The 111,869-nt window shown below is 60.7% G+C and carries 118 protein-coding genes and 1 tRNA gene (2 of these 119 running past the window's edge); 47 read left to right on the top strand and 72 right to left on the bottom strand.

From position 1 onward, the window contains the following. Together J5278_RS13605 and J5278_RS13600 are read right to left on the bottom strand one after the other, a co-directional pair. Window positions 1-1,381 carry the 5' portion of an AMP nucleosidase gene (locus tag J5278_RS13605; RefSeq protein ID WP_209183285.1) on the bottom strand. Its footprint begins 113 nt before the window's first position, so the window shows 1,381 of its 1,494 coding nt (coding positions 1-1,381); its start codon is at window positions 1,379-1,381; its stop codon lies off the left edge, out of view. 116 nt (window positions 1,382-1,497) lie between these two features. Next, window positions 1,498-1,767 carry a hypothetical protein gene (locus J5278_RS13600; protein WP_209184141.1) on the bottom strand — a complete coding sequence of 90 codons (270 nt, stop codon included), beginning with the start codon at window positions 1,765-1,767 and terminating at the stop codon, window positions 1,498-1,500. Between the two features lie 395 nt (window positions 1,768-2,162). On the opposite strand from J5278_RS13600, the gene J5278_RS13595 reads away from it, so the two are divergent. Beyond that, window positions 2,163-2,429, top strand: a complete 267-nt coding sequence (locus tag J5278_RS13595) for a sel1 repeat family protein (protein WP_111220376.1) — start codon at window positions 2,163-2,165, stop codon at window positions 2,427-2,429. 133 nt (window positions 2,430-2,562) lie between these two features. On the opposite strand, the gene J5278_RS13590 is transcribed toward J5278_RS13595, so the two are convergent. The 9 genes from J5278_RS13590 to J5278_RS13550 all read right to left on the bottom strand — a co-directional run bounded on the left by J5278_RS13590 (window position 2,563) and on the right by J5278_RS13550 (window position 12,126). Beyond that, window positions 2,563-3,675, bottom strand: coding sequence for a pyridoxal phosphate-dependent aminotransferase (locus J5278_RS13590; RefSeq protein WP_209183286.1), 1,113 nt, complete (start codon window positions 3,673-3,675; stop codon window positions 2,563-2,565). 84 nt (window positions 3,676-3,759) lie between these two features. Further along, window positions 3,760-4,146 (bottom strand): PilZ domain-containing protein, encoded by a 387-nt coding sequence (locus tag J5278_RS13585; RefSeq protein WP_111220378.1) that lies wholly within the window; start codon window positions 4,144-4,146, stop codon window positions 3,760-3,762. A 134-nt stretch (window positions 4,147-4,280) separates the two neighbouring features. Then, window positions 4,281-4,682, bottom strand: a complete 402-nt coding sequence (locus tag J5278_RS13580; RefSeq protein ID WP_142829929.1) for a DUF2177 family protein — start codon at window positions 4,680-4,682, stop codon at window positions 4,281-4,283. A gap of 328 nt (window positions 4,683-5,010) precedes the next feature. Then, entirely contained in the window at window positions 5,011-5,346 is a 336-nt protein-coding gene (locus J5278_RS13575; protein WP_209184085.1) for a hypothetical protein, read from the bottom strand. A gap of 183 nt (window positions 5,347-5,529) precedes the next feature. Next, window positions 5,530-6,333, bottom strand: a complete 804-nt coding sequence (gene iolB, locus J5278_RS13570; RefSeq protein ID WP_209183287.1) for a 5-deoxy-glucuronate isomerase — start codon at window positions 6,331-6,333, stop codon at window positions 5,530-5,532. A gap of 43 nt (window positions 6,334-6,376) precedes the next feature. Beyond that, window positions 6,377-7,294 (bottom strand): myo-inosose-2 dehydratase, encoded by a 918-nt coding sequence (gene iolE, locus J5278_RS13565; protein WP_209183288.1) that lies wholly within the window; start codon window positions 7,292-7,294, stop codon window positions 6,377-6,379. A 36-nt stretch (window positions 7,295-7,330) separates the two neighbouring features. Continuing rightward, window positions 7,331-9,181, bottom strand: a complete 1,851-nt coding sequence (iolD, locus tag J5278_RS13560; RefSeq protein WP_209183289.1) for a 3D-(3,5/4)-trihydroxycyclohexane-1,2-dione acylhydrolase (decyclizing) — start codon at window positions 9,179-9,181, stop codon at window positions 7,331-7,333. 39 nt (window positions 9,182-9,220) lie between these two features. Then, window positions 9,221-11,152 carry a 5-dehydro-2-deoxygluconokinase gene (gene iolC, locus J5278_RS13555; RefSeq protein WP_219258278.1) on the bottom strand — a complete coding sequence of 644 codons (1,932 nt, stop codon included), beginning with the start codon at window positions 11,150-11,152 and terminating at the stop codon, window positions 9,221-9,223. Window positions 11,153-11,250: 98 nt separating this feature from the next. Next, window positions 11,251-12,126: a MurR/RpiR family transcriptional regulator gene (locus J5278_RS13550; protein WP_209183291.1), complete on the bottom strand. Its 876-nt coding sequence runs from the start codon at window positions 12,124-12,126 to the stop codon at window positions 11,251-11,253. Window positions 12,127-12,427: 301 nt separating this feature from the next. Between J5278_RS13550 and J5278_RS13545 the strand changes: the two genes are divergently transcribed. The 6 genes from J5278_RS13545 to J5278_RS13520 all read left to right on the top strand — a co-directional run bounded on the left by J5278_RS13545 (window position 12,428) and on the right by J5278_RS13520 (window position 18,235). Beyond that, the gene (locus J5278_RS13545) at window positions 12,428-13,651 is read left to right on the top strand and encodes an NAD(P)/FAD-dependent oxidoreductase (protein ID WP_209183292.1); all 1,224 of its coding nucleotides are present in this window, start codon (window positions 12,428-12,430) and stop codon (window positions 13,649-13,651) included. A gap of 6 nt (window positions 13,652-13,657) precedes the next feature. Beyond that, complete coding sequence (locus J5278_RS13540) at window positions 13,658-14,461, top strand: aldolase/citrate lyase family protein (protein WP_209183293.1); 804 nt, start codon at window positions 13,658-13,660, stop codon at window positions 14,459-14,461. Window positions 14,462-14,561: 100 nt separating this feature from the next. Then, window positions 14,562-14,652 (top strand) — tRNA-Ser (locus J5278_RS13535). A 217-nt stretch (window positions 14,653-14,869) separates the two neighbouring features. Further along, window positions 14,870-15,208 carry a GNAT family N-acetyltransferase gene (locus tag J5278_RS13530; protein WP_209183294.1) on the top strand — a complete coding sequence of 113 codons (339 nt, stop codon included), beginning with the start codon at window positions 14,870-14,872 and terminating at the stop codon, window positions 15,206-15,208. Between the two features lie 520 nt (window positions 15,209-15,728). Next, window positions 15,729-16,790, top strand: a complete 1,062-nt coding sequence (locus tag J5278_RS13525; protein ID WP_209183295.1) for a porin — start codon at window positions 15,729-15,731, stop codon at window positions 16,788-16,790. Window positions 16,791-17,173: 383 nt separating this feature from the next. After that, a complete protein-coding gene (locus J5278_RS13520; protein WP_142829783.1) occupies window positions 17,174-18,235 on the top strand; it encodes a porin in 1,062 nt (353 codons plus the stop codon). Window positions 18,236-18,413: 178 nt separating this feature from the next. On the opposite strand, the gene J5278_RS13515 is transcribed toward J5278_RS13520, so the two are convergent. Further along, window positions 18,414-20,480 carry a lytic transglycosylase domain-containing protein gene (locus J5278_RS13515; RefSeq protein WP_209183296.1) on the bottom strand — a complete coding sequence of 689 codons (2,067 nt, stop codon included), beginning with the start codon at window positions 20,478-20,480 and terminating at the stop codon, window positions 18,414-18,416. 217 nt (window positions 20,481-20,697) lie between these two features. Between J5278_RS13515 and dapA the strand changes: the two genes are divergently transcribed. From dapA to J5278_RS13500, 3 genes are all read left to right on the top strand, one after another. Continuing rightward, window positions 20,698-21,582: a 4-hydroxy-tetrahydrodipicolinate synthase gene (dapA, locus tag J5278_RS13510; protein ID WP_142829779.1), complete on the top strand. Its 885-nt coding sequence runs from the start codon at window positions 20,698-20,700 to the stop codon at window positions 21,580-21,582. 147 nt (window positions 21,583-21,729) lie between these two features. After that, entirely contained in the window at window positions 21,730-22,209 is a 480-nt protein-coding gene (gene smpB / locus J5278_RS13505) for an SsrA-binding protein SmpB (RefSeq protein WP_111220398.1), read from the top strand. Next, the gene (locus tag J5278_RS13500; protein ID WP_142829777.1) at window positions 22,209-22,625 is read left to right on the top strand and encodes a DUF3830 family protein; all 417 of its coding nucleotides are present in this window, start codon (window positions 22,209-22,211) and stop codon (window positions 22,623-22,625) included. The genes smpB and J5278_RS13500 overlap by 1 nt, the downstream gene beginning before the upstream one ends. A 45-nt stretch (window positions 22,626-22,670) precedes the next feature. Here the strand turns inward: J5278_RS13500 and J5278_RS13495 are convergent, their stop codons facing one another. After that, a complete protein-coding gene (locus tag J5278_RS13495; RefSeq protein ID WP_142829775.1) occupies window positions 22,671-23,252 on the bottom strand; it encodes an NYN domain-containing protein in 582 nt (193 codons plus the stop codon). 305 nt (window positions 23,253-23,557) lie between these two features. On the opposite strand from J5278_RS13495, the gene rpoZ reads away from it, so the two are divergent. The 11 genes from rpoZ to recO all read left to right on the top strand — a co-directional run bounded on the left by rpoZ (window position 23,558) and on the right by recO (window position 32,591). Beyond that, window positions 23,558-23,950 carry a DNA-directed RNA polymerase subunit omega gene (gene rpoZ, locus J5278_RS13490; protein WP_111220401.1) on the top strand — a complete coding sequence of 131 codons (393 nt, stop codon included), beginning with the start codon at window positions 23,558-23,560 and terminating at the stop codon, window positions 23,948-23,950. Between the two features lie 101 nt (window positions 23,951-24,051). Then, the gene (locus tag J5278_RS13485) at window positions 24,052-26,277 is read left to right on the top strand and encodes a bifunctional (p)ppGpp synthetase/guanosine-3',5'-bis(diphosphate) 3'-pyrophosphohydrolase (protein WP_142829773.1); all 2,226 of its coding nucleotides are present in this window, start codon (window positions 24,052-24,054) and stop codon (window positions 26,275-26,277) included. A 188-nt stretch (window positions 26,278-26,465) separates the two neighbouring features. Then, entirely contained in the window at window positions 26,466-26,615 is a 150-nt protein-coding gene (locus J5278_RS13480; RefSeq protein ID WP_111220403.1) for a DUF3563 family protein, read from the top strand. A gap of 140 nt (window positions 26,616-26,755) precedes the next feature. Continuing rightward, window positions 26,756-27,346, top strand: coding sequence for a DUF2062 domain-containing protein (locus J5278_RS13475; protein ID WP_111220404.1), 591 nt, complete (start codon window positions 26,756-26,758; stop codon window positions 27,344-27,346). 33 nt (window positions 27,347-27,379) lie between these two features. After that, on the top strand, window positions 27,380-27,784 hold the full coding sequence (acpS, locus tag J5278_RS13470) for a holo-ACP synthase (protein WP_209183297.1): 405 nt from the start codon (window positions 27,380-27,382) through the stop codon (window positions 27,782-27,784). Window positions 27,785-27,898: 114 nt separating this feature from the next. Continuing rightward, window positions 27,899-28,642, top strand: coding sequence for a signal peptidase I (gene lepB / locus J5278_RS13465; protein ID WP_209183298.1), 744 nt, complete (start codon window positions 27,899-27,901; stop codon window positions 28,640-28,642). Beyond that, window positions 28,639-29,358 (top strand): ribonuclease III, encoded by a 720-nt coding sequence (gene rnc, locus J5278_RS13460; RefSeq protein ID WP_142829767.1) that lies wholly within the window; start codon window positions 28,639-28,641, stop codon window positions 29,356-29,358. Before lepB ends, rnc begins: the two co-directional genes overlap by 4 nt. 8 nt (window positions 29,359-29,366) lie before the next feature. After that, complete coding sequence (era, locus tag J5278_RS13455) at window positions 29,367-30,314, top strand: GTPase Era (protein WP_111220408.1); 948 nt, start codon at window positions 29,367-29,369, stop codon at window positions 30,312-30,314. A gap of 77 nt (window positions 30,315-30,391) precedes the next feature. After that, complete coding sequence (locus tag J5278_RS13450; protein WP_142829764.1) at window positions 30,392-31,144, top strand: Crp/Fnr family transcriptional regulator; 753 nt, start codon at window positions 30,392-30,394, stop codon at window positions 31,142-31,144. 231 nt (window positions 31,145-31,375) lie between these two features. Further along, window positions 31,376-31,744 (top strand): response regulator, encoded by a 369-nt coding sequence (locus J5278_RS13445; protein ID WP_374108578.1) that lies wholly within the window; start codon window positions 31,376-31,378, stop codon window positions 31,742-31,744. A gap of 67 nt (window positions 31,745-31,811) precedes the next feature. Then, window positions 31,812-32,591: a DNA repair protein RecO gene (gene recO / locus J5278_RS13440; RefSeq protein WP_209183299.1), complete on the top strand. Its 780-nt coding sequence runs from the start codon at window positions 31,812-31,814 to the stop codon at window positions 32,589-32,591. 19 nt (window positions 32,592-32,610) lie between these two features. Here recO and J5278_RS13435 read toward each other — a convergent pair whose 3' ends face one another. Beyond that, on the bottom strand, window positions 32,611-33,453 hold the full coding sequence (locus tag J5278_RS13435; protein WP_219258277.1) for an MOSC domain-containing protein: 843 nt from the start codon (window positions 33,451-33,453) through the stop codon (window positions 32,611-32,613). Between the two features lie 8 nt (window positions 33,454-33,461). Next, window positions 33,462-34,115 (bottom strand): HD domain-containing protein, encoded by a 654-nt coding sequence (locus J5278_RS13430; RefSeq protein WP_209183301.1) that lies wholly within the window; start codon window positions 34,113-34,115, stop codon window positions 33,462-33,464. 300 nt (window positions 34,116-34,415) lie between these two features. Between J5278_RS13430 and J5278_RS13425 the strand changes: the two genes are divergently transcribed. Both J5278_RS13425 and J5278_RS13420 read left to right on the top strand, forming a co-directional pair. After that, window positions 34,416-34,751 carry a hypothetical protein gene (locus tag J5278_RS13425; RefSeq protein ID WP_209183302.1) on the top strand — a complete coding sequence of 112 codons (336 nt, stop codon included), beginning with the start codon at window positions 34,416-34,418 and terminating at the stop codon, window positions 34,749-34,751. 260 nt (window positions 34,752-35,011) lie between these two features. Then, on the top strand, window positions 35,012-35,218 hold the full coding sequence (locus J5278_RS13420) for a hypothetical protein (RefSeq protein WP_209183303.1): 207 nt from the start codon (window positions 35,012-35,014) through the stop codon (window positions 35,216-35,218). Between the two features lie 28 nt (window positions 35,219-35,246). On the opposite strand, the gene J5278_RS13415 is transcribed toward J5278_RS13420, so the two are convergent. The 8 genes from J5278_RS13415 to J5278_RS13380 form a co-directional block, all read right to left on the bottom strand. Beyond that, window positions 35,247-36,053 (bottom strand): mechanosensitive ion channel family protein, encoded by an 807-nt coding sequence (locus tag J5278_RS13415; RefSeq protein ID WP_142829754.1) that lies wholly within the window; start codon window positions 36,051-36,053, stop codon window positions 35,247-35,249. 59 nt (window positions 36,054-36,112) lie between these two features. Beyond that, on the bottom strand, window positions 36,113-36,637 hold the full coding sequence (locus tag J5278_RS13410; protein WP_209183304.1) for a tyrosine phosphatase family protein: 525 nt from the start codon (window positions 36,635-36,637) through the stop codon (window positions 36,113-36,115). Then, entirely contained in the window at window positions 36,634-37,254 is a 621-nt protein-coding gene (locus J5278_RS13405) for an HD family hydrolase (protein ID WP_209183305.1), read from the bottom strand. The genes J5278_RS13410 and J5278_RS13405 overlap by 4 nt, the downstream gene beginning before the upstream one ends. Further along, complete coding sequence (locus tag J5278_RS13400; RefSeq protein WP_209183306.1) at window positions 37,251-38,090, bottom strand: folate-binding protein YgfZ; 840 nt, start codon at window positions 38,088-38,090, stop codon at window positions 37,251-37,253. The genes J5278_RS13405 and J5278_RS13400 overlap by 4 nt, the downstream gene beginning before the upstream one ends. 78 nt (window positions 38,091-38,168) lie before the next feature. Next, a complete protein-coding gene (locus J5278_RS13395; RefSeq protein WP_209183307.1) occupies window positions 38,169-38,918 on the bottom strand; it encodes a hypothetical protein in 750 nt (249 codons plus the stop codon). 16 nt (window positions 38,919-38,934) lie between these two features. Further along, window positions 38,935-39,192, bottom strand: a complete 258-nt coding sequence (locus J5278_RS13390) for a hypothetical protein (protein WP_142829924.1) — start codon at window positions 39,190-39,192, stop codon at window positions 38,935-38,937. A gap of 110 nt (window positions 39,193-39,302) precedes the next feature. Then, window positions 39,303-39,728, bottom strand: a complete 426-nt coding sequence (locus J5278_RS13385; protein ID WP_209183308.1) for a TIGR02301 family protein — start codon at window positions 39,726-39,728, stop codon at window positions 39,303-39,305. Window positions 39,729-39,787: 59 nt separating this feature from the next. Next, entirely contained in the window at window positions 39,788-40,204 is a 417-nt protein-coding gene (locus J5278_RS13380; RefSeq protein ID WP_209183309.1) for an NUDIX hydrolase, read from the bottom strand. Between the two features lie 133 nt (window positions 40,205-40,337). Between J5278_RS13380 and J5278_RS13375 the strand changes: the two genes are divergently transcribed. The 3 genes from J5278_RS13375 to J5278_RS13365 are packed head-to-tail and all read left to right on the top strand — an operon-like array spanning window position 40,338 to window position 42,118. Continuing rightward, complete coding sequence (locus J5278_RS13375) at window positions 40,338-40,658, top strand: YnfA family protein (RefSeq protein WP_209184086.1); 321 nt, start codon at window positions 40,338-40,340, stop codon at window positions 40,656-40,658. 42 nt (window positions 40,659-40,700) lie between these two features. Next, window positions 40,701-41,465, top strand: a complete 765-nt coding sequence (locus tag J5278_RS13370) for an SOS response-associated peptidase (protein ID WP_209183310.1) — start codon at window positions 40,701-40,703, stop codon at window positions 41,463-41,465. A gap of 35 nt (window positions 41,466-41,500) precedes the next feature. Then, window positions 41,501-42,118, top strand: coding sequence for a LysE/ArgO family amino acid transporter (locus J5278_RS13365; protein ID WP_209184087.1), 618 nt, complete (start codon window positions 41,501-41,503; stop codon window positions 42,116-42,118). Here the strand turns inward: J5278_RS13365 and J5278_RS13360 are convergent. The 5 genes from J5278_RS13360 to J5278_RS13340 all read right to left on the bottom strand — a co-directional run bounded on the left by J5278_RS13360 (window position 42,115) and on the right by J5278_RS13340 (window position 48,381). After that, window positions 42,115-42,255, bottom strand: a complete 141-nt coding sequence (locus J5278_RS13360) for a hypothetical protein (RefSeq protein WP_162854772.1) — start codon at window positions 42,253-42,255, stop codon at window positions 42,115-42,117. The two genes, J5278_RS13365 and J5278_RS13360, sit on opposite strands and share 4 nt — an antisense overlap. A gap of 252 nt (window positions 42,256-42,507) precedes the next feature. Further along, a complete protein-coding gene (pssA, locus tag J5278_RS13355; protein ID WP_111220425.1) occupies window positions 42,508-43,368 on the bottom strand; it encodes a CDP-diacylglycerol--serine O-phosphatidyltransferase in 861 nt (286 codons plus the stop codon). Between the two features lie 21 nt (window positions 43,369-43,389). Next, window positions 43,390-44,088: a phosphatidylserine decarboxylase gene (locus J5278_RS13350; RefSeq protein WP_209187378.1), complete on the bottom strand. Its 699-nt coding sequence runs from the start codon at window positions 44,086-44,088 to the stop codon at window positions 43,390-43,392. 112 nt (window positions 44,089-44,200) lie between these two features. After that, window positions 44,201-46,087: an ABC transporter ATP-binding protein/permease gene (locus J5278_RS13345; RefSeq protein WP_209183312.1), complete on the bottom strand. Its 1,887-nt coding sequence runs from the start codon at window positions 46,085-46,087 to the stop codon at window positions 44,201-44,203. A gap of 230 nt (window positions 46,088-46,317) precedes the next feature. Then, window positions 46,318-48,381, bottom strand: a complete 2,064-nt coding sequence (locus tag J5278_RS13340) for a LysM peptidoglycan-binding domain-containing protein (RefSeq protein ID WP_209183313.1) — start codon at window positions 48,379-48,381, stop codon at window positions 46,318-46,320. Window positions 48,382-48,534: 153 nt separating this feature from the next. On the opposite strand from J5278_RS13340, the gene J5278_RS13335 reads away from it, so the two are divergent. Next, window positions 48,535-49,158, top strand: coding sequence for a TIGR00730 family Rossman fold protein (locus J5278_RS13335; protein WP_209183314.1), 624 nt, complete (start codon window positions 48,535-48,537; stop codon window positions 49,156-49,158). A gap of 13 nt (window positions 49,159-49,171) precedes the next feature. Here J5278_RS13335 and rarD read toward each other — a convergent pair whose 3' ends face one another. The 17 genes from rarD to J5278_RS13250 all read right to left on the bottom strand — a co-directional run bounded on the left by rarD (window position 49,172) and on the right by J5278_RS13250 (window position 64,868). After that, on the bottom strand, window positions 49,172-50,083 hold the full coding sequence (rarD, locus tag J5278_RS13330; protein ID WP_209183315.1) for an EamA family transporter RarD: 912 nt from the start codon (window positions 50,081-50,083) through the stop codon (window positions 49,172-49,174). A gap of 91 nt (window positions 50,084-50,174) precedes the next feature. Further along, on the bottom strand, window positions 50,175-51,788 hold the full coding sequence (cimA, locus tag J5278_RS13325; protein WP_209183316.1) for a citramalate synthase: 1,614 nt from the start codon (window positions 51,786-51,788) through the stop codon (window positions 50,175-50,177). Further along, the gene (locus tag J5278_RS13320; RefSeq protein ID WP_209183317.1) at window positions 51,785-52,252 is read right to left on the bottom strand and encodes a GFA family protein; all 468 of its coding nucleotides are present in this window, start codon (window positions 52,250-52,252) and stop codon (window positions 51,785-51,787) included. The genes cimA and J5278_RS13320 overlap by 4 nt, the downstream gene beginning before the upstream one ends. A gap of 21 nt (window positions 52,253-52,273) precedes the next feature. Then, window positions 52,274-53,239 (bottom strand): prolyl aminopeptidase, encoded by a 966-nt coding sequence (pip, locus tag J5278_RS13315; RefSeq protein WP_209183318.1) that lies wholly within the window; start codon window positions 53,237-53,239, stop codon window positions 52,274-52,276. After that, complete coding sequence (locus J5278_RS13310; protein WP_209183319.1) at window positions 53,236-53,712, bottom strand: GFA family protein; 477 nt, start codon at window positions 53,710-53,712, stop codon at window positions 53,236-53,238. The genes pip and J5278_RS13310 overlap by 4 nt, the downstream gene beginning before the upstream one ends. Further along, window positions 53,709-54,077 (bottom strand): endonuclease domain-containing protein, encoded by a 369-nt coding sequence (locus J5278_RS13305; protein ID WP_209183320.1) that lies wholly within the window; start codon window positions 54,075-54,077, stop codon window positions 53,709-53,711. Before J5278_RS13305 ends, J5278_RS13310 begins: the two co-directional genes overlap by 4 nt. 227 nt (window positions 54,078-54,304) lie before the next feature. Further along, window positions 54,305-55,696, bottom strand: a complete 1,392-nt coding sequence (cysS, locus tag J5278_RS13300) for a cysteine--tRNA ligase (protein ID WP_209183321.1) — start codon at window positions 55,694-55,696, stop codon at window positions 54,305-54,307. 231 nt (window positions 55,697-55,927) lie between these two features. Beyond that, complete coding sequence (locus tag J5278_RS13295) at window positions 55,928-56,581, bottom strand: hypothetical protein (protein WP_209184142.1); 654 nt, start codon at window positions 56,579-56,581, stop codon at window positions 55,928-55,930. Further along, window positions 56,550-56,774: a DUF2188 domain-containing protein gene (locus tag J5278_RS13290; protein WP_209183322.1), complete on the bottom strand. Its 225-nt coding sequence runs from the start codon at window positions 56,772-56,774 to the stop codon at window positions 56,550-56,552. The genes J5278_RS13295 and J5278_RS13290 overlap by 32 nt, the downstream gene beginning before the upstream one ends. 103 nt (window positions 56,775-56,877) lie before the next feature. Then, window positions 56,878-57,618 carry an SDR family NAD(P)-dependent oxidoreductase gene (locus J5278_RS13285; protein WP_209183323.1) on the bottom strand — a complete coding sequence of 247 codons (741 nt, stop codon included), beginning with the start codon at window positions 57,616-57,618 and terminating at the stop codon, window positions 56,878-56,880. Between the two features lie 87 nt (window positions 57,619-57,705). Further along, window positions 57,706-59,196 carry an amidophosphoribosyltransferase gene (purF, locus tag J5278_RS13280; RefSeq protein WP_209183324.1) on the bottom strand — a complete coding sequence of 497 codons (1,491 nt, stop codon included), beginning with the start codon at window positions 59,194-59,196 and terminating at the stop codon, window positions 57,706-57,708. Window positions 59,197-59,353: 157 nt separating this feature from the next. Then, entirely contained in the window at window positions 59,354-59,995 is a 642-nt protein-coding gene (locus J5278_RS13275; protein WP_142829711.1) for a CvpA family protein, read from the bottom strand. Between the two features lie 85 nt (window positions 59,996-60,080). Continuing rightward, entirely contained in the window at window positions 60,081-61,484 is a 1,404-nt protein-coding gene (gene radA / locus J5278_RS13270) for a DNA repair protein RadA (protein ID WP_142829709.1), read from the bottom strand. Beyond that, the gene (locus J5278_RS13265) at window positions 61,484-61,771 is read right to left on the bottom strand and encodes a type II toxin-antitoxin system RelE/ParE family toxin (RefSeq protein ID WP_209183325.1); all 288 of its coding nucleotides are present in this window, start codon (window positions 61,769-61,771) and stop codon (window positions 61,484-61,486) included. Before J5278_RS13265 ends, radA begins: the two co-directional genes overlap by 1 nt. Next, on the bottom strand, window positions 61,731-62,045 hold the full coding sequence (locus J5278_RS13260; RefSeq protein WP_209183326.1) for a type II toxin-antitoxin system ParD family antitoxin: 315 nt from the start codon (window positions 62,043-62,045) through the stop codon (window positions 61,731-61,733). Before J5278_RS13260 ends, J5278_RS13265 begins: the two co-directional genes overlap by 41 nt. A 51-nt stretch (window positions 62,046-62,096) precedes the next feature. Beyond that, window positions 62,097-63,266, bottom strand: coding sequence for an alanine racemase (alr, locus tag J5278_RS13255; protein WP_209183327.1), 1,170 nt, complete (start codon window positions 63,264-63,266; stop codon window positions 62,097-62,099). Between the two features lie 105 nt (window positions 63,267-63,371). Beyond that, window positions 63,372-64,868: a replicative DNA helicase gene (locus tag J5278_RS13250; protein WP_111220789.1), complete on the bottom strand. Its 1,497-nt coding sequence runs from the start codon at window positions 64,866-64,868 to the stop codon at window positions 63,372-63,374. Between the two features lie 318 nt (window positions 64,869-65,186). On the opposite strand from J5278_RS13250, the gene J5278_RS13245 reads away from it, so the two are divergent. The 3 genes from J5278_RS13245 to J5278_RS13235 all read left to right on the top strand — a co-directional run bounded on the left by J5278_RS13245 (window position 65,187) and on the right by J5278_RS13235 (window position 68,363). Then, on the top strand, window positions 65,187-65,639 hold the full coding sequence (locus J5278_RS13245) for a MarR family winged helix-turn-helix transcriptional regulator (RefSeq protein ID WP_111220444.1): 453 nt from the start codon (window positions 65,187-65,189) through the stop codon (window positions 65,637-65,639). 68 nt (window positions 65,640-65,707) lie between these two features. After that, window positions 65,708-67,297, top strand: a complete 1,590-nt coding sequence (locus tag J5278_RS13240) for an MFS transporter (protein WP_209184088.1) — start codon at window positions 65,708-65,710, stop codon at window positions 67,295-67,297. Between the two features lie 13 nt (window positions 67,298-67,310). Then, window positions 67,311-68,363 carry an HlyD family secretion protein gene (locus tag J5278_RS13235; protein WP_209183328.1) on the top strand — a complete coding sequence of 351 codons (1,053 nt, stop codon included), beginning with the start codon at window positions 67,311-67,313 and terminating at the stop codon, window positions 68,361-68,363. Window positions 68,364-68,439: 76 nt separating this feature from the next. Here the strand turns inward: J5278_RS13235 and rplI are convergent, their stop codons facing one another. The 5 genes from rplI to J5278_RS13210 form a co-directional block, all read right to left on the bottom strand. Then, the gene (gene rplI, locus J5278_RS13230) at window positions 68,440-69,015 is read right to left on the bottom strand and encodes a 50S ribosomal protein L9 (RefSeq protein ID WP_142829700.1); all 576 of its coding nucleotides are present in this window, start codon (window positions 69,013-69,015) and stop codon (window positions 68,440-68,442) included. 18 nt (window positions 69,016-69,033) lie between these two features. After that, a complete protein-coding gene (locus J5278_RS13225) occupies window positions 69,034-69,990 on the bottom strand; it encodes a DUF2232 domain-containing protein (RefSeq protein ID WP_374108283.1) in 957 nt (318 codons plus the stop codon). A gap of 187 nt (window positions 69,991-70,177) precedes the next feature. After that, window positions 70,178-70,429: a 30S ribosomal protein S18 gene (gene rpsR / locus J5278_RS13220; RefSeq protein ID WP_111220447.1), complete on the bottom strand. Its 252-nt coding sequence runs from the start codon at window positions 70,427-70,429 to the stop codon at window positions 70,178-70,180. Window positions 70,430-70,441: 12 nt separating this feature from the next. Further along, window positions 70,442-70,891 (bottom strand): 30S ribosomal protein S6, encoded by a 450-nt coding sequence (gene rpsF / locus J5278_RS13215; protein ID WP_111158624.1) that lies wholly within the window; start codon window positions 70,889-70,891, stop codon window positions 70,442-70,444. A 423-nt stretch (window positions 70,892-71,314) separates the two neighbouring features. Next, on the bottom strand, window positions 71,315-72,358 hold the full coding sequence (locus J5278_RS13210; RefSeq protein ID WP_209183330.1) for an aldo/keto reductase: 1,044 nt from the start codon (window positions 72,356-72,358) through the stop codon (window positions 71,315-71,317). Window positions 72,359-72,543: 185 nt separating this feature from the next. Here J5278_RS13210 and fabD point away from each other — a divergent pair, with 185 nt between their 5' ends. The 7 genes from fabD to gmk all read left to right on the top strand — a co-directional run bounded on the left by fabD (window position 72,544) and on the right by gmk (window position 79,062). Continuing rightward, window positions 72,544-73,488, top strand: a complete 945-nt coding sequence (gene fabD / locus J5278_RS13205) for an ACP S-malonyltransferase (protein WP_209183331.1) — start codon at window positions 72,544-72,546, stop codon at window positions 73,486-73,488. A gap of 47 nt (window positions 73,489-73,535) precedes the next feature. Then, on the top strand, window positions 73,536-74,273 hold the full coding sequence (fabG, locus tag J5278_RS13200) for a 3-oxoacyl-[acyl-carrier-protein] reductase (protein ID WP_209183332.1): 738 nt from the start codon (window positions 73,536-73,538) through the stop codon (window positions 74,271-74,273). Window positions 74,274-74,563: 290 nt separating this feature from the next. Then, window positions 74,564-74,800 (top strand): acyl carrier protein, encoded by a 237-nt coding sequence (locus J5278_RS13195; protein ID WP_027675866.1) that lies wholly within the window; start codon window positions 74,564-74,566, stop codon window positions 74,798-74,800. 111 nt (window positions 74,801-74,911) lie between these two features. Continuing rightward, the gene (gene fabF / locus J5278_RS13190) at window positions 74,912-76,174 is read left to right on the top strand and encodes a beta-ketoacyl-ACP synthase II (RefSeq protein ID WP_209183333.1); all 1,263 of its coding nucleotides are present in this window, start codon (window positions 74,912-74,914) and stop codon (window positions 76,172-76,174) included. A 106-nt stretch (window positions 76,175-76,280) separates the two neighbouring features. Then, entirely contained in the window at window positions 76,281-77,483 is a 1,203-nt protein-coding gene (mltG, locus tag J5278_RS13185; RefSeq protein WP_247749061.1) for an endolytic transglycosylase MltG, read from the top strand. 25 nt (window positions 77,484-77,508) lie between these two features. Further along, window positions 77,509-78,396, top strand: coding sequence for a YicC/YloC family endoribonuclease (locus J5278_RS13180; protein WP_209183335.1), 888 nt, complete (start codon window positions 77,509-77,511; stop codon window positions 78,394-78,396). 3 nt (window positions 78,397-78,399) lie between these two features. Further along, the gene (gmk, locus tag J5278_RS13175; protein ID WP_111220453.1) at window positions 78,400-79,062 is read left to right on the top strand and encodes a guanylate kinase; all 663 of its coding nucleotides are present in this window, start codon (window positions 78,400-78,402) and stop codon (window positions 79,060-79,062) included. On the opposite strand, the gene rsmA is transcribed toward gmk, so the two are convergent. From rsmA to J5278_RS13145, 6 genes are all read right to left on the bottom strand, one after another. Next, window positions 79,059-79,886, bottom strand: a complete 828-nt coding sequence (rsmA, locus tag J5278_RS13170; protein WP_209183336.1) for a 16S rRNA (adenine(1518)-N(6)/adenine(1519)-N(6))-dimethyltransferase RsmA — start codon at window positions 79,884-79,886, stop codon at window positions 79,059-79,061. The genes gmk and rsmA overlap by 4 nt on opposite strands. Further along, window positions 79,886-80,911 (bottom strand): 4-hydroxythreonine-4-phosphate dehydrogenase PdxA, encoded by a 1,026-nt coding sequence (gene pdxA, locus J5278_RS13165; RefSeq protein WP_209183337.1) that lies wholly within the window; start codon window positions 80,909-80,911, stop codon window positions 79,886-79,888. Before pdxA ends, rsmA begins: the two co-directional genes overlap by 1 nt. A gap of 9 nt (window positions 80,912-80,920) precedes the next feature. Beyond that, complete coding sequence (locus J5278_RS13160; RefSeq protein ID WP_209183338.1) at window positions 80,921-81,898, bottom strand: peptidylprolyl isomerase; 978 nt, start codon at window positions 81,896-81,898, stop codon at window positions 80,921-80,923. Between the two features lie 211 nt (window positions 81,899-82,109). After that, complete coding sequence (locus J5278_RS13155; protein ID WP_209183339.1) at window positions 82,110-84,461, bottom strand: LPS-assembly protein LptD; 2,352 nt, start codon at window positions 84,459-84,461, stop codon at window positions 82,110-82,112. Beyond that, window positions 84,461-85,546 (bottom strand): LPS export ABC transporter permease LptG, encoded by a 1,086-nt coding sequence (lptG, locus tag J5278_RS13150; protein WP_143122967.1) that lies wholly within the window; start codon window positions 85,544-85,546, stop codon window positions 84,461-84,463. The genes J5278_RS13155 and lptG overlap by 1 nt, the downstream gene beginning before the upstream one ends. Continuing rightward, window positions 85,543-86,721: an LptF/LptG family permease gene (locus J5278_RS13145; RefSeq protein WP_209183340.1), complete on the bottom strand. Its 1,179-nt coding sequence runs from the start codon at window positions 86,719-86,721 to the stop codon at window positions 85,543-85,545. The genes lptG and J5278_RS13145 overlap by 4 nt, the downstream gene beginning before the upstream one ends. 368 nt (window positions 86,722-87,089) lie before the next feature. On the opposite strand from J5278_RS13145, the gene J5278_RS13140 reads away from it, so the two are divergent. Both J5278_RS13140 and J5278_RS13135 read left to right on the top strand, forming a co-directional pair. Continuing rightward, a complete protein-coding gene (locus J5278_RS13140; protein WP_209183341.1) occupies window positions 87,090-88,580 on the top strand; it encodes a leucyl aminopeptidase in 1,491 nt (496 codons plus the stop codon). A gap of 22 nt (window positions 88,581-88,602) precedes the next feature. Continuing rightward, complete coding sequence (locus J5278_RS13135; protein WP_209183342.1) at window positions 88,603-89,052, top strand: DNA polymerase III subunit chi; 450 nt, start codon at window positions 88,603-88,605, stop codon at window positions 89,050-89,052. A gap of 30 nt (window positions 89,053-89,082) precedes the next feature. Here the strand turns inward: J5278_RS13135 and J5278_RS13130 are convergent, their stop codons facing one another. From J5278_RS13130 to J5278_RS13110, 5 genes are all read right to left on the bottom strand, one after another. Then, on the bottom strand, window positions 89,083-89,625 hold the full coding sequence (locus tag J5278_RS13130) for a GrpB family protein (protein ID WP_209183343.1): 543 nt from the start codon (window positions 89,623-89,625) through the stop codon (window positions 89,083-89,085). Window positions 89,626-89,696: 71 nt separating this feature from the next. Then, window positions 89,697-90,638 (bottom strand): Gfo/Idh/MocA family protein, encoded by a 942-nt coding sequence (locus tag J5278_RS13125; protein ID WP_209183344.1) that lies wholly within the window; start codon window positions 90,636-90,638, stop codon window positions 89,697-89,699. A gap of 105 nt (window positions 90,639-90,743) precedes the next feature. Next, on the bottom strand, window positions 90,744-91,595 hold the full coding sequence (locus J5278_RS13120) for a polysaccharide deacetylase family protein (protein WP_209183345.1): 852 nt from the start codon (window positions 91,593-91,595) through the stop codon (window positions 90,744-90,746). 263 nt (window positions 91,596-91,858) lie between these two features. Then, window positions 91,859-93,745 carry an ABC-F family ATP-binding cassette domain-containing protein gene (locus J5278_RS13115; protein WP_209183346.1) on the bottom strand — a complete coding sequence of 629 codons (1,887 nt, stop codon included), beginning with the start codon at window positions 93,743-93,745 and terminating at the stop codon, window positions 91,859-91,861. Window positions 93,746-93,831: 86 nt separating this feature from the next. Then, window positions 93,832-94,887 carry a GGDEF domain-containing protein gene (locus J5278_RS13110; protein ID WP_247749026.1) on the bottom strand — a complete coding sequence of 352 codons (1,056 nt, stop codon included), beginning with the start codon at window positions 94,885-94,887 and terminating at the stop codon, window positions 93,832-93,834. A gap of 256 nt (window positions 94,888-95,143) precedes the next feature. Here J5278_RS13110 and ndk point away from each other — a divergent pair, with 256 nt between their 5' ends. After that, entirely contained in the window at window positions 95,144-95,566 is a 423-nt protein-coding gene (gene ndk / locus J5278_RS13105) for a nucleoside-diphosphate kinase (RefSeq protein WP_111220465.1), read from the top strand. A gap of 86 nt (window positions 95,567-95,652) precedes the next feature. Here the strand turns inward: ndk and J5278_RS13100 are convergent, their stop codons facing one another. Together J5278_RS13100 and J5278_RS13095 are read right to left on the bottom strand one after the other, a co-directional pair. Further along, window positions 95,653-96,159 (bottom strand): hypothetical protein, encoded by a 507-nt coding sequence (locus J5278_RS13100; RefSeq protein WP_209183347.1) that lies wholly within the window; start codon window positions 96,157-96,159, stop codon window positions 95,653-95,655. Next, entirely contained in the window at window positions 96,156-96,707 is a 552-nt protein-coding gene (locus J5278_RS13095) for a CGNR zinc finger domain-containing protein (RefSeq protein ID WP_209183348.1), read from the bottom strand. Before J5278_RS13095 ends, J5278_RS13100 begins: the two co-directional genes overlap by 4 nt. Before the next feature lie 65 nt (window positions 96,708-96,772). Here J5278_RS13095 and J5278_RS13090 point away from each other — a divergent pair, with 65 nt between their 5' ends. Continuing rightward, the gene (locus tag J5278_RS13090; protein ID WP_209183349.1) at window positions 96,773-97,669 is read left to right on the top strand and encodes a branched-chain amino acid ABC transporter permease; all 897 of its coding nucleotides are present in this window, start codon (window positions 96,773-96,775) and stop codon (window positions 97,667-97,669) included. A 3-nt stretch (window positions 97,670-97,672) separates the two neighbouring features. On the opposite strand, the gene J5278_RS13085 is transcribed toward J5278_RS13090, so the two are convergent. From J5278_RS13085 to J5278_RS13065, 5 genes are all read right to left on the bottom strand, one after another. Then, window positions 97,673-98,155, bottom strand: a complete 483-nt coding sequence (locus J5278_RS13085; protein ID WP_209183350.1) for a molybdenum cofactor biosynthesis protein MoaE — start codon at window positions 98,153-98,155, stop codon at window positions 97,673-97,675. Between the two features lie 5 nt (window positions 98,156-98,160). Then, the gene (gene moaD, locus J5278_RS13080) at window positions 98,161-98,415 is read right to left on the bottom strand and encodes a molybdopterin converting factor subunit 1 (protein ID WP_142829650.1); all 255 of its coding nucleotides are present in this window, start codon (window positions 98,413-98,415) and stop codon (window positions 98,161-98,163) included. Further along, a complete protein-coding gene (gene pgsA / locus J5278_RS13075; RefSeq protein WP_111220794.1) occupies window positions 98,412-99,008 on the bottom strand; it encodes a CDP-diacylglycerol--glycerol-3-phosphate 3-phosphatidyltransferase in 597 nt (198 codons plus the stop codon). Before pgsA ends, moaD begins: the two co-directional genes overlap by 4 nt. Before the next feature lie 111 nt (window positions 99,009-99,119). Further along, window positions 99,120-101,159, bottom strand: coding sequence for an excinuclease ABC subunit UvrC (gene uvrC / locus J5278_RS13070; protein ID WP_209183351.1), 2,040 nt, complete (start codon window positions 101,157-101,159; stop codon window positions 99,120-99,122). Beyond that, window positions 101,156-101,923 carry an SDR family oxidoreductase gene (locus J5278_RS13065; protein ID WP_209183352.1) on the bottom strand — a complete coding sequence of 256 codons (768 nt, stop codon included), beginning with the start codon at window positions 101,921-101,923 and terminating at the stop codon, window positions 101,156-101,158. Before J5278_RS13065 ends, uvrC begins: the two co-directional genes overlap by 4 nt. 364 nt (window positions 101,924-102,287) lie before the next feature. On the opposite strand from J5278_RS13065, the gene J5278_RS13060 reads away from it, so the two are divergent. Then, window positions 102,288-102,920 carry an outer membrane protein gene (locus J5278_RS13060; protein ID WP_142829644.1) on the top strand — a complete coding sequence of 211 codons (633 nt, stop codon included), beginning with the start codon at window positions 102,288-102,290 and terminating at the stop codon, window positions 102,918-102,920. Between the two features lie 145 nt (window positions 102,921-103,065). On the opposite strand, the gene J5278_RS13055 is transcribed toward J5278_RS13060, so the two are convergent. Then, complete coding sequence (locus J5278_RS13055; protein ID WP_209183353.1) at window positions 103,066-103,659, bottom strand: glutathione S-transferase family protein; 594 nt, start codon at window positions 103,657-103,659, stop codon at window positions 103,066-103,068. A 31-nt stretch (window positions 103,660-103,690) separates the two neighbouring features. Continuing rightward, window positions 103,691-104,575, bottom strand: coding sequence for a 23S rRNA (adenine(2030)-N(6))-methyltransferase RlmJ (locus J5278_RS13050; protein ID WP_219258276.1), 885 nt, complete (start codon window positions 104,573-104,575; stop codon window positions 103,691-103,693). A gap of 21 nt (window positions 104,576-104,596) precedes the next feature. Between J5278_RS13050 and J5278_RS13045 the strand changes: the two genes are divergently transcribed. From J5278_RS13045 to J5278_RS13035, 3 genes are all read left to right on the top strand, one after another. Further along, the gene (locus J5278_RS13045; RefSeq protein ID WP_209183357.1) at window positions 104,597-106,780 is read left to right on the top strand and encodes a molybdopterin-dependent oxidoreductase; all 2,184 of its coding nucleotides are present in this window, start codon (window positions 104,597-104,599) and stop codon (window positions 106,778-106,780) included. Beyond that, complete coding sequence (locus J5278_RS13040) at window positions 106,777-107,370, top strand: NUDIX domain-containing protein (RefSeq protein ID WP_209183359.1); 594 nt, start codon at window positions 106,777-106,779, stop codon at window positions 107,368-107,370. The genes J5278_RS13045 and J5278_RS13040 overlap by 4 nt, the downstream gene beginning before the upstream one ends. 98 nt (window positions 107,371-107,468) lie before the next feature. Then, window positions 107,469-108,647, top strand: coding sequence for an alpha-D-ribose 1-methylphosphonate 5-triphosphate diphosphatase (locus J5278_RS13035; protein WP_209183361.1), 1,179 nt, complete (start codon window positions 107,469-107,471; stop codon window positions 108,645-108,647). A gap of 19 nt (window positions 108,648-108,666) precedes the next feature. On the opposite strand, the gene purN is transcribed toward J5278_RS13035, so the two are convergent. Both purN and purM read right to left on the bottom strand, forming a co-directional pair. Further along, window positions 108,667-109,356 (bottom strand): phosphoribosylglycinamide formyltransferase, encoded by a 690-nt coding sequence (gene purN, locus J5278_RS13030; protein WP_209183363.1) that lies wholly within the window; start codon window positions 109,354-109,356, stop codon window positions 108,667-108,669. Beyond that, entirely contained in the window at window positions 109,353-110,426 is a 1,074-nt protein-coding gene (gene purM, locus J5278_RS13025; RefSeq protein WP_209183365.1) for a phosphoribosylformylglycinamidine cyclo-ligase, read from the bottom strand. The genes purN and purM overlap by 4 nt, the downstream gene beginning before the upstream one ends. Before the next feature lie 219 nt (window positions 110,427-110,645). Here purM and J5278_RS13020 point away from each other — a divergent pair, with 219 nt between their 5' ends. Together J5278_RS13020 and hdaA are read left to right on the top strand one after the other, a co-directional pair. Next, on the top strand, window positions 110,646-111,776 hold the full coding sequence (locus J5278_RS13020; RefSeq protein WP_111220480.1) for an AI-2E family transporter: 1,131 nt from the start codon (window positions 110,646-110,648) through the stop codon (window positions 111,774-111,776). A 7-nt stretch (window positions 111,777-111,783) separates the two neighbouring features. Further along, window positions 111,784-111,869 carry the 5' portion of a DnaA regulatory inactivator HdaA gene (gene hdaA / locus J5278_RS13015; RefSeq protein WP_209183367.1) on the top strand. 625 nt of this gene lie beyond the right edge of the window, so only the first 86 of its 711 coding nucleotides appear in the window; its start codon is at window positions 111,784-111,786; its stop codon lies off the right edge, out of view.

Genomic DNA, 111,869 nt, shown 5'->3' with positions numbered 1-111,869 from the left:
CCTGCGTCCGATAGAAGGCGGTCGCCATTCCCGGTAGCTTCAATTCGCCATGCAGCGGCTTGTCCGAGACGCAGAGCAACGTGCCGTAGGGCACGCGGAAGCGAAATCCGTTGGCTGCAATCGTTGCCGATTCCATGTCGAGGGCGATGGCGCGGGCCTGCGACAGCCGCTTGACCGGCCCAGCCTGGTCGCGCAGTTCCCAGTTACGGTTGTCGATGGTGCCGACCGTGCCGGTGCGCATGATCCGCTTCAGCTCGAAACCCTCGTAGCCGGTAATCTCGGCCACCGCTGCCTCAAGCGCCACCTGCACTTCGGCCAGCGCCGGGATCGGCACCCAGATCGGAAGGTCGTCGTCGAGCACATGGTCTTCACGCATGTAGGCGTGGGCAAGCACGTAATCGCCGAGCCTCTGGCTGTTGCGCAGGCCGGCACAATGGCCGAGCATCAGCCAGGCATGTGGACGCAGCACTGCGACATGGTCGGTGATCGTCTTGGCGTTGGAGGGGCCGACGCCGATATTGATCATGGTGATCCCGGCATGACCCTTCTTCTTCAGATGGTAAGCCGGCATCTGCGGTAGTCGCGGCGAAGCGATATCAGTATCAGGCGAGCTCGATCCGGCGTTGGTGATGATATTTCCCGGTTCGACGAAAGCTGTGTAGCCTTCGCCGCCCTTGGCCATCAGGTCACGTGCCCAGGTGCAGAACTCGTCGATGTAGAACTGATAGTTGGTGAACAGCACGAAATTCTGGAAATGCGCCGCGCTGGTCGCCGTGTAGTGAGCGAGCCGCGCCAGCGAATAGTCGATGCGCTGGGCGGTGAACGGTGCCAGCGGCGAGGGCTGGCCCGGAGGCGGTATATATTCGCCATTGGCGATCTCGTCGTCGGTCGTGTTCAGATCCGGCGTATCGAAAAGATCGCGCATCGGAATGTCGGCAAATGTCGCAGCCGAAGCCTCGACGTGCGCTCCTTCGCCGAAAGCGAAATGCAACGGGATCGGCGTCGTCGATTCGGACACGACAATCGGTACGTTGTGGCTGCGCATCAAAAGCGCCAGCTGCTCCGTCAGATAATGCCGGAAAAGCACGGGCCTGGTGATCGTGGTGGTGTAGATGCCGGGCGCGGTGACGTGACCGTAGGACAGCCGCGAATCGACATGTCCGAAGCTGGTAGTCTCGATGCTCACCTGCGGATAGAAGGCCCGGAAGCGAGCAGAGATTGGCTCCCCCTCGGCAAGTTCGGCGAATTTGCCGATCAAGAAGGCCGTGTTCCTGTCGTAGAGCTCGGTCAGAGCATCGACAGCTTTGACCGGATCGTCAAAGGTAACGGGCGCGAAGGGTTCGGGTGAGGATACGTCCAGCGGAGAGAATTTGTTGCTCATGCGCCATTATAGAGTGCTGTCTCCAACAAGCAAATGACGGCAACAGTGGCAGCCGGGATTTCCGCAGGATTTTTTTCCCCATCTGCGGCTCCGGGAAGATGCCAGCCCGCGACCCTTTACTGTACCGTCGAGCAATAAGAGCTTGTCGATTGCAGGCAGGTGAAGTTTGCGCCGAAGTGCGATTGCGAACCGCTGCCCCCGCTGTGCAGGACGGCTGCCGAAAAGCTGATGGCGAAAACTGCGGAAACCAAAGTGATGATGGTGAAGCGCCGCGCCAGAATTGCCATGTCCATTTCCCCCGTTGTTGGAACGGATCGCCCTTGATCCTGAAGCCTTTCTGCCACGGTTCGTCTGAACGGCGGCTGATACGGCGGTTCATCCGGCATTCAGCTTGCCGGGTCGGCCTCAATTCGCATCGCCAAGACGGTGAATTCAGGCAAATACGAGCCGGGAAAAATCACGCGCCAACAACCGCGGCTCGATTCAGGGTTAGCAAAGGGTTGATTTGCAGATCCTAATTTTTCGTAAAATGCCAGGCAAAGTCCTTAATTCGCAAGGCCTGCGATGTTTAACAAAATCCCAAGTTTACCAAGCATTTGCACTTTGTTTGCATCAAATTAAGCAAGCATTTTAAGCGCTTTTTGAAGTCCTTATGCGATACTCAAATCATCAAACGAGCGGGGAAAACCCGCCACCCGGAAGGCCACCAAGCTGCGTTAGACGGCAAAGGCCCAACGGAAAACAGGGATTGCACTAACAGGTTGAAACAGGGACCGAACCGATGGCACGCTTTGAAATGACGACGTCTGAAATGGCCACCATGGGTGGCGAAAAAAATGCCGATATCTTTTGCGAAATGGGCCTGATGTACGCAACCGGCCGCGGTTGCGACATCGACCTGATCTCGGCCCACAAGTGGCTGAACATCGCTGCCATCAAGGGCTGCGACCGCGCCGCCGAGCTTCGCGCCGACGTCGCTGCCACGCTAACGAAGATGCAACTGGCAGCAGCCCTTCGCTCCGCTCGCGAGTGGATGACCATGCACTGAGGCAACGTCCTCAGACGATCAATACCAAGAACAATAACCTCGCAAAGAGGGGGAGCGTCAATGTCAAAAGGCAGACGCAACAGCGCTACCGCGACCGGCCGGGACAAGGCCGGCGCGGTTTTTGGCGCGATCATTACCGCAGCGTCTGGAGGACCTGCGGCAGTGCCTGCTCGAAAAGATCGAGATCGGCTTTCTGTCCGGCGCTGACGCGGACACACCGGTTGAGCGGCGCCACCCCGGGCATCCGGATGAAGACGCCGTGATCGAGCAGTCCGTCGACAATGGCCTTTGCGTAAACCGCGTCGCGGCCGCAGTCGATGGCTACGAAGTTGGTGGCCGATGCCAGCGGCATAACGTCGTTGTCGCGCGCGATCATGGCGATCCGTTCCCGGGCGTCGTGGATGTTGCCGATGACCTCTGTGAGATAGTCCTGATCGTCCAACGCGGCGAGCGCCCCGACGGTTGCCAGCCGGTTCATGCCGAAGTGGTTGCGCAGCTTGTCAAACGCTGCCACGGTTTGCGGAACGCCGATCGCATAGCCGACCCGCGCGCCGGCAAGCCCGTAGGCCTTGGAGAAGGTGCGGGTACGCAGGACATTGGGCATGTCGATGAGGGACGCGATCGGCGGCAAGGAAGATGCCGGCGCAGTCTCGCTGTAGGCCTCGTCCAACACCAGCATGCAGGTCTCCGGCAAGGCCCTTACAAAGGCAATGACGCTTTCCTGGTCCCACCAGCTTCCCATCGGATTGTCGGGGTTGGCAAGATAGACCAGCGGTGCATTCTCCCGCCTTACTGCGTCGAGCAGTCCCTCAAGGTTCTCGCGGTCGTCGAGGTACGGGACGGTGACGAGCCGACCGCCGAAACCGGCGACGTGGAAGTTGAAAGTCGGATAGCCGCCATGGGACGTCACCACCGGCGTGTTGGCGGAAACGATCATCCGGACGATCAGCCCGAGCAGCGAATCGACACCTTCGCCGATGGCAATGTTGGCGGGCCGTATCCCGAGGTGTGATGCCAGCGCCGTTTTCAGCTCAAAATTTTCCGGGTCGTTATATTTCCAGATCTCGCCAGTTTCCCGGCGCATCGCCTCGATGACCCGGGGTGAAGGACCGAAGCCGCTCTCATTGGCGCCGATCCGGGCCTTGACGGCAACGCCGCGTTGACGCTCCAGCGCTTCCGGTCCGACAAACGGCACGGTCGAGGGCAGGGCGCTGGTGAGCGGTGTAAAACGCGAAAAGACAGGCATGCTGGTGATTTCCCGGCGAAGCGATTGCAGTCGCCCGCACCATAAGCGCTTGTTGCCGGGTTTCAAGAGATGAGGCGGCTGGTGTCAGCGACGCATGGACCGCGCGGCATTGGCTTCGCGGTTACCGATCATGAAATCGGCACGCACCACAAGCCTCAATGTCTCAGGCGTCAGGAAGTTGATAAACCGCACGCCGATCCGGTCGCCATGCCGGTATGTCTCGGCGCAGCCGATGCGATAGGCGAGGCCGAGGATGTTGAGATAATAGTGTTGCGGCAGCCCCGCCGTGCTGCCGACAAGGAATGTCGCGCCGCCCTGCGAGATATCGATGATCTCGGCACTGCGCATCGAGACGCCGGTAAGGCAGGGTTTGACAGCGATAAGTCGTGCCGGACGCTGGACGAAAAAGCGCTCGAAGCTCCGCTCGTAGACCTCGGATTTGACGGACGCCAGATGCGTTGAGCGAAGCATGTTATTCCCCGGACGGTGGCTTACCGAAATCATCTCGGTTTAAGACACAAGCGTCGCACGAAGGCTTTGCGCATTCGTCAATCATATGGATGGCATTTTAGTGATCTGACATTTAGCTGCCAGATGGATCGATTTCAGGAAAAATACCGCGCAACCGCATATCCGCCGCCCGCGGTTGCAGCCGTAACAACGGTACCCCAGGCCATATCGACGACGCTGACCATGACGGGCCAGTTCTTCAGCGTCGAAAGGTTGGTGATATCGTAGGTCCCGTAAGCTGCAAGGCCAAGCACGGCACCAAATAGCAGAGCCCGCGTCAACGACCCGGCACCAACCGCAGGCATCACTGCGAGCATGACGACGGCAACGGTGAAAAACAGGTAGAAAAGTGCTGCGATCCCGAAATTCGGCTGTGGCAGCATCAGGTCGCCTAACTGGTCGCGATAGAAGGTGCGCGCCACAAGCCCGAGCCATGCGGCATCGAGAACAAGCAGCGTCACGAGACAACCTGCGTAGGCGGTAAGCGCTGTCTTGATCATGGGTAGAGCTCCTTTTTCAAAAAGTCCTACGCCGTTCGGCGACGGTCGGATTACCTTTCGTCAAATGATATTCGAACCGTGTGGGCAATTGGGCGTTGTATGTGGGACGATATTGCACGGATTCTTCGGGCGTAAGGTGCGCCCTGACGGAATGCTGCAGAAGTCAGGCGTAAAATTCAGTGACGGTTTCCCGGTCGGCAAAGCCTAGCGCCAAGTGGCTGCTGCTATGTCATCAGGGGGAAGGAGAAGCGCGGGGCGGCGGCCCCGCGCTTCTTTGATTCGGGCCGTCAGGTCGAGAGGCACTCAGTTGAGCCGCTTTCACGTCCTAGACGCCGACCTCGAAGTTCAAACGCAAGACATGATGTAGAAACTCAGCATTGATCAGCATGTTGAAGCTGACGGTGACCCGCGAACCCTCACGTTTGACGAGGGTGCAGCCGATCTCGTCGCGAATGCCGAGGATCTCGAGGAAAAAGTGATTAGGCAGATCGTGGCCGGTGCCCACCTCGAGCGTGGCGCCGGATTGCGACATGATCTTGATCATGCAGTCCGTTTGCACGCTCGTGCTGAGATGATGGCCCACAAAGATGATTTTGCCGGGTCTATCGACAACGAACTCCTGAAGCGCGGGCTGCTGGTCAGTGTTCGTCATGAGGTGCATCTGAAGGGGCATGTTGCCCTCCGCTGGTTGAATGATGTCAGAATAGAACGCTTCGCTTGATGAAGATTTAAGAGACTCCCTAAAAAACCAAGCATGTGTACAAATAAGCCGCAAATGCTCACTGCCTGGGCATTTTTGTGCCGGGACATACGCCGCGGCGCTGTCTCCCGGTATCCGCTACACTCAGGCCTTTACCAGCCAGGCATGTTCCGGGGCATTGTAGAACTTCCACACCCGTTTCGGCCCCGCCATCACATTCAGATAATAGAGATCGTAGCCGTGGCAGGCCGCACACGGGTGATAGCCCTTCGGCACCATCGTCACGTCGCCATCTTCCACAGCCATCACCTCGTCGAGCGACCTGTCGTCGGTATAGACGCGCTGGAAGGCAAAGCCCTGTGGAGGGTTGAGGCGATGATAATAGGTTTCCTCGAGAAAGCTCTCGTTTGGCAGATCGTCCTGGTCGTGTTTGTGCGGTGGGTAGGAAGAGGTATGGCCGCCGGGCGTGATCACCTCGACGACCAGCAGCGAGTGGGCGGCTCCATCGTCTTCCGGCATGATGTTGTTGACGTAGCGAACATTCGTCCCCTGGCCGCGCGTCAGCGCCGGGTGTGTGCCGGGCGGAAGGGCGCGGGCCGGGTGATCGCCGCCACCGGGTGCCGAGCAGACGGCCAGTTCGAGATCTGTTTCCGCCGTGACGGACCAGCTGGACCCGGCCGGGATGTAAAGCGCATGCGGAGCGCCGTCGAATGGGCTCATCCGTTCGCCCAGCAGCCCGAAATCCACATCTCCGGCTGTCGCCCGGCCTTTTCCGGTGACCCAGACAAGGCAGACCTCCCGCTCACCCGTATCACCCGCCGCTGTCTCGCCCGTCTTCAGGCGGTGCAGGTCAAACCCGACATAGGTCCAGCCGGCAGTTTCCGGGGTCACGTGATGGACTTTGCCAGTGGTGCCGCTTGGGCTGACATGCAGGTGGGACTTCGTCATTTTGCGATCTCCTGTAAACACCGGCAAAGGAATGAAAGCAGCTTCATCCTTTCGGAAAACCCTGCGTCTCAACCGTATAGCCGGCCGATGTCATGACGCGCATCAGTTCGGCGTGGCCAATTTCAGCCATTCGTTGCGGCGGCGCCTTGCGCGGATCCTGCTCGGCCTCGACCACGAACCAGCCCTCGTATCCGTAGTCGGCGAGCCGCTGGACGATGGCGCCGAAATCGAGCGAGCCGTCGCCCGGCACCGTGAAAGCGCCGAGTGCCACCGCGTCGAGGAACGACTGCTGGCTGCGATCCAGTCCGTCGACCACGGACTTGCGGATATCCTTGACGTGGACATGGTTGATCCGACCATGGTGGTTGTCGATGGTGCGCAGCACGTCTCCACCGGCAAAGGCCAAATGGCCTGCATCGAGCAACAGCGGAATGCCTTCGCCGGAATGCCGCATGAATGCGTCCAGCTCGGCCTCGGTCTCGACCACGGCCGCCATGTGGTGGTGGTAGGACAGCGGCATGCCCTTGTCGGCGCACCATTCCCCGAGCTCGGTCACACGATGTGCATAGGCCTTCATTTCGTCGTCGGACAGGCGTGGCTTGGTGGCCAGCGGCCTGGAGCGGTCGCCCTGGATGGAACGGCCGACTTCCCCATAGACAATGCAGGGTGCATCGACCGCCTTGAACAACTCGATCATCGGCGCGATGCGATCCTTGTTGGCGGCAAGCTCCTCGTCGACAAGCGTGCCCGAGAACCAGCCGCCGCAGAGCGTGACGTCGGCAGCCCGAAGGATCGGCAGCATCACGGCCGGATCGTCCGGAAAGCGGCGGCCCTTTTCCATGCCCGTAAATCCTGCACTGCGGGACTGCCTGAGGCATTCCTCCAGTGATACGTCGTCGCTCAGTTCCGGTAGATCGTCGTTCCACCAGGCGATGGGCGACATGCCGAGTTTGGCTTTCATCATGCTCTCCTCAAGATGTGATCCGGCGATTGTCCGCTATCCGATCCGCTGGGCGGCCCGCTTGGCGACGTAGTTCTTATGGGCCTCGTTGACTTCCGGGCGCAAACTCACCTCGGGAACGGCTACATCCCACCAGTGGCCACCTTCCTCGGTGGTAACCAGCGCATCGGTATCGATGACGAAGACAGACGTCCGGTCGTTCGTCCGGGAGGCTTCAATCGCCTGCTCGAGCTCGGTGATGGACGACACCTTCACGGCGATGGCACCCATGCTTTCCGCATGAGCACGGAAATCGATGGCCGGCATTACCTCGTGATAGGAGTCCTTCAGGAGATTGTTGAAGTTGGCTCCGCCGGTGGCCATCTGCAGCCGGTTGATACAGCCATAGCCCCGGTTGTCGAGCAGCACGACGGTTAGCTTCATGCCGAGCATGACGGACGTGGCGATCTCGGAATTCAGCATCATGTAGGAACCGTCGCCGACCATGACGACGACCTCCTTCTCCGGCCGCGCCAGCTTGGCGCCGAGCCCGCCGGCAAGCTCGTAACCCATGCACGAAAATCCGTATTCCATGTGGTAGCTGCCCGGCACCGTCGCCGGCCAGAGCTTGTGCAATTCGCCGGGCAGGCCGCCGGCAGCGCAGAGCACAATGCTGTTTTCGCCACCGATCGTCCGCGCAACTGCGCCGATAACCTGCGCGTCCGAGGGCAGGGCTGCGTTGGTGGTCGCCATCGCCTTGGCGGCAGCCTCCATCCAGCGCGCCTTTTCGTGCGATGCTCTCTCGGCGAGCGCTGCAGGGGCTTTCCATCCGGCAAGCCCGGCAGACAGCACCTTCAGTCCCTCGCGCGCATCGGCAACCAGCGTGTGGGAATCATGCTTGGCGGCGTCGAAGGCCGCGATGTTCAATCCCACCATCGAAAGCGCGTCGTTCTTGAACAGCGCCCAGGAGCCGGTGGTGAAATCCTGGCAGCGCGTGCCGACGGCGATGATCAGGTCGGCATCCTCGGCAATGGCATTGGCCGCCGACGTGCCGGTGACCCCGACCGAGCCGAGCGACATCGGATGGCTCTCGTTGATAGCCGATTTGCCGGCCTGGGTGACGACCACAGGAATGCCATGGGTTTCCGCGAATGAAGTCAGTTCGGCGGTCGCTTGCGAATAGAGGACACCGCCGCCGGCGATGATGACAGGCTTCTCCGCCTTGCGGATCAGGGCAATGGCGTTGGCCAGTTCGTCGGCATCCGGCCGTGGCCGGCGCTGCGTCCAGACATGTTCCTCGAACAGGCTGACGGGATAGTCGAAGGCTTCGGCCTGGACATCCTGGCAAAGCGCCAGCGTCACCGGACCGCAGTCCTGCGGATCGGTCAGCACCTGCATGGCGCGCTTCAGGGCCGAGATGATCTGCTCCGGCCGGGTGATCCGGTCGAAATAACGCGAGACCGGGCGGAACGCATCGTTGGCGGAAACCGTGCCATCGCCGAAATCCTCGATCTGCTGCAGCACGGGGTCGGGAGCGCGGTTGGCAAATACGTCGCCGGGCAGGAATAGCACCGGGATGCGGTTGACATGCGCCACGCCCGCCGCCGTCACCATGTTGAGTGCGCCGGGGCCGATCGAGGTGGTGCAGGCCATGAAGCGCTGTCGAAAGCTGGTCTTGGCGTAGGCAATCGCCGCATGCGCCATGCCCTGTTCGTTGTGGGCACGGTAGACCGGCAATTCGTCCCGGATCTGGTAGAGCGCTTCGCCAAGTCCGGCGACATTGCCGTGCCCGAAGATCGCCCATACGCCGCCGAAGATCTGGACCTTCTGGCCGTCGATGACGGTCATTTGCTTCGTCAGGAACTGCGCGACGGCCTGCGCCATCGTCAAACGGATCGTCTTGCCCATCGGGCGCCTCCCAATTTTCTTCTTTTCCAATCCGCGCGTCTACAGTCCGCGCGTCTTAAGCCAGGCCTCGGTCAGATGCCGGAAACGGCCGGCCATGTCGGCAATCGCCGCCTCGTCGTCGATCTCGCCAGCAAGCCAGCTGCGCGCTGCTTCGGCAAAGATCGTCCGGCCGACGGCAAAGCCCTTGACCGACGGTGCTGCGAGCGTCGCCTCGAAACCTTTCAGCAGTTCCTCGGCCGGCGCCTCCAGTCCCAAAAGCACGATGCCGCGGCAGAGCGGATCGTTGCCGGTCACCACCGCCTCGATGTTCTGCCAGGCGGCACGCGATGCCTGCGGCTCCAGCTTCCACCAGTCCGGCTTGATGCCGAGGTCGTATAGCTCCTGCATCGCCGTCGAGATTGTGTTGTCGTCGAGCGGTCCGTTCTTGCCGGCGATAATCTCGACCAGCAGTTCGCGCCCGACCTTCCGTGCCGCGTCGAACAGCGTGCGCAGCTTCTCCTGCTGCTCGGCTTTCAGCTCCGCCGGATCGTCCGGATGATAGAAGCAAAGGCACTTGATGCAATGGTCGACAGGCCATTCCACGAGTTGCGAGCCGATATCCTTGCTGAATTCGAATCGCAGCGGCTTCGACCCGGGCAATTCGACCGGCCGGCCAATCCACGAGAAGTTCTTGGTGGCAGCATCGAAGAAGGCATCGCGACCGAAACGTTCGTCGATCAGCATGCCGTAGCCCGGCCGTCCATCGGCAACGCGTGCCGCTGCCGAAACCGCCAGCCGCTTGAAGGCATTGATTTGCTCATAGGGGACGCCGAGTTCGTCGGCGACGCTGACCAGCTGCGAGCGGTGATCGATGGCCAGCGCCATCAGCAGCGGGATGTGACCCTTGCGGGTTGTCGCCCAGTGGATGTGGTTGAGGTCTTCGTCCTTGCGCAGTGCGCGCCGCCGGCTGCCGTGCTTGAGGAAGCTGTCGAGTTCGGCCCAGGTCGGATATTCCGGCGAGCAGAGCAGCCGCGATACGGCGAAGGCACCGCAGGCATTGGCCCAGGTGGCGCAGGTCTTGAGAGGCTCGTTCTTCAGCCAGCCGCGCAGAAAGCCGGACATGAAGGCATCGCCGGCGCCGAGCACATTATAAACCTCGATTGGAAAACCGTCGCCGACGATGCCAGCTTCGAGGTCGTCGGAAATTGCACCTTCATAGACAATGCAGCCCATCGCGCCGCGTTTTAGGACGATGGTGGCAGCGCTGAGTTCGCGGATCGTCTTCAATGCGCCGAGCACGTCATCGGCGCCGGACGCGATGAGGATCTCCTCCTCGGTGCCGACGATCAGGTCGCAGTCAGGGAGCGTCTGCTTCATCTTGGCCGTGACGCGGTCGGATTTCACGTAGCGCTCGAAACCTTCGGCATGGCCGGCAAGGCCCCAAAGATTGGGCCTGTAGTCGATATCGAAGACCACCTTGCGGCCATGCGCCTTGGCGACGCGGATCGCCTTGCGCTGGGCTGCTTCTGTATTGGGTTGAGAAAAATGCGTGCCGGAGACCAGCACGGCACTTGATGAAACGATGAAGTCTTCGTCGACATCGTCTTCGGTCAGCGCCATGTCGGCGCAGTCGGAGCGGTAGAAGATCATCGGCGAGACGCCTTCAGCCTCTACCGCCAGCAGCACCAGCGCTGTCAGCCGCTGCTTGTCGGTGACGATGCCATCGGTAGCGACACCCTCGCGGGCTGATTGCTCGCGGATGAAGCGTCCCATCTGCTCGTCGCCGACGCGCGTGATCAATCCTGATTTCAGCCCGAGCCTGGCCGTGCCGATGGCGATGTTGGCCGGGCAGCCGCCAACGGATTTCGCAAAGGACGCGATGTCTTCGAGCCTGGAACCGATCTGCTGGCCATAGAGATCGACAGAAGAACGGCCGATGGCGATGACGTCGAGCGTCGGCTCCGGCCGCGCGCCGTTGTTGAGATTTGCCATTGATATCCTCCGTCAAGATTTCCGCCGGCATCTCCCGTTGCCAACGCCGTGCACCGATAATGAAACATCGGTTCCGTAATTTTGTCAATTCGGAATGTTTATTCCATTTTATGTTTTCCGGATTTTGCCATGGCCCACTTTCTGCGCTGCTCGGCGATGGCGACGGGGAAAGCCATGATCAATGCCATGGACGCCGATAACGAACGAAAGCCGGCAAAATCCGATTCTGCCACTTCGAACCAGTGGGTGGCGCAGGCGGCGAGCGGCGAGAATGCCGAATCGGTGATGGCAATGAGTGGTACGCCGCGGTCGACCAGTAGCTGGCTTTGCACCAGGCTTTCTGCCGCATAGGGCGAAAAACTGGCGGCAATGGCTGCATCGCGTGGCGTGGCGAACTGCACAAGCTCCGTATCGACCCCGTTAGGCGAGGCAACGATCTGGTGGCGGATGTTTAGCTTGGAAAATGCGTAGGTCATGTGCGCCGTCAGCGGGTAGGAGCGTCGCTTGGCAATCAGGTAGATGGTTTCTGCTGCAGCAAGGATCTCGACCGACGTCGCAAAGGTGTCGGTCTGCACAGTTGCCGCCAGCCGGTTGATCGACTGGGTGGCGGAGGAGATAAAGCCGGCAAGGATCGCTGCATTCTCATCCTCGACGCGCGCCTCCTCCAGCGAGATCAGCCGCTCCTCGTAGCTGAGTGTCCGGTCACGCAGCCGTTCGCGGAAAATGCTCTGCAGATCGGAAAAGCCTTCATAGCCGAGATGGCGCGCCAGCCGCACCAGCGTCGAGGGCTGGACGTCGGACGCCGTGGCGATGCTGGCCGTCGTGCCAAAGGCGATTTCATCGGGGTTGTTGAGGGCAAAGACCGCAACCTGCGCCAGCCGTTTCGGCATGGAGGCCTTGCGCTCGATGATCGTGCTGCGAAGGCTTTCGAAATCGCGCGGCACCTTCGCCGGTATCGTCACGTCCTCACTCATTCCACGGCTTTCGTTTTTCCCGGTTTTCGGAACATATATTCCATCTGCAATGATACCGCATCTGCCGATTTCCGCCACAGGCAATTCAAGTAACTGAATTGCTTGCCGATTGTTGCAATCCTCTGGCATTTCACAAACGCTATGCTCGCAGCAAAACGATCCAGATGTTCCAAATCGTCCGGCATGACGCTTGATGGGCACCGCTGCGGTTGACGCTTTCCGGGCGAGGCGATACGCCTTGCCTTTGAAGCGCGATGCGAGGCCGCCACGGCTTCGTGTCCCCAATTTCTGGAGGGCTTGCGTGACGGGTAGATTGCTCATTGTCGGAGCAGGGCAGGCCGGCTTTGCTGTTGCTGCCAAGCTGAGGGCTCTCAAGGACACGCGGCCGATCACGCTGGTCGGCGCGGAAGAATCGCTGCCGTACCAGCGCCCGCCGCTGACGAAGAAATACCTGCTCGGCGAGATCAGCTTCGATCGCCTGATGTTCCGCCACGAGCACTGGTATGCCGAGCACGATATCGACATCCGTCGCGCGACCTGGGCAGAACAAATCCATCGCGACCGGAAGCAGGTCGTCATGCAGGACGGCAGCGCGCTCGACTACGAAACGCTGGTGCTGGCGACAGGCGCAACACCGCGCCGTCTTCCTGCGGCCATCGGCGGCGATCTCGAGGGCGTCTATGTCGCCCGGGACAAGCGCGACGCCGATCTCCTGTCAGGTGAAATGCGTGCCGGCCGCCGTGTCCTTATAATAGGGGGCGGCTATATCGGTCTCGAAGCGGCAGCCGTCGCCCGTCATCGCGGCCTCGAAGTCACACTCATCGAGATGGCCGATCGCATCCTGCAGCGGGTTGCCGCCAAAGAGACCGCCGACATCATGCGGGTCATCCACGCCGACCACGACGTCGTCATCCGCGAGAAGACCGGCCTCAAGCGGCTGGTGGGCAAGGACGGCCGTGTGGTTGCCGCAGAGCTTTCCGATGGCTCTACCCTCGACGTCGATTTCGTCGTCGTCGGTATCGGCGTCGCGCCGCTGGATCGTCTTGCCAAGGAAGCCGGCCTTATGGTTGCCAACGGCATCGTCGTCGACGAATACGTCCGCACCTCTGATCCCAGCATCTATGCCGTCGGCGACTGCGCCGCGCTGCCCTGGCAGGGCGAATTGATCCGTCTCGAATCGGTGCAGAATGCTGTCGACCAGGCAGAGGCTGCGGCCGCGATCATCGCCGGTGGCAAGGAACCCTACGTGCCGAAGCCGTGGTTCTGGTCCGATCAGTATGACGTCAAGCTGCAGATCGCAGGCTTCAACAAGGGCTACGACGATACGGTGCTGCGGCATGGCGCCCGCGAAGGATCGGCCTCCGTCTGGTATTTCAAGGCCGGTCGGCTGATTGCCGTCGATGCGATCAACGACGCCCGCGCCTATGTCACCGGCAAGAAGCTCATCGACGCCGGCCTGACGCCCGATCGCGACCTGCTGGCCGACGCCGACGCCGGCACCGACCTCAAGACCTTGCTCGGATAAGTGACGATGACCCTGCCACCCAATGCATTCAAGATCGCCCTGCGCGAGCGCCGCCCGCAGATCGGCCTCTGGGTGGCGATGGCCGATGCCTATGCCGCCGAGATCGCCGGCCATGCCGGTTTCGACTGGCTGGTCCTGGACGGTGAGCACGGCCCCAACGATCTTCGCAGTATAATGGCGCAGTTGCAGGCTCTTCAGGCCTCGCCGTCGGAACCGGTGGTTCGACTGCCGACTGGCGCAAGCTGGATGATCAAGCAGTTTCTCGACATTGGCGCCCGCACGCTGCTCATCCCGATGGTCGATTCGGCCGAGCAGGCAGCAGAACTCGTTCGCGCTGTCCGCTATCCGCCGGACGGCATCCGTGGCATGGGCGCCGGCATCGGCCGCGCCTCGCGGTTCAACACTGTTGCCGGCTACGTCGCCGATGCAGGCAAGGACATCTGCCTCCTTGTGCAAGCCGAAACCCGCGCGGCGCTTGCCGACCTCGAGCGGATTGCCGGTGTCGAGGGCATCGATGGCATCTTTATAGGGCCCGCCGACCTTGCTGCCGACCTGGGCCTTCCGGGCAATCTCGAGGCGCCCGAGGTGCAGGCGGCGATAGAGGCCGCCATAGCCACCATCGTCAAAGCGGGCAAACCGGCCGGAATCCTGACATTCAACGAGACCCTCAACCGCCGCTACCTGGGACTCGGCGCCACTTTCGTTGCGGTCGGCGCCGATGTCACCGAATTCTCCACAGCACTCCAGCGCCTTCGCCGACGCTACGGCCCCGAACCGGAAAATGCCGAAGCCGGCCCACGCGGCTACTAGCCCTCGCACTCTCAGGGTTTAGCGCACAGCAAGACACTTTTCTGACGGCATTGGAAAAAAAACCTTGCCTTTGGAGCCTTTGCCAAATAGTCACGGCCTCGGAGAGGTGGCCGAGTGGCCGAAGGCGCTCCCCTGCTAAGGGAGTATACGTCAAAAGCGTATCGAGGGTTCGAATCCCTTCCTCTCCGCCATTTACCCGGCAATATTGCCTCACCAGACTTACTGCATTCCCCGATTTAGATGTCGTCTCCATGCATCGTCACTGACGCGGGCATCAGTTCTGCGCTGCTTCATGATCGACCAGCCATCGCCCTGTCATCTTGCAACTACAGTCATCTGAGCAGGAGTGAGCAGAGGCAGCAGGTGATGCTTTGAATCGATCCATTCCCGTCCCGAGATGATCTCAATATGCTTTGGCTGGAGGCCTGGGGCTGCTGTGAGCTAAATGATTTCTCTCGTATCTTGTCCCGCCGCCCGGCGGGCATCGTGGCTTACGCCGATGGTCAGCTCGTCGGTTTCGTGAATGTTGCGTGGGATGGAGGTGTTCACGCCTTTATTCTCGACACCTGTGTCGACCCTCGAATGCGACGACAGGGGATTGCTACCGGCAGGATAAAAGAGGCCACCAGTATTGCACAGGAGCACGGTGCAAGGTGGTTGCGTGTCAACGTCGAGCCGCAGCTGGCCTCACTCTACCGTAGTTGCGACTTCTGGCCGACGGAGGCGGGGCTTATAGAGCTGCAGTAATGACGTCCGCCGGACCGGATGCCTACCCAATGTCTGCACCCAAGCTCGAATCGCAGACCGGCATCTGCACATACGATCCGAATCGACGTCCAGCGCATGTCCATTCCTCAATCGGGAATCGTTGCCGGGCTGTTTCCAAATGTTGCCGCCTGCCGTGGAAATGCCGTACATGTGGCAGGGTTTCCAGGGATTTTGTGCGTCGGCAGGTCTCCCGAAAGACTGTTATGGCTAAGCGCAGCGGAGTTAAGTCCGTGCGAGATAAGGCTTTTTCTTAATAAAGACTAAATAAACCACCCTTCACCTCACCTTTTTGTGTCCTTTCGGCAACATGAATTGGGGAAGGGTCTCCCCAAAACCCCCTTCCGGCAAGATGTCGATTGCGTGACGGCGCCCGTCGAGTATTTTCAACAACGGAAGCGAGGGCGTGATCGTCCACTTCTTGAAACATGGGGATGGGGCAGGGAATGCCTTCGGGTTAAAAATCCCAGACCCAATTGAAACTTTGAACTGGAGGTCAATCATGAACATCAAGAGCCTACTTCTCGGCTCCGCTGCTGCCCTCGCAGCAGTATCCGGTGCTCACGCTGCAGACGCTATCGTAGCTGCTGAGCCTGAGCCGCTTGAATACGTCCGCATCTGCGATGCATACGGCGCTGGCTACTTCTACATCCCAGGCACGGAAACCTGCCTCAAGATCGGCGGCATGGTTCGTACTGAAGCTCAGTGGCACAACCCATACGCTGTTGGCGATCGCTTCAAGCGCGGCACGGAATGGCACACTCGCGCTGAACTCAACGTCGACACGGCAACGGACACAGAATACGGTCCGCTGAAGACCAACATGGTCTACCGTTTCGACTCGACTGAAGGTGTCAACGACTCCAAGGTTCTGTTCGCAACGATCAGCCTCGGCGGCTTCATCGTTGGTAAGACGGACTCGCAGTACAATCAGTGGATTGGTTATGCTGGCAACGTCATCAACGACGACGTGATCGGCGATGGACCTTACGAGCTGAACCAGCTCTCCTACGTATACGACGGCGGCAACGGCTTCACTGGCGTTCTGTCGGTTGAAGACAGCCAGTCTGGCGCTGGTGCAATCGACCCGAACACGGGCCGTGATGTTTCTGACCACTACACACCTGACTTCGTTGCCGGCCTCGGCTACAAGACTGGCATGTTCGGTCTGAAGGTTGTCGGCGGCTACGACTCGGTCGTTGAAGAAGGCGCTGTCAAGGCTCGCCTCGACCTCGACTTCGGCACGTTCTCTGCCTTCTTGCTCGGCCAGTACAACACTGACGGCAACAAGATCAACCGCTACGCCAATGGCGATGCTAGCGGCGCTTCGACCGGCGATTGGCAGGTTTGGGGTGGCACGACTGTCAAGTTCAACGACAAGCTCGAGTGGAACACTCAGGTTTCGTATGCTGACAGCAAGACCTTCGAAGCTACGACAAACCTCAACGTTTTCGTTGCTAAGGGCTTCAAGATCCAGCCAGAAATCACCTACGTCAAGTACGACAACGCCGTTCTCGACGACAACACGTTCTCTGGTATCCTTCGCTTCCAGCGCACGTTCTAATTCAATCCGACTTCGGTCGATTGAAAGGAGCCCGGCTTTCGAGCCGGGCTTTTTCGTTTTTACTCTTTGTCTGTTCTCCAGGTCTTGTTTCCGCTGCCTTTTCCAGGCCGCGAGGTGATCAATCACCTTTCATGACGGAATTATCACAGTTTCGTGACGTGATTTTTGTGCAACGCACCAATCCAAAGCTTTGTCACAAACGGTGCCTGTTACGCATTGATATTTCATTGTTATATTCAATCGCTATGGTCTGCCCAGAACCGAAGCAGACGCGCTTTGGTTCTCCCCAAGGGGGGGTCACAAATACAGGGATGGGGTAGGGCACGCCGATTTTTCGGCGCGACGTCTCACGCCCAGTCGTCTTTTGATTGGAGCTAATTGCAATGAACATTAAAAGCCTTCTTCTCGGCTCGGCCGCTGCCTTCTCGGTAGTATCCGGTGCACATGCTGCCGACGCCATCGTCGCTGCTGAACCTGAGCCGCTGGAATACGTCCGCATCTGCGACGCTTACGGCGCTGGCTATTTCTACATCCCGGGCACGGAAACCTGCATCAAGATCGGCGGCAAGGTTCGCTCTGACGTCAGCTGGTACAACGCTTACAAGGCCGGCCAGGACGCTGCTGCTCGCGGCACATACTGGAAGACCCGTGCCGAACTTTCGATCGACACTGCAAGTGACACCGAATATGGCGCCCTGAAGACTGACGCCGTTTTCCGCTTCGAGTCGGCCGAAGGTAACAACACCAACAAGCTTCTCTGGGCCAACATCAGCCTGGGTGGTTTCCTCGTCGGTAAGAACGACTCGGTCTACTCGACCTTCCTCGGCTACGCTGGCGACGTCATCAACGACGACATCATCGAATACGGCATCAACGGCACCGACGAACTGAACCAGCTGACCTACGCCTACGACTCTGGCACCGGCTTCACGGCTGTTGCTTCGCTCGAAGACAGCACCAACGGCACTGCAGCTGGCGCCAATGGCGAGAACAGCTCGGATCACTACGCTCCGGACGGCGTTCTCGGTCTCGGCTACAAGGCCGGCGCTTTCAACTTCCGCGTTGTCGGCGGCTACGACTCCATCGTCGAAGAAGGCGCTGTCAAGGCTCGTGTTGATGCCAAGTTCGGCGGCTTCACCGCCTTCCTCATGGGTGGCTACAACACCGATGGCAACAAGCTCAACAAGTATGCTGGTGCCGGTGGTGCTGGTATCGGTTGGGGCGACTGGGCTGTCTGGGGCGGCATTGGTCAGCAGATCAACGACAAGCTGAAGGCCAACGTGCAGCTGGCCTACGACGACAAGAAGACGTTCGCAGCAACGGGCAACCTGAAGTTCAACCCGGTCAAGAACCTGCTCATCGAGCCGGAAGTCACCTACGTCAACTACGACAGCGTCAACAAGGACACCTGGTCTGGCATCATCCGCTTCCAGCGTTCGTTCTAATACTGAGTTGATCTAACCTCCTGTCAAAGAGATGGCCCGGTATCCCAGCCGGGCCATTTTCGTGCCGACAATTTCGAGCCGGTGAGCTTGGGAATTGGATCCCGAGCAGAAACTCTGTCCCCGTCAGTCCGCGGGGAGGGTGGCGAACTCAACGAATCAGCAGCCGCGACAGGCCCCTTCAGCCGCGTCCGTGGATGAGGTCCTGCTCGATATCGCTTTTCTGACCAAGCCGAGCCTTGTAGACCTCGTAATTTTCCATCACCCTCTGCACATAATTGCGGGTTTCCGGAAATGGAATGCGCTCGATCCAGTCAACGACTTCGTCCATCGACTTGCCGCGCGGGTCGCCGTAGCGGTTTATCCACTCGGGCACTTTTTTCGGACCGGCATTATAGGCGACGAAGGTCAGGATATAGGATCCGCCGAATGCATCTATCTGCTCGCCGAGATAATGCGAGCCGAGCGTCGCATTGTAGCCGGCATCTTTCGTCAGGCGGTCGGCGGAATAGACGATCCCGTGGCGACCGGCCACAGCCTTGGCGGTCTTCGGCAGCAGTTGAAGCAATCCACGGGCATCTGCGGACGACACGGCCTGCGGATTGAAGGCACTTTCCTGCCGGGCGATGGCGTAAGCCATGGCTTTTCCGGAGCCTGCGATATTGGCGTCGTCTGGAATGACGCCGATCGGAAAGGCAAGCGCTGCGACATCGACGCCGCGTCCATAGGCGATCTTGCCGACTTGCAGCGAAAGCTGGTGATTGCCGGACTGCTCGGCGCTGGCCGCAAGCAGCGCTATCTCGCCCGGGCTTTGCAGCTGTTGGGCTAGCGCGCGGTAAAGACTGTCGGCGCGCCAGCCATTGCCGGCTGCCTCTAGGCGCGCGATCGCCAGCACCGCTTCTCGCGATTGAAAGCGCTGCCGGTCTTCCGGCGATGGCGATGGGTAGGTCACGTCCAGCATCTGCCGTCCGAGCTTTTTCGCGGCAAGCTGACCGTAGAACGTGCTCGGAAGGGCGGCGGCCTTCGCGTAGAAATCACTGGCCTTTCCCGGGCCGCCGGCTTCCGCCGCGCGTCCGAGCCAATACCAAGCACGAGAGACGGAGATCGGTCCGTTCGACACGCCGAGGATCTTGCGAAAATGCGTTGCTGCCGTGGAGGGATCCTTCAGGCCGCGCAGCGCATACCAGCCTGCATGGAACTCCGCTTCGCCGACATCGACCGGGGTAACGGCGACGTTGTCGTCGGCAATTCTGTATGCGGCCTTGTAGTTACCTTGGTCGACAAGGCCGCGGCTGACGATTCGCTGCTCGTCCCACCACTGGCTCGCGTCGATCAGCAGGCTGCGATCGCGCGGCATTTGTGCCAACAGGGCTGCAGCCGTATCGTAGTTTTCCTTGCGCCGCTCAAATTCGATCCGCATGAAGAGGTAGGCGGGGTCGCTTTTCCACTGCGGTGAGATGTTGGCAAGCAGGCTCGCAGCCTTGGGGCTTCGATCGTTGACAGCTGCCCACGCAGTATAAAGCGATTGTGCCTTGCCGAGATCGCCGAAGCGCTTCGCCTGCGCCGTCTTGCTCCGGTAGAGCAGAAGATCCATGCGGGCCTTGTGGTCGGACGGGCTGAGCAGGCCGCCAAAAGCTGCCAGATATTTGTCCTCGAGCGATGCGTCCAGCGTCTGGTTTCGCCAGACGTTGCGGATATAGGCGGCGGCCTGGGCTGGCTTTCCAACGGCAATGAGGGCCTTTGACAACACGAATGCACCTTCTGGCGTCTCTGGTGCTGTCTCTCCAAAGGCAGCGAGCACCTCGGCCGTGGACGGGTTCTCGTTGTAGATCGCCCGCTCGGAAAAGCCACGCAGACTGGCGAGCCCCGGCCAGCCCGCAAGTTCTTGCGAGGCGGAGGCTATTTCTGCGGACGGTATTCCGGTCTGTCCCGACGTGGCAATGGCCCAGGTGAGGATGTGGCGGTCGAGGGTTCCGCGCGCCATGCCGTTGCGGACGGCGATGGCCTGCAACGGCTTCCGGTTCGACAGCGCGTCGAGGCCGGCCTTGAGATCGGCGCTCGCAGGCGCAATGTTGGAAGCGCGTGGAATAGAACCAGTCGTCAGTGGATCGTTCGGGATTGCCATGGCGACTGATGTCTGCGGCTGCCCGGCCGGATCAGGGGCGCTTTCAATCGGCAGCCCGGCCGCAAGACAGCCCCAGGCAATGGCAAGGCCTGTGGCGGACACGACCAGGATCGATTTGTTCATCCGGCTACTCACGCGAATTCAGATCCCCTCAATCTGCCGAAAGCCATCTTAACGAAACCTTAGCGCATGCACGAATTATCGATCTAACATGATACCGGAATTTGCAAACGAAGCCATAAAGCGCGCTTGTCGGAGCCAGATGGCCGCTTTATGGTGCGCAGATTCATAACCAAGGATTGCGGCCGAAGCGTGAAATGCCAGGCCTTGAGGAGTTTGCATGTTCAGGGGATCCATTCCCGCTCTCGTTACGCCCTTTACCGCTGCGGGCGCCGTCGATGAAGCTTCTTTTGCCTCGCACGTAGAATGGCAGATCACCGAGGGGAGCACCGGGCTTGTCCCTGTTGGCACCACCGGCGAATCGCCGACCCTGTCGCACGCCGAGCACAAGCGCGTCGTCGAGCTGTGCATCGAGGTCGCCGCCAAGCGCGTGCCCGTCATGGCAGGCGCGGGATCCAACAATACGCGCGAAGCGATAGAACTGGCACAGCATGCCGAAAAGGTTGGCGCGAATGCAGTCCTGGTCGTTACGCCCTATTACAACAAGCCGACGCAGAAGGGGCTCTATGCTCACTTTTCGGCGATTGCCGAGGCCGTTAAGCTGCCGATCTACATCTACAATATTCCAGGCCGCTCTGTCGTCGACATGACGCCTGAAACCATGGGTGCGCTGGCTAAGTCCTATGGGAATATTGTCGGCGTCAAGGATGCGACCGGCAAGATCGAGCGCGTTTCCGAGCAGCGCATCACCTGCGGCAATGATTTTCATCAGCTGTCGGGCGAGGATGCGACCGCTCTCGGCTTCAACGCCCATGGCGGGGTCGGATGTATTTCGGTGACGGCAAACGTCGCGCCGCGCCTCTGTGCCGAGTTACAGAAGGCGACCCTTGCCGGCGACTACAAGGCGGCGCTTTCGATCCAGGACCGGTTGATGCCGCTGCACAAGGCAATCTTTCTCGAGCCCGGTCTCTGCGGTGCAAAATATGGCCTGTCGCGTCTGGAGCGGATGAGCCGCCACGTTCGCTCGCCGCTGCTGTCTACGCTGGAACCGGGTACGGAAGCAGCGATCGATGCTGCGATGCGCCACGCCGGCCTGCTGAATTGATAGCTTGAGGCGAAGGCGGCGGCGTTCGTCGCCGTCGCGTCTTCACAATCCGGTCATACTCCCCTATCTAGGGCCCTGAACATCACTGCGGCCCGCATTTTCTCATGTTTGAGCGCCGCCGGTACCCGAGGGACGGAACAACAGATCATGGCACCCAAAGGCAGCCAACGCGTCGTCAAGAAGGTTGTCGCCGATAACCGCAAGGCTCGCTACAACTATGAGATCCTCGATACCTATGAAGCCGGCATCATGCTCATGGGCACCGAGGTGAAGGCGTTGCGCGACGGCAAGGCGAATATCGCGGATAGTTATGCCTCGGACGAAGGCGGCGAGATCTGGCTGATCAATTCCTATCTGCCGGAATATCTGCAGGCCAATCGCTTCAACCACGAGCCCCGCCGTCGCCGCAAGCTGCTGCTGACCGCCCGCGAAATCAACAGACTTCGCGTCGGCATCAATCGTGAGGGCATGACCCTCATTCCGCTGAAAATCTATTTCAACGATCAGGGCCGCGCCAAGCTCGAACTGGCTCTTGCCAAGGGCAAGAAGCTGCACGACAAGCGACAGACGGAAAAAGAACGCGACTGGAACCGCCAGAAGACCCGAATTCTGAAGGACAACGGCTGATGCAGATGGTGAGGCTGACCGTCGGCGACCTGGTCTTCGTCGCTCGTTTCGAGAACAAGAAGGCGCCTCGGACCTGCAAGGCATTCCAGGCTCTGCTGCCCTTCGTCAATCAGACGATCCACTCGCGCTGGAGCGGCGAAGCGGTCTGGGTACCTCTCGGCGATTTCGAGTTCGGCGTCGGTTTCGAAAACCACACCACCCATCCGTCACGCGGCGATATCCTGCTTTATCCCGGCGGCCACAGCGAAACGGAGCTGCTTTTCGCCTATGGCAGCTCGTCATTTGCCAGCAAGATGGGCAGTCTTGCCGGAAACCATTTCCTCACCGTCGTCGAAGGCGCTGAGCACCTGCCGGAGATGGGCCGCCGTGTTCTCTGGAACGGCGCGCAGCCAATCCGCTTCGAACCCATTGGCTGACCGTCTAACGCAGTTTCACTACTCAGGCGGATGTCGTCGACCGAACTATTCTTCCTGTTCGGCCGTCGGTGACGCGTCTACAAGCCGTGCGGGTCTTTCGGACGGGTCCCTGCCGATCTCGGATTTCAGCGAGACCAGGTCGATGAAGTGATCGGCCTGCCGACGAAGGTCGTCGGCGATCATCGGCGGCTGGGTCGCCATCGTCGAGATGACGGAAACCTTGCGTCCGCGGCGCTGCAGCGCTTCGACAAGCGTCGTGAAATCGCCGTCCCCGGAGAAGATCACCATGTGATCGACAGTCTCGGACTGCTCCATGGCATCGATGGCCAGCTCGATATCCATGTTGCCCTTTATCTTGCGGCGTCCCATGGAGTCGGTGAATTCCTTGGCGGGCTTCGTGACCACCTTGTAGCCGTTGTAGTCGAGCCAGTCGATCAGCGGCCGTATGGAGGAATATTCCTGGTCCTCGATCAGCGCAGTGTAATAGTACGCGCGCAACAGGTAGCCGCGTTTCTGGAACGCTTTCAGCAGCTTGCGGTAATCGATGTCGAAGCCGAGGCTTTTGGAGGCGGCGTACAGATTCGCGCCGTCAATGAAGAGTGCAATTTTCTCGCGAGGGTCAAACATGGCTGGTTTATCCATTGCTGCAAAAAGAAAACACTAAAAGGCAATCAAAACAAAGCCTTATCGCTAAAATATAGAAACAGGTCGCTTAATTCACGAATTGTTCATATAAGGAGATTTAGGGCAGGATTCCAGTTATTCCAAGCAACTCTGGATTGAAATGAAAAATTCAATTTCCGCTTCCTCGTCCAGCAGCGGTTGTTAATCTGTCGCCTTGCGAGGAAAAACTTGAATTTGCCGCCGTTTGATTGTATCCGGCATCCTAATTCCATACATGTCGACGACATCACGACCGTAAAGGACAGGCAATGGCCCGTGTCACCGTAGAAGATTGCATTGATAAGGTAGAGAACCGGTTCGAGCTTGTTTTGCTCGCCAGCCATCGCGCCCGGCTCGTCTCCCAGGGTGCAGCGATCACCATCGACCGCGACAATGACAAGAACCCCGTAGTTGCTCTTCGTGAAATCGCTGACGAGACCCTGTCTCCCGACGACCTGAAGGAAGACCTTATCCACTCGCTGCAGAAGCACGTCGAAATCGACGAGCCTGAGCCAGATCCGGCAACTCTTGCCGCCGCTGGTTCTTCCTCCGAGGAAGACGACGACAAGCCGGAAGCTGTGACTTTCGACCAGATGTCGGAAGAAGAGCTGCTGGCCGGCATCGAAGGCCTTGTACCGCCGGAAAAGAGCGACGATTACTGATCGTCAATCTTGATGCTCCGCATTGGAGCTATATGATGGTGAAATGTCTGTGCGCCAGTCATCCGATTGGCGCGCTTTTCTTTTTACCGGAGTAGCGTTGGATGATGCGGCAATACGAGCTTGTAGAGCGAGTTCAGAAGTACAAGCCCGATGCCAACGAAGCGCTTCTGAACAAGGCTTATGTCTATGCGATGCAAAAGCATGGACAGCAGAAGCGCGCCAGCGGCGATCCCTATATTTCTCATCCGCTGGAAGTCGCTGCGATCCTAACGGATATGCATCTCGACGAGTCGACGATTGCGGTCGCCCTCCTGCACGATACCATCGAAGACACGACGGCAACGCGGGCCGAGATCGACGAGCTTTTCGGTGAGGACATCGGCCGGCTGGTCGAGGGGCTGACGAAGATCAAGAAGCTCGATCTCGTCACCCGCAAGGCAAAGCAGGCTGAAAACCTCCGCAAGCTGCTGCTCGCCATCTCCGACGATGTGCGCGTATTGCTGGTGAAGCTCGCCGACCGCCTGCACAACATGCGCACGCTCGACCACATGCCGGCAGACAAGCGCGCCCGCATCTCGGAAGAGACGATGGACATCTACGCGCCGCTTGCCGGGCGCATGGGTATGCAGGACATGCGCGAGGAACTGGAGGAACTGTCCTTCCGCCATATCAATCCGGAAGCACACGACACAGTCACCAAGCGCCTTGAGGAGTTGTCGCAACGCAACGAGGGGCTGGTCAAGAAGATCGAAACCGAGTTGCGCGATCTCCTGGTCGCCAACGGCCTCGACAATGCCGTCGCCAAGGGCCGGCAGAAGAAACCCTATTCCGTCTTCAGAAAAATGCAGTCGAAGTCCCTGTCGTTCGAGCAACTGTCGGATGTCTATGGCTTTCGTATCATCGTTGACGACCTGCCTGCCTGCTACCGGGCGCTCGGCATCGTCCACACGCGCTGGCGCGTCGTTCCCGGTCGTTTCAAGGATTACATCTCCACGCCCAAGCAGAACGACTACCGTTCGCTGCACACCACCATCGTCGGCCCGTCGAGCCAGCGCATCGAGCTGCAGATACGCACCCGGCGCATGAACGAGATTGCCGAATACGGCATTGCAGCTCACGCGCTATACAAGGATCAGAACGCGGCGGAAGGCGATCTGCTGTCGCGCGAAAGCAACGCATACTCATGGCTGCGCCGCACTATCGAGGCATTGGCGGAGGGTGACAGTCCGGAGGAGTTTCTCGAGCATACCAAGCTCGAACTGTTCCAGGATCAGGTCTTCTGTTTCACGCCGAAGGGCAAGCTGATCGCGCTGCCGCGCGGCGCAACGCCGATCGACTTTGCCTATGCCGTGCATACAAACATCGGCGATACGACAGTCGGTGCCAAGATCAATGGTCGGATCATGCCGCTCGTCACACGGCTTGCAAACGGCGACGAGGTCGAGATCATTCGCTCCGGCGTGCAGGTACCGCCCGCCGCCTGGGAAGAGATCGTCGTTACCGGCAAGGCGCGCGCCGCCATCCGTCGCGCCACCCGCATGGCCATCCGCAAGCAATATGCCGGCCTCGGCTACCGCATACTCGAGCGTACCTTCGAGCGGGCCGGCAAGATCTTCACCCGAGACGCGCTGAAGCCGGCGCTGCACCGGCTCGGCCAGAAGGATGTCGAGGATGCCATTGCTGCTGTCGGGCGAGGGGAGATGTCGTCGCTGGACGTGCTGCGCGCGGTCTATCCCGATCACCAGGACGAACGGGTGACGGTTAAGCCTGCCGGCGACGAGGGCTGGTTCAATGTCCGCAGCGGCGCCGGTATGATTTTCAAGATACCTGGCCAGAGCAAGGTCGCCGATCTCGCCAATGCCGGCATTGACGACCTCGAAACCCTGCCGATCCGCGGACTGGCCGCCGACGTGGCCGTGCATTTCGCGCCGACGGGCGCAGTGCCCGGGGACCGTATTGTCGGCATCCTCGAGAAGGGCCGGGGAATCATCATCTATCCCATCCAGTCGCCTGCGCTGCAACGCTTCGACGACCAGCCGGAATGCTGGATCGACGTGCGCTGGGACCTCGACGAGGCCAACAAGTCGCGGTTCACCGCCCGCGTGCTGATCAATGCTCTCAACGAACCCGGCAGCCTTGCCAAGATCTCGCAGACCGTCGCCGACATCGACGTCAACATCCGCATCTTCAATACCGTGCGTGTTGCAGCCGATTTTACCGAGATGGCGCTCGATGTCGAAGTCTGGGATCTGCGCCAGCTGAACCAGATGTTGCTGCAGTTGAAGGACCTCGACTGCATTGCCACTGTTAAGCGTCTTTATGAATAATTAACCGGGCCGCAGGCACCGGAGGCGCCATGTGCATCTTTTATGATCGTTTCTTAGTCATTTTGTCGCAGGTAATAGCCTACGTATGCATAGAATGCATGGCTGCACTGGTAATCGGGCGTTGGTCATTAACGCCTGCACGAGCTATATTCACCTCATCGAAAGAACAACCAGATGAGGAAATGACAATGTTTGGTCCCTTCAAGAAATTCGCCCGCGCCCTTCGCGTTCCTAGTGTTGAAGAACGCGAAATGGCTTACCTCAACGGTTCTAACGACCGCTTTGACCTTGAGTATCGTCAGCGTCAGGTCGACCGTGGTGCATTCCGCAACCGTTAATCGACAGTAGACTTACGAAATGGGAAAGGCGGCGTGCAAATGCAACGCCGCTTGCGAGTGGTAAAACACTTGCATCACTCGGAAAAAGAAGCGCATGAGCGCTCTTGTCATCGCGGCTTCGCCTGCACTAGATATGCCGCATGTTATTTCGCCGAAGAAAACCACAGAAGCTAACTGAAAAGCTGCGCGACATGGTCTGGCCCCGCAAGGGCTTCATGCGTCCTGTCCGCTATTTCCAGAGACGCATCGTTCGCCTCAGTGCTTCCCCGCATGCCATTGCGGCTGGTTTTACTGCAGGCATCCTTGTTTCATGGACGCCCGTGATCGGTGTCCATATCGTCATCGCTTTCGTGCTGGCTTACATCGTTCGCGGCAACCTGCTCGCAGCGACCCTCGGCTGCCTTGCGGCCGGCAATCCTTTTACCTACCCCTTCATTTGGGCCATCACATGGGAGATCGGGCATCTGATCCTCGGGCGCGATAGCGGCAACCAGGGCGGATCCATCGACCTCCCGGCGCTGTTCCACCAGCTCGACGTCTGGCAATTGTGGGATGTCGTCCTGAAGCCGATGCTGATCGGCGCCATTCCCCCTGCCATCGTCTCTGGTGTCATCGTCTACAGCATCACGTTCTACGGTGTCCGGGGCTTTCAGCGCCGCCGCAAGGCACGGCTTATGGAGCGCGCCCGCGACCGCGTCACGCTTGCAGTCGAGAATGCATCCAGCGTCTAGGCGCAATGTATCGCGTCTACCAGGAGATCCGGCATGATCATCGGCATCGGCAGTGATTTGATCGACATCCGTCGGGTCGAAAAATCGATCGAGCGCTTCGGCGAGCGTTTCACCGGACGTTGCTTTACCGCCCTCGAGCGCCAGAAATCCGACAGCCGCAAGAACCGCGCGGCGTCGTACGCCAAACGTTTCGCGGCCAAGGAGGCCTGCTCGAAGGCTCTTGGCACGGGGCTTGCCCAGGGCGTCTTTTGGCGCGACATGGGCGTCGTCAATCTCCCGAGCGGCAAGCCGACCATGCAATTGACGGGTGGAGCTGCCGATCGCCTTGCCGCGATGATGCCGGCTGGCCACAAGCCCGTCATTCACCTGACCATTACCGACGACTTTCCGCTGGCTCAAGCCTTTGTGATCATCGAGGCTGTGCCCGCGACATCCTGATGCCTTGCTTCAGTCGCTTTTCATGCGGGTGGCATTGCAGCAGTGATATGAAGCGGCTAGAGAGTGCCTGACAGTCAATTGCGCCGGTGGGGTGCAAAAAAGGAATAAGACTTCGTGTCCGAGAAAGCCGTAAAGCAGCCGAATGCCCTGTGGGAAAACGTCAAAGTCATCGTTCAGGCATTGCTCCTGGCAATGGTGATCCGGACGGTGCTTTTCCAGCCCTTCACCATCCCGTCCGGCTCGATGATGCCGACGCTGCTGGTTGGCGATTATATCTTCGTCAACAAGTTCGCCTATGGCTATTCGAAGTACTCCTTGCCGTTCTCGCCCAACCTCTTCAGCGGGCGGATCTTTGCAAGCGAGCCGAAGCGCGGCGATGTCGTCGTCTTCCGGTTCCCGCCAAATCCCGAGATCGATTACATCAAGCGCCTTGTCGGCCTGCCGGGCGACCGCATCCAGGTCAAGGACGATCTTCTCTATATCAACGGCCAGGCCGTACCGCGCGCCCCGGACGGCAGCTTCACGTCGGATTACAAGCAGGATCCGGGCGAAGACGTCCCGGTGTTTCGCGAAACCTTCGAGAATGGCAAGACCTTCGACACGCTCGATCAGTCGCCTGTGTCGCGTGGCGACAACACGCAGGAGTTCGTCGTTCCGCCAGGCCACTATTTCATGATGGGCGACAACCGCGACAACTCGCTGGATAGCCGTTTCGACGTTGGATACGTGCCGGCTGAAAACCTTGTCGGTCGCGCAAGCGTCATCTTCTTCTCGCTGGGCAACGACACTTCGTTCCGCGAAATCTGGAAGTGGCCGAGCAACATGCGCTGGAACCGTATCTTCAAGGTCGTGCAATGACCAAGCTACAGGCACTTTCGTCGGCCGACCGTGCCAGACTTGAGGCAGCGATTGGCCACGAATTTGCCGAAAAGGAACGCCTCGACCGCGCGCTGACGCATGCCAGCGCGCGCACGGAAAAAGGTGCCAACTACGAGCGCCTCGAATTCCTCGGGGATCGCGTGCTCGGGCTTTGTATCGCAGAACTGCTGTTCAGCACCTTCGGCAAGGCGGACGAGGGGGAACTCTCGGTTCGCCTCAATCAGCTTGTCAGCGCCGAAACCTGTGCGCAGGTGGCCGACGAGATGGAGTTGCATCTCTTCATTCGCACCGGTGCCGACGTCAAGAAAACGACGGGCAAGCGGATGCTCAACGTCCGCGCCGACGTCGTCGAAAGCCTGATTGCCGCGCTCTATCTCGAGGGTGGCCTGGAGGTGGCGCGGAAGTTCATTTTGCGCTATTGGGAGGGGCGGGCCATTCGCGCCGATGGCTCCCGGCGCGATGCCAAGACAGAATTGCAGGAATGGGCCCACGCAAAGTTTGCCGTCAGTCCGGTTTACCGGATTGAAGACCGAAGCGGACCGGATCATGATCCCCGCTTCACGGTGACGGTGGAGGTGGCGGGAACAAAGCCTGAGACTGGGACAGATCGCTCCAAGCGCGCCGCCGAACAGGTGGCCGCGACCAAGATTCTGGAGCGCGAAGGCGTATGGCAGAGTTCGTCTGCCGGAAAATGACGGAAAAAATGACCGATACTGAAGACACAAGCGCTGTTGACGGCGTGGCCGTAGCCGATGAACGCCCGACACGCTCGGGCTTCGTCGCCCTGATCGGACCGACAAACGCCGGCAAGTCGACCCTCGTCAACCGCTTTGTCGGGGCGAAGGTGTCGATCGTCAGCCACAAGGTGCAGACGACGCGCGCCATCGTGCGCGGTATCGCAATCCACGACCGCACCCAGATTGTCTTCATGGACACGCCCGGCATCTTCAAGCCGCGCCGCCGGCTGGACCGCGCCATGGTGACGTCTGCCTGGGGCGGCGCCAAGGATGCCGACCTGATCATGCTGCTGATCGACAGCGAGCGCGGTCTTCGCGGCGATGGCGATGCCATCCTCGAAGGCCTGAAAAACGTCTATCAGCCGAAGATCCTGGTGCTGAACAAGATCGACCAGGTCAAGCATGAAGACCTGCTGGCGCTGGCGCTGGCTGCCAACGAAAAGATCCCCTTCACCCAGACCTTCATGATCTCGGCCGAAAAGGGCCACGGTTGCGAGGATGTCATGGACTATCTGGCAAAGACATTGCCGGAAGGTCCTTGGTACTATCCGGAAGACCAGATTTCCGATCTGCCGATCCGTCAGCTGGCCGCTGAAATTACCCGCGAAAAGCTGTTCCTTCGCCTGCACCAGGAGCTTCCCTATTCCTCGCATGTCGAGACGGAGAAGTGGGAAGAGCGCAAGGATGGTTCGGTGCGCATCGAGCAGGTGATCTACGTCGAGCGCGACAGCCAGAAGAAGATTGCACTCGGCAAGGGCGGCGAAACGATCAAGGCTATCTCGAGCGCATCCCGCAAGGAACTCGGCGAAATCCTGGAGCAGACGGTTCATCTCTTCCTGTTCGTCAAGGTCCGTGAAAACTGGGGCGACGATCCGGCCAGGTTCCGAGAAATGGGGCTGGATTTCCCGAAGTGACCCTCACTTTGGTACTCCACCCACAGGCTTCCTAACGGCGGGTCCGGACGGTCTCGCAGCAAGTTGCAAAGTCAGCTATGAGCAAGACCGCCAATACGAATGATACCCGGACCCCATGCGAGCTTTGCCCGCTGAGGGCGAAGCCGAGTTTTCGGGAGTTCGATGCCGACGAGCTCGATTTCGTCTCGCATTTCAAGCGTGGCGAACTCGCCGTCGATGCTGGCGCGACAATCCTCGTCGAGGGTTCGCACAGCGCCCACCTTTTCACCGTGCTTTCCGGCTGGGCCTTTCGCTACAAGGTCCTGGAAGACGGTCGCCGCCAAATCCTTAATTATGTCATGCCCGGTGACCTTCTAGGTCTGCAGGGAACGATCATGGGCGAGATGCAGCACTCTGTGGAGGCACTTTCGCCGGTGACGCTCTGTGTGTTCGAGCGCGACAAACTGATGACGCTGTATAACAGGCATCCATCACTGGCATACGACCTGACATGGATCGCGGCACAGGAGGAGCGCATCCTCGATGAGCACCTGCTCAGCATCGGCCGGCGTTCGGCGCTGGAAAGGGCGGCCTATTTGCTGGCCTATCTGCATCAGCGTGTAAGTGCCATCGAGCTGTTCAGCGGCAGGACTGTGCTGCCTGTCACCCAGCAGCATATTGCCGACACTCTGGGTCTTTCGATTGTTCACACCAACAAAACGCTGAAGAAACTCGCCGAGCGCAAATTGATTCGCTGGCAGGAGCGCGGTTGCGACGTGCTGGACGGGCAAGGATTGGCCGATCTGGCGGAATGGAGCGGGATAAGCGGAGGTAAACGCCCATTCATTTGATATCCGAATGAAAATACATGTCTTTTTTAAATGCTTAACCGCAGGAAACAGCATAGGTAGAGCGGGTCGTTAATTATAGGCGTTTGCACAACTATGGTAAGATGGCCCGAAACGACTACAATAGAGGGAAGGCAAATGCCTTCCATCGACATGGCTGCGCGGAACGCCGGAGACCAAGATGAGACTTCTACTGGCAGACTGCGCTTCGCACCGGCCTTCTTGGCAAGAAAGATGCCAATGATTCCGCAGCGCGTTCTCGTTCTCGAAGACAATCTTATCATTGCGATGGAAGCGGAGGAAATCCTTCGTGAAATTGGCTCGACCAAGGTCGAGCTGGCGTCGAACCTCGACGAAGCTTTGGCAGCGATTAACCTCGGCCAATATGATCTGGCTCTCCTCGACGTCAATCTTGGCGAAGCGATGAGTTTCAATTTTGCACGGCTCCTGACGGAGCGCGGCATCCCCTTCGGTTTCGTCAGCGGATACTCCGATACGCAGGAGTTCCCGGATGACCTGCAGGATGCGCCACTGCTGGTGAAGCCGTTCGACGAACGGGCCATGCTGCAGTTCCTGGCCAAGATGTTTCCGGCCACCGTCTGAAGCGGTTCTCGTGACAGCCTGCCTGCTTTCCACTAGACTTGCGTCTTCATAGGGACGAGTGCGTCGGATGCAGTGGCAGGACCAAGCCATCATTTTGGGTATCAAGCGCCTTGGCGAATCGAGTGTGATCGCCGAGATGATGACCCATGGCCATGGTCGACATCTGGGGCTCGTCCGCTCCGGCCGCTCGCGGTCGATGCAGCCTGTGCTGCAGGCCGGGAACCAGGTCGAAGTCACCTGGCGCGCGCGGCTGGACGAGCATCTCGGCGAATTCCGCGTCGAGCCAGTGCGTCTCCGCGCAGCCCGGCTGATGGAAACGGCGACGGCGGTCTACGGGGTCCAGGCAATGGCAGCACTTCTTCGGCTGCTGCCCGAGCGCGACCCCCATCCTCACCTCTACAACGCGCTCGACGTCATTCTGGAGAACCTGCATGATCCCGCCGATGCCGGCGAGCTTTTCGTGCGCTTTGAATTGGCCGTCCTCAACGACCTCGGCTTTGGCCTCGATCTGGCGGAATGCGCTGCGACCGGCGTGAGGGAAGACCTCGTCTACGTTTCTCCGAAGTCGGGCAGGGCCGTCAGCCGGGCTGCAGGTGCTCCCTGGGCAGACAAGATGCTGGCGCTTCCGGCCTTTCTGGCTGTCGGCAACGGCAAGGCGGCGGACGGGGAAAGTCTGGCCGCTGCGTTTCGCTTGAGCGGCTTCTTCCTCCATCGCCACGTCTACGAGCCGCGGGGCATCGATATCGGCGCAACCCGCCACGGTTTCGTCCAGTCGGCACTGAAGGCGCTGGACAGGGCAGCAGCAGCAGCTGAGCTTGAAGAATCCCCCCAAGCGGTGCCGCTTTAGACCGGTGCGCCACTCACCGTCATTTGAACGCCCAGCCTTCGCTGCGCTCTTCGATGATCTTCACGAGGTTGCCGACCTCGATCATGCCTTCGCCACGGGGCACGGTATTCCAGCCGAACAGCGGGCCGGGGACGCGCCGGTCTGCAGACATCCTGAGGCGTCCCATGGAAGGCATCGGGTTGGCGACGTCGCGAGAGCCGGTGAGTTGATCCTGGGTGGTCATGATGCAGCGGGCGCAGGGTTTGACGAGATCCATCCTAATGCCGTTGATCTCGATCGCCGCCCACCGATCCTCCTGCCACGGCTCTGGACAATCGATGACGATATTTGGGCGAAAGCGATCCATTCCGACGGGCGACGAGCCATGGGTGGCAAGGTCCTCGTTCAGAGCGGACAGCGAGCCGGTTGTCGTCACCAGGATCTGGAAGCCATCGGCAAAGGTCACAGGCGCTGCACTGCCGACCCAGGCTTCCTCCGCGAGGCGTTCCGATGCGTCGTCAAAAATCGCGAGTTGCACCTCTCGGCCGAGCCAGCCGGATAGTGCCCGGTTGGTTGCCTCGTCGGCGACAGCAGCACTGACGATCGATTTCCAGATGTCCACGTCGAGACGCGCGACCGGGCTGGGGCGCTGGACAACGATATCGCTCTTTCCCTCCATACGCAGGAGGAGTGATCCACTACTAATCTCTACGGTGATCCGGGCCAGCAGCGGCAGTTCGCGCTGGGTGATCGCTTTTCCGTCGGGAGCCACTACCATGGCGCGCCGGTCGCCGACGAGGCCGAAGGCATCGACCGCCGAGGCCTGCAACGCAATACCGCGTGCGCTCTTCACGGGGTAGATAAACAGGTCGCTGATACGCATGCTGCCTCTCAGATTTCATCGATGAACATGGAAAGCACTGTTTTCAGACGTTCGTGCCGCGCCTTGGCCATGGCCGCCCCGGTCTTCGTCTGGAACTGATCGGCCAGTTTGAACAGCTTTGTCTCGAAGTGGTCAATCGCAAAGCGCTTGTCGTCGAGCGGTCGCTGGGTGGCCAGAGGATCGAGGGGATCGTAGAGACCGGAGCCAAGACGTCCGGCGATGTAGAAGCACCGGGCCGCACCGACCATGCCGATTGCGTCCAGCCGGTCGGCATCCTGCAATATTCTCGCCTCCAGCGTCTGCGGCGGCAGGTTAGCGGAAAAGCTGTGGGTGGTGATGGCGTGCGCCACTGCTGCAATGTCGTCAGGTGACCATCCCATGCCCGCAAGGACGCCTGACGCCTTGTCTGCCGCAAGCGCCGAAGCCTGATGACGCATCGGCGAATCTTTCTCGACCGAGACACAATCGTGCAGCAGGACAGCCGCCGTCAGGATGCGCCCGTCACCGCCATCCACCGAGCGGATATGCATGGCGTTTTTGAACACCCGGAGGATATGAGCGATGTCATGGGAGCCATCGTCGCTATCCGTTGCATGGGCCACGAGAGAGGATGCCAGTGCACCGAAAGGAGAAAAGGCTTCCGACAGCAGGGTATCACGCATCGCCGTTCCTATCGTTCATGAAGAATCGGCCTCGTTGGACCGGGCCCGATCCTAGCTGATCGGGGGCGGGAGACGATACCCGTTATCCACGGGCGCCATTGTTTGCAATTGCCATCTCGCCTTCTTCCGATTGCAGAATCACACCGGTAGCGTCGCGTGGGTAGAAATCACTATGGTTAATGACCATTAACTTTTTGTTTTGACCCGGAGCGCAAATCGGTTTACTTCTTAATAAATGATTTAAATTGTACTGCGTCTAACCGACGTCGCATGAGGCGGCACCTTCCCTAGGAGGTCCCTATGTCCCATGTATCAGTATCAACATCTTCCTATCCCTACCGTGGAACTCTTCTCCGCCTCGATACCAATGGCGACGGGCTGTTGAGCCGTGAAGAAATTGCGGCAGATCAGCGCCCCGGCATCATGGCTGCCAATGTCGACGAGCAGCCGAGCGTTAGTACCAGCAGCAGCGCGCTGGTCAGTCTGGTCGCAAAGCTGATGCAGATCCCGACCGATGGAAATGGCGCTCCCCTGATGGGCGGTGCTGCGGATGTAGATTCCGAAAGCGATGCGCAACCAACCGATATCTATCGCAACACTTATGGCCAGTATGCCCTGGACGACATGGCGGCCTGACCAACTTTCCTGACGATGCCGCCGCGACTGGCAGGTGTCGCCACTTATTTAACGATTTCGATTTGCGTGTACCTACGCGTTTTATAGCCGGCAGACATTGTTGGCCCAATTTACATACCGGCGATGATCGCCTGGTTTTCCAGCCCCACCCGTCTTGAGCAGTTGTGATTGCGAAGGCTCTTCATACGCCGCAACCGAACCGACGTGCGCCAATGCGCCGAAGGAAGGGTCCATTTATGTCCGCTACGGAGACCACGGCAATGTTGAAAACAGTTCAGTTTCCGCAAGGAATACATATTCTTGGATCGCAGGCCGCTTCTGCGCCCGGCACGGAGATCGGGAGCAGGGTCAGGCACGACGCACTCGAGGACTATCTAGCCGAGATGCAGGCCGAAATGTCTGCCTACACGGACCTGGCCGCACCCTATGAGTTCGGCCGTTCTTTACCCGTCAATAGCGCCGTATAACTTGCGTCCCGATCGCGACAAGCGAGCATCAGGAAATCTCGATCTCCCTGGCATCGAGTGACGCCTTGGTTTTGCGCATCATCTCGCGCGTCGTGGTGCTCCAGCCGCCGGTGCTGACCCAGTATTGCAACGTCACACTGATCGTTCCGCCGAGGCTGTTGACATAGGCAGTCGGCGCGGGCGTTTTCTCCACGTTGGGATCGCTTTCCGCTATCTCCATCAGCGTCGCCAGCACCGCATCGATGTCGCCTTTCGAACTGACGCCGATGGTGATCTTGTGCTTGCGGCTGGGCTCGCGGCTGAAATTGGTGATCGGCGTGTTCCAGAGCGTCGAATTCGGGGCCAGTCGGTAAAGGCCTTCCGCCGTCCTTAGCTCCGTGGCGAACAGCCCGATTTCCTTGACCGTGCCGGTGACGCTTCCCGTCTCAATATACTCGCCGACCCGAAATGGCCGCAGCACCAGCAGCATGATGCCGGCAGCTATATTCTGAAGCGTACCCTGCAGCGCCAACCCGACGGCAAGCCCCGCAGCCCCGAGAGTGGCAATGATCGATGCCGTCTGCACGCCGAACTGGCCGAGCACGGTGACGAACACCAGAATGAGCAAGCCATAATAAAGGACATTGGTGAAAAAGCGCGCCAGTGTTTCATCGATGCCGTGGACGCGTGAAATGCCGGCGAATGCCCAGCGGCTGACGAAGCCGGCCAGGACCCAGCCGGAGATCAGCAGGATGAGCGCTCCCATGATCGAAAACGTATATTGAACGGCCAGCGCACTCGCCTGCGTCAACGCAGTCCGTGTAGCGACGATAAGGTTCGCTGCCTGATTTTCCATGATGATAGACCAGCCTTTTCTGCAATGTCGGGCGGTAGATGGAGCAATTGCCGGCCCGGTCAACCAGCCGGGTCGAGCGGCAAGACGAAAGGCATGTTGCCGTCGCTGTCCGCGCCACGCCCGGCAGCCTTGACCGCTGCGACCAGTCTGCCCTGCCGTCCCAGCAACTGATCGCCAAACGCCACTAGTCTTGAATTCGGCGTTGCCTGCGGTGATGCGCGGCGAAGGCGAGCGACGAGGGCGACATCGTCTACATCGGGATCGATTGCCAGTGCTGCGATCAGCGCTGCTGCCGGCGAACGGGAAACACCCATCCAGCAGTGGATCAGCAACGGGGCGGAGCGGTCCCAGCTTCGCGCAAAGGCGATGATCTGCTCGACATGGGCTTCCTGCGGTGCGACCAGCTTGTCATTGCCGGCAAAAGTGATGTCGTTCATGCCGAGCAGCAAATGGCGGTCGGCCGAGATCACAGCGGGCCGGTGAAAGCTGTGCTGCTCGGCCATCAGGCTTATCATCTCGCGGGCTGCGTGGCGCACAGCCATCTCGGCAATGCGCTCGAGCGGTGAAACGATAATGGCGCTCATCGTGCGAAACCTGCGGCTCTGCGTCTTTCCGCCTCCAGCGCCTCAAACCGGGCGAGGAACAGCGCTTGCGCCTCTATGGCGGGCAGGGGATCGATCGGCAGCATCTCCTGGACGATGTCGCGCGGCTGGCCGAAGAATTTCCTCGCCTCGACAGGTGTGAAACCGGCGAGAACGGTCGCTTCGAAATAGGCGGCGATGGTGTCCGCCTTCTTGATGTTGTCCTTGAGCAACCGCGACGGATGGGCGGGCAGGCCGAAGCGCAGGTGGATGGCGGCTTCGAGCCGCTTTTCCACGGCCTTGTAGCCGCCGCCGACCACTGCCTTGAACGGCGAAATCATGTCGCCGATGACATATTCCGGCGCGTCGTGCAGCAGGGCCACCAGCAGGTCATCAGCTGTACTCGGCACGATCCGCCGCAGAATATCCTCGACGACGAGACAATGCTGTGCGACCGAAAATGCGTTGCTGCCGGACGTCTGGCCGTTCCAGCGGGCGACGCGCGCCAGCCCGTGGGCAATATCTCCGATTTCGACATCGAGCGGCGAGGGATCGAGCAAATCGAGGCGACGCCCCGACAGCATGCGCTGCCACGCACGCGGTTCTTTCGTCGGTGTCACGCCGTGGCCTCGTCGGCCTTGCTTGGGAACGAAAGCCCGGACCAGGCGGGCAGGGCCAATGCCACAGGAAGTTCGCCGGCAAGGATCGGCGTGTCGCTCGCCATGGCTTCTCCCGCCCTGTCGATGCGAACTATGGCAAGGCCTCTGTTGGCAGAGACAGAACCCAATGTGCCGATCGGCTTCCCACCGGCAAGAAGGACGGTTCCGGTTTCCGGGAGATCAGAGTCGGCCGAGACCAGCACCAGCCGCTTGCGGGCGGTGCCGCGATGCTGCATGCGCGACACCACCTCCTGGCCGACGTAGCAACCCTTCCGGAAAGAGAGCCCGCCATTCAGATCCATCAGGACATCGTGGGGAAAGGCGTCCTGCAACGAAAAGTCGATACCGGAGGAGGGAACGCCCGCAGCAATCCGCGCGGCGTCGTAGATGGCGACGGGATCGTCGCCATGGGCGCCGGGAAGGCGTTGGAGTGCAACGCCGGCCTTCGCAAAGCGGCTGTCGGCATATCCGCCGTTGCCAGCGTCGCCCCAGCTGACGGTCACGCCCTGCTCGTCGGAAGCCGTAATCTCGACCGCCGCCCTAAGTCGGTACATCGAAAGCCGCTTCAGCAACGCTTCGCCCTGGACGCTGTCCGTCTCGACGACAAAGCCGTCACCGTCGCGCCAGATCATGAAATCGAACATGATCTTGCCCTGTGGTGTCAGCAACGCTCCCGGACGCGCTTCGTCTGCGGCAAGGGCGCCGAGATCGGTGGTAATCAGGTTTTGCAGGAATGATTCGGCGTCCGCGCCGATGATGCGCAGCAGTGAGCGGTCATTGAGAAATACGGCTGGCATGGGCAATCCGTCACGTTTGTGCTGAGGCCTGAAAGTAGGCGTGACGGGAGACGATCGCAAGTTCCCGCCGCTGGCAGGCTATTCGCTGGCCGAGAAGAACTTCCACTTGCCGTCTGGCGTAATGCCGACCCGGTAGAAATTGTAGCCACCGAATTCTAGCATGTCGGAGTAGTCGCCGGCCGTGACGATCCGCATCAGGTCGACCTTTTCAGGCGCCGTCAGCGTCTTGATGTCTTTTCCGGCGAAGTACGGCCAGACATACATTTCATTCGGCGTTCCCTGGCCGACATGCGCAAAGCCGGTCGACAGCAGGTCGAGAAGGATCGACATCACCTCGATACCGTCCTTGTCGCCGGAGAGGTCGTGAAGGGACTTGATCGGGTCTTCGCCCGGATCGTCAGCCGTTACCTGCGTCTGGTTAAGACCGCCGCCGACATTCATCAGCGGGCGCAGGCGTTCCGGATCGCCGGAGGCGGCGGCCTCGACGATGGCCTCGCGCAATTTGCGCACCGCGTCAGGCGCCTTGTTGATATCAAAGAGGAATTCGACAGATTTGGTTGGAGTGCCGCTCGCTGGCGCACTGTCGCCTGTGCTCGGCGCGGCCTGGCTGTTCACCAGCGGGTCAGGCATGGGGATGCCCTTGCTGGGTGCTTCCAATGCCTGCAGGACGGGATTATCGCGTGGTGTAGCAGGAGCTTGCTTCACAGCATCGTTAAGGAGCGAAAATGCAAAGGCGGGTGCGGCCGGCATGGCGCTTGCTGCCAGAAGCGTCGCAGCCATCACGGAGGTGACAGACTGTCGCAGAACATCGCCCATGGCACGCGGCATAAAAGATCTCTTGAGGTTATTGCAGGGAACGGATCGGCGAGAACTCGCCCGACAACATGCGTTCACGGAGCGATTCGAGCAAGGCCTCGGCACCCTGTTCGCCCTGAAGGCGTATGGTCTCGCGCAAGGCATGGGCGATGGCGGCGCCGGCAATGATTTCCGGTTCGATACCGTCGGCTACACCGTCCGCCCAGGCTTCGTTCTGATATTCCAGAGCCGCCTGCATCTTCTCATGGACGATCATGTCGTCGATGTCGTTGAGGCTTGGTTCCATCATTTTCTTTAATCCTCGAGAACGCCCGGTGTACTTACTGCCCGGTTAACAAGTTTAACAGCCTTTTCCTAAAACGACACGGGTCGCTATGGAAAGAGGTTAATAAAGCGTCAATTTCCGAACCGCGCAGTTATTTCGCCAGCGAGTGTTGCACCTTCGTTACGGTACTGCTGTTCGGCGGTCATAGCCTGTGGCGTGCAATCCGTATAGACGGAAGCGAAAGATCTATAGCCACGGTTGAATGCAGCGGTCATTCGTTCCTTCCTTTTCGGCTCGTGCTTCGTCTCCGTGTCCAACAGTTTTTGCATGGCTTCGCGCCAATCTTGCGGCTCTGTTGGCGCACACAGGTGACGGAGATAGGTCACCGAGCCCAGAATTTCACCCAGCCGAAGTAGCTTATCGTCGTAGGGCGCTGGGGTCCCCGCATCTGCCGGCGGCGGATCCGGTACAGGCTCTGCCTTGGGCGACGCCGCCTCAGCCTGGATGGCGCACAGCGATAGCAACAGCGAGATGACGATGACAGGCCGGGGAATCATCGTGCCAGTTGACAGGCTGCGGAGGGTGCGAGCAAGTGGTCTGGCCGCTTCTCCCGCAATTAATGCGTTTGCGACAGCTTCTCGACACATTCGAGAACGCTCTGTGGCACCGGCAATGCCCTGATCTCGTCGAGCGTGAACCAGCCGACTTCAGCCGCATCGTCGGCGGCAGTGGCAACCGCATCCTCGTCGGCGTCTACCAGAAATACGGACAGAATAAAGTGGCTGTCTGCACTGCCGTCCTTGCCAGGATGGCGAAGATCGTAGGTCGCAAAGGGCCGGGGATTGCTGACGGCAATACCGGTCTCCTCCTCGAACTCGCGCAAAGCCGTCTCGGCCGGTGTCTCGCCGGCCTCCGCCCGCCCACCCGGAAAGGCATACATGTCCTTGGACGGAGGATTGCGGCGCAGCACGAGCAAAAACCGTCCGTCGCGCTCGAGGATCGCGGAGGATGCAGGCTGTGGAGTTGGGGTCATGGGGCACCCTAAACTGTTGAAGCAATTGCTCTCAACATCGCATGCTGCAGATTATTCATCTAGCTTTGACGACACCTTCGCAGCAATGCCATATCCTAAACCAAAAGATAATTGGCGGCATGGGTTGCGAATGATCACGTACGGGCTTTACGCATTGGCAGCGCTAGCGGAGATTGCCGGCTGCTTTGCCTTCTGGGGCTGGATGCGGCTGGGCAAGACGCTCTGGTGGTTGGCTCCCGGCATGCTGTCGCTGGCGATGTTTGCCTGGCTTTTGACACTCGTGCCGAGCGAGGCGGCCGGTCGCACGTTTGCCGCCTATGGCGGCATCTATATCGTTGCGTCGGTGCTGTGGCTCTGGCTGGTCGAGGGCCGGGCGCCTGACCGTTGGGATATTTCCGGTGCCGTGGTTTGCCTGGCGGGAACGTTGCTGATCCTGTTTGGCCCGCGCGGCTAGCGTGGCCTTGACCGGACCTGCGGTGAATGCAAGACAGATCTCATGTGTGGCCGATTTGCGTTGAAAGCGACGCCCGAAGAGGTGCGGGAATTGCTCGGGCTCCTGGAACTCGAGAGCTTTCCCGCGCGCTTCAACATTGCCCCGACCCAGCCGATCCTCGTGGTCGTTTCCGGGGAACGCCAGGATGCGGGCAGCAACCTCCCGGATCGTCGTGCCCTGCTCGTGCGCTGGGGGCTGACGCCCTCCTGGGTCAAGGATCCCAAGGCTTTTCCCCTGCTGCTCAATGCCCGTGCCGAATCGGCAATCGAAAAGGCCTCGTTCCGCGCCGCCATGCGCCATCGCCGCGTGCTGATACCCGCCTCCGGCTTTTATGAGTGGCACAGGCCCGACAAGGAGAGTGGCGAGAAGTCGCAACCCTACTGGATACGCCCACGCAACGGCGGCGTCGTGGTCTTTGCCGGATTGATGGAAACCTGGTCGTCGGCCGATGGCTCCGAAGTCGATACCGGGGCCATCCTGACCACGACCGCCAACGGAACGATTTCGCCGATCCATGACCGCATGCCCGTCGTCATCAAGCCCGAGGATTTCGCGCGATGGCTGGATTGCCGGACGCAGGAGCCGCGCGAGGTCGCAGATCTGATGGTGCCGGCCGACGAAGACCTGTTCGAGGCCATCGCCGTCTCCGATCTCGTCAACAAGGTTTCCAACATGGGCCCGGAGTTGCAAACGCCGATTGAAGTGCAGCCGCGCCTGAAGCCGGCGCGCAAACATGACCCGGGAGACGACCAGTTGCGCCTGTTCTGACGTGCCCTTGTCATTTTGTGGAATTCCCGATGCCAATTCTCTCTGCCGCTTTCTCCGGCGCCCTGCTAGGTGCCTCGCTGATCATCGCCATCGGCTCCCAGAACGCCTTCATCCTGCGCCAGGGGCTGCTGCGGTCGCATGTCTTCGTGCTTTGCCTGATCTGCGCGCTGTCTGATGCGTTGCTGATTGCCGCCGGCGTGGCAGGGTTGGGGACCGTAGTGGCCCAGTCGCCGCGGTTGATAGCCTTCGTGACCATCGGTGGCGCCGTGTTCCTCGGCACCTATGGCGTGCTGGCCTTTCGCCGTGCATGGCGGCCGCAGGCGATGCGCGCCGCCGGTGGCAACGGGCTGACCCTGCCGGCAGCAGTTGCGACCTGCCTGGCATTCACCTTTCTCAATCCGCACGTCTATCTGGATACGGTGCTGCTGCTGGGAAGCCTTTCCGCGGCCTATGAGGGAACGTCGCGGTTCGCCTATGGCGCAGGTGCCGCTGCGGCTTCTTTCGTCTGGTTCTTTGGGCTGGGCTACGGCGCGCGCTTGCTGCAGCCGGTTTTTGCCAAACCCGCCGCCTGGCGGGTCCTCGATGCAATCATCGGTGTCGTGATGAGCCTGCTTGCCCTCAGCCTGCTCTATAAATTCTATGCCGGCGCTTAAGCGATCTTCTTGGAGGTAGCCGACTTGCCCTTCAGCATCAGATGGGCGGCAGTCACGGCCTTGAGGCCGATCGGGCGGTAGAGCGATGCGAGGTCTGTCTTGGCCGGTTGTGTCGTACTTGTGTTGACGGTGCTCATTAGGATCTCCTTCCCAGGTGGTTGTAATGCTTTCTCTTTCACGGCCAATCGTGACGAATCGGAGGCGGTGCCGATCAGCTTTTGTGAACGTGCAGCATAATCCGCGAGCCTGACGCGAGGCCTGATTCGCGAATGCCGCATCAATGAGGAGGGAGATGGCACGCCAATGCGGGCCGCCGGACAGGCTGAGCAGCCGTCAGTATCTTCAGGCGGCATGGCGAGAGGGGGCGCCGATGCTGTCAGCTGGAGGTGTCAGATATGCCGGCCGATATCGTCGTTGGCGTCATCGACATCGGGGTCTGCAGGGCCGTTGATGGTGTAGGTGCCATATTTGCGCTGCCAGGAGCGGGCGCCAAGCGGTAGAGACAGGAGGTAGCCGGCCACGGTTACCACCATCACCTCCCAGGTGTAGCTCATCAGCAGTGCCACATAGACGACGACTCCGAGCATGATCGGAAGCACCAAGTCGCGGCGGATACGGCTGCCTTCGCTCTTGCCCGACCAGACGGGCAGGCGGCTCACCAGGAGGAAGCCGATGATGACGGTATAGGCTGAGGCAATGTAGCCGAATGTCTTGTCGGGCATGATGCCGAGGAAGCCGAGATAGACGGGTGCAAGCACCAGCATCGCACCCGCCGGTGCCGGGACACCAACGAAGTATTCGGATTGCCACGGGGCCTTGTTGTCGCGCTCGGCCATCACATTGAAGCGCGCCAGCCGCAGCCCGGCAGCGATCGCATAGATGAGGGCCGCGATCCAGCCGAGAGAATGGGCCTGGTTCAGCACGTAGACATAAAGCACAAGAGCCGGCGCCACGCCGAAGTTGACGATATCGGCGAGCGAATCCATCTGCGCACCGAATTTGGACGTCGCCCGCATCATCCGCGCAACCCGGCCGTCGACCCCATCGAGAAACGCTGCAACCAGAACCATCGCGACAGACAGTTCGAAGCGCTCCTCGAAGGCGAGCCGCACCCCGGTCAGGCCGGCGCAGATCGCCAGCACGGTAATGAGGTTGGGCACCATCAGCCGCAGCGGGATCTCCCGCAGGCGCGGGCCGCGTGCTTCTTCGTTTTCGCCGAGCGGTTCCAGCTGAGGAAATGGCGTCTTCATGTCGCGATCTCCCGGTGACGCTTAATCGCGTCGGCTGGTGGTCGGGCCTTTCAGCGACCCGAATTCGGCAATGACTGTTTCGCCGGCAATCGCCGTCTGGCCGAGCGTCACGCGGGGCGAAAATCCGGCCGGCAGGAACACGTCGAGGCGCGAGCCGAAACGAATGAGGCCGATGCGCTCGCCAGCTTCGATAGGCTCGTTGGACTGGGCGAAGCAGAGGATACGACGCGCCACGAAGCCGGCAATTTGTACGACGCCGATCTGGCCGCGCACGGTATCGATGACCATGCCATTGCGTTCGTTCTCGTCGCTGGCCTTGTCGAGCTCGGCGTTGAGAAAGTTGCCCTTGCGATAGGCGATGTTGCTGATGCGGCCGCGCATCGGCGCGCGGTTCACATGGCAGTTGAAGACGTTCATGAAGATGGAGATGCGCAGCATCGGTTCGACACCGAGGTTCAACTCGGCCGGCGGCGTGATCATCACAACGCTCGATACCTTGCCGTCAGCCGGCGAGATCACGAGGTCCTCGTCCTGCGGCGTCAACCGCTCCGGATCGCGAAAGAAGTAGGCGCACCAGAGTGTCAGGATCAGGCCGATCCAGAAAAGCGGCTTGAAAAACCACCCGAGGACCAGCGATGCCACGAAGAAGGCGGCAACGAAGACGTAGCCCTCCTTGTGAACAGGGACGATCGTATTGCGGATGGTGTTGTACAAGCTCATCGATGGCGGCCTTCCGTTGTTAGCCCTGACGCTGACTACAGGCAAAACGGGCGGCAAGCAATGCCGCCGAGACCGCCGCCCCCAGCTGATCGCGCCGGCGGCTCGCTGCTGATCAGGTGGCTGGCGATAGACGCACCACGACGCCGAGGTCGTCGCTCTCGCGAACCTGCTTCAGATGTTCTTCCGCCTGTGTCGCTTCGCGCTGGCGGTTCCACATGGAGGCGTAGAGGCCGTTCTGCTCCAGCAGGCCGGCATGGGTGCCGCGCTCGGCAATCTCGCCGCTCTTGAGAACGATGATCTCGTCGGCACCGATGACGGTCGACAGGCGGTGGGCGATGACCAGCGTCGTGCGGTTTTTCGAAACGACGTCGAGCGCAGCCTGGATCTCCTGTTCGGTCGTCGTGTCGAGTGCCGAGGTCGCCTCGTCAAGGATCAGCACTGGCGGCGCCTTGAGAATGGTGCGTGCTATGGCCACACGCTGCTTCTCGCCGCCGGAGAGCTTCAGGCCGCGCTCGCCGACCTTGGTCTCGAAGCCATCGGGAAGCTGGTCGATGAAATGGCCGATCTGCGCCACTTCGGCAGCAGCCAGAACAGCAGCGTCGTCGGCGTCCGGGCGGCCGTAGCGGATGTTGTAGGCAATCGTGTCGTTGAAAAGCACCGTGTCCTGCGGCACCATGCCGATTGCCCTGCGCAGGCTTTTCTGGGTGACGCTGCGCACATCCTGGCCGTCGATGGTGATCGTGCCGCTCTGGACGTCGTAGAAGCGATACAGTAGCCGCGACAGCGTCGACTTGCCGGCGCCGGAGGGCCCGACCACCGCCACGGTCTTGCCGGCCGGCACCTCGAAGGAGATGCCTTTTAGGATAGGTCGCGCCGCGTCATAGGCGAAATGCACGTTGTTGAAGGCAATGGCGCCTTGGTGGATCGTCAGTTCGGTAGCCCCGGACGCGTCGGTGACCTCGGCCTGAACCTCGAGCAGATCGAACATCTCCTCGATGTCTGTCAGACCCTGGCGAATTTCGCGGTAGACGAAACCAATGAAATTGAGCGGCACCGAGAGCTGCAACAGCATCGAGTTGACGAACACGAAATCGCCGACCGTCTGCGTGTGGTTGAGCACGGCGAAGGCCGAAAAGATCAGCATTACGGTGGTGCCGAGACCGAAGATCACGCCTTGGCCGAAATTGAGCCAGCCAAGCGACGTCCAGACATCGGTCGCGGCCTTCTCGTAACGCGCCATCGACTTGTCGAAGCGCTTCGCCTCCATCTCCTCGTTGCCAAAATATTTGACTGTTTCGAAGTTCAGCAGAGAATCGATGGCCTTGGTGTTGGCGTCTGTGTCGCTGTCGTTCATCGTGCGGCGGATCGAGATGCGCCAGTCGCTGGCCCGCACTGTAAACCAGATGTAGATGGTAACGGTCACGGCTGTTATCGCGAGGTAGGAAAAGCCGTAGCCCCACCAGAAGATCGCAGCCGTCAGCAGGAACTCTACGAAAGTCGGGACCGTGTTGAGGATCGTAAAGCGAACGATCGTCTCGATGCCTTTGGTGCCGCGTTCGATGACCCGCGAAAGGCCGCCGGTCTTGCGCTCCAGGTGAAACCGCAGCGACAGCTGGTGCATGTGCACGAAGGTGCGGAACGCCAGCTGGCGCACGGCATGCTGGCCGACACTGGCAAAAAGCGCATCGCGCAGCTGGTTGAGGGCGAGCTGGATCAGCCGAGTGACATTGTAGGCAATGACGAGGGCAACGGCCCCCATCATGAAGTTCGGTACGATGCCGTTCAGGTCCATCTTGCCGTTCAGCGCGTCGATCGACCACTTGAAGAAATAGGGGACGAGCAGGAGCACGAACTTGGAGATCAGCAGGAAGACCGAAGCCCAGACGACGCGCATCTTGAGATCGGTGCGGCTGGCCGGCCACATGTAGGGCCACAGATTGAGGATAGTGCGGAACGGATTGCTGGCATCCGCCGAAATCGTCTTCTTGCCGTCTGCCATGCAACTCTCCCGCATCACCGGGGATCTGGAGTGCCGGTCAGATCCGGTCGATCACGCGGTGTAAAAATGCCGCTGGTCTGTATGGCTTCACAAGCCATGCCGGCCGGGGCATCCGGCGCACGCATATACTATTCGATAGCCGTTCGAAAAGTTTTATGATCACTTTAACGCGAAGGAGCGGGCGAAAATTCTACCCGGCCCATTCCCGACGCAAAACCAAGGCGATCAGCCTAGAGATGCTTGCCCGACATACGCTGGCGATGCAGCTCTTCCGAATTCGGCAAGGCGTCTTTTGGCAGCCCGAACACCTGGCCGGGCAGGATGCGGTCGGGATTGTGGATCTTGTCCTCGTTGGCAAGATAGATCGTCGTGTACCGCACGCCCAGTCCATAGGTTCGCCTGGAAATCTGCCAGAGCGTATCGCCCTGGCGGATGATGACGGCATTCTTGTTGACGGCAAGCGGTGCCTGTTCGTAGGTTTTGACGCCGGAAGTATCTGTTCCGGCGGTCGGAGCAGGTGCTGCAGCGACCGATCCTGCTGCAGGTTTCAGCAGCGGCGAGATCAGCTGGTCGAGACGGGCGATTACCGCGCCGACTGCCACGGGATCGCGCGGCAGCGGTTCCAGCAGGGCCAGTGCCTTGCCAGCGCCGTCGGATGCCATGGACGCGGCCTGTTTCAGGGCCGCGCTGGCATCGATGGCTGGGCGGAAATCGCGCAGCCCCTTCAGGGCAAACTCCGTGCCGGAGCGGGCAGCGGCTAGCTGTTCGTTGCCCGGCATCTGGCCACCCTGGAAAAGGCCCTTGAGCAGCGCAAAGGCACGTCCAAGATCGCTGCGCAGCTTGCCGAGCTGCCCCTCGTCGAGCGCTCCGGCAGGCGCCGGGTTAACAGCGGCGGCGGCCGGCGACTGGGCGGCAACTGTCAGCTGGCTTCCTTCCGGACGGTTGAAATTGACTGCCGTGCGCACGATGACCTTACCGTTGGCATCCAGGCCATCGACCCGGATCTTATGATCGCCGACCGCCAATGGCATGGCGCCGTCGATGACGAAATGGCCGTCGCCGCCGGCCGTGCTCTCGCCGATCTGCTTTTCGTCGGCATAGGCGCGGACCTTGAGATTTGCGCGCGTGGCACCGGCGACGAAAAGATGGTCGTTCTCGACCTCGACAGCGCTGATGACCAGTCCTGCATGATCGGTGGTCGCCGGTGGTGTGCCGGCATCGGCTGCCGTTGCGGCAGCATCGGCCTGCGCCGTTGCAGGTGCGGTGGTGGCATCAGGCGCTGCCGAAGGAGCCGGCGTCGCAGCCGACTTGGTGGCCGGTGCCGTGACACGCGGCTGCTTGGCTTCCGGAGCGGTCATGATGCGGCTTGCCTCGCCGGGCTTGGTGACCATCGCCAGCAGCTGCGAAGAGCCATCCTTCGGGATAGAGACCGTTGCTGTCTCCTCGGAGATGACGGATGTGCCGTCCTTGCCAGTCGATTTCAGGGTGATCTCGTGGTCGCCGGCGGGAAGTGGATTGTCGAGCACGGCAGCGAAATCGCCTCCCGGCCCGACTTCGGTCGAGTTGATCACCTTGTCGCCGTCGATGATGTCGAGCTTGGTGCCTGGCGCGGCACGGCCGGCGATGACAGTTGAGCCATCGGGCTCGACGCGCAACACGTCGAAGGCCGGCTTAATGGGGGCGGCCGGCGCCTGTGCCAGCGGTGTGGGATCGCCAAGCAGGACAGCGCGGGCACGGTCGATTGCGGCGACGGCATCGGCGATGTTTTCCGGAAGCGCCTTGATGACGGCCAGGGCCTTGCCGGCACCCTGATGCGACTTGTCGATCAGAGTTGCGGTCGCCGGATCTGCATTGTCGGGTTTCGCGACATCGACGATTGCCTGCAGGCTGTTGATTGTCTTGGTCTTTGCGGCATCGAATACGTCCTCCGTCGGGCCCTTGCCATCGGCAAACAGCGCCTTGAGTTCAGCAAGCGAGGTGGTAGCCTTGTCCTTGAGGGCGCCGATCATGACAGCGATGTCGACGGGCGCTGGCGAAGGTGCCGTTGCCGGTGCTGCCGACTTGGCAGCTCCCTCTGCAGCTGGCGCCGTCGCATCTGCGGTCTTTGCCGGTGTATCCGCCGGTTTCGCGGTATTGTCGGCAATGATGTTGCCCACCTGCGAGCTTGCCTGGTTGATGGCGTCGCCGATCGGCTTCTTGTCGCTGCCGATGCGCGGCAGCACGAAGAAGACCATCAGGATGGTCGCAATTACCAGCACCAACAAGGCCAGCAATCCGGCGCGGTTCTTCATCATCAAGGTCTCCAGGCGGCATCGTCGTCGCAGTTATAAAAATTGCTAACGATTTCCGCTGCTTTTACAAGCTTGCTCAGCTATTTCCGGGGAATGAGGCACAGGTTTTCCGTTAAATTTCTTGACTGGGCATCTGCTGCATTGTTGTTTGCAGGCATGAATCAAGAATCTTTGCCAATTCAATCCATCTGCGTCTATTGCGGCTCCCGCCCCGGACGTGACCCTGCCCACATGGAAGCCGGCCGCGCGCTGGGCAAGGCGATTGCCGAAAGCGGCCTTCGCCTCGTCTATGGTGGCGGCACAAAAGGCATCATGGGTGCCGTTGCCTCCGGCGTGCTGTCCAATGGCGGGCAGGTGACCGGGATCATCCCGGAATTCCTCGTCGACATGGAAGCGACGCGCCATTCGCTCGGCCAGCTCGACGAGCTGATCATCACCCCCGACATGCACACCCGCAAGCACCGGATGTTCGAGCGGGCAGATGCCTTCGTGGCATTGCCGGGCGGCATCGGGACACTCGAGGAAATCGTCGAGATCATGACCTGGGCGCAGCTTGGCCAGCACGAAAAGCCGATGGTCTTTGCCAATATCAACGGGTTCTGGGATCCGATGATGGAGCTGATCCGTCACATGACCGGCGAGGGTTTCGTCCACACCGCCCACAGGGTCCAGCCGATGGTCATCGATGCCGTCGCCGATATCGTCCCCGCGGTTCTCGCCCACGCCGCCGAGACGAAGGCCGGTCGGGCGGGCGACGAGAACGTGATTTCCAAGATGTAGACCGGTGGCGGGCTCAGCGCCCGCGGCTGGTTTTCAGCATCGACCACGTGTAGAGCACGAGCCCGGTCCAGATCAGCGGGAAAGCAATCATGCGGGCCGTGCCGAGCGGTTCATGGAAAACGAACACGGCCAGCAGGAAAACCATTGTCGGCACGATGTACTGCAGGATGCCGATCGTCGACAGGCGTAGCAACTTTGCGCCGTTGGCATAGATCATCAAGGGCAGGGCGGTGACGAGGCCGCAGCCGACCAGCAACATCGTATCGTTGGCGCCAGTGGCATAGAGATGGCCCTGGCCGATGCTTTCGAGATAGATGATGTAACCGAGCGCCGGCAGGCTGAGCAGCAGCACTTCAAGGAAAAATCCCTGGTTCGGCCCGACCGGCAGCGTCTTTCGGAAAAAGGCGTACAGCCCCCATGACAGCGTCAGCAGCAGCGCCACCCAGGGTGGGCGCCCGGCGTCCACCGCGAGGATGACTACCGCGATAGCGGCGAGCAGGATTGCGACCAGCTGCGGCACCGAGATCCTCTCCTTGAGCAGCAGCGCCCCGAGCGCGATGCTGAACAGCGGATTGATGAAATAGCCGAGTGCCGCATCCAGCGAGTGGCCATTGCCGATCGCCCAGACATAGGTCCCCCAGTTGATCGTCACAAGCAATGCCGTCATCGAGGCCAGCGCGATGGTCCGAGGGCTCCTGAGCGCCGCCTTCAGGTCGCCCGTCCGCCCGAGGAACAGCAGGACGGCGCCCGCCACAGGCACAGACCAGACGATGCGATGGGCGATGACCTCGGCTGCCGGGATATGGGCGAGCGCTTTCATGTAGAGCGGCAGTATTCCCCAGAACAGATAGGCCGCCAGCGCAAAGGCAAAACCGCGCGGACTGTCTTCGTTCTTCATCAGGGTAGCGGTTGCATCGGCAGACATCGGATGGTTCCATATTTTGTTGTTATGGTCCGATTAGCCGATGCGCCCGCACTTCACCAATTCATTTCCTTGACGGACCTATTCGTGGCGCTCACTCTGCGGCGATCTTGCCGGCCATATGGCGATTTTTCATCAGCTTGTAGACCACCGAATCCGTCAACGCTTCGAACGAGGCGTCGATGATGTTTTCGGATACGCCGACCGTCCACCAGCGCACCCCGTCGCTGTCGTTCGATTCGATCAGCACCCGGGTGATCGCCTCGGTGCCGCCATTGAGGATACGCACCTTGAAGTCGGCGAGCACGAGGTCCTCGATCTCGGCCTGGTATTTGCCGAAATCGCGGCGCAGCGCCAGGTCGAGCGCGTTGACCGGACCGTCTCCCTCCGCCACCGACATGATCGTCTTGCCGTCGATGATCAGCCGCACCACGGCTTCCGAGACGGTCTTCACCCGCCCGTGCGAATCGAAGCGACGTTCGACCATCACCCGAAAGCCGTCGATCGAGAAGAATTCCGGGATGGTTCCGAGTGTCCGGCGTGCCAGCAACTCGAAACTGGCGTCGGCCCCCTCATAGGCATAGCCGAAGGATTCCCGCTCCTTGACGATAGAAATCAGCCGATCGAGCTTCGGATCGTCCTTGGCGACGGTAATGCCGCGCCGCTTCAGCGCATTGATGAAATTGGCCTTTCCGCCCTGGTCGGAGACCATAACCTTGCGAAAATTGCCGACGCTTTCCGGCGGCACGTGCTCGTAGGTGCGCGGATCTTTCAGCAGCGCCGAGGCATGGATACCCGCTTTGGTCGCAAAGGCCGAACCGCCGACATAGGGTGCCTGGTGGTTCGGCGACCGGTTCAGCAGTTCGTCGAAGGCATGCGACAGGCCGGTCAGCCCAATCAGCCGCTCGCCGTCGATGGCGGTCTCGAAGCGGCTGTTGTAGGCGCTCTTCAGCGCCAATGTCGGGATCAGTGTCACCAGATCGGCATTGCCGCAGCGCTCGCCGAGGCCGTTGAGCGTCCCCTGTATCTGCCGCACGCCGGCCTCCACGGCCGCCAGCGAATTGGCGACCGCCTGGCCGGTGTCGTTATGGGCGTGGATGCCGAGCGCTTCGCCGGGCACGCCCTCGGCAATGACGGCTTCGATGATGGCACGGATTTCCGATGGCTGGGTGCCGCCGTTGGTGTCGCAGAGAACCACCCACCGGGCGCCTGCCGCATAGGCGGACCTGGCGCAGGCCAGCGCATAACCGGGGTTTGCCTTATAGCCGTCGAAGAAGTGTTCGCAATCGACCAGCGCTTCCTTGCCTGCGCCGACAGCCGCCTTGACGCTCTCGGTGATACAGTCGAGATTTTCCGCGTTCGAGATCCCGAGTGCGACTTCGACATGGTAGTCCCAGCTCTTGGCGACGAAACAGATGGCATCGCAGCTGGCCTGCAGCAGGCCTGCCAGCCCCGGATCGTTCGACGCCGAGACGCCGGCCCGCTTGGTCATGCCGAAAGCGACGAAGGATGCATTTTTCGTGCGCTTCTGGCCGAAAAAGGCCGTGTCGGTCGGATTGGCGCCGGGATAGCCGCCCTCGATATAGTCGAGCCCGAAATCGTCTAGCAGGCTCGCAATAGCGATCTTGTCCTCGACCGAGAAATCGACGCCGGGGGTCTGCTGGCCGTCGCGCAGCGTCGTGTCGAACAGATAGATGCGCTCTTTCATGGGAGTGGCCATTCGGTCGTATCGTGATCGGGATGTTGATGGGGGCGTCGATTGAGCATTTCCTCGGGCGAGGCGGTGCTGGAGATCGACGGCAGATGCGGCTGCGTATCGAACCAGGGCACCTTGCTGCTCGTCCAGTGCTGCCCCTTCGGCTCAACTTTGGCCGGATTATCCAGGCTGCCGATCGATATGTCGATCTGATCGCTGCCAACAGCCTTGAACGTCAAGGGAGTGCCGCATCGCGAGCAGAACCCGCGCTCCGCAGCCTCTGAACTTCTATAAGAAGCGGGCAGGCCTCTCGACCACTCGAGATCGTCGGTGGCGACGGTAAAAAACGGCCACGAGATCGATCCGACGGCCTTCTGGCACATCCGGCAGTGACAGATCGCCTGGTGGCTGATCGCCCCCAGTACCCTAAAGCGGATCGCGCCGCATTGGCAGCCGCCAGTTAGAATGTCTCGCATGCCTTCCTCCCTCGCGCCCGGTCAGCTGTCTATCTTACCCGCAAACCGGTCGGTCGCGCGGATCAGCTGGTCGAGAATGCCGGGTTCGGAATAGGCGTGTCCGGCCCCCTCGATCAGGTGAAACTCCGCCTTCGGCCAGGCCTTGTGGAGCGCCCACGCATATTTTGCCGGGCAGGGCATGTCATAGCGCCCGTGCACGATCACGCCGGGAATGTCCTTCAGGCGCACCGCGTCACGGATCAGCTGACCTTCCTCGAGCCAGCCGGCGTTGACGAAGAAATGGTTCTCGATGCGCGCAAAGGCATAGGCGAATTCATCACCCTCGAACGCTGTGCTCGTGGAAGGTTCCGGCAGCAGCGTGATCGTCTCGCCTTCCCAGATCGACCAGGCCTTGGCGGCGGCGAGGCGCACATGGCTGTCCTCATGGGTCAGGCGGCGGTGATAGGCGAGCATCATCTCGTGGCGCTCGTCAGCCGGAATATGGGCGACGAAGCGCTCCCACTTGTCGGGAAACATTTCGGAGACGCCGAACTGGTAGTACCAGTCGAGCTCGGCCTTGGTCAGCGTGTAGATGCCACGCACCACCAGCTCGCTCACCCGCTCCGGAAACTTTTCCGCATAGGCCAGCGCCAGCGTCGATCCCCAGGAACCGCCGAACACCAGCCATTTCTCCACGCCGGCCATTTCCCGCAGCCGTTCGATGTCATCGACCAGATGCCAGGTGGTGTTGGCATTCAGATCCGCCGCCGGCGTCGACTTGCCGCAACCGCGCTGGTCGAACAGCGTCACGTCATAGAGCGTCGGATCGAACAGCCGCCGATGGCTCGGCGATATCGTGCCCCCAGGGCCGCCGTGCAGGAAGACCGCTGGCTTTGCACCGGGCGTACCTATGCGCTCCCAGTAGACGACATGGCCATCTCCGACATCAAGGTGGCCGGAGGCATAGGGTTCGATCTCGGGGTAGAGGGTACGCAGGACTTCGGTCATAGGTTCAAACCTTTGGAGGGCCAGGTGTCGGTGTCGTGGTCGGGGTGCTGGAAGGAGATGATCGCTTCCTGGCGGGCGTAGAAATCCGGGTCCGTGTGAACGGGCTGCTCGAAGATCGTTTCTATCCATGGCAGGCGGGCGGTATGATTGACCTGGAGCTGCGGGGCCAGGTCGTCACGCTCGTCGAAGGCGCCGATGGCAATCTCGAGGCCACCGGGATGCCGGTAGGTGAGGGGCGTGCCGCACTCGCTGCAAAATCCGCGCTCGATGTTGACCGACGAGCGAAAATAGCTGGGTGCCCCGCGCGTCCATTCGGTAGCATCCGCGGGCGCTGTAACCAGCGCCGAAAACAGGCCGCCGAACTGCTTCTGGCACATGCGACAGTGACAGATCGACGGCCGCCCGAGCGCTCCCGTGATCCTGAACCGCACCGCACCGCATTGGCAGCCGCCGCTTCTGGTGAGTTGTGTCATGGCCTGTGGTCTCCCGTTGAGAGGACGATGTGAAGGCAGACGGCGCCGATGTCCTTGAGGATGTCGTCGTTCCAGAAGCGGAGAACTGTCCAGCCGTCTTGCTGCAGGCGGAGCGTTCGCTGCTTGTCGTAGGAAACCGCCTCTGAAGCGCCATGCTGGGAGCCATCGACTTCAACGATCAGCCGGTGGCTGGGACAGGCAAAATCGACGATGTAGCCGGCGATCGGCATCTGGCGGCGGAAACTGAGACCCATCAGGCGGTGGGCACGCATCTCGTTCCAGAGTTTCAGTTCTGCGTCGGTCAGCGCCTTGCGCATCTGGCGGGCGTTGGAACGCATTTTTGGAGGGATGGGCGTATGCGGCACGTTACCCCCCTCTGTCACTGCGTGACATCTCCCCCACAAGGGGGGAGATTGGCTGGCGGCACGGTCTTGCCCCGCTACGACCCGTGGAGTTTCTGGCAATATCTGCCTGAGATCAAGAGAGGATACCGTATCAGCATGGACATCGCCACACCCACCCAATCTCCCCCCTCGTGGGGGAGATGTCACCGAAGGTGACAGAGGGGGGTATGCCGCGGCAGCTGCAGGTATCACCGCTTGATCTCCCAGGTGGTGACCCGTTCGCCGGTCGAGGCGTCCTTGCCGTCCTTCAGCTGCACACCCTTGGCAGAGAGCTCGTCGCGAACCTTGTCGGCCTCGGCGAAATTCTTTGCCTTCAGCAGTTCAAGGCGCATCTGCACCAGCGCATCGATCGCCGCCGTCAGATCGGCGCCGACGTCCTTTTTGTCGGGCAGCACGCCGAGCAGCGCAGCGCTTGCGGCAAACACCGGCAGCACCGCCGGATCGGTATTGGCGGCCTGGGCAAGCGCATGCAATGCCTGAACGGCAACAACGGTGTTCAGATCGTCGGCCAACGCATCGACCACCGAGGGGGCCGGTGCCGCGTCCGAGGGGCCGGCAGCCGGCCATTTGGCGATCAGCCGTTCGGCTTCCTCCAGCCGTTTCACTGAAAAGTCGATCGGCTCGCGGTAATGCGTCATCAGCATCGCCAGCCGAAGGACTTCGCCGGGCCATGTCCGGCCGCCAAGCTTGTCGGTTTCCAGGAGCTCGGCGATGGTGACGAAGTTGCCGTCGGATTTCGACATCTTGCGGCCTTCGACCTGCAGGAAGCCGTTGTGCATCCAGACATTGGCCATCACAGCCGTGCCGTGAGCGCAACGGGACTGGGCGATCTCGTTCTCATGGTGCGGGAAGATCAGGTCGAGGCCGCCGCCGTGGATATCGAAGACGTCGCCGAGGTACCGGCGGCTCATCGCCGAGCATTCGATATGCCAGCCCGGCCGGCCACGGCCCCAGGGGCTGTCCCAGCCGGGTTCATCGGCATCGGACAGTTTCCACAGCACGAAGTCGCCGGGGTTCTTCTTGTGAACATCGACTGCGACCCGGGCGCCTGCCTGCTGCTCGTCGAGATTTCGCTTCGACAGCTGGCCGTAATCCGCCATCGACTTCGTGTCGAACAGCACCTCGCCCGCCGCCGCATAGGCATGGCCTTTCTCCACCAGCGCCTCGATGATCGAAATCATCTGGCCGATGTTGTCAGTGGCGCGCGGCTGCACGGTCGGCTCGAGGCAGCCGAACGCCATCACATCCTTCTGGTACTGGTTGTCGGTCTTTTCCGTGACCAGCCGGATGGCGGCATTGAGCGCCATGCCCGGATAGTCGCGAAGGGCGCGGGCGTTGATCTTGTCGTCGACGTCAGTGATGTTGCGCACATATGTGACGTGCTCCGACCCATAGACCTGCCTGAGAAGCCGGAACAGCACGTCGAAGACGATGGCCGGGCGGGCGTTGCCGATATGGGCGAAGTCGTAGACGGTCGGACCGCAGACATAGAGGCGGACATTGCTCGCATCGATCGGCACGAACACGCTCTTTTCGCGCGTCAGGGTATTGTAAAATTTCAGCTCAGGCGTCCCGCCCATGTCCACTCTCCCAGATGCACGATCGAAAAAAATCGTCGCGGCCGGCGGACCGGGCGTTTCTCATCTTTGCGCAATGGGGAGACGAAAACGGCCAGGCCAGCGGTGCGCTAGCGAATAATTTTCCGGCAGATGCTGCAAATAGCTGTTTTCATGGCTGGCTTTATGGCGCGGCACGGGATTTTGGTCAAGAGCAGCGGAGGCATCGCGGATGTAGTCTTGCGATTTATTGCCTCATGCCTGACGCTTCCACTCATGCATGGCCTCGATTACTTCGACAGTCGGATACTCCCTGATATCCTCCTCGGACGACCCGGCTGCGAGTTCGCGTTTCCAATACCATTCCTGAAAAGCCAGATATTCCCCGAGTATCTTGGAGGGGCTTACCCTTGCCGTTGAGGGTTGAGCGACGAGCCACGTTCGAACATGCCTGACGGCTTTTGCAAAGTCGCCCTGGTGTGCTTGGATGTCCCAGCCGGCGATGTCGGACAGCGACTTTTGATAGTCGAAGCGCTCCTGTTCGAGGATCAAAATGACCTTTTCCGACAACGGGGAATTTCCGAACCGCTTGCAGGCATGATCCATTCCGAGCTCGAACGGCATATTCATGCGAGAGTATTGCCCGATAGAGGTAGCCTGGCAACGGCTCAGATCATGGATTCCGTACTTCGAGCCCTTGATAAGTTCAACGATCTTTTCGAGGCGGCTTGCCGCATTGTCACGGTTTTCTGGGGCCAATCGAGGAAAGAATCCGAGAAAAACCACGCAGAATGCAATGGCTTGAAGGATCGGCGCAAAGGCTTCGTCAAACGGACAATTGATAAAAACCGAGCGTTCGAACGGAGGTTGCGCCACTCTAACGCTTCGATTGAGCGTGGTTTTCGCCAAACGTGTTCCGCTCGCGAATTCGTCCGTCTTCGCCGTGAATGTAAAGTTCGGTTCCGTAGTTTCGAGCGATTGCGGTCGCGGCCTTGATGGCTTCATCTTGGGTGGCGTGAACACTGGTAGAACGCGCCGAGCCTGCCTTTCTGACGCTCCACTTTCCCGCTTGGGGCACAACATGCTGGGCTTTGCTTGTCATCGCACGATCCTCAATTCCGTGGTCGACCACGTCGGGCCAGTGAAAGCGATGTCGCTTTATTCCCGGCAATGCAATGTTAGCATGCAACCCCGCTCGCGGCCACCTATTCCGGCAACCGGTAATCCACCAGCCTGTTCTCCCGCACCACGAACAGCTTGCCAGTCTCCGTTACATCGGGTCCAACCAGCCCCATGATGACCTCGGCTACATCGCGGGGATGCTGCACGGTCTCGGGGTCTTCTCCGGGCATCGCCAGTGCCCGCATGGCAGTGCGGGTGGCGCCCGGGTCGAGGCTGGTGATGCGCAGCGGTGTGCCGTGTGTTTCTCCGGCCCAGGTGCGGGCCAGGGCTTCGACGGCCGCCTTGGAGGCTGAGTAGGGCCCCCAGAACGCACGGCATTTATGAGCGGCGGAAGACGACAGGATGACGGCGCGACCGGCCTCGGAGCGCATCAGCAGTGGCTCTACTGACCGGATCAGTCGCCAGGTGGCGGTGACATTGATCGTCATGACCTTCTCGAAGACCTTCGCCTCGACATGGCCGATCGGCGAAATTGTCCCGAGCACACCGGCATTGGCAACGAGGATATCGAGCTTGCCCCAGCGCTCGAAGATCGAGCCGCCGAGCCTGTCGATGGCATCCATGTCGGCAAGGTCGAAGGGCACCAGCGTTGAACGTCCACCGACAGCCTTGATGGCGTCGTCCAGCTCCTCCAGTCCGCCGACCGTGCGGGCGCAGGCGATGACGTGCGCGCCTGCCTTGGCCAGTTCCAGAGCGGTGAAATATCCGATGCCGCGCGAGGCGCCGGTGACCAGGGCAATCTTGTCCTGCAGGTTGACGCTCATGATACCGAGTTCCGTTCGCAATTTTATGGGGCGATAATATGCCCCATAACAGACTATCGGTCAGTCCATCAAGCGCGGCTCTCGGCCTCAACCGTTGCCGGCAAGCACCGATAGCTTGCGGACATTGTTGATGCTTTCCCGATCGAGCAACCGGGTCGGATAGTCGCCGGTGAAATAGTGGTCGGTGAACTGGGGTGCAACGGGATCGCGCGGCTCACCGCCGACAGCCCTGTAGAGACCGTCGATGGACAGGAAGGCGAGGCTGTCGGCGCCGATGAAGGCACACATGGCTTCGAGGTTCTCATACTGGTTGGCCAGCAGCTTGTCGGCGTCAGGCGTATCGATGCCGTAGAAATCCGGGAAATAGATCATCGGGCTGGCAACGCGGATGTGCACCTCGCTGGCGCCGGCCTCGCGGATCATCTGGACGATCTTTACCGATGTCGTGCCGCGGACGATGGAATCGTCGACGAGCACGACGCGCTTGCCTTCGAGGATTGCGCGGTTGGCGGAGTGCTTCAGCTTGACGCCGAAGGCGCGGATCGACTGGGTCGGCTCGATGAAGGTTCGTCCGACATAGTGGTTGCGGATGATCCCAAGCTCGAACGGTATGCCGCTCGCCTGCGCGTAGCCGATTGCCGCCGGCGTGCCGCCATCCGGCACGGGAACGACGAGGTCAGCCTCGACCGGCGCTTCATTGGCCAGATTGATGCCCATGTTGCGACGGGCGACGTAGACGTTGCGGCCGCCGACAACAGAGTCCGGGCGCGCGAAGTAGACATATTCGAACAGGCACAGCCGCTCGGGCTTGGGCTGATCGGCCTTGCGCGAATCGATGGTGATCGAGCCGTCGCTCTGGATCTCGCAGATGATGACTTCGCCGTTCTCGACGTCGCGGATGTATTTTGCGCCGATGATGTCGAGCGCGCAGGTCTCGGAACAGAAGATCGGCTTGCCATCGAGTTCGCCCATGACCAGCGGCCGGATGCCGATCGGATCGCGGGCGGCAATGAGCTTGGTACGGGTCATCGCCAGCATCGAGTAACCGCCTTCCATCTGGCGGATAGCATCGATGAAGCGGTCGGAAGAGGAAGCATGCTTGGAGCGGGCGATCAAGTGCAGCACGACTTCGGTGTCCGACGTCGACTGGCAGATGGCGCCATCGGCAATCAGCATGCGGCGCATTGTCAGGCCGTTCGTGAAGTTGCCGTTATGGGCAATAGCGATGCCGCCGACTTCCAGTTCGGCAAACAGCGGCTGGACGTTGCGAAGGATCGTCTCGCCCGTGGTCGAGTAACGGACATGGCCGATGGCACGGTCGCCGGGCAGGCGGGCAAGGGTTGCCGGATCCGTGTAGTGGTCGCCGACCAGACCCATGCGGCGCTCCGAATGAAAGCGCTGGCCATCGAAGACGACCATGCCGGCTGCTTCCTGGCCGCGGTGCTGCAGGGCGTGCAGGCCGAGCGCCGTCAGCGTTGCCGCGTCGGAGTGGCCGAGAATACCGAATACGCCGCACTCTTCGTGCAGCGTATCTCCGTCGATGTCGTTATCGATTGCAGGGGATGGTGACAGGGTCATGGCTGAAGGCCTTTGCTCTCACGGGGTTCGGGCAGCGCTGGGGCTGGGATCCAAAATAACTGAAAATCCGGCCGGGCGATATGCCTGGCCGGATAGGGTCGTCGATGCCGATCAGATGGCGATGCCAGCCAAACGGGTCAAGCCTGGTGACGCAGCGTCAATTATTCGTCGCCGGAGCGGCAGGTGTCGTCGTCGGTGCCGCTGGCGAAGCCGGTGCGTCGTCCGATGGGGCTGCATCGCTCGGTGCGGCCGCGTCATCGTTCAACTGCTGCTTTTCCGGCTGGATCTTGTCGATAACGTTGGTCCGGATCATCTGCGCGAATTTCTCCGGCAATGCAGCCTCCAGCTTGACCACCATCGAATCGAGGAAAGGCTTGGACTTGGCATTGTTGACCCAATCGGGGCGGTGCGGCTCGTCGACGAGCCAGTTCCAGAAGGCAACGGCGACGACCAGCAGCAGCACGCCACGGGCGGCGCCGAAAAGGAAACCGAGTGTGCGGTCGAGCGCGCCGATGCGGCTGTCGATGATGAAATCGGCGATCTTCATGGTGATGAAGGAGATGATGATCAGCGCGATGAGGAAGACGACTGCGGCCGAGCCGACGATGGCGATGCGGTCGTCATCGGTGTAGTGCTTGGCGTATGGCACCAGCTTGGGGTAAAGATAGTAGGCCGCAACGGCCGAGCCGCCCCAGCTGACGATCGACAGAATTTCGCGGGAGAAGCCGCGTACCATGGCGAGAACGGCGGAAAACAGCACGACGCCGATAACAATACCGTCGAAAATCGTAATGGGCATCTATACTTTACTCCAAGACCTGCCATGGGCGCCATGGCTATCGTCTGCCTGAATGCGTCTTGCCTCGTCGCCAGAGCGAAAAGGTTCAGTCCTCGTCTTCCGTCGGCCGCAGTGCGCCCTTCGATCCGGCGACCCTGACCACCATGTCGGTCAGGCTGTCGATCTCGTTCCAGCGGCCGCCGCTGCCTTTCGGCAGTTCAGCCGAGCCGGATGGTAGGAGCGCTTGCGCAAAGCCCAGCTTCTCGGCTTCCTTCAGGCGTTGTGCCGTATGGCCCACGGGCCGCACGGCGCCAGAAAGACTGACTTCGCCGAAATAGACGCAATCGGCGGGAAGGGCAATACCGGCAAGGGATGAAACCAGTGCAGAGGCCACCGCAAGGTCGGCCGCCGGCTCCGAAATCCGGTAGCCGCCGGCGATGTTCAGGTAGACATCGTGGCTGCCGAGCCGCACGCCGCAGTGGGCCTCGAGCACCGCAAGGATCATCGATAGCCGCGACGAATCCCAGCCGACGACCGCGCGCCGTGCTGTTCCGAGCGACGTTGGCGCCACCAGCGCCTGCACCTCGACGAGGATCGGCCGCGTTCCCTCCATGCCGGCAAAGACGGCAGCACCCGGCGATTTGGAATTGCGCTCACCCAGAAAAAGCTCCGACGGGTTGGCGACTTCGCGAAGCCCGATATCGGACATCTCGAAAACGCCGATCTCGTCCGTCGGGCCGAAGCGGTTCTTGACGGTGCGCAGGATACGGTAGTGGTGACCACGGTCGCCCTCGAAATAGAGCACTGCATCGACCATGTGCTCGACGACCCGCGGCCCGGCGATCTGGCCATCCTTGGTGACATGGCCGACCAGCACCATGGCGGAGCCCGTCTGCTTGGCAAAGCGGATCATCGCCTGCACGCCGGTGCGCACCTGGGTGACGGTGCCGGGCGCCGATTCGGCAAGCTCGCTCCACAGGGTCTGGATGGAATCGATGATGACCAGATCCGGTCGCTTGCCATCGGCGAGCGTCGCCAGGATATCCTCGACATTCGTCTCGGCCGCCAGCATCACGTCGGTATCGGCGGCCTTCAGCCGCTGTGCCCGCAGTCGGATCTGGGCAACCGCCTCTTCGCCCGAGACGTAGACGATCTTGTGGCCTCGGCGCGCAAGGGCAGCTGCCGCCTGCATCAGCAGCGTCGACTTGCCGATGCCCGGATCGCCGCCGACGAGCACTGCCGAGCCACGCACAAAGCCGCCGCCCGTCGCCCGGTCGAGTTCGGAAATGCCGGTATAGATCCGCGGTGCTTCCTCGATTTCGCCGGACAGCGCCACCAGCGTCACCGCTCTGCCCTTCTTTGGCACGCGGCCAGGGCCGGAGCCGATGCCGCCCATCGGGTCTTCCTCGACGATGGTGTTCCACGCACCACAGGATTCGCATTTTCCGGCCCAGCGATTGTGGATGGTGCCGCAGTTCTGGCAGATGAATTGAGTTCTGGCCTTGGCCATCAGGGAATGCTTTCGGTAAAATCTTCGGCGGACGTATTTTGACGGCCATGCAATATGCGCATCACCGTCATCGCGTTTTCAGATACGAAAAAATAGATGCATCGCTCTCGGTAGGGGAAAGCTCGCAAACCTGGAATGAAAGGACGAGGCACCCCGGTAACGCCCGTTTGCGCCATCCACTTCAGCTGCCGGTTTATGTCGTTCAGCAACTGCAAGGCGGCAACGGGATTGGAATCCGCAATGTAATTATGAATGCCGAGTAGATCGTTTAGGGACCTGTGCGACATTACCAGGCGACGCGATCGCATTTTTCTGCTCCTCGGCCATCTGCCTGATATGGGCTGTTAGATCCTCGGCGGTCTCAAACTCCATCACGCGTCCTGCGTCCACGTCGTCGATGCCCTCCTGGATAAGACGGCGCAACTCTGCCAGCTTGCCTTCGTTGCTCCCAAGCAGACGGAGCCCGGCGGAAATAACAGCACCCGCATCAGGATGTACGCCGGCTTGAACCTGGTCTTCGATAAAGGCGCGGTCTTCGTCGCTGAGATGGATATCCGTCATCACGGTCTCCTTTTGTTCACGCTTAACACAGGCAGGCAAGCGGTGGAAGCCTCATGGCTCCTCGACCAGATACCGCCGCTGGTGGCGGAGGCCCATGCTGGTGAGCATTTCGTAGCCGATGGTGCCGGCGGCGCGGGCAGCATCGTCGACGCGGATATTGCTGCCGAAAAGTTCCACGTAGTCGCCGGCCCGAACGAGCCCGTCCGGCAGGTCGGTGATATCGAAGATCGTCAGGTCCATGGTGATGCGGCCGGCGACGGGCACGCGATAGCCGGCGATGAAGCCGTGGCCGGCGGCGATCCCTGTCTGGCGCAACGGCACGCCGCCGCTCGACTGGCTGCGCATGTACCCGTCCGCATAGCCGGCGCATACGACCGCCAATGTGCTGTCGCGGGTCAGCTGCATGGCGCGGCCATAGCTGACGGCTTCGCCGGCTTTCACTTGCCGCACCTGCAGGACCCGGGCTTCGGCGGTGGCGACCGGGCGCATGGGGTTGGCCACACCGGGCACAGCCTCGCCGCCATAGAGTGCGATACCGGGGCGGGTCACGTCGAAATGGTATTCCGGGCCGAGAAAAATGCCGGCCGATGCGGACAGGCTCGATTCGATGCCTTCGAAGGCGCGGCTGACTTGCCGGAATGAATCGAGCTGCTGCCGGTTCATCGGCGAGGCCGGATCGTCGCCGCAGGCAAGGTGGCTGACCACCAGTACTGGCGAAAAGCTGGCGGGACGGGACACGTCGTCGGCGAGCGCCATTGCCTCCGGAACTGTCAGGCCCAGCCGGTTGAAGCCGGTATCGACCTGCAACGCGCAAGGATATTCGCCATAGTCGGCCACAACGGCCATCCAGAAAGCCAATTGCTCCTCGGACGATATGATTGGAACCAGATCGTTTTCGAAAAACAGCCGCTGCATGCCAGGCCAGATCCCCGCAAGCACGAAGATGCGGGCATCGGGCGCATAGAGTCGCAGCGTGACGCCTTCCTCGACGGTGGCGACGAAAAAGTCGCGGGCTCCGGCGATGTAAAGGGTTTCGCCGACCTCCTCAATACCGAGGCCATAGGCATCTGCCTTGACGACAGCGGCGGTACGGGCGCGGCCGGATCGCCGGGCCATGTCCTGCCAGTTGGCGACCAATGCCCCCAGATCGACCGTCAGCCGCAGGCCGGCGGCGTCAAAGGCATCGAGTTCATCGTCGAAGTCTTCGGAAAGGTCGGTCATGAAACCTCAATGGAATTGGCAGGAGAGAACTGAGCCCAATCATGATAGAGCCGATTCAGGTTGAAATGAAGACGGCCCCGGCTGCCAATCCCGCGTAGCCTGGCATTAATGCTCCTCGTACGGCGTGAACGACGAATCCGCGAGATCTGCGAAGCGCGTGAACTCGGCCTGGAAGGCGAGCTTTACGGTGCCGGTCGGTCCATGGCGCTGCTTCGAGATGATAACGTCGGCGGTGCCCTTGACCTTCTCGAACAGCTGTTCCCACTCGTTATACTTCGGGTCGGCCGGATCGCGGGGCTCCTGGTTCTTGACGTAATATTCCTCGCGATACACGAACAGCACGACGTCAGCGTCCTGCTCGATCGAGCCCGATTCACGCAAGTCCGAAAGCTGCGGCCGCTTGTCGTCGCGATTTTCCACCTGACGCGACAGCTGCGACAGGGCAATGATCGGCACATTCAGTTCCTTGCCCAGCGCCTTCAGGCCGGTGGTGATCTGGGTCACTTCCTGCACACGGTTCTCACCCGATTTGCCCGAACCGGTCATCAGCTGGATATAGTCGATGACGAGCACGTCGAGGCCCCGCTGGCGCTTCAGGCGGCGGGCGCGGGCGGCGAGCTGGGCGATCGAGATACCACCGGTCTGGTCGATGAAAAGAGGCACCTTCTGCATCATCATCGAGCAGGCGACGAGCTTTTCGAAATCGGCGTCGTTGATGTCGCCTCGGCGGATCTTCGACGAGGAGACTTCCGTCTGCTCGGAGATGATACGCGTCGCCAGCTGTTCCGACGACATTTCCAGCGAGTAGAAGCCGACGACGCCGCCGTTCTTCGCCTTGGTCGAGCCGTCTGCCTGCACTTCGCCCTCGTAGGCGGCGGCGATGTTATAGGCGATGTTGGTGGCGAGGGACGTCTTGCCCATGCCGGGGCGTCCGGCCAGCACGATCAAGTCCGAGCGCTGCAGTCCGCCCATCTTGCTGTCGAGCGAATGGATACCGGTAGAGATGCCCGAAAGCCCGCCATCGCGCTCCTTGGCGACGGCAGCCATGTCGATTGCCATGGCGACAGCATCGTTGAAGGCCTGGAAACCGCCGTCGTAGCGACCGTTTTCAGCGAGTTCGAACAGCCGGCGCTCGGTATCCTCGATCTGGCTTTGCGGCGGCATGTCCAGCGGTGCGTCATAGGCGATGTTGACCACGTCCTCGCCGATTGTGATCAGCGCCCGACGCAGGGCGAGGTCGTAGATGGCTCGACCGTAGTCTTCGGCATTGATGATCGACACGGCCTCGGCGGCAAGGCGCGCCAGATACTGCGCCACCGTCATGTCGCCGACTTTCTCGTCGGCCTTCAGGAAGGTCTTGATGGTCACCGGGTTGGCGATCTTGCCCATGCGGATGATGTCGCCGGCAACCTCGAAAATCCTTCGATGAAGCGGCTCGTAGAGATGCACGGGCTTCAGGAAGTCCGAAACGCGGTAATAGGCGTCGTTGTTGACGAGAATTGCGCCCAGCAGCGCCTGCTCCGCCTCGATGTTGTTCGGGGCTTCACGGTAATGCTGTTCGGCGGGAGCAAGTGCTGCGCTCTTGCGACCTGCGTCGTTCATCACATCCATCTCGATCTCCTACCTTCACTTCGCGGTGGTGTTCGACCCTGGGGCCTTGGGCGTCAAGGCCGTTCGGCCGATAATGCACCCGGCATGGGTGATTCGTCCGCCCTATGCCCGTTGTCCACAGGGCCACAAAAAAGCGTGCAATCTTTGCATTTGCCGCTTGCTCCGCATGGAGTGCCCGACTCGCCCGTGCCGGAAGGCAAATTAGACTGTTTGACTGTTGTCTGTCTTTGAGCGCGAGACAGCCGTCGCTTGAAAAGATGATAGAAGCCGGTAATCTGACAGCCTTCAGAGCAAGATAAAGCGTGAAACATGCCCGACAAAGCGACGAGCCGTGAATTCTTCGATGAGCTTTCGGCTTTCAACAGAAAGTTGCGGGCGGGCTTCGATGCTCTTGTTCGCAAGCGCGGCATGACGCTTGCCCGCGCCCGCGTGTTTTTTGCGCTGGCCAAGAAGGACGGTATTAACCAGCGTGAATTGGCCGAGCTTCTGGAGCTCGAAACGCCGACGCTGGTGCGCATTCTCGACGCGATGGAAGGCCAGAAGTTTATCGAGCGTCGCGCCGTCGAGACCGACCGCCGCGCCAAGCAGATCCATACCACCGAGGCCGGAAAGGTCATCGCCATCGAGATCGACGCGCTGGCAGCGCGGGTCCGCGCCGATATCCTCGAAGGCATATCCGACGCAGATCGGGCGACCGCGCTCAAGGTGATCCGCACTATGGCGGCAAATCTGCCGAACATCGGCAAAGACGAGGTAGCTTGAGCGCCGTTGCCGCCACCGACGGAGAGGCTGCAGGTGGCGCTGCCGGCACCCCGGCACCGGCGCCTGCAATGGCTGATCCACCGGCGATGCCGGGATGGAAGGCACTCGGCTACATGCTGTCCTCGGTGATGTTCTTTCTGACGCAGGGGCTGGGGATGAACCTCGCGCTTGCAAACCTTACCCAGATCCAGGGCACCATTGCCGCGACGACAACGGAATCCGCCTGGCTGTCGGCTGCCTACATGGCGCCGAATGTCAGCCTGGCGATCTTTCTGGTCAAGATCCGCATGCAGTACGGCGTGCGCAATTTCGCCGAGATCAGCATCATCGGCTTCGTCGTCGCCTCGCTGCTCAATCTGTTCGTCTCTGATCTCCAATCGGCAGTCATCGTTCGTTTTCTCAGCGGCATTGCCGCAGCGCCATTGTCGACGCTCGGCTTCCTCTACATGCTCGAGGCATTCCCACCGGCCAAGAAACTGACCGTCGGGCTCAGCCTGGCGATGATGAATACGACGCTAGCAGCACCGATCACGCGGCTGGTGTCGCCGACACTCCTCGATTTCGGTGAGTGGCGGGGTCTCTACACGCTGGAAATGGGCCTCGCCCTTTTGGTGATGCCGATCATCTATCTCCTGCCGCTGACTGCCCCGCCGCGGGTCAAGATCATCAACTTCGGCGATATCGTCGTCTATCTCCTGGTCGCCATCGGTTTTGGCTGTCTCGCCGTCGTTCTGTCCGTCGGCCGGCTCTACTGGTGGCTGGAAGTGCCATGGCTCGGCGTTGTCCTCGCAGTCAGCATCGCGACGCTGACGGTGGCGGTGGTGATCGATCTCGACCGAACGACGCCGCTCATCGATATCCGCTGGCTTCTGACGTGGCCGAACGTGCGCCTGACCATCGTGCTGCTCGTCTTCCGCATGATCGCGGCGGAGCAGAATTCTATCCTGCTGATCTACTACCAGAATATCGGCCTGCTCTACGATCAGCTGCAGATGCTCTACACCATCATCCTGGTGTTCTCGCTCGTCGGGGGGCTGACCTGCGCAGCCCTGATGAATGTCGGCTACACTTGGCAGATCCAGATGATCGCGCTGCCGATGATGATAGCAGCCGCCTTCATGGATAGCCAGGTGACAAGCCTGACGCGTCCCGAGCAGATGTATCTCAGCCAGGCGCTGATGTCGGCCGGAATCACGCTGTTCCTGCCGCCGGCACTGTCGCCCGGTTTCCGCGCCGCGCTTTCGAAGGGACCGTTTTACCTGGTGACCTTCTTTGTGATTTTCCTGTTTACTCAGAGCATCGGCTCGCTGATGGGGACGGCCTTCTATGGCACCCTCATCACCATCCGTGAAAAATTCCACTCCAGCGTCCTGGTCGAGCACGTCCTGCTCACCGATCCGATCGTTGCCCAGCGGGCAGCGCAGCTTTCAGCCTCCTATGGCAAGGTGATTACCGATTCGCGCCTGCTGAACGGCGAGGGGCTTACGCTGCTTGGCGCCCAGGTCACGCGCGAGGCCTACAGCCTTGCCTTCGGCGACGCCTTCTTCGTGGCCGGGGTGATCGCAGCCTTGGCATTTGTCGTATTGATTGCAAACCGGCTGATCGCCGTCATCCGCACCAAACCGGCCGATGCGCCGGCCACCGCATCCGCGACCTGAGGAACGCTGCACCATGTCCAGGCTTGTCCGATCTCCCATCGAAGTGGTTGCCGTCCTCGCCGGCATCGGCGGCATCATGCTGGTGCTCTATGCCTGGCATCTGCCACCCTTCAGGACATCTGTGGAGACGACAGACGACGCTTACGTCAAGGGCTACGTCACGGTCATCAGCCCGCAAGTCAGCGGCTACGTCACGGACGTTCGCGTCAAGGACTACGAGAGCGTCAAGCAGGGCGAGGTACTGGCCAGGGTCGACGACCGCATCTACCAGCAGAAACTCGCCCAGGCGCGTGCCAACCGCGACGGCCAGAAGGCGGGCCTTGCCAATTCCCGCCAGCAGGAGCTGGTAGCTCGCGCCGAGATCGCCTCGAGCCAGGCGGCTGTCGATAGCGTGCAGGCGGGGCTGACGCGGGCGCAATTGGCCTGGGAACGCATCGAGACGCTCGTCCAGAAGGGCGTATCGACCACCAGCGATGCCGAGACCGCGCAAGCGACGCTCGAGCAGGCAAAGGCTGCCGTCAACCAGGCGCTGGCAGCCGTCGAGGTCTCGCGGCAGAACCTGACGACGATCATCGTCAACCGCGCCTCGCTCGAGGCAGGCATTGCCGGCGCCGAGGCGGCGATGCAGCAGGCGTCCATCGACCTGCAGAATGCCACCATCATTGCCCCGAGGTCGGGCAGGCTCGGTGAAATTGGCGTCCGGTTGGGCCAATACGTCACGGCCGGCACGCAATTGCTGGCGCTCGTGCCCGAAGACACCTGGGTGATCGCCAATTTCAAGGAAACGCAGCTCGACGGCATGCAGGTCGGCCAACCCGTGGCGATCTCCGTCGACGCCTTCGGTCACCGCCGGCTGAAGGGCCACATCCAGAGTTTCTCGCCTGCTGCCGGTTCCGAGTTCGCCGTGATCAAGCCCGACAACGCCACGGGCAATTTCACCAAGGTAGCCCAGCGCGTAGGCGTCCGCGTGACGATTGACCCCGGCCAGCCGGAAGCCGCCAATCTAGCCCCCGGCCTCTCCGTCGTCGTCTCCATAGACAAGGCTTCGAAGCCGGAGGCGAATTAGGCCTGAGGCCACAAAACGCAAAAAGCCCGGATCGTGAGATCCGGGCTCAAACGCCGCCGTGAAGCGAAAGTTGTGACTATTCGTCGTCGCGGTTGCCGTCGGCATCCGGATCGAAGAAGTCTTCCGGACGCAGTGCGTCTTCGTCGATGCCGTAGATGGCGTCGGCCGAAGTCAGGGTTTCGCCCTGCTTCTGGCGTTCGGCTTCTTCGGCGGAACGGGCAACGTTCAGTTCGATTGCGATTTCGACTTCGCCGTGCAGGGCCAGCGTAACGCTGTGCAGGCCGATGGTCTTGATCGGGGTGTTCAGCTCAACCTGGCTGCGGCCGATGTTGAAGCCTTCTGCAGCGAGGATGTCGACGACGTCGCGAGCAGCGACCGAGCCGTACAGCTGGCCGGTTTCGCCAGCCGAGCGGACAACGTTGAAGGACTTGCCTTCGAGAACGTCGGCAACCTTCTGGGCTTCGCTCTTGCGCTCCAGGTTACGGGCTTCGAGCGTTGCGCGTTCAGCTTCGAAACGGGTCTTGTTGGCGGCGTTGGCGCGAAGAGCCTTGCCGAGTGGCAGCAGGTAATTACGGGCAAAGCCGTCGCGGACTTTTACGGTCTCGCCCATCTGGCCGAGCTTGGGAACGCGTTCGAGAAGAATGACTTGCATCGTGGTATCCTTTCAATGTCAGGTTTTTGGATCGGGTTTGTTCGAGGCATTCGCATCCTTGTTCGGGGTCAGTGCGATCGCCTTGCGGGTATCGGACAGGCCGAGAACGAGGATGAAGAAGATTGGCAGCACCATGGTGGCCGCCAGGTAACAGAGGATAAGGACCGGCAGCTGCCAGTCCTTACCGCGTGTCTTGAAGTGGAGCGTCGAGAAGCCGGCGAGCACGAAGCCGGCGCCGAAGGCTCCGAACACGGTTGCGCCGACCATGGCAGGAATTCCGCCGGCAAAGCAGGCAACGAGGCCGGCCAGAAAGATGAAGATCGCATTGCGGTTCATCCTGAGCGCCGAAGGCACATCCTCCCGCGGCCGGAAATTGCGGCCCGAGGCGGTGACGATCCGGGTTGCAATGTAGTAGGCGGCAAACAGCATGATGACCCAGATTGCCGCCTGCAGGGCGGGCAGCATCAGGACGATCAGCGATTTTGTCTGGGCGGTGGCATCCGGGTCCGGCTGGAAAGACGGCTCCTGTGCCGAAAGCGCCGTCATCAGCGCATCCACCATCTTGTCGGTGAGCTCAGGTCCGTAGCCGATCATCACGCCGACGGCGATGACGCCGATGGTGACGAGCCCGCAGAGCTGCACCAGCATGTCGGAGAGAGGATACCAGGCCAACAGGTGGTCCGGTCCGCCGAGTTCGTTGGCGGGGCGGGCAAGATTTGCCAGATGGCTGATCCAGCCGGCCGGCACCAGCGTCACCAGCGCCATGACGAAAGCAAACGATGGCGATATGGCGACCGCGCCGAGCACGAAGGCGGTAAGGATCGAGACGATGGCGGCAATATTGCCCCAGCCGAGGCCGGCAATCAGAATTGGGAGGGCAGACGCAGCGTAAAGGACAGCACTGAATGACGGCTGCGCATTCGCGGCCAGCACAAGCAGGGTCGCGGTAATGCCGGCGAGCACGCCGGTCAGCATCAATCGTGAGTTCAAGGTCTTCAAGTCGCTGTCCTGCTTGTTCAAGCAGTTAGAGGTTCGTAACTGAATAAAATCTCAGCAGCGCAGCCCCAACATGGGTTTCAAACGGTTTCGATCCACGCCCACCGTGGAAGGAAGAAGGGAAGGCATCGCTGCCTTCCCTCATGTCTCGATCAGTCAGCCGCGATTAAGCGACGACGTAAGGCAGCAGGCCGAGGAAACGGGCGCGCTTGATGGCCTGGGCCAGTTCGCGCTGCTTCTTCTGGGAAACGGCCGTGATACGCGAAGGAACGATCTTGCCGCGCTCGGAAATGTAGCGCTGCAGAAGGCGAACGTCCTTGTAGTCGATCCGCGGTGCGTTGGCACCGGAGAACGGGCAGGTCTTGCGACGACGATGGAACGGACGACGGACCTGCGACGAGGAGGAAGCTTCAGACATATTCAGATCTCCTTAAACGCGGTCTTCGCGCGGACGGCGCGGACGGTCTTCGCGATCACCACGATCCGGGCGCGGGCCACGGTCGCCGAAGCCACCACGATCCGGACGGTCGCCATCACGACGCGGACGATCGTCACGGTCGCGCTTCTGCATCATGGCAGACGGGCCTTCCTCGTGCTTTTCGACGGCAATCGTCATGTAGCGCAGGACGTCTTCCGAGATGCGCATCTGGCGTTCCATTTCCTGCACGGCGGCAGGAGGAGCGTCGATGTCCATCAGGGCGTAGTGAGCCTTGCGGTTCTTGTTGATGCGATAAGTCAGGGACTTGAGGCCCCAGTTCTCGATACGCCCGACTTTGCCACCGTTAGCTTCGATGACACCCTTGTACTGTTCTACGAGGGCATCAACCTGCTGCGCGGAAACGTCCTGTCGGGCAAGGAATACATGTTCGTAAAGAGCCATGATGAGCTTTGCCTTTCTTGCGTTTGTGAAACCCGGTATCGGCGGCTAAGCCTCAACGACTGCTCCTGTAAGGGCGAACCCAAGCAAGAAAGCGTTAATCCGAGACGGTCGAGAGCGGAGACACGGGAGGCTGGAACGCTTCCGTTCCGAACGATTTCCATTTGGAAACCGGCCCTCCGTTCAGCCACCAGCCAGATGACCGGGTTTGCGAACAGGGCGGCTTATACGGGATTCTGGCGGAAAGGCAAGGGAGAGGTGAAGGAATATGAGGAAGTGGCTGTGTCTCCTTCTCCCCGCCGGGGAGAAGGTGGCCCCGAAGGGGTCGGATGAGGGGGCGCTCCTCACGCGGTACACGGTATGCCGCGCGTCCCCCTCATCTGCCCTGGCGGGCATCTTCTCCCCCGGTGGGGAGAAGAGAAATCTTCAGATCGGCATCGGGTATTGGCGATGAACCTTGGCTATCTCGGCCAACACCCCGGGCGACAGCGTCAGGTCTGCGGCGCTGATATTAATCTTCAGCTGCTCCATCGTGGTCGCCCCGATGATGGCTGCTGCCATGAACGGGCGGGTAAGGCAGAAGGCGATGGCCATCGCCGACGGATCGAGGCCGTGCTTGCTGGCGATTTCGAGATAGGCCTTGACGGCCGGCTCCTGGAGCGGCTGCAGGCGGCCGCCGAGATCGCCATTGATGGCCGCGCGGGAGCCCTCTGGCTTGGCCCCGCCGACATATTTGCCGGTGAGGAGCCCGGCTGCGAGCGGCGAGTAGGCCAGCAGCCCGACATCTTCGTGATGCGACAGTTCGGCAAGGTCGAGATCGAAATGGCGATAAAGGAGGCTGTATTCGTTCTGGATACTGGCGACGCGCGGCAGGCCCTTCTGTTCGGCCAGCGTCAAATATTTCTGCGTACCCCAGCTTGTCTCGTTGGAAAGGCCGATTGCGCGGATCTTGCCTTCCTTGACGCATTCGCCAAGCGTCTGGAGGATGTCCTCGATGTTGGTAATGACAGCGGCGCGGTCCTGGGTGAAGGGATTGTAGTTCCAGCTCTGGCGGAAGTGGAAATGGCCGCGGTTCGGCCAGTGGATCTGGTAGAGGTCTATATAGTCGGTTTTCAGGCGCTTCAGGCTGGCCTCGAGCGCCAGGCGGATATTGGCGGCGTCGGCGCCCTGGCCTCCGCGCAGATAGGAACGTCCGTTTCCGGCAACCTTGGTGGCGAGCACGATATCCGTGCGCTTGCCGGTCTTTTCGAACCAGGTGCCGATATGCTCCTCAGTGCGCCCCTGTGTCTCGGCAGACAGCGGGGTAACGGGGTACATTTCAGCAGTATCGAAGAAGTTGATGCCCTTCTCGACGGCGAAATCCATCTGCTCGTGGGCCTCGGCTTCGCTGTTCTGTGTGCCCCAGGTCATGGTGCCAAGGCAGATTTGCGAAATCGAAATGCCTGTGCGGCCTAAATTCTGATATTTCATGGGAAAACCTTGGATCTGGCGGGGATGCATGTCCGGGAGGACGGCGGGAATTTAGGTCTAATTCTCGCAAGTGCAAGAAAAATTCGTGAGCCTTAGCATCCGCAAAAGCCCGGTGCCGTCAGGCCTGCGCTCTTGACTCCGGGGGCAAGAATGCCGATTGGGAAGCCAAACAAGGACGCCAAACAATGACTGTTGCTTTCACATTCCCGGGTCAGGGAAGCCAAGCCGTCGGCATGGGCAAGGATCTGGCCGAGCAGTTTCCCGAAGCCCGCGCGGTCTTTGCCGAGGTCGATGACGCCCTTGGCGAGGCTCTTTCCGAGACGATATTCAACGGCCCCGAAGACAAGCTGACGCTGACGGCCAATGCCCAACCGGCGTTGATGGCCGTATCGATGGCCGCTTTTCGGGTTCTGCAAGCCCGGGGACTCGATCTCAAGGGTAAGGTCGGCTATGTCGCCGGCCATTCGCTCGGCGAATACTCGGCGCTCTGTGCTGCCGGCACCTTCACGCTCGCCGACACCGCCCGTCTTCTGCGCATCCGCGGCAACGCCATGCAGGCAGCTGTTCCCGTCGGCACCGGCGCGATGGCTGCCATCATCGGGCTCGAGCAGGCGGACGTTGTTGCCGTCTGTGAGGAAGCATCGGCGCTCGGCGCCTGCCAGATCGCCAATGACAATGGTGGCGGCCAGATCGTGATCTCGGGCGAGAAGGCAGCCATCGAGAAGGCGGCGGCACTGGCGACCGAAAAGGGCGCCAAGCGGGCGATCCTGCTGCCTGTCTCCGCACCCTTCCATTCCAGCCTGATGGCACCGGCCGCAGACGCGATGCGCGAAGCGCTCGCCAACGTCAAGATGTCCGATCCTATCGTACCTGTCATCGCCAATGTCCGTGCTGCTCCCGTCACCGATGCCGGCGAGATTGCCGCGCTCTTGGTCGAGCAGGTCACAGGCCAGGTTCGCTGGCGCGAGACGGTTCAGTGGTTTGCCGCAAACGATGTGACGACGCTCTATGAAATCGGTGCCGGCAAGGTGCTGACCGGGCTTGCCAAGCGCATCGACAAGTCTGTGACCGGCATCGCCGTCAATTCGCCCGCTGATATCCAAGCAGCGCTTGCCGGCCTCGTCGGCTGACCGAGTGCGCTACCAAGCACGCAACATCCAGGAATGAGGAAACTCACATGTTTGACCTGACTGGCCGCAAGGCCCTGATTACCGGCGCCACCGGCGGTATCGGCGAGGAAATCGCCCGCACGCTGCACGCCCAGGGTGCCATCGTCGGCCTGCACGGGACTCGTGTCGAAAAGCTCGAGGCACTGGCAGCCGAACTCGGCGATCGCGTCAAGATCTTCCCGGCCAACCTTTCCGACCGCGCCGAAGTCAAGGCGCTCGCCGCCAAGGCCGAGGCAGAACTCGAAGGCGTCGATATTCTCGTCAACAATGCCGGCATTACAAAGGACGGCCTGTTCGTGCGCATGAGCGACGAAGACTGGGATAATGTCATCGAGATCAACCTGACCTCGACATTCCGACTGACTCGCGAACTCACGCATCCGATGATGCGCCGCCGCTACGGCCGCATCATCAACATCACGTCGATCGTCGGTACGACCGGCAATCCGGGCCAGGCGAACTACTGCGCCTCAAAGGCCGGCATGATCGGCATGACAAAGTCGCTGGCCCAGGAAATCGCCACGCGCAACGTCACCGTCAACTGCGTCTCGCCGGGCTTCATCGCCAGCGCCATGACCGACAAGCTGAACGACAAGCAGAAGGACGGCATCATGGGCGCCATCCCGATGAAGCGCATGGGCACCGGTGCCGAGATCGCTGCGGCCGTCGCCTATCTCGCATCCAGCGAAGCTGCCTACGTGACGGGGCAGACGCTGCACGTCAACGGCGGCATGGCCATGATCTGAAATGGAAATTGCGGTTGGGGAGAGAATTTGTCCCCAACAGCTTGTCGGGCGGGCCCGTGGGGTTGATTTTCAGGCTTTGCGACAGAGATAAAGCATGTTAATCGGGCCATGACTGTGAACAGTCGTCCCGAATACGCAGATTCTACATGCCGTTATTGCGCGGTTTTGTGGTATCTCAAGCCGGGTTGAACGGGTTTGCCAACGGTGCTCCGATTGAGTGCTGCAGGTTGAAAACAGGGTAGGGGTGCCAGACGGCATTCTGATCAGGAAATAAGGTCGAGGAAACCGACATGAGCGATATCGCAGAACGCGTTAAGAAAATTGTTGTTGATCATCTTGGCGTCGACGCCGACAAGGTTGTTGAAGGCGCCAGCTTCATCGACGACCTGGGTGCGGACTCGCTCGACACTGTCGAACTGGTCATGGCATTCGAAGAAGAATTCGGCGTTGAAATCCCGGACGATGCTGCCGATTCCATTCTGACGGTTGGTGACGCTGTAAAGTTCATCGAAAAGGCCCAGGCTTAACAGCTTGGCAATATCAAAGGGCGGGCTCATGGAGTCCGCCCTTTTTCGTCCGGTCATGCCGGACTTTCCATATATTATGCATGGCATGCGCGAAGACAGGGGCTGAGGGCGATGAGACGTGTCGTTATCACGGGTACCGGCATGGTATCTCCTTTGGGGTGTGGCACGGAGGTGTCCTGGACACGCTTGCTCGCCGGCCATAACGGCGCCCGTCTGATCACCGAATTCGAAGTTTCCGACCTGCCTGCCAAGATTGCCTGCCGGGTTCCCGTCGGCGATGGTAGCGACGGCACGTTCAATGCCGACGACTGGATGGAGCCTAAGGAACAGCGCAAGGTCGATCCCTTCATCATCTACGGCATGGCCGCCGCCGAAATGGCGCTGAACGATGCCGGCTGGCACCCGAAGACCGACGAGGACCAGATCGCCACCGGCGTGATGATCGGCTCCGGCATCGGTGGTCTTGAGGGTATCGTCGAGGCCGGCTACACGTTGCGTGACAAGGGGCCACGGCGTATCTCACCGTTTTTCATTCCCGGCCGTCTGATCAACCTCGTGTCCGGTCAGGTGTCTATCCGCCACAAGCTGCGCGGCCCCAACCACGCCGTCGTCACAGCCTGTTCCACCGGGGCCCATGCCATCGGCGACGCCGCCCGTTTCATCGCCTTTGGCGATGCCGACGTGATGGTTGCCGGCGGTGCCGAGGCTCCTGTATGCCGCATTGCAATGGCTGGATTTGCCGCCTGCAAGGCGTTGTCGACCCAGCACAACGACGATCCACAGAAGGCTTCGCGCCCTTACGACAACGACCGTGACGGCTTTGTCATGGGCGAGGGTGCCGGCATCGTCGTGCTCGAGGAACTCGAACACGCCAAGGCGCGCGGCGCCAAGATCTATGCGGAAGTGGTCGGCTACGGCCTGTCCGGCGACGCCTACCACATCACCGCACCTTCCGAAAACGGCGAGGGCGCTTTCCGCTGCATGACATCTGCCCTGAAGCGTGCGGGCGTCACGGCAGCCGATGTCGACTACATCAACGCCCACGGCACATCGACCATGGCCGATACGATCGAGCTTGGCGCCGTCGAGCGACTGGTCGGCGCCTCCGCTTCTAAGATCTCGATGTCGTCCACCAAGTCGGCGACCGGACATCTTCTCGGAGCGGCCGGTGCAATCGAGGCGATTTTCTCGGCGCTGGCGATCCGCGACAATATCGTGCCGCCGACGCTGAACCTCGACAATCCGGAGCGGCCGACCGCGATCGATCTGGTACCGCACACCGCGCGCAAGCGCGATGTCAACATTGCGCTGTCGAACTCCTTCGGATTTGGCGGAACCAACGCGTCGCTCGTTCTGCGCCGCTATGAGGCATAGAGGCAGGTAACGGCTGATTTTTCGCGCGCGACGTGTGCGCGGAAGATCCTGAACCTGTTTTTGCCGCATTGCTTGGTCAAGAGCGGACAAAGACAAGAAGAAGGGACTGCCGGTGAACGACACGAACCAGAACGGGGATACGCCGGCGGGGCAGAAGGGACCGATCATTCCTAAATCGCCAAACGAGGCATTGCGTCCCGAACGCGTGCCGGAGCCACCGAAGCGGTCCCGCAAGGCCCGCAGCCAGATGGTCATATTCCTGAACTTCCTGATGACGCTAGTCGTATTCGTCATCGCGCTGGGCGTTATCGGCTTCTACTATGTCGTCTCGACCTACCAGTCTCCCGGACCGCTGACCACCAATGCCAACTTCATCGTCCGTAACGGAGCGGGTCCATCCGAAATCGCTTCTCGGCTGGAGGCCAGCAACATCATTTCTGATGCGCGGATATTCAAATATCTGGCGGCCCGTCAACTCCGCGACGGCGATACGCTGAAGGCCGGCGAATACGAGATCAAGGCCGGCGCGTCCATGAAGGACATCATGGAGTTGATGGAGTCCGGCAAGTCCATTCTCTATTCCGTCACGCTGCCGGAGGGCCTGACAACTCGCCAGATCTTCAACAAGCTTCAGGCCGATCCCATACTCGAGGGCGAACTGCCGTCTGCCCTGCCGCCGGAGGGAAGTCTCGAGCCGAACACCTACAAGTTTTCTCGCGGCGCGAAGCGTGCCGAGATTGTCGACCAGATGGCTGCGGCCCAGAAGAAGCTGGTCGACCAGATCTGGGAAAAGCGTGACGCCAACCTGCCATTCGCCAGCAAGCAGGAACTCGTCATACTGGCGTCGATCGTCGAAAAGGAAACCGGCCTTGCCGACGAGCGTGCACATGTAGCGTCGGTATTCATCAACCGCCTCGCCAAGAACATGCGCCTTCAGTCTGATCCAACCGTGATCTACGGTCTGTTTGGCGGGGACGGCAAGCCGACAGACCGGCCGATCTACCAATCGGACCTGAAGAAGGAAACGCCGTACAACACTTACATCATCAAGGGTTTGCCGCCGACGCCGATTGCCAATCCCGGACGCGATGCACTCGAAGCCACGGCCAACCCCTGGAAGTCGCAGGATCTCTACTTTGTAGCCGACGGCAGTGGCGGGCATGTCTTTTCCGCGACGCTGGAAGAGCATAACGCCAACGTCAAGCGCTGGCGCAAGATCCTGGCCGACAAGGGCGTAAACAGCACCGATATCGTTGTCGATGGCCAACCTGAAGAAAATGGTACTGTGACGCCGGCAAAGAAGAAGTAACCCGAAGCAAAGCACGGAGACGCTGATGGCACTGCAGTCCATGACAGGATTTGCCCGGCGTGAAGGCACCAGCGGTCGCTACCGCTGGGCCTGGGAACTGCGCTCGGTCAACGGCAAGGGGCTCGACTTGCGCCTGCGCCTGCCGCCCGGCTTAGAGCGTCTGGAACTCGACATCCGGCGCCTTGTTCCGCTGCAGTTTTCCCGTGGCAACATTCAGGCAAGCCTGTCGATCTCGGCCGACGAGAACCGCTTCGAGGCGGTCGTCAACCAGGCAGCGCTCGCCACCGTACTTGCCATGCGCGATCAGCTGGCCGGCATCATCGATCCCGCGCCGCTGAAGCTCGATACGCTGATGGCGATCCGCGGCATCATAGAGTTTCGCGAGACCCCCGAGGGTGACGATGCAGTCGCCAGCCGCGACGCCGATATCATGGCGGGGCTCGAGGGTGCGCTTTACGACCTCAAGGCCATGCGGGAACAGGAAGGGCAGGCGCTGGCCCGAGTCCTGCTAGATCAAGTGGCCACCATCGAGACGCTGACGGATACCATAGAGCGCGATCCCTCGCGGTCGCCGGCTGAAATCGCCACGAGGCTTGCAGCCCAGGTCGCCTTGTTGATGGATGCAGCCTCCGGGCTGGATCGCGACAGGCTTCACGCAGAAGCGGCGCTCATCGCCACAAGAGCGGATTTGCGCGAGGAGATCGACCGGCTGAAGGCCCATGTTGCCGCTTCTCGCGAATTGATGAGGAAAGGTGGCCCGATAGGGCGCAAGCTCGATTTTCTTGCACAGGAATTTAACCGCGAATCGAATACCGTCTGTTCGAAATCGAATGCCGCAGCCGTTACCAACGCCGGCATCGAATTGAAGGTGGTCATCGACCAGTTTCGCGAACAAGTTCAGAATTTGGAGTGAACGATGAATACGGCGACCTCGCCATCGTTGCCAATCGCCCGACGCGGTCTGATGCTGGTCATCTCCTCGCCATCGGGCGCCGGCAAATCGACGATTGCCCGCACGCTGCTGGCAGACGACAAGCAACTCAGCCTTTCCGTCAGCGTCACCACGCGCCAGCGTCGCCCGAGTGAAATCGCCGATGTCCACTATCACTTCGTCTCGCAGCGCGAGTTCGAGCGGATGCGGGATTCCGATGCACTTCTGGAATGGGCAGAGGTTCACGGCAATTTCTACGGCACGCCGCGCGAGCCTGTCGAGACTGCCATGGCCGAGGGCCGCGACATGCTGTTCGATATTGACTGGCAGGGCGCCCAGCAGTTGCAAGACAAGATGGCGGCAGACGTCGTCTCGGTCTTCATCCTGCCGCCAACCATGACGGAACTTCAGTCCCGCCTGCATCGCCGTGCCGAAGACTCGGAGGCGGTGATTGCGACGCGGCTGCAGAATTCCCGCGCCGAAATCGAGCACTGGCGCGAGTACGATTACGTTCTGGTCAACGAGGATCTGAACACAGCCTTCGATTCGGTGCAGTCGATCGTCAAGGCCGAGCGTCTGCGCCGCGACCGTCGCCACGGTATGTTCGATTTCATTCGGGGCTTGCTGGAAGAAGTGCCGAAACTTTAGAGGCAGTTCGCCAGCCGGCAGAACTCTTCCACGGACAACGTTTCAGCCCGCCTTGTCGGGTCGATGTCGGCGCGCGCCAGCAGCGCTTCCCCACCGAGCGATTTGACACTCTGGCGCAGCATCTTGCGGCGCTGGCCAAAAGCCGCCTCGGTAACACGCTCGAGCTTTGCGACGGAGCAGGGGATCGGGTTTTCGCGCGGTGTCAGGTGGATCACCGACGAGGTGACCTTGGGTGGCGGCGTGAAAGCCTGCGGCGAGATATCGAAAGCAGCATAGGCCTCCGTGCGCCAGCCACAGATCACGCCCAGTCGTCCGTAATGATTGTCGCCCTCGGCAGCGACGATCCGCTGGCCGACTTCCTTCTGGAACATCAGTGTCAGCGATTGCCAGAACGGGGGCCAAACGGCTGGCAGCAGCCAGTTCAGCAGCAACTGTGTGCCAACATTGTAGGGGAGGTTGGCGATGACGCGCACGGGGCCATCTGTCGCCAGCGCGGCAAAGTCGATCTTCAGCGCATCGCCTTCGATCACCTCCAGCCGGCCGGGATAATGGGCAGCAATCTCGGCTAGCGCCGGCAGGCAGCGCGGGTCGCGCTCGATGGCTATGACCTTCTTGGCACCGAGCGCTAAGATTGCCCGCGTCAGTCCCCCGGGACCGGGCCCGACCTCTATGACGGTAATGCCCTCGAGGTTACCGGCCGTCCGCGCCACGCGCTGCGTCAGGTTGAGGTCGAGAATGAAATTCTGTCCCAGCGCCTTGCGTGCATCCAGCCCAAACCGCTCGATGACGTCGCGAAGGGGAGGCAGCCCGTCGAGAGCGGCCATCAGGCAGATATCCTGTCGACACGGGCAAGGTCGGCAGCAAGCTTCAGGGCCGCCACGAGACTGTCCGCCTTGGCAATGCCCTTGCCGGCAATGCCGAAGGCGGTGCCGTGGTCCGGCGATGTGCGAACGAAGGGAAGGCCGAGCGTCACGTTGACGGAGTCGTCGAATCCGAGCGCCTTGGCCGGGATCAACGCCTGGTCATGATACATGCAGATAGCCACATCGTAGCGATGGCGTGCGTCGTCGTGGAACATTGTGTCGGCCGGCAGCGGCCCGAAGGCGTCGATACCCTCGGCGCGCAGCACCTCGATGGCGGGGTGGATGATGTCCTTGTCCTCGCTGCCGAGCGTCCCGTCCTCGCCGGCGTGAGGATTGAGGCCGGCCACCGCGAGCCGGGGGCGGGGAATGCCGAAACGGGCCTTGAGATCCGCGTGCGTGATCCGGCAGGTTTCGATGATGATGTCTGCTGTCAGCGCTGTCGGCACATCTTTCAGGGGAATGTGGATGGTCACAGGTATGGCCCGCAATTTCGGGCCGGCCAGCATCATCACGGGCATGAAGCGCTTGCCGCTGTGGCGGCCTGCAAGGTCCGCAAGAAATTCCGTATGACCGGGAAAGCCGAAGCCAGCCTCGTATAGCACGGACTTGGCAATCGGGTTGGTCACGACAGCCGCAGCCTCTCCGGCCATTGTCAGCTGTACGGCAGTCTCGATCGCAGCGATGGTGCCGCGCGCGGTCGAAACATGCGGCACGCCAGCAGCCACGTCCACACCCGAAGCCACCGGCAGAACCGGCAGCGCGGTGGCGAAGATCGAGAAGGCAGTCGCAGCATCGCATTCGCGAAGGGGAATGTCCCGTCCCAGCAACCGGGCGCGCACTGCAAGGGCAGCCGGGTCGCCGATGAACAGGAACGGCGCCAGCCCCAGCTCCGTGCGGCGCATCCACGCATCAAGCGTTATGTCGAGGCCTATGCCGGCAGGGTCGCCCTGGGTAAGCGCCAGTGGCCGGGTGTGGAGCGCTGTCATCCGCAGAGATCAGCGGTAGATGATCTGCGCCTTGGAGCGCAGTTCATCCACGTATTTCTTCTCGTTGCCGGTGGCCTCGCCCTGGGCGTTCTTGCCAAGATCTTCCTGGCGGAAGACGGCGGCGGCGGCGACATCGTCGCTGACCTGACGCTTGGAGCAAATGGCCAGATACTCGACGCCACGGTCCGTGACGATGGAGGACGTTGTGTTGCCGGTCGCGCCCTCGACCAGCGGCTTCCACTGGGTTGGCAGTTCCGGCGCAAGAACGCGGCCGAGGTCGCGCACCGAGACGTCATGCATCGTGGCGGCAAACACCTTGGCCTGCTCGCATCCCGGGAATTTCGCGCGCGAGGCATCCGCCTCCGCCTTGCGCTTGGCTTCCATCGTTCCCTTTTTAGCGGCGGGCACCACGAAGATGACCTGCTTGAGGAAATATTCCGTGGTCGACGTGTTGTTCTTGTTCTGCGTCATGCGAGTGATGAGCTCGTCGGGCGAGAGCTTGCCGCTGGCGCCGAAACGGGCATTGAGCACGCGCGGCCAGCTCATCTGGATGGCGATATAGGCTTTGAAATGCGCGGGCGTGACGCCGGTCTTTGTGAGGACCTCGTTCAGCTGTTCCGTCTTCATCTTGTTGCTTGCGGCAAAGCGGGCATAGGAAGCATCGACATCCGTGGTAGACACCGACATGCGAACGCGCTGGATTTCCTGGCGCTTCAGCAGTTCCGTGACCAGCTGCTCCTTGGCGAGCTTGGGCAAGTCGCCCGTCTGGTGCTGCAGGCGCATGAAGTTGATACGCTTGGCGATGTCGCCGCTGGTGATGACTTCATTATTGACGAGGACCTTGACCTCGCTGGTGCCCGATGCGACGGCCGGAGGAGCGCCCCGCTGTTGTGGCGCAGCCTGGCCCGAGATCGGCAGGGATGTGGCAATGGCCAAGGCGACAGCGCCGGTTAAAATGGCGCGTACCGGGTTCTGTCCAGCAAACATCGACTATCCCTCTCAAAGGTCCAAGCGGTTGGCCGCTCCTGTCCCGGACGTATCCGGACGGGCCAACATTTCCTGCCGACCATCTACAGCAAGGCTATGGAATTGCACAATCCTTGCGGCGAAACAATGACACGGATTTTGCACGGAATGGGATCTTTGGGCGGCGATATCACGGTGACCGGATGGAAATCCGGTCACCGTGCGCTTGCTGCTAGAAGGTGGTGTCCGACGCGCTGCCGACATTGATGTCGCCGAGGGTGCGGAAGGTGATCTTCGCACCGATAGACCAGTCGCTGGCAGTCTGGTCCACGCTGTCGCTTTTCGACAGGTAGGAGATGCTGAAGATCGTGCATTCGTCGCTGTAGGACAGTCCGACGCCGCGACGGGTCACATCGTTGTTGTTCAGGTCGTAGCTGACTGTCCCGAAGATCGCCCAGTAGTCCTTGAAGTTGATCTGGGCGCGTGTCTGGATTTCGTCGTTGTCGGAGGTGAAGCCGTATTCGGGCTGCGCCTTGATATGCGTGTAGGTTACCGAGGTCTGGAAGTCGGCATTCGCATACCCCAGCGTCGAGTCACCACGCTTGAACGACATGTCCTTGTGATCGAGGCGGTAGGAGCCCGTCAGCGACAAGCCCTGCGGTGTCGATAGAGACGCCATGGCGACATAGTCGGAAACACTGTCTTCGAGGCCAGACTCGGCGCCGGCGTTTACAAGATCCGCCGTGTCGAAAGAGTTCTGTCCTGCCAGCTGGTAGGACTGGCCGACAATGCTCGTCAGCTTGTAACCGCTGTCGAAGCTGCCGGTGTAGCGGATACCGAGATTGGCGCGCGTGCCGCCTTCGATCCGGTCAAAGCCCGAGAATTTGTCGCGATTGAAGAGGTTGCTGGCGTCGAAGACGAAGCTCTGCGCGTCTTCATTCGGCAACCGGCCTGCCAGCGTTTCGTTCGGACGAACGTAAAGCTGTGCAATCGGCTCGAACACGTGTGTGCTGTTCGCCGTCGAGACCATGATCGGATATTTCGCTTCGATCCCGGCCGTCAGCATGCCCTGTGCGGCCGTGCTGCTGTCGTCGTAGTTGCCGGAATAGCTGTAGTTGGTGCCGATCGAATTCGGCGAGTCCATGCCGAGGCCGTACGCATCGCCGCGTGCTGCCATCAACGGGGTGAGGAGGAGGCCACCCTGCGTCGCGAAAGTCCGCTGCCATTGCAATTCGGTCGTCAGGCGGCTGGTGTCGCCCTTCAGTCCCTCAAACCGATCCTTGGTCGTCAGGTCGCTGAGGTCGCGCGCAGCTACTTCCTGGCGTGAGATGTTGGTGAAGTTCATCGTCGCCGAAAGTTCACCGCCGTAGACAGGCTTGGGATCGACATAGTGGTAATCGATGACAGGGGCAGCGATCGCCTGCTGCTTCTCGCTGTCGCTGTTTTCGGTGGCGTCCTGCACGTCGTAATAGAAGCCGCGCATGTCGAAATAGTTGCGCTTGCCGAGGCCCGTCAAATAGACCTCGTTGGTGTGGGTGCTCTGGTTGAGACCCTCGATGCCGTAGGTACGGGCAAAGTTGTTGTCCGTCTGCGCCATCACATCCCAGCCGAACGTCCAGCGTGGATTGATCTGGAAGTCGCCCTTGGAGGCGATCAGCGCACGGGTCTTGGATTCCGCGTCGCTCGTGCCTGCAGTGAAGGCATCGGGCTTGTTCTGGTCGATGCCGGCAGCCCGGATGGTATAGGTGCCGTTTTCAAGCCGCTGGCGGAATTCGCCTTCGAGCAGGAAGCCCTGCGTGGTGTACCCCGTCGCACTGACGGTGGCGTCCATGCTCGGCGATATGACGTAGTAATAGGGAACCTTGGCGCCGAAACCGAGGTTTTGCGAGACGCTGAAGGTCGGGAACAGGAAGCCAGACTTGCGCTTGACCGTGTTGTCCGGAACTTCGATCCAGGGAATGTAGGCAATCGGCAGGCCGAACAGTTCGAACCGGGCGTGCTCCAGGCGAACCGTGTGCGTCACGCCATTCTGCACGACGCGCTGCGCCTTCACCTGCCACAGCGGTGCCTTGCCGAGCTTGGTGCAGGCGAGGCAGGCCGTGTAAATGCCTTTGGTCAGGATCATCTGCGTACCGCCAACCCGCTCGGCCTTTTCGGAGGCAAGGCGGGTGTTGTCCGGCATTTCGATGCGCAGCGAATCGACGAAGCCATCCGAGAAACTGTCGGTAACGTCCATCTTGTCGCCGTACATGCGATTGCCGTCGGGCGTGATGAGCTCGACATTGCCGAGCGCCATCATCCGGCCGGTCTTCTGGTTGTAGACGACCTGCTGGGCGACCATCTTGTAGCCGCCATAGTTAATCTGCACCGCGCCGTTAGCGGTGACGACCTGTGTGTCCTTGTTATAGATCAGCTCGTTCGAGGACAGCACCAGCTTCGAATCAGCCGGTACATTGACCTTCGCGGTTTTCATTGGCGAGCCGTCCTGGCCGAATACGGCAGGCGACGTCGCGACGTAGGCACTCAGTGCTGCCAAGACGACAGCCGAGAGCTTTCTGATCTGTTTGCGGTTAGTGACCGCCACTAGCCATCCTCCTGATGAAGCAGGATCGTTGCGCCCAAAGCCAAGGCGACGACCACGGGTATCCATGTCGCCACGAAGGGAGGCACAACGCCACTACTTCCGAATGCCTTTACAAGCACGTTGACGACATAAAGCACGAAGCCTGCGAGTATTCCACCCAGAATCACGGAACGTGACTGGTTGAAACGGCTGAATTTTAGAGACACGGTTGCGGCAATGAGAGTCATTGCCACCATGAGGAAGGGTTGTGAAAGCAGGGAGTTAAACTGCGTCTCCAACGCCTTGGTAGATATACCAAAGCTTCGTGCGATCTCAATTCGATTAGAAAGATCATAAAAAGCAATGGTTTCAGGCTGCGCCAGCCGTTGGGACACGAAATCCTGTTTCAAATTCGTACGGACGCGCACCGTAGCCTTGTGCGCAGGGATCTCCCCCGGAGCACGCTCCACAACGCCGGTAAGAAGCCAGTAACCATCTTCCAACTTAGCCGAGTTTGCGTCCTGCCGAAGCACCACGTCGCCCTGTGGATTGAAGTGGATGAAAACGGCGTTCATCAGCGTCATGCCGTTGTCGACAACGGTTTTCGCGCCAATGATGACATCGTCGTCGCGGGCGATCTGGCGCAGCCACGGCACGGAGAGCCGGTTGTGATAGGAGGGGTCGCCGCGCAGGTCCGCCTCGAGCGCATCCGCCTGTCGCTGGCCGGCCGCCGCTATCGGGTTGAGCACCAGCATTGTCAGCAGCCCGACGATAAACGCGCCGAAAATGAACGGCGCCATGAATTGCCAGACGGAAATGCCGGCGGCGCGGGCAATCACCAGTTCGTAGCGACGATTGAGCGCGATCAGCGTCGTCATGCCGACGAACAGCACGAGAAACGGCATCGTCTGCTGCAGGATGAGCGGCAGGCGAACGGCAGTCATCAGCAGCCCGATGGCGACGGTGTAGCCGGGAAGGCCGGACAGCCGGCCGGCATTTTCGCTGAAATCGGCGAGGAAGACGATGGCCGTCACACCGACGAAGAACCAGCCGGTGGTGATGGCATAACGGAGGAAGAAATAGCGGTTCAGGGTGCCGAAAATCATGCGTTGCCTCCGCTCGATTTCCCACCGGATGCCGGCATTTTCGCCTGCGCCCGCAGCCACCATCCGCTGATGCGATTGCGCAAGGTCGTTGGCATGGTCCGCTTCTTCGTGCGTGACAGCAGGAAGATGCAGATCAGGATCGAACCGATGTTGATTGCATAGAGAACGCCGATGAAATAGGGCGCGGCTTCGATCTGGTTGGCGGCATAGAAATCCGCCCAGCGCAGGCCGAACGAGATGGTGAGCGCAGACACCATCGGATGCAGGCGTGCCTCACGATGGGACCGGGCATCGCCGGCAATGACGAGGGAGATCAGCGCAAAGATCGCCGGCAGCATCCAGTCCGTCAGGCGGCGGTGAAGCTCGGCGCGGTAGCCTGTCGGCTTCGCCTTGTAGTCGGCATCGTTTGGATCTGGATGCAGCAGGAATGGCAGGCTTCTGTCGCCGGAGCGAAGATTGGCCTGGCCACGGCTCTGGCTAAGATCCGAGAGGTCGAATGAATAGCTGTCGAACTTGATGACCGAGACGTTGCCGTCGACGGTTTTGCGGTGCACTTCGCCGTCATGCATCAGCAGCGACTTGCCGCTCGGATCGACGGCGCCTTCCTTGGCGTAATAGATAAGGTCGAAGGCCGGGTCGCGGGAATCGGCGACGAACAGGCCCTTGAGGATACGCCCCGACATCCGCTGAGAGATCTCGACATAGAGACCGTCTTCGATGCGGCGGAAGTTCTTTTCCTCGATGACCGTGGACAGAAGGTCGGCATAAGCTGCAGCGACCATGTCGCGCGCCGCGACACGCGCCTTTGGCTCAACCATATTGTCGACGGCAAAGGAGAAAATGCTGACTGCGACGGCCAGAAGCATGATCGGGCGGATGATCACGATCCGGTTGGCACCCGCAGCCTCCATCACCGTCAATTCCGAATCGGTGTTCATGGCAGTTAGCGTCTGCGTGATGCCGATCACCAGGGCGAAAGGCAGCACGACGGGAATGATCGTTGGCAGGATGAGGGTGGCAAGCGTCGCGAACGACCCCATCGACTGGCCGCTGTCCGTCACCAGATTGATGCGCTGCAACACCTGAGTCGTCCAGATGATGGCAAGAACCGGCAGCAGCGCCACCAGAAACATCAAACCGACACGCCGGGTAATATAGGATTCAAGTAGTTTCATGCCGGCCCTTGATGCGACGCGTCTCCGAAAGCCCTCAGGCCTCGCAGTTCCAATTCCTCTACGCTGTTTGTTATTTTTTTGCGACAAGCGGCACGCGAAAATTTCGTTAATTTCTCGAAATATTTCCATGGTGTGTCGTTTGTGATCGGAGGTGGGCGACAGCCGCTTTGCAGACCCGGCAACCATCCCCTTCGCGCTGCCGATTTCCCATGGATATAAAGTGTAGGGGTATGGGGCGTGCTACGACTGGTACGCGCAGTTTGCTGCGAACTAATGCAGGCTTTGTGGCCCTTAAGCTTGTATTCAATGGGGAAACCCTAAATGATCCCACATCAAAGACCCGGCATCGGGCACATCGTGGAGCTGACATGTCTGTGAAATTCGAAATCTCCTTTGCACCCTCGGCACGGCCGACGACGGGACTGGCTGTCCTCCTCCAGGGTATCGGCAGCGAACGACCGGCCGGCGCGGAGCACGTCGATCCTGCTAACACCGTTGCCAAGGCAACCCGCATCGCCGGCTATTCTGCAAAGTCGCTGAAGACCCTCGATATCGTCGCGCCGGAAGGGTCACCCGTCGAGAGGATCCTGGTGATAGGGACGGGCAAGCCGGCCGATACCACGCCGCATGACTGGTTGAAGCTCGGCGGCGTCGCTGCAGCGCGCATGAAGAAGGTCGAGACCGTGACGGTTTTCGTCGACAGCCCGGGTGCCGACGTCACCCCGCAGAATGCTGCCGATTTCGCGCTGGGCATGCTGATGCGCGCCTACAGCTTCGATACCTACAAGACCCGCAAGGGCGAAGACGACGAGAAGACCAGCAAGGCAATCAAGGTGACCATCGTCACTGCCAAGGCTGCGCAAGCCGATGTCCTGTTCGGCGATTCGGAAGCGATTGCGGCCGGCGTCAACCTCGCCCGGGACCTGGTCAACGAGCCGCCAAACGTCCTCGGTCCCGTCGAATTCGCCGCCAAGGCCATGGAGTTGGAAAAGCTCGGCGTTAGTGTCGAAATCCTCACCGAGCGCGACATGCGGACCCTCGGCATGGGCGCGCTGCTCGGCGTAGCCCAGGGGTCCGTCCGCCCGCCGCGTCTGGCGATCATGCAGTGGAACGGCGGCACGCCCGGCGAGGCACCGATCGCCTTCATCGGCAAGGGCGTCGTCTTCGATACCGGCGGCATTTCCATCAAGCCATCGGCCGGGATGGAGGACATGAAGGGCGACATGGGCGGCGCCGCTGCCGTTATCGGCCTGATGCACACGCTGGCGGCACGCGGCGCCAAGGCCAATGTCGTCGGCGTCCTCGGCCTGGTCGAGAACATGCCCGACGGCAACGCCCAGCGCCCCGGCGACATCGTCACGTCCATGTCCGGCCAGACGATCGAGATCATCAACACCGATGCCGAAGGCCGCCTCGTTCTCGGCGACGCCATCTGGTACACAAACGACCGGTTCAAGCCGCAATTCATGGTCAACCTGGCGACGCTCACCGGCGCCATCGTCGTCGCTCTCGGCAGCCAGCATGCAGGCCTGTTCTCCAACGACGACACGCTTGCCGAACGCCTGACGGCCGCCGGTCTTGCCACCAACGAGCGCCTGTGGCGGATGCCGCTCGGCAAGGATTACGACAAGCTGATCGACAGCAAGTTCGCTGACATGAAGAACAGCGGCGGCCGCCAGGCCGGATCGATCAGCGCCGCCCAGTTCATAAAGCGCTTCGTCAAGGATACGCCTTGGGCCCATCTCGATATCGCAGCCACCGCCCTCGGTTCGCCGCTCGACGAGATCAACCAGTCCTGGGGTTCCGGCTTTGGCGTCCGCCTGCTCGACGAACTCGTGCGTCAGCACTACGAGCAGTGATCGGTAGAAACGGGATCGCCCGATGACCGAGGTGCTGTTCTATCATCTGACGGAATCAAAGCTGGAGGACGCCCTGCCGCCATTGCTCGACAAAAGCGTCGAGCGTGGCTGGCGGGTGGCGGTGCAAGGTCGGGACCCGGCGCGGCGCGACCTGCTCGACAGCCATTTGTGGACATTCCGCGAGGACAGTTTCCTGCCTCACGGCACCGATGCCGGCGAGGCGCCGGAACACCAGCCGGTGCTGCTGACGCTGTCGCCGGACAATGTCAACGATGCCAAGGTCCGCTTCTTCGTCGACGGTGCCGAAGCTGAAGAGATCGACACCTACGACCGCGTCGTATTCATGTTCGACGGCTACGACCAGTCACAACTGGAAGGTGCCCGGGCCCAGTGGAAAAAGCTGAAAGCCGAGGGCCACAAGCTCACCTACTGGCAGCAAACCCAGGAAGGTCGCTGGGAAAAGAAGGCCTGACCTGAAGATTTAGGTAGTCGAGGCGAGGGGTCACCCGTTCCCGACTACCTTGTCGATGAAAGCTTTCTTCGCGTCCGTATAGGCGGCGCGGTCCCCGGAAAATTTGGCTGCAAGAGAAATCTTAAGATCTTCATACTCAGACGCCAGGACGGCATTGGTGCGGAGTTTGTCGCGAAACAGCAGGTTTCGCCTCCAATGAAAACCTTGATGTTCTACAATATGCACGAGATGGGTGCGCGTCTGCTGCTTGATACCACGTCCGAAAATATGGTCATCCGGAACGATATCTGCACCGGCATAATCGTAGCCAATGGATTCCATCGGCTTGATACACTCACTACCGTCTTCGAAACGACGGATGCCGACGATGATATCGATAACGGGCTTCGCTCTGATGCCCGGTATCGAAGTGCTTCCGAAGTGTTGGATATCGATCGCCCGTACGCCCAGGACGAGCCGTATGCTTTCGGCTTCCTCGGCGTAGGCCTTAGGCCATCGGTCGTCGGGTTCCGCGAGCACGACGAGCTTATGTTTGACGCCAAGACCGTAGGCTGATTCTTCATTCCGCTGCATTTTCGACCCCGGAATTAATGCGAACACTACCTCTTATTCAAGCGCCTTCGCACGCATCTGGAACCCGCAGATCAATCGTGGAACGCTTCCACGAACTTGCGCTTGCCGAGCATGAAGGCGTCGGCGACGTGGCGGAGGGGGGCGAGATCGACGTCGGATGTTCCGGCCCTGACGATTTCGGCAAAGCGGCGGTACAGCGACGGGTATTCCGCCTCCGGTTCGGCGAGCTTCAGTTCTTCGTCGACGAAAAGCTTGGCGCCGCCATCGGCCAGCCGCATCGTGCCGGCCTCCGTCTCGACGATGATATCCCAGCTCTGCTTGCCGGTCTGGCGCCAGTCGAATTCAGCGTGGACGGGCACTCCGGTGGCATCCTTGAAGTGCAGGTCGGCAGCGATGGGTGCGTCGCGGTTTTCCGGGAACTCTAGGGTTGCGCCGGTGAGGAAGATGGCGCGAGGCAGGATGTGGGTGACGATCGACAGGGCGTTGATGCCGGGATCGAACACGCCGAGCCCGCCGGCCTGCCAGATCCAGTCCTGGTTCGGATGCCAGTGGCGCACGTCTTCCTTCCAGATGACATGCATGCTCTTGATGGTCGTCGCGGCAAGAAAGTCCTTTGCGGCCTCGACGCCCGGTGCGTAGCGCGAATGCCAGCTTGCAAACAACGACACGCCCTTGGCCTTCGCCAGCGCTTCGAGATCATGGACTTCGCTCAGTGTCGCGCCCGGTGGCTTCTCGAGAAACACGTGCTTGCCCGCCGTCAGCGCGTTGTGGGCGGCCTCATAGCGGTATTGCGGCGGCATGCACAGCGACACGGCGTTCATCGCAGGAACAGTGGCAATCATCTCGTCGATGGTCGTGAAACTCTGGATGCCGTCGACAGTGCCGTTGCGGCTGGCCGTGGCGATCAGGTTGTAGTCCGCATTGGCCGCGATCGACGGCAGATGCTGGTCGCGGACGATCTTGCCGACGCCGACGATGCCAAGCTGGATGGGGGCGGAGGGATTGGAAGACATGGGCTTGCTCGCGTTCCGGTGTTTCACTCAAAAGTATGATTATTTTTGAGGTGTTTGTATCAGAATGCGGGCCGCGAGCAAGGCCGGGCTTGGTGCGAGCGGCGCCTAACGGCTCATTTTCAGATCGGCCATGGCAATGACGTTGCTTGGTGCCGCGTCACGTCCGTAACGGAGCGTCACCACCTTGTAGCCCTCCTTCTCAAGTCTGTTGAGCAGGCCCGGCAGCATGATCGCAGTACGTTGGTGGATATCGTGCATCAGGATGATGCCGCGACCGCGCCGATGCAGCTCCTCCATGGTCCGCTCGAGGACGATAGCCGGCTTGACGGTGAAATAATCCTTGCTGTCGATATCGACATCCATGACGATCATGTCGCGCTGGGCAATCGCCGAGCGCAGGCTTTTCGTGTCGGCGAGATAGGGGAAGCGGAAGAAGTTGACATCGGTACCGATGGCCTTCGAGACGGCATTCTCGCCTTTGACGACCTCGGCTATGGCCATGTCGAAGCTCATCCTGGCGAGATCCGGATGGCGGTAGGTATGGCTGCCGATGGCATTGCCGTCGTCGAGAACCTTGCGGGCAATCGCCGGATGGGCGGCGGCCATTTCTCCGACCATCATAAAGGCACCCTTGACGCCGAACTGGTCGAGTGTCGCAAGAATTTTCTCGGTCTTTCCCGGCATCGGGCCGTCGTCGAAGGTGAGGATCACTTCCTTGTCGGCAAGCTTGAGGTCGTGCAGGGACGAGACCGTCAGTGTCCGACCGGCAAGATGGTGCCAGTAGCCTCCCCAGGCGGTCGGCTCCATGGCAATGGGATCGTGGGCCTTGAGCGGTGCAGTGACAGTAGCGCCCGGCGCGTAGGAGGTTTTCAGCGACATCTCTGTCGTCGGTTTTGTCGCGCAGCCGGCGAGCATCAGGCTGGCCAGAAGGCCGGCGACAACGGGACGTGAGAACATGGGAATCGCTCAATCAAGGGAGGAATATTGAGACGATATTTTCTGATTATGGTTAACGAGGTGTTGACGAAGGCGGTTCGCCCGCAGATGCCGTCGTGGTCCCGGCGCGCATGTTGGCGACTGTTGCCGATCGGCATCAACGTTGGGTTGATCGCGACCGTGAGCCGAGCAATCCGTCCTTTAGACAGGGGACGGAGGCGGGAAAGCAAACAGGCTACATCGAGGTTGCGCCTGCTTGCCTGGAGGAAATACGACGCTGGCGGTCAACCCGCCATCGCTGCCTCGTATTCGTCCGAGAGCAACATCCACTGCTCTTCGCTCTTGGCAATCTTGGCCATCAGGTCGGCGCGTTCCTTGACCTTGGCTGCGGCCTTCTCAGGAAACTTGTCGTAGATCTCCTGATCTTCCAGTTCGCGGTCGAGAGCCTGAATCTGCTTCTGCAGTTTCTGGGTCAAAGCCTCGACATCGTTGATCTTTTTCTTCAACGGTGCGTTTGCGGCGCGCTTGTCGGCATTGGCCTTGCGCTGTTCGGCCTTGTTGGCCTTGTCCTCGGGGCTGCTCTTGCCCTTGCCACCCTTGCCGCGCGATGCGGCGACGATGGTGTTGCGATAATCCTCGAGGTCGCCGTCATAATTCATGACGGTGCCGTCCTTGACCAGCCACAGCCTGTCGGCGGTGGCTTCGATCAGATGGCGGTCATGCGAGATCAGGATGACGGCGCCGGAATATTCGTTCAGCGCCTGGATCAGCGCGTTGCGGCTGTCGATATCCAGATGGTTGGTCGGTTCGTCGAGGATCAGCAGGTTCGGCGCGTCGAAGGCGGCAAGCCCCATCAGCAGGCGTGCCTTTTCGCCACCCGACAGATCCTTCGCGGCGGTTTCCATCTTGGCGGTGGCAAGCCCCATCTGCGCAACGCGCGCCCGCACCTTGCCTTCGGTGGCGCCCGGCATGCGGCGACGCACGTGCTCGACAGCCGTCTGCTCGGGAATGAGGTCGTCCAGCTGATGCTGGGCAAAAAAGCCGATCTTCAGGCCGGATGCGGTCTTTACCGAACCCGGCGAGCCAGGAAGGCGGCCGGAGATGAACTTGGCGAAGGTCGACTTGCCGTTGCCGTTCGAGCCGAGCAGCGCGATGCGGTCGTCGGTGTCGATGCGCAGGGTCAGGTGCTGCAGGATCGGCTTGCCCGGCGCATAGCCTACGGAGCCGCTCTCGATGGCGATGATGGGGGAGGCGGCTTCCTTCTCGGGATCGGGGAACTTGAAGCCCTGGACATTGTCCTCGATGACCGAGGAAACGGTGCCCATGCGCTCCAGCGCCTTGACGCGGCTCTGCGCCTGGCGGGCCTTGGAGGCCTTCGCCTTGAAGCGGTCGATGAAGGACTGCAGATGCTTGCGCGCCGCATCGTTCTTGACCTTGGCCTTCGTCTGCAACTCGTTGGCTTCGGCCCGCTGGCGCTCGAACTGGTCGTAGGAGCCGCGATAGAAGGTCAGCTTCTGCTGGTCGAGATGGACGATGGCGTTGACGGCCGTGTTGAGCAGGTCGCGGTCATGGCTGATGATGATCACGGTGTGCGGATAGCGGCTGATATAGTCTTCCAGCCACAGCGTGCCTTCAAGGTCGAGATAGTTGGTGGGTTCGTCCAGCAGCAGCAGGTCTGGCTCGGAAAACAGCACGGCGGCAAGCGCCACGCGCATCCGCCAGCCGCCCGAAAAACTCGAGGCCGGACGCATCTGCGCCTCGGCGTCGAAGCCGAGGCCGGCAAGGATGCTGGCAGCCCGCGATTCTGCCGAATGCGCGCCGATATCCGAGAGCCGCATGTGGATTTCGCCGATACGGTTGGGGTCGGTCGCGGTCTCGGCTTCGGCTAGCAGAGCTTCGCGCTCCTTGTCGGCCTTCAGCACGATTTCCAGCAGAGGCTCTTCCGTACCCGGCGCTTCCTGCGCGACCTGGCCGATGCGGGCATTCTTCGGAATGGAGACGTTGCCCGTCTCGCTTTCCATGTCACCGGTAATGATCTTGAAGAGCGTCGACTTGCCGGCACCGTTCTTGCCGACGAAGCCGGCCTTGATGCCGGCCGGCAGGGCGATGCTTGCCTGGTCGATGAGAAGGCGCCCGGCGATGCGGGCGGAAATGTTGTTGAGCGTGATCATGGGGCGGTTTTGACCGAACTTGCCCTTGAAGGCAAGAGTGTGCGCTGCAATACGGCTCGCGCGATGGCAAACAGTCGGTCGAGGGTTTAATGGCGCGCGTCGTGGCTGAACAGCTGTATCGGCTGGCGGCGGTTGCCCTGCGCGCGGGCGAGTGCTGCTTCTGCATGGGCCATCAGCTGGGCTGCCGAGGGAGCGTCGGTGCTGAGCGCAATGCCGGTAGAGACGCTGAGACGGCCCGGATCGCTCTTGTCGGAAGTCGCATAGACCAGCGTTTCCTCGACCGATGTCCGAAGCCTTGTAGCGATTGCCCGGGCGCCCTCGGTATTCACGTCTGTCACCAGGAAGCAGAAGTCGTCGCCTGTCATGCGAACGACGAGATCGTTCTTCTTGATGCTCTTGCGGAAAAGGCCCCCCAGCTTCTTCAGCAGGTGATTGGCGGCCTGCGGCCCGAACCTGGCGTTGAATGCACCGAAATCGTCGATGTCGACCATGATCAGCGCAATCCCCTGGGCGCTATCCTCGTCGTACAATTCTATCAGCCGGTTGATGAGGGCGATCTGGTTTGGCAGCCCGGTGATGCGGTCTGTGGCAACGGCGGTGCGCATTGCCGCGTTGCCCTTTTCCATTGTGTCGATCCTGTCCATCTGGTCGGTCAGCTTTTCCGTCAGCCCGGTCTCGTAGATCATCAGGTTGGTCAGCGAGGCGTTGAGGAAATCCATCTCGGCGGAAAATGCAGCAAGGCTCTGCATCGGGTCTTCGTTGACAGACTGTGTGATCGTTTCGACGGCTTGAACGAAACTCTGCTTGTGCCTCAGGCCCTCGGCCAGTTGCCCGGCGACGTCGCGCAGCATCCGTGCTGTCTCTGACTGGGTATTCTCGGCGACCAGTCCGCAATGGCTGACAAGGCGGTACCTGAGGCCGATCTCGTCGAGCATGGCCTGCGAAGGGTGGCTGCCGAGAAGAGCGATCTCGTTCGATAGGCTGCGGTCGGCGCCGAACAGTGCCTCATGGAAAAGCTGGTAGTTGCGCGGCAACCCGCGGACGTTGAGCTTGGCCATGGCGTGGCCGACCTTCTGGAGATCGACCGGGCCGAGCATCGAATTGGCCGGAGTAGCGACAGCGCCTGGCGTCGGGTGTTTCATCGCTCTGTCCTGTTCGAGGTCGCCCTGCGCCCGTCCGTTTGGGAAGTCGCCCTCGATTTGCGGCCTGCCGGGTTAAAACGGCTTTAAGGTAGCCCGGCATGGCGCCATTTTTCGAGGGTATCGGCTGGCGGGGTTAACGGGCGGTTGCAGCCAGGCGACTGCGACGGTCCCGTGAAATTGCCGCATCCCCCTTGTTTTCAGGCGGGCAGGCGGGTAAAGACCGCCAACTTTTGCCGTAAAACGAAGGATTTGAACCATGGCCACTGAACGCACCTTTTCGATGATCAAGCCTGATGCAACCAAGCGCAACCTGACCGGCGCGATCACCAAGATTCTCGAAGATGCCGGCCTCAAGGTCGTTGCTTCCAAGCGCGTCTGGATGAGCAAGCGCGAAGCCGAAGGCTTTTACGCCGTGCACAAGGATCGTCCTTTCTTCGGCGAACTCGTTGACTCCATGACATCTGGCCCGACGGTCGTTCAGGTTCTCGAAGGCGAAGGCGCCATCCTCAAGAACCGCGAAGTCATGGGCGCAACCAACCCGGCTAACGCTGCCGAAGGCACGATCCGCAAGCTGCACGCCCTGTCGATCGGCGAGAACTCGGTTCACGGTTCGGACGCTCCCGAAACCGCTGCCGAGGAAATCGCTTACTGGTTCTCCGGCACCGAAATCGTCGGCTGAATCAAGCTCTTGGCATCTTTGCCGAAGTCATTGAAGTAATTGTTGAAAGCCGGGTCGTTCGCGTCCCGGCTTTTTCGTGCCTGCGATCAGCCGGTGGGGCACTTTTCAGGTGAGAAGTCGATGCTGCCATCCGGTCTTACCAGGTCCGGATTGACGGTGTAGCCGGGCCCTACGACCAGCGGCCTTGCTGTCAGCACCGATTGGTCGACATCCGATATGACCTGCGTCTTGATGGTCTGGAATGTTTTGCCGTCGCCATCCACCAGCCGGATGTTGACGGCATAGGGCCGATCCTTGCGGACGCAGTGGACGGCGGGGCTTTGCAGCGTGATCTTGTCCCAGAGCGGAAAGATCTTCTCCCTCACCACCAGCGGATCGCCACCCATCGGGTTTTCGAATTCGGCAATGGCAAAGCTGCCATCCGGGATCGGCGCCTTCAGCGCAAGATTGACGAGGTAGGTCGCAGTCGAGACGCGGTAGTTGAAGACGAAGTGCCGGCCGTTCAATTCGGTCGGACCGTCGCTGTCCTGCCTCTGGCAGCCGCCCAGCGCCAAGAGGGCCATGGTGACTGCGAATATCTCTGTGGTTCTCATGACGGCACCTCCTGCTTCTTGCGCCTGTAGTGCCGGCTGGCCTTTGCCCGGTTGCCGCAGACGGCCATGTCGCACCAGCTGCGGCTACGGTTCTTGCTGCGGTCGACAAACAGCCAGCCGCAATTGCCGCAGATCTTCATGCGGTCCTGTTCCGGGTTCGCGAGCAGCCGCAGCGTCGAATGTACGGTCGCGCTGGCAAGACTGTCCGGCGTGGTGGCACCGCGCAAGCATGTTGCCATGGCCGCGAGCAGATCGGCCAGCAAAGCATCCGATGTCGCACCCAGCACCACCGCCCGGAAATAGTCGTCGATCGCTTCCCTCAGATTCAGGAATGCAGGCGCCTCCGAGGGTCTCAGCGGCTTGATATCGCCGAACAATGCCCGTTCGGCGCAGAACTGCATTGCCGCAGGCGCAAAGTCTTCGAGATGTTCCGGTGTCGCAAAACGGTCGATGCTGCGTGTTGCGTCGTGTCGCAGGATGACACTGTTGGCGACATCGAGCGCAAGGGCGCCACCGGAAAAGCGATGAGGGGTCCAGGAAAAGCTCATGCCGCAAATAATAACTGGTAAAAGCTATTTTGCCAGTTATTATTTTAGCCGTGGGGAGGGGTGGCATGGCCTATCTGTTGCAGCAACTGGCGAACGCTGTGCCGCTCGCGGCACTCTACGCCGCCCTGGCTTTCGGCTATGCCATTGCCTTCGGTGTCACCAGGCGGCCCGATATCACCTATGGCGCGCTGTTTGCCTTTGCTGGCCAGATGCTGCTGCTGTTCAGCGATATCGGCTACAACCGCCTCATCCTCGTGCTACCCGCAGCACTGGCATTCGGAGCGGTGCTTGCCTTCGTCTACACGCTCGGGGCGGGTCTGCTCATTGGTCGCTCCGTTATCCAGCCGCTGGCAAAGACATCGCCGAACACGGTGATCGTCGCTGCCTTCGGTGTCCTGATCGTGCTGATGGAAACCGCGTCGCTGGCGATGGGCGCCCGGCCGCGCTGGCTGCCGCCGTTCCTCAATGCACCGGTGGTGCTCTGGAACGACATCAGCTTCCCGGTGACGCTGACGGAAATCCAGCTGCTGGACACGGCCCTCATGTCAGCGATTGTCCTCAGCGGCGCGGCGGTGCTGCGCTACACCGCCTGGGGGCGCATCTGGCGCGCCGTCAGTGAGGAGCCGCTGGCCGCCCAACTTTGCGGCCTGTCGACCAGCCGGGTCTTTCTCACGGCCTATGGCAGCGCAACTCTGATTGCCACGGTCTGCGGGCTGCTGTCGACATCCTACTACGGCACCATGGATTTCGGCGCCGGGATGATGTTTGGATTGAAGGTGCTGCTGATTGCTTCGGTCGGCGGCTACGGCAATCCGCTGAAATCGGCGGGCGGCGCAGCGGCACTGGCGTTTGCGGAGACGCTGTGGAGCGCCTACGGGCCGCTCCTCTGGCGCGATCTCATGGTGTTCACACTGCTGGTCGTTTTGCTGGTCATCAGCCGGAGGGAGCGGGTCATTCCCTGAGCGTCACCTGTCTGCGGTCCATCTCGTCCGCGCCGCATCATCCGCATCGCGGGCCGCCACCCAGTCTCCGGCCTTGCCGTCGGCGGCATGGTCTTTTTTCCAGAAGGGGGCCGCCGTCTTCAGGAAATCCATAACAAAATTGGCGCCGTCGAAGGCGGCCTGCCGATGGCTCGAGGCGGCAATGACGAGCACGATGTTTTCGCCGGGGAGGATGCGGCCGAAGCGGTGGATGGCCGTCAGGCCGCGCAGTTGGAAGCGTTCAATGGCAGCGGTGGCGATTCTCTCCATCTCGGCCTCGGCCATGCCAGGATAATGTTCGAGTTCCAGCGCCGCGAGACTGGCACCTTCGTCCCGGCAGAGGCCAGAGAAGGTGACGACCGCGCCGATCTCGTGGCGTCCTCGCGACAGCTTCGCCACCTCCGCCTGCAGGTCGAAATCCTCACGCTGGACGCGGATCGTTGGCAGGATGGGAGGAACGTCGGCCATCTCCGTCAGCCGCCTGTCATCGGCGGAAACAACGCAATCTCCCGCGCGCCGACGATGCTCTCATCATGCTCGACATGTTCCATATTCACGGCAATTCGGATGGCATCCGGAAATTCCAATGCCATCTCGTACTCTTCGCCCAGCGTCTTCAAATGATTGAGGAGATCTGCACCGGTAATCACATCGGCGGGAAGAACCAGTTCGTCCTCGCCCCGGCCGATCCGTTCGCGCACCCAGGCGAAATAGACGAGTTTGGTCATCCCTCGTCGTCCACGATGTGCTTCAGCCCGACGCGGAAATAGTCGTAGCCGGAATAGATCGTCAGGATCGCCGAAATCCACAGGAGCGCAATGCCGATCTCGGTCGTGTGCGGCAGGATTTCCTCGCCGGCGGGGCCCGCGAGCAGGAAGGCGATGGCCACCATCTGCGCCGTCGTCTTCCATTTGGCGATACGCGTCACCGGCACGCTGATGCTGACCTTCAACTGCGCCAGATATTCACGCAGTCCCGACACCAGAATTTCGCGGCAGAGGATGATGATCGCCGCCCACAGCGACCAGCCGGCAATCGTCTGGTCAGCTGCGACCAGCAACAGGATCGAGGCGATCAGCAGCTTGTCGGCGATGGGATCGAGCATGCGGCCGATATTCGATGTCTGGTTCCATATCCGCGCCAGATAACCATCCAAGAAATCGGTGATCGAGGCGATGATGAAGATCCACAGCGCGACCCAGCGCGCCGTGTTGCTGATCGAAAGCTTTCCCTCGACGAAAAAGCAGATGACGATGAGCGGCACCGCCAGGATGCGTCCGTAGGTGAGGAGATTCGGAATGTTATATGCGCGCGATGCCATGAAAATCGTTTCGTTTGGAGCGTCCGGGTAGAATGACGGTCATTGTTCTATAGCGTCAATATTGTTTCAGTTTTTCCGCCGTCATTGCGTAGAATTTGCGACCTGCCGCTTTTATTTCGCGGCGTCGTCGTGAAAGTGATTGTAGACGAGCTTCGCCACGGTCTCGGAAATCCCCTCGACGGCGAGCAGGTCGGTGTATCCGGCCCGCGATACGGCCTTTGCGGTCCCGAAGTGCTGCAGCAGAGCGCGTTTGCGGGAAGGCCCGATGCCGCCGATCTCGTCGAGCGGGTTTTTGACGAACTCCTTCTTGCGTCGTGACCGGTGCGATCCGATCGCAAACCGGTGCGCCTCGTCGCGCAGGCGCTGGATGAAATAGAGAACCGGGTCGCGCGGTGGGAGGGTGAAGTTATCGCCGGACGGCGGAAAGAATCGCTCTCTGCCCGCCTCGCGGTCGACGCCCTTGGCGACGCCGATGGCAATGACGCTGTCCGTGATGCCGAGTTCGTCGAGGATGGCGCGCACCGCCGTCATCTGTCCCTGGCCGCCGTCGATCAGGATGACGTCGGGCCAGGCTGGGAAGGGCAGGTCGGCCGCATCTTCGCTGATCGCCTTGGTCCGGTCCGGCAGGCCTTCCTCTTTCAACAGGCGCGAAAAACGCCGCATCATCACTTCGCGCATCATGCCGAAATCGTCGCCGGGGGTGATCTCCGTCGATTTGATGTTGAACTTGCGGTACTGGCTTTTGACAAAACCTTCCGGTCCGGCAACGACCATGCCGCCGACGGCATTGGTGCCCATGATGTGCGAGTTATCGTAGATCTCGATGCGCTGCGGCACATAGGGCAGCTTGAATGTTTCCTTGAAGCCTTCGAGCAGCCGCGACTGCGAGGCGGTCTCGGCCAGCTTGCGACCGTGCGCCTCGCGGGCATTGCCGACGACATGGTCGACCAGGTCCTTCTTCTCGCCGCGCTGCGGCACCAGAATGGCGATCTTGTAACCGGCCTTTTCCGAAAGCGCGGCTGCCAGAAGCTCGATTTCCTCGACGGTCTCCGACAGCAGGATCTGGCGCGGCACCGGCTTGTCGTCGTAAAATTGCGCCAGGAACGAATTCAGTACCTCGGCGCCTGACAGCGACGGGTCGGCGCGCGGAAAATAGGCCCGGTTGCCCCAGTTCTGGCCGGTGCGGAAGAAGAACACCTGGATGCAGGATATGCCGCCCTCGTGGTGGATGGCGAAGATGTCCGCTTCTTCGACGCCGGCCGGGTTTATGCCCTGATGGCTCTGCACATGCGACAAAGCCGAAAGCCGGTCGCGATAGACGGCGGCACTTTCGAAATCGAGGTTCTCGGCCGCCAAGTTCATGGCATCGGCAATGTGCGATTTGACGTTCTGGCTTTTGCCCGAGAGAAAATCCTTGGCCTCCTGCACCAGCTCGCCATAGCCGTCGTCGCTGACTTCGTGGGTGCAGGGAGCGGAACAGCGCTTGATCTGGTGCAGCAGGCAGGGCCGTGTGCGCGTCTCGAAGACGCTGTCCGTACAGGTGCGGATCAGGAAGGCGCGCTGCAGGGAGTTGATCGTCCGCCCGACGGCGCTGGCCGAGGCAAAGGGGCCGAAATAGGCGCCCTTGCGGCTGCGCGCGCCACGATGCTTGAAAATCGCCGGCGCCCGGTGATCGCCGGTAATAAGGATATAGGGAAAGGATTTGTCGTCGCGTAGCAGCACGTTGTAGCGCGGCCGCAGCCGCTTGATGAGGTTGGCTTCCAGAAGCAGCGCTTCTGTTTCGGTGCGGGTCGTAACGAACTCCATGTTCGCCGTCTCGCGGATCATCTTGGCGATGCGGTTCGAGTGGCCACGACCGAGAGCGTAGTTGCTGACGCGCTTCTTCAGGCTGCGGGCCTTGCCGACATAGAGCACGTCGCCCGCCTCGTTGAACATGCGATAGACGCCCGGCGCATTCGGCAGCCGCTTGACGAACTCGCCGATAAGCTCGGCGCCCTTCAGCCCGGTCTCGTTCTTTCCGCCTTCGTTCCAGTCGACGGCCACCGTCAGGGCAGGGACGGCGATGCCGCCGCCCTCGACCTCGATGTCATCGTCGGTATCGTCCGATTCGTCGTAGAGAACGCCGCCCTCGGGCAGCTTTCTGGCATTCATTCAGCAGTCTCCGGTACGTCAGGCGTCTCCCAGGCCAGATGCTGGCCTCCATCCAGGGCAATCATTTGGCCCGTGATCGAAGGCGTGTCAAAAAGAAAGCGGACGGTCCGGCCGAATTCATCGAGCCCGGGGCCTGCCTTCAGCAGCAGCCCGTCGATCTGCGCCTGGAAATCCTCCGGCGCCTGCCGGCTGCTGGCAAGTGTCGGGCCAGGCCCGATCGCGTTTACCCTGATTCGCGGCGCAAAAGACTGGGCGAGGGTTTGAGTGGCCGTCCAGAGAGCCGCTTTGGAAAGCGTGTAGGAATAGAAACGCGGATTGAGAGCCCAGACCCGCTGGTCGATGATGTTGACAATCAAGCCGGGCACGCTGTCCGGGAGTTGTCGGGCAAATTCAGCCGCCAGAATGGAGGGTGCCCGCACATGGACGGCGAAATGCGCCTCAAATGCCTCCGCATCGAAAGCGTCTGCCGTGTCCGAGCGGAAGGTCGAGGCATTGTTGATCAGCAGATCCAGTGGCCCGAGAGCCGAAACCGTCCTTTCGACAAGGGTCGAGACCTCGAAATTATTTTGGAGGTCGGCCTTGACGGCAATTGCCTTGATGCCGCCAAGCCTCAATTCCGCCGCCAGGGCTTCCGCCTCGACCATCGATGTATCTGCGTGAATTGCAATATTGAATCCGTTAGACGCGAGATCCCGGGCCATTGCACTGCCTATCCGGCGGGATGCGCCGGTGATCAGCGCGGTTCGGAGTTTGTTATCGGTCAAAATGTCGCCTTTTCACTGCGTTGGTCGGATTAGCACTTATATAGGGAGCCGATAGACCATAGGAAGCCACTCCGATGCAGGGGCAGGGGCAACAAATGTTCTATGTAGATCTTGAGATATATTTGAGTAAAATTAAGTATAGTCTCTTTAATAATTTGTTATGGTTAACGATTGTCCTGTGGCGTTAAAGCAACATCGAATTTCAGCCATTCGGTTGCCACAATGATTTCACAATTTAGCTCTTCCAAATCCGCAATTGCATTCCAATTTACAGTCATCCGGGAGGGAATATCCAGGAATTGCTCGGACCGTTCGAACGCTAGGACAGTAGGCGACGGAACGAGATTATTAGGAGAATAAAAGTATGCGTAACATCATCACGACCCTCATGGCTTCGGCTTTCGTTATCGGTGGTTTCTCGGCTGCTATGGCTGCCGACGCTGTCGAACAGATTCCTCAGCCTCCCGTCGCTCAGGACGCTCCCCAGGTCAGCAACTGGGCCGGCTTCTACCTCGGCGCGGCTGGCACCTACAACATGGGCAAGATCAAGGGCCAGGGCGGCAGCGCTGACGCTTTTGGCGGCCAGGTCTACTCGGGCTACAACTGGCAGGACGGCCAGATCGTATACGGTATCGAAGGTGACGTAGGTTACTCCGGCGCCGACAGCACGAAGAACGGCATCACAGGCAAGAACGAAACCAACGGTTCGGTTCGCGCTCGCCTCGGCTACGACTTCAACCCCTTCATGCTGTACGGCACGGCCGGTGTCGCTGCTGGCCAGAACAAGATGTCTGACGACACTTCTTCTGACAAGAAGACGGCTGTTGGCTGGACGGTTGGTGCTGGTGCCGAAACGATGGTCACCAACAACATCTCTGCCCGCCTCGAATATCGCTACACCGACTACGGCAAGAAGAACTTCGATCTCGACTCCGGCAGCGTATCGCGCGGCTACGACGAAAATAGCGTCAAGGTCGGTATCGGCTACAAGTTCTAAGACTTGGTCTGATGTTACGGAAGAAGCCGGGTTCGTCCCGGCTTTTTTCGTTTCTAGGCCTGTAGAAAGGCGAGGTCGGCAACGAAACCCTGCCGTTTGCTATCGCGCCAGCCAATCTTGACCGGAGCGGCGGCGTCAAAGCCTTCTACTGCGGCTTCAGTTCCGGAAAGGCCGGGAATCGCTTTTCGAAGTCCCGCAGCCAATAGACCAGTGCCTTGTGATCGTCTTCCCACTCGCCGGCGAATCGCAGTTGCAGGTAACCCAGCATCGCCGCCATGGCAAAATGGCCGCCGTTCAGCTTGCGACCGATCTTCGGCGTGTCCTCGTTGAGGTAGGCAAGCGCTCGCTGGGCTTTTGCCCACTGGCGGTCGATCCAAGGCTGGAACACCTTTTCTTCCGTGCGGAAACGTCGCTCGTAGATGATCGACAGCAGGCAGTCGCATGTGCCGTCGCAAAGGGCCTCGAGGACATCGGCCTTGGTACGCTTGGCCTGGCTGCCGGGATAAAGCCGTTTGCCTTCCATGCGGCCGAAATAATGGTTGATGCCACGGCTGTCGAAGACGGAAAGGCCGTCGTCGGTAATCAGTGTGGGAATTTTACCGAGCGGGTTGTTGTCGAGGAGAATTGCAGGGCCGGCATTGGTGTCGACGCTGATTTCTGTAAGCTTGATATCGAGATAGCGTGCCGCCATCCTGACCTTGGACGAGTACGGCGATGTAGACGAGCAGAGAAGCTTCATGACTGTCTTTCCAAAACGGGAAGGTGAACTCTCAGATGTCTTCGTTGGCATCGGGCTTGCGGCTCGGCTGTTCGCCGCGCAGCCAGAAGGCCCGGTTTGAGGAGAAACGGTCCTGCGCCAGGATATCCTTCAACACCGGCAGCAGGGTGTGCAACTCGTCCTTGAGCGTGAAGGGCGGATTGACGATGATCAGGCCGGAGCCGGACAATCCGGTGAAATCGCGTTCGGTGCGCACGGCAAGTTCGGCACACAGCATCTTCGGGATCTCCAGCGCCTGAAGCGCCTCGTGAAACGCCTTGATCGGCGCATCCTTCTTCAGCGGATACCATAGGCAATAGGTGCCGCCCGGAAAGCGGCGATAGGCGCGCGCCAGACCGTCGACCAGCCGGTCATATTCGCCTTCGATTTCAAATGGCGGATCGACCAGCACGATGCCGCGCTTTTCTTTCGGCGGCAGGTGAGCGCCGAGCGATAGCCAGCCGTCGAGTTCCGTCACGCGCACCTGGTGGTCGCCCTCGAACAGCCGGTGCAGCCGGCTGGCGTCTTCCGGGTGCAGTTCCATCGCCGACAGGCGGTCCTGCGGCCGGAACAGCAGGCTCGCCAGCTTCGGCGAGCCGGGATAGAATTGCAGGCCACCGTCAGGATTGAGCGCATTGACGGCGGTGAGATAGGGCTCGAGCAGTTCGGCTGCCTGCGCTGGCAGGTCGGCGGCCATCACCCGGCCGATGCCATCCAGCCATTCGCCGGTCTTCTGGGCCTCATCCGACGACAAATCGTAAACGCCGATACCGGCGTGGGTGTCGAGCAGCCGGAAGGCCTTGTCTTTCGTCTGCATGTAGCGGACAAGCCGCGCCAGGACCGCGTGCTTTAAGACATCGGCGAAATTGCCCGCATGGTAGATGTGCCGATAATTCATTTTCGGTGATGCCTGCATGAAATGTTGCGATGCACCGGTTTTGCTCTTTTTGCCGGCCTCGCCTTGAAATATACAGTTGCGATGAACATTGCGACCCCCATTCCGGCAAAAGCGAGAATCGGCCACACGGCTTGTCCGCACGACTGTCCATCCACTTGTGCCCTCGACATCGAGATTTCCGAGGACGGCCGCATCGGCCGCGTTCGCGGGGCCGGCGATCACTCCTATACGGCCGGCGTCATCTGCGCCAAAGTCGCCCGCTATGCCGAGCGCCTCTACCATCCGGATCGCCTGATGAAGCCCGTCCGCCGTCTCGGTGCCAAGGGCGAGGGGCGCTGGGGGGATATCTCGTGGGACGACGCGCTGGACGAAATCGCCAACGCCTTCGTCAAGGCGGAAGCCAGGGACGGTAGCGAAGCTATCTGGCCCTATTTCTACGCCGGCACGATGGGCTGGGTGCAGCGCGACTCGATCGAACGCTTGCGCCACGCAAAGCGCTATTCCGGGTTCTTCTCGTCGATTTGCACCAACCCGGCCTGGACCGGTTTTACCATGGCGACCGGCGTGCTGCGCGGTCCCGATCCGCGCGAGATGGGGCGTACCGATTGCGTGGTCATCTGGGGCACCAATGCGGTCGTCACCCAGGTCAATGTCATGACCCACGCGATCAAGTCGCGCAAGGAACGTGGCGCAAAGATCGTGGTCATCGATATCTACGACAATCCGACGATGAAGCAGGCCGACCTTGCGCTGATCGTCAAGCCCGGCACCGACGCGGCGCTTGCCTGCGCAATCATGCATATCGCCTTCCGTGACGGCTATGCCGACCGCGCCTATATGGCGAAATACGCCGACGACCCGGCGGGCCTCGAGGCACATCTGAAGACCCGCACCCCGGCATGGGCCGCCGACATCACCGGTCTGACGGTCGAGGAGATCGAGGCTTTCGGGGCGCTCGTCGGCCGCACGAAGAAGTCCTATTTCCGCCTCGGCTACGGCTTCACCCGCCAGCGCAATGGCGCCATCGCCATGCATGCGGCAGCCTCGATCGCCACCGTGCTCGGCTCCTGGCAATACGAGGGCGGCGGCGCCTTTCATTCCAACAGCGATATCTTCCAGATGAGCAGCGCCGAGCTGACGGGCCGCTCCATGAAGGACGAGGATATCCGGATGATTGACCAGTCGCAGATCGGCCGGGCGCTGACGGGAGATGCCGAAGCCCTTCGCCATCGCGGCCCGGTGACCGCGATGCTGATCCAGAACACCAATCCGGTCAACATCGCGCCCGAGCAGCGGCTGGTGAAGCGCGGCTTTGCCCGCGACGACCTGTTTGTCGCCGTCCACGAGCAATTCATGACCGACACGGCATCGATGGCCGATATCGTACTGCCGGCGACGATGTTCGTCGAGCACGACGACATCTATCGCGCCGGCGGCCAGAACCACATCCTGCTCGGCCCAAAACTGGTTGAGCCGCCGGAAACGGTGCGCAGCAATCTGTTCGTGATCGAGGAGCTGGCCAAACGCCTCGGCGTTGCCGACCGCCCGGGTTTCGGCTTCACCGCTCGTGAAATGGTCGACCGCATCCTGGCCGACAGCCAACTTCCGGATTACGACTATTTTCTCGAGCACAAGTGGTTCGATCGCCAGCCGGATTTCGACAAGGCGCATTTCATCGACGGCTTTGCCCATCCCGACGGCAAGTTCCACTTCCGGCCGGACTGGAGCAATCAGCCGGCGCCGAATCGTCCGCCCAAGTCCATCGGCCTGCTCGGTCCACATGCGGAATTGCCGACCTTTCCCGATCAGGTCGACGTGATCGAGGTCGCTGACGCCGAGCATCCGTTCCGGCTGGCGACATCGCCGGCCCGAAACTTTCTGAATTCCAGCTTCGCCGAGACCAAGACCTCGCGAGAGAAGGAAGGTCGCCCGGAAGTCATGATCAATCCGAGAGATGCGGAAGCCCATGCGATCGCTCATGGCGACCTCGTGCGTATCGGCAATGTCAGGGGCGACATCCACCTTCATGCCCGCATAACCGCAGAGGTCAAACCGGGCGTGCTGATCGCCGAGGGGCTTTGGCCGAACACCGCGCATGTGGACGGCGAGGGCATCAATGTCCTGACCGGCGCCGATCCTGTCGCGCCCTATGGCGGCGCTGCCGTCCACGACAACAAGGTCTGGCTGCGCAGGGATGCCCAATGACGAAATTTGAGAAAGCCGGCGTGGCAATCGTCGCGCAGACCACGCTGTCGAAGGGCTGGACCGAGCTCAGCAGCTATGACATCGACTACACCGCCTCGGATGGCGCGACCCACCGCCTGAAGCGCGAGATTTACCATCGCACCCCTGCGGCGACGATCCTGCTCTACGATCCCCGCAAGGAGACTGTCGTGCTCGTTCGCCAGTTCCGCCTTGCTGCCCATCTGAACGGCGACCCCGGCTGGATGATAGAGACGCCGGCCGGCCTTCTCGACGGGGAGGAGCCGGAAGCAGCCATTCGCCGAGAAGCGATGGAAGAAACCGGATACCGCGTCCGCGACGTCAGATTCCTGTTCAAAGCCTATATGGCGCCGGGTGCCGTAACCGAGGTCGTCCACTTCTTCGCTGCAGTCATAGACACCGGCGATCGCCTGTCGGAAGGCGGTGGACTGGTCGAGGAGCACGAGGATATCGAGGTCATGGAAGTGCCGCTATCGGAGGCGCTGTCGATGATAGAGGCCGGCGCGATCATCGACGGCAAGACGATTATGATGCTGCAATGGGCCGGGTTGAACCGCGACCGTCTCGCCTGAGCGCTCCCGGTCATTCGGTCGCCAACGTTCATGCAACGGTCATCGACCACGGTTAAGGGCTGCGCCTTGACATGCCGGCATACGCCAAGGAGGTTCCCATGTGGCTCAACAATTTCAAGCTCGTCCTTGCCGATGAAGTGATCGACAACGGCGCCGTCCGGATCGACGACGGGGCGATTGCCGAGATCAGGGCGGAACCTGTGGCGGAGGCCACCTTCGAGGGCGGCGGGCGGTTGCTGATGCCCGGATTTGTCGACCTGCACGGCGACATGATCGAGCGCGAGATCGCGCCGCGGCCGAATGCGATGATGCCGATCGATTTCGGCATCCACGAACTCGACAAGAAACTGGCAGCCTCCGGCATCACCACGGCCTACGCCGCGCTGTCATTCGCGACCGAGAGCGTCTACGGCCATATCCGCTCGTTGGAAAATACCCGTACCATCATCGAAGGCATCCACCGGCTGAAGGCCGGCCTGCTGGTCGATCACCGCGTCCATGCCCGCTACGAGATCACCAACCTTGCAGCCTCACCGGTGCTTGAAAAGCTTATCGAGGACGATCTCATTGACATGGTATCGCTGACCGACCACACGCCGGGTCAGGGACAGTACAACGACGTCGAAGCCTATAAGGAGCGGATGTCGGCGCAGCGGGGAATTTCGGCAGAGGCAGCGGCCGAAGTCGTCGCCCTTCGCGTGGAACGCCGCAACAACCCCGAGGTTGACAAGCGGCTGCGCGAGATCACCGATCTATCACTGAAGCACCGCATCTCGCTCGCCTCCCATGATGACGACAGTGCTGCCAAAGTCGTCGAGATGAACGGTTTCGGCATCACCATCAGCGAGTTTCCGGTGACGCTAGAAGCTGCAGAGGAAGCCCGTCGGCTCGGGCTGTGGACGCTGATGGGTGCCCCGAATGCGCTGCGTGGCCTGTCGATGATCGGCAACCTCAGTGCGCTCGACGCCGCCCGCGCCGGGCTGCTGACCATCATCGCTGCCGATTATCATCCGGCCGCGTTCCTGTCGGCGACCTTCAAGATTGCCGATGCGCTGGATGGCGACCTTCCTGCAGCCGTCGCAATGGCAAGCCGCAATCCGGCGCGCGCAGCGGGTTTGATGGACCGGGGAGAGATCGCGGTCGGACAGAAGGCGGATCTGATTGCCGTTGAGCCCGGCGACGTGCCGCGCATCCGTGCAACATTCCGCAATGGCCGCGTGGTTTACAGCGACGGCACGCTGCATCCGCTCCATCTGCATCCGGCGCTGGTCGCCTGAAAGCGGGAAAAGCCGCCTGTCAGGCCTTGTCGGGATCGACCAGCAGGCCGATCAGCTTCTTCAGCGCGGGAGGGATCAGCGTTCCGCCGGCCTCGTTGGTGGTGACGGTGACGCCTTTTTCCATCCGCACCTTGCCCTCGGCAATCAGTCTGAGTGCGAGGGGATAGAGCTGGTGCTCGATGGTGAGCACCCTGGCAGCCAGTGTCTGGGCATTATCGTCGACCAGCACCGCGACTGAACCCTGGCCGATGACCGGGCCTTCATCCATGCCTTCGGTGACGAAATGCACGGTACAGCCGACGATCTTCATACCGGCGTCCAGCGCCCGCTGGTGGGTGTTCAGGCCGGGAAACAGTGGCAGGAGGGAGGGGTGGATATTGATGATCCGCCCCTTGTAGCGCTTGATGAAATCACCGGTCAGCAGCCGCATGTAGCCGGCAAGGCAGATGATGTCCGGTTGAAGCTCGTCGAGCCGCTTAAGAATGGCCGCTTCATGGGCTTCCTTGCTTTTGAAGTCGACACGCGGGATGGCGAAGGCCGGGATACCTTCCGCTTGCGCCTTGGCAAGGCCAGCGGCCTCGGCCCGGTCGGAAATGACGCCGACAATTTCGGCAGCATAGTCAGGCGCCTGTGCCGCCTTGATCAGCGACATCATGTTGGAACCGGTGCCGGAGATGAAGATGACGGCGCGTTTGCGCGTTTCGCTCATAGGGCGAGGGTTCCTTTGTACACGGTGCCTGCCGCGCCCTCGGCACGACCGATCATCCGGCCGAGAACGATGACGCTTTCACCTTCAGCCTCGAGGGCTTGCGTAACGCGATCGACATTCTCTTTGGCAACGACGACGATCATGCCGACACCGCAGTTGAAGGTGCGCAGCATCTCGTTCGCCTCGACGCCGCCGGTCTTGGCCAACCACGAGAAGACGGGCGGCACCCTGACGGCGGAAAGATCGATCTCGGCGGCAAGGTTCTTCGGCAGCACGCGCGGTATGTTTTCCGGAAAGCCGCCGCCGGTGATGTGAGCCAGCGCCTTCAGCGCACCGGTCTCGCGGATCGCCTTCAGCAGCGGCTTGACGTAGATGCGGGTCGGCGTCAGCAGCGCCTCGCCGAGAGCCTTTCCCTCTGCAAACGGGGCAGGCGCATCCCATGCTAGGCCGGACAGCGTGACGATCTTGCGCACTAGCGAGAAGCCGTTCGAATGGACGCCGGAGGAGGCAAGTCCGAGAATGACGTCGCCTTCGGTGATGTCGCGCGTCGGCAACAATTGGTGGCGCTCGGCAGCACCGACTGCAAAGCCCGCCAGATCGTAGTCACCGTCGGAATACATGCCCGGCATTTCCGCCGTCTCGCCGCCGAGCAGAGCGCAACCTGCTTCGCGGCAGCCGGCAGCGATACCTTCGACGATGGCGGCTCCCTGGTCGGTGTCGAGCTTGCCGGTCGCAAAATAATCGAGGAAGAACAAGGGCTCTGCGCCCTGAACGACCAGATCGTTGACGCACATGGCGACGAGATCGATGCCGACGGTGTCGTGATAATCGGCGTCGATGGCGATCTTCAACTTGGTGCCGACGCCGTCATTGGCAGCCACCAAAATGGGGTCGGTGAAGCCTGCGGCCTTCAGGTCGAACAGGCCGCCGAAACCGCCGATTTCGCCATCCGCGCCGGGCCGGCGCGTCGAGCGCACCGCGGGCTTGATTTTCTCGACGAGGAGGTTGCCGGCATCTATGTCGACGCCTGCGTCGCTATAAGTAAGGCCGTTTTTTCCCGACTGGCTCATGCTGCGGTCTCCGGTCGGCGCTCTTGCGCCCTGGCAATAGGGTTTTGACCGGGTCGCCATTGCATGGCAAGTCTCTTTATGCAAGGCGTTGGCGATCAAACCCCCGATTTTCACCGACCGTCGCTCGCTCGCGCCATTGCCCCTTATCATCTTGACGCTAGTTGAGCGGCTATCCTATGTGCTAATTCAACGTCACCAGCAGCAAAGATCAGGAATATCATGGAGCAACAACCATCGAGCGTCACCGATCTGAAGCGGCAGGTCTTTTTCTGGCTCGCGATCCTGGCTTTCTTCATTGCCTTCCTTTTCCTGTTCAGCTCGATCCTGCTGCCCTTCATCGCCGGCATGGCCATCGCCTATTTTCTCGATCCGGTCGCCGACTGGCTTGAGCGTCGCGGTCTCAGCCGAACCATGGCGACCCTCGTCATCCTCGTTGTTTTCGTGCTGATCTTTGCGCTGGCGCTGACGATCCTGATCCCCATCATCGTCAACCAGTTCAACGACTTTCTCCAGCATTTGCCCGGCTACGTGGAGCAGTTCCAGCAGTTCATCACCAACACCCAGAACTCGATCGTGCCGCAGTGGATCCGCAATCAGGCAGGCACGATCAAGGACAACATCTCGACGATCATGTCGGATGGCGTCAGCTTCGTTGCCGGACTTTTCGGACAGCTCTGGAGCTCCGGCAAGGCGCTGGTCAACATCGTCTCGCTGATGGTCGTCACGCCCGTCGTTGCCTTCTACATGCTGCTCGATTGGGATCGCATGATCGCCAAGGTCGATGCCTGGATCCCCCGCGAGCATGTCGGTTCCGTCCGCCAGATCGCCCGCGAGATCGACCAGGCAATCGCCGGCTTCATCCGTGGCCAGGGCTCGCTGTGCATCATTCTCGGCGTCTACTACGGCGTCGGCCTGTCGCTGGTCGGCCTGAACTTCGGCCTGCTGATCGGCATGTTCGCGGGGATGATCAGCTTCATTCCCTATGTCGGTTCCTTGGTGGGCCTGTTTCTCGCCGCCGGCGTCGCGCTGGTACAGTTCTGGCCCGACTATCCCTGGATCGCGCTGGTGCTTGCCGTCTTCTTCACGGGCCAGTTTCTCGAGGGGAATATCCTGCAGCCGAAGCTGGTGGGCTCGAGCGTCGGCCTGCATCCGGTCTGGCTGATGTTTGCGCTGTTTGCCTTCAGCATCATGTTCGGCTTTGTCGGACTGTTGATCGCCGTGCCGGCAGCGGCGGCCTGTGGCGTGCTTGTCCGCTTCGCCCTTTCACGGTATCTTGAGAGCGACCTTTACCATGGACGCACGCTGATCCTGCCGGCGCGCAAGGTTATCGACAGCAACATCGAGAAATAAAGCGACCATGAGCGATGTGAGGAAGGCTGATCCGAGGCGCCGCGGCGCCGAGCAGCTGCCGCTGGCATTCGTTCACGATGCCGCCAGCGGCCG

The organism is Rhizobium sp. B21/90 (assembly GCF_019355815.1).
Lineage (GTDB): Bacteria > Pseudomonadota > Alphaproteobacteria > Rhizobiales > Rhizobiaceae > Rhizobium > Rhizobium rhododendri.
The sequence above is the reverse complement of the archived record's forward strand: the minus strand, read 5'-3'. Positions and strand labels throughout refer to the sequence as shown.

Coding starts and splice junctions, on each gene's coding strand:
- J5278_RS13600 (WP_209184141.1), bottom strand. CDS start 1,767: ATGCCGGATGAACCGCCGTATCAGCCGCCGTTCAGACGAACCGTGGCA.
- J5278_RS13595 (WP_111220376.1), top strand. CDS start 2,163: ATGGCACGCTTTGAAATGACGACGTCTGAAATGGCCACCATGGGTGGC.
- J5278_RS13590 (WP_209183286.1), bottom strand. CDS start 3,675: ATGCCTGTCTTTTCGCGTTTTACACCGCTCACCAGCGCCCTGCCCTCG.
- J5278_RS13585 (WP_111220378.1), bottom strand. CDS start 4,146: ATGCTTCGCTCAACGCATCTGGCGTCCGTCAAATCCGAGGTCTACGAG.
- J5278_RS13575 (WP_209184085.1), bottom strand. CDS start 5,346: ATGCACCTCATGACGAACACTGACCAGCAGCCCGCGCTTCAGGAGTTC.
- iolB (WP_209183287.1), bottom strand. CDS start 6,333: ATGACGAAGTCCCACCTGCATGTCAGCCCAAGCGGCACCACTGGCAAA.
- iolE (WP_209183288.1), bottom strand. CDS start 7,294: ATGAAAGCCAAACTCGGCATGTCGCCCATCGCCTGGTGGAACGACGAT.
- iolD (WP_209183289.1), bottom strand. CDS start 9,181: ATGGGCAAGACGATCCGTTTGACGATGGCGCAGGCCGTCGCGCAGTTC.
- iolC (WP_219258278.1), bottom strand. CDS start 11,152: ATGGCAAATCTCAACAACGGCGCGCGGCCGGAGCCGACGCTCGACGTC.
- J5278_RS13550 (WP_209183291.1), bottom strand. CDS start 12,126: ATGAGTGAGGACGTGACGATACCGGCGAAGGTGCCGCGCGATTTCGAA.
- J5278_RS13540 (WP_209183293.1), top strand. CDS start 13,658: ATGACCCTGCCACCCAATGCATTCAAGATCGCCCTGCGCGAGCGCCGC.
- J5278_RS13530 (WP_209183294.1), top strand. CDS start 14,870: ATGCTTTGGCTGGAGGCCTGGGGCTGCTGTGAGCTAAATGATTTCTCT.
- J5278_RS13525 (WP_209183295.1), top strand. CDS start 15,729: ATGAACATCAAGAGCCTACTTCTCGGCTCCGCTGCTGCCCTCGCAGCA.
- J5278_RS13520 (WP_142829783.1), top strand. CDS start 17,174: ATGAACATTAAAAGCCTTCTTCTCGGCTCGGCCGCTGCCTTCTCGGTA.
- J5278_RS13515 (WP_209183296.1), bottom strand. CDS start 20,480: ATGAACAAATCGATCCTGGTCGTGTCCGCCACAGGCCTTGCCATTGCC.
- dapA (WP_142829779.1), top strand. CDS start 20,698: ATGTTCAGGGGATCCATTCCCGCTCTCGTTACGCCCTTTACCGCTGCG.
- smpB (WP_111220398.1), top strand. CDS start 21,730: ATGGCACCCAAAGGCAGCCAACGCGTCGTCAAGAAGGTTGTCGCCGAT.
- J5278_RS13500 (WP_142829777.1), top strand. CDS start 22,209: ATGCAGATGGTGAGGCTGACCGTCGGCGACCTGGTCTTCGTCGCTCGT.
- J5278_RS13495 (WP_142829775.1), bottom strand. CDS start 23,252: ATGTTTGACCCTCGCGAGAAAATTGCACTCTTCATTGACGGCGCGAAT.
- rpoZ (WP_111220401.1), top strand. CDS start 23,558: ATGGCCCGTGTCACCGTAGAAGATTGCATTGATAAGGTAGAGAACCGG.
- J5278_RS13485 (WP_142829773.1), top strand. CDS start 24,052: ATGATGCGGCAATACGAGCTTGTAGAGCGAGTTCAGAAGTACAAGCCC.
- J5278_RS13480 (WP_111220403.1), top strand. CDS start 26,466: ATGTTTGGTCCCTTCAAGAAATTCGCCCGCGCCCTTCGCGTTCCTAGT.
- J5278_RS13475 (WP_111220404.1), top strand. CDS start 26,756: ATGTTATTTCGCCGAAGAAAACCACAGAAGCTAACTGAAAAGCTGCGC.
- acpS (WP_209183297.1), top strand. CDS start 27,380: ATGATCATCGGCATCGGCAGTGATTTGATCGACATCCGTCGGGTCGAA.
- rnc (WP_142829767.1), top strand. CDS start 28,639: ATGACCAAGCTACAGGCACTTTCGTCGGCCGACCGTGCCAGACTTGAG.
- era (WP_111220408.1), top strand. CDS start 29,367: ATGACCGATACTGAAGACACAAGCGCTGTTGACGGCGTGGCCGTAGCC.
- J5278_RS13450 (WP_142829764.1), top strand. CDS start 30,392: ATGAGCAAGACCGCCAATACGAATGATACCCGGACCCCATGCGAGCTT.
- J5278_RS13445 (WP_374108578.1), top strand. CDS start 31,376: ATGCCAATGATTCCGCAGCGCGTTCTCGTTCTCGAAGACAATCTTATC.
- recO (WP_209183299.1), top strand. CDS start 31,812: ATGCAGTGGCAGGACCAAGCCATCATTTTGGGTATCAAGCGCCTTGGC.
- J5278_RS13435 (WP_219258277.1), bottom strand. CDS start 33,453: ATGCGTATCAGCGACCTGTTTATCTACCCCGTGAAGAGCGCACGCGGT.
- J5278_RS13430 (WP_209183301.1), bottom strand. CDS start 34,115: ATGCGTGATACCCTGCTGTCGGAAGCCTTTTCTCCTTTCGGTGCACTG.
- J5278_RS13425 (WP_209183302.1), top strand. CDS start 34,416: ATGTCCCATGTATCAGTATCAACATCTTCCTATCCCTACCGTGGAACT.
- J5278_RS13420 (WP_209183303.1), top strand. CDS start 35,012: ATGTTGAAAACAGTTCAGTTTCCGCAAGGAATACATATTCTTGGATCG.
- J5278_RS13415 (WP_142829754.1), bottom strand. CDS start 36,053: ATGGAAAATCAGGCAGCGAACCTTATCGTCGCTACACGGACTGCGTTG.
- J5278_RS13410 (WP_209183304.1), bottom strand. CDS start 36,637: ATGAGCGCCATTATCGTTTCACCGCTCGAGCGCATTGCCGAGATGGCT.
- J5278_RS13400 (WP_209183306.1), bottom strand. CDS start 38,090: ATGCCAGCCGTATTTCTCAATGACCGCTCACTGCTGCGCATCATCGGC.
- J5278_RS13395 (WP_209183307.1), bottom strand. CDS start 38,918: ATGCCGCGTGCCATGGGCGATGTTCTGCGACAGTCTGTCACCTCCGTG.
- J5278_RS13390 (WP_142829924.1), bottom strand. CDS start 39,192: ATGGAACCAAGCCTCAACGACATCGACGACATGATCGTCCATGAGAAG.
- J5278_RS13385 (WP_209183308.1), bottom strand. CDS start 39,728: ATGATTCCCCGGCCTGTCATCGTCATCTCGCTGTTGCTATCGCTGTGC.
- J5278_RS13380 (WP_209183309.1), bottom strand. CDS start 40,204: ATGACCCCAACTCCACAGCCTGCATCCTCCGCGATCCTCGAGCGCGAC.
- J5278_RS13370 (WP_209183310.1), top strand. CDS start 40,701: ATGTGTGGCCGATTTGCGTTGAAAGCGACGCCCGAAGAGGTGCGGGAA.
- J5278_RS13360 (WP_162854772.1), bottom strand. CDS start 42,255: ATGAGCACCGTCAACACAAGTACGACACAACCGGCCAAGACAGACCTC.
- pssA (WP_111220425.1), bottom strand. CDS start 43,368: ATGAAGACGCCATTTCCTCAGCTGGAACCGCTCGGCGAAAACGAAGAA.
- J5278_RS13350 (WP_209187378.1), bottom strand. CDS start 44,088: ATGAGCTTGTACAACACCATCCGCAATACGATCGTCCCTGTTCACAAG.
- J5278_RS13345 (WP_209183312.1), bottom strand. CDS start 46,087: ATGGCAGACGGCAAGAAGACGATTTCGGCGGATGCCAGCAATCCGTTC.
- J5278_RS13340 (WP_209183313.1), bottom strand. CDS start 48,381: ATGATGAAGAACCGCGCCGGATTGCTGGCCTTGTTGGTGCTGGTAATT.
- J5278_RS13335 (WP_209183314.1), top strand. CDS start 48,535: ATGAATCAAGAATCTTTGCCAATTCAATCCATCTGCGTCTATTGCGGC.
- rarD (WP_209183315.1), bottom strand. CDS start 50,083: ATGTCTGCCGATGCAACCGCTACCCTGATGAAGAACGAAGACAGTCCG.
- cimA (WP_209183316.1), bottom strand. CDS start 51,788: ATGAAAGAGCGCATCTATCTGTTCGACACGACGCTGCGCGACGGCCAG.
- J5278_RS13320 (WP_209183317.1), bottom strand. CDS start 52,252: ATGCGAGACATTCTAACTGGCGGCTGCCAATGCGGCGCGATCCGCTTT.
- pip (WP_209183318.1), bottom strand. CDS start 53,239: ATGACCGAAGTCCTGCGTACCCTCTACCCCGAGATCGAACCCTATGCC.
- J5278_RS13310 (WP_209183319.1), bottom strand. CDS start 53,712: ATGACACAACTCACCAGAAGCGGCGGCTGCCAATGCGGTGCGGTGCGG.
- cysS (WP_209183321.1), bottom strand. CDS start 55,696: ATGGGCGGGACGCCTGAGCTGAAATTTTACAATACCCTGACGCGCGAA.
- J5278_RS13290 (WP_209183322.1), bottom strand. CDS start 56,774: ATGACAAGCAAAGCCCAGCATGTTGTGCCCCAAGCGGGAAAGTGGAGC.
- J5278_RS13285 (WP_209183323.1), bottom strand. CDS start 57,618: ATGAGCGTCAACCTGCAGGACAAGATTGCCCTGGTCACCGGCGCCTCG.
- purF (WP_209183324.1), bottom strand. CDS start 59,196: ATGACCCTGTCACCATCCCCTGCAATCGATAACGACATCGACGGAGAT.
- J5278_RS13275 (WP_142829711.1), bottom strand. CDS start 59,995: ATGCCCATTACGATTTTCGACGGTATTGTTATCGGCGTCGTGCTGTTT.
- radA (WP_142829709.1), bottom strand. CDS start 61,484: ATGGCCAAGGCCAGAACTCAATTCATCTGCCAGAACTGCGGCACCATC.
- J5278_RS13265 (WP_209183325.1), bottom strand. CDS start 61,771: ATGTCGCACAGGTCCCTAAACGATCTACTCGGCATTCATAATTACATT.
- J5278_RS13260 (WP_209183326.1), bottom strand. CDS start 62,045: ATGACGGATATCCATCTCAGCGACGAAGACCGCGCCTTTATCGAAGAC.
- alr (WP_209183327.1), bottom strand. CDS start 63,266: ATGACCGACCTTTCCGAAGACTTCGACGATGAACTCGATGCCTTTGAC.
- J5278_RS13250 (WP_111220789.1), bottom strand. CDS start 64,868: ATGAACGACGCAGGTCGCAAGAGCGCAGCACTTGCTCCCGCCGAACAG.
- J5278_RS13245 (WP_111220444.1), top strand. CDS start 65,187: ATGCCCGACAAAGCGACGAGCCGTGAATTCTTCGATGAGCTTTCGGCT.
- J5278_RS13240 (WP_209184088.1), top strand. CDS start 65,708: ATGGCTGATCCACCGGCGATGCCGGGATGGAAGGCACTCGGCTACATG.
- J5278_RS13235 (WP_209183328.1), top strand. CDS start 67,311: ATGTCCAGGCTTGTCCGATCTCCCATCGAAGTGGTTGCCGTCCTCGCC.
- rplI (WP_142829700.1), bottom strand. CDS start 69,015: ATGCAAGTCATTCTTCTCGAACGCGTTCCCAAGCTCGGCCAGATGGGC.
- J5278_RS13225 (WP_374108283.1), bottom strand. CDS start 69,990: ATGCTGACCGGCGTGCTCGCCGGCATTACCGCGACCCTGCTTGTGCTG.
- rpsR (WP_111220447.1), bottom strand. CDS start 70,429: ATGTCTGAAGCTTCCTCCTCGTCGCAGGTCCGTCGTCCGTTCCATCGT.
- rpsF (WP_111158624.1), bottom strand. CDS start 70,891: ATGGCTCTTTACGAACATGTATTCCTTGCCCGACAGGACGTTTCCGCG.
- J5278_RS13210 (WP_209183330.1), bottom strand. CDS start 72,358: ATGAAATATCAGAATTTAGGCCGCACAGGCATTTCGATTTCGCAAATC.
- fabD (WP_209183331.1), top strand. CDS start 72,544: ATGACTGTTGCTTTCACATTCCCGGGTCAGGGAAGCCAAGCCGTCGGC.
- fabG (WP_209183332.1), top strand. CDS start 73,536: ATGTTTGACCTGACTGGCCGCAAGGCCCTGATTACCGGCGCCACCGGC.
- J5278_RS13195 (WP_027675866.1), top strand. CDS start 74,564: ATGAGCGATATCGCAGAACGCGTTAAGAAAATTGTTGTTGATCATCTT.
- fabF (WP_209183333.1), top strand. CDS start 74,912: ATGAGACGTGTCGTTATCACGGGTACCGGCATGGTATCTCCTTTGGGG.
- J5278_RS13180 (WP_209183335.1), top strand. CDS start 77,509: ATGGCACTGCAGTCCATGACAGGATTTGCCCGGCGTGAAGGCACCAGC.
- gmk (WP_111220453.1), top strand. CDS start 78,400: ATGAATACGGCGACCTCGCCATCGTTGCCAATCGCCCGACGCGGTCTG.
- rsmA (WP_209183336.1), bottom strand. CDS start 79,886: ATGGCCGCTCTCGACGGGCTGCCTCCCCTTCGCGACGTCATCGAGCGG.
- pdxA (WP_209183337.1), bottom strand. CDS start 80,911: ATGACAGCGCTCCACACCCGGCCACTGGCGCTTACCCAGGGCGACCCT.
- J5278_RS13160 (WP_209183338.1), bottom strand. CDS start 81,898: ATGTTTGCTGGACAGAACCCGGTACGCGCCATTTTAACCGGCGCTGTC.
- lptG (WP_143122967.1), bottom strand. CDS start 85,546: ATGATTTTCGGCACCCTGAACCGCTATTTCTTCCTCCGTTATGCCATC.
- J5278_RS13145 (WP_209183340.1), bottom strand. CDS start 86,721: ATGAAACTACTTGAATCCTATATTACCCGGCGTGTCGGTTTGATGTTT.
- J5278_RS13140 (WP_209183341.1), top strand. CDS start 87,090: ATGTCTGTGAAATTCGAAATCTCCTTTGCACCCTCGGCACGGCCGACG.
- J5278_RS13135 (WP_209183342.1), top strand. CDS start 88,603: ATGACCGAGGTGCTGTTCTATCATCTGACGGAATCAAAGCTGGAGGAC.
- J5278_RS13130 (WP_209183343.1), bottom strand. CDS start 89,625: ATGCAGCGGAATGAAGAATCAGCCTACGGTCTTGGCGTCAAACATAAG.
- J5278_RS13125 (WP_209183344.1), bottom strand. CDS start 90,638: ATGTCTTCCAATCCCTCCGCCCCCATCCAGCTTGGCATCGTCGGCGTC.
- J5278_RS13120 (WP_209183345.1), bottom strand. CDS start 91,595: ATGTTCTCACGTCCCGTTGTCGCCGGCCTTCTGGCCAGCCTGATGCTC.
- J5278_RS13115 (WP_209183346.1), bottom strand. CDS start 93,745: ATGATCACGCTCAACAACATTTCCGCCCGCATCGCCGGGCGCCTTCTC.
- J5278_RS13110 (WP_247749026.1), bottom strand. CDS start 94,887: ATGAAACACCCGACGCCAGGCGCTGTCGCTACTCCGGCCAATTCGATG.
- ndk (WP_111220465.1), top strand. CDS start 95,144: ATGGCCACTGAACGCACCTTTTCGATGATCAAGCCTGATGCAACCAAG.
- J5278_RS13100 (WP_209183347.1), bottom strand. CDS start 96,159: ATGAGAACCACAGAGATATTCGCAGTCACCATGGCCCTCTTGGCGCTG.
- J5278_RS13095 (WP_209183348.1), bottom strand. CDS start 96,707: ATGAGCTTTTCCTGGACCCCTCATCGCTTTTCCGGTGGCGCCCTTGCG.
- J5278_RS13090 (WP_209183349.1), top strand. CDS start 96,773: ATGGCCTATCTGTTGCAGCAACTGGCGAACGCTGTGCCGCTCGCGGCA.
- J5278_RS13085 (WP_209183350.1), bottom strand. CDS start 98,155: ATGGCCGACGTTCCTCCCATCCTGCCAACGATCCGCGTCCAGCGTGAG.
- moaD (WP_142829650.1), bottom strand. CDS start 98,415: ATGACCAAACTCGTCTATTTCGCCTGGGTGCGCGAACGGATCGGCCGG.
- pgsA (WP_111220794.1), bottom strand. CDS start 99,008: ATGGCATCGCGCGCATATAACATTCCGAATCTCCTCACCTACGGACGC.
- uvrC (WP_209183351.1), bottom strand. CDS start 101,159: ATGAATGCCAGAAAGCTGCCCGAGGGCGGCGTTCTCTACGACGAATCG.
- J5278_RS13060 (WP_142829644.1), top strand. CDS start 102,288: ATGCGTAACATCATCACGACCCTCATGGCTTCGGCTTTCGTTATCGGT.
- J5278_RS13055 (WP_209183353.1), bottom strand. CDS start 103,659: ATGAAGCTTCTCTGCTCGTCTACATCGCCGTACTCGTCCAAGGTCAGG.
- J5278_RS13050 (WP_219258276.1), bottom strand. CDS start 104,575: ATGAATTATCGGCACATCTACCATGCGGGCAATTTCGCCGATGTCTTA.
- J5278_RS13045 (WP_209183357.1), top strand. CDS start 104,597: ATGTTGCGATGCACCGGTTTTGCTCTTTTTGCCGGCCTCGCCTTGAAA.
- J5278_RS13040 (WP_209183359.1), top strand. CDS start 106,777: ATGACGAAATTTGAGAAAGCCGGCGTGGCAATCGTCGCGCAGACCACG.
- J5278_RS13035 (WP_209183361.1), top strand. CDS start 107,469: ATGTGGCTCAACAATTTCAAGCTCGTCCTTGCCGATGAAGTGATCGAC.
- purN (WP_209183363.1), bottom strand. CDS start 109,356: ATGAGCGAAACGCGCAAACGCGCCGTCATCTTCATCTCCGGCACCGGT.
- purM (WP_209183365.1), bottom strand. CDS start 110,426: ATGAGCCAGTCGGGAAAAAACGGCCTTACTTATAGCGACGCAGGCGTC.
- J5278_RS13020 (WP_111220480.1), top strand. CDS start 110,646: ATGGAGCAACAACCATCGAGCGTCACCGATCTGAAGCGGCAGGTCTTT.